This window comes from Streptomyces sp. NPDC053560, assembly GCF_044544605.1.
In the GTDB taxonomy this organism is placed as follows: domain Bacteria; phylum Actinomycetota; class Actinomycetes; order Streptomycetales; family Streptomycetaceae; genus Streptomyces.
Genome location: NZ_JBITXI010000008.1, coordinates 377,187 through 462,827 on the forward strand (window position 1 = coordinate 377,187; position 85,641 = coordinate 462,827).

An 85,641-nucleotide genomic window follows, 5' to 3' on the forward strand; every position below is an offset into this window, starting at 1 on the left:
GATCACCGGCATCAGCTGCGGCAGCAGCACATGGCGGAACCGCTGGGTGGGCGCGGCGCCGTCCACCTTCGCGGCCTCCTCCAGCCCGTCGGGCACCGCCTGGAGGCGGGCGAGCAGGAAGAGGAAGGCGAAGGGGAAATAGCGCCAGGTCTCGAAGGCGATGACGGTGAGCAGCGCCAGCGGCACGTCGAAGTGCAGCCCGAGCAGGCTCACCTCGTACGAGCGGGTGGACAGGAAGGCGATCGGGTCGTCCCAGCCCAGCAGCCTGGTGCCCCAGTCGTTGACGATGCCGAGCTGGGGGCTGAGCGCCACCTCCCAGACGAAGGCGACGGCGACGACCGGCGCCACGTACGGCAGCAGCATCGAGGCGCGCAGCAGCCCGCGGCCGCGGAAGGGCTTGCGGAGGGCGAGTGCGGCGATGAGGCCGAGGACCACGGAGCCCGCGGTGGAGCCGACGGTGTACAGCACCGTGGTCCACAGGCTGGACCAGAAGCCGGGGGAGCCGAGGACCTTGCCGAAGTTGTCCAGGGACCAGTTGCCCAGCAGGCTCATGCCCTGGATGTCGACGAGCCTGGCGTGCTGGAAGGCCAGCAGCACGGTCCACAGGATGGGCAGTACGACGACGACCAGGACCACGACGAAGGTGGGGGAGACGAAGGCGAGTCCGGCGCGGTTCTCCCGGGCTGCGGCGGTCTGCGCACGGCGTGGCCGGCGGCCGGTGCGTGGTTCGCTGGGGGCTGTGGGGGCGGCGTTCACTGGAGCGACTCCTTGAGGGCGGTGACTTCCTCGTCGGCCTCGCGGGCCGCTTCGTCCGGCGGGGTCTGCCCACTGGTCATCTCGCCGAGGGCCTTGGGGACGGGGAGTTCGCCGTTGGTGGCACCGACGAGGGCGCCCTCGCCCTGCGTGATGCCCCAGCGGCGCATGCCGCTGACGCCGTCGGCGATGCGGTCGAGCAGCCGGTCCGAGTAGAGGGCGTCGAGGGGCTTGCGTACCTTCGCCTCGACGCCGAGCCGGCTGTGGTGCCAGGCCCGGATGTACTTGTCCGGGTCGTCGGCCGTGCCTTCGCGGACCGGGATCTTGCCCTCGGGCGCCATCCCGAACCAGTCCCCGTACCCGGCGCCCATCATGTACGTGATGAAGTCGCGGGAGGCGTCATGCTCCGCGCTCTTGGTCACCGCCCACGACGTGACCTCGCCGAACTGTGCCGGCTGCTTTCCGTCGGGGCCCTTCAGCCCGGTGACGATGCCGCTGTTGTCGGAGAGGAAGGACGGGTCCTTCTTGCACTCCGGGCAGCTGGGCGTGGCGTCGGCGCGCAGCCCCGTCAGCTCGTCGAGGAGGAACGAGGACCAGACGAGCATCGGCGAACGGCCTGCGAAGTAGGTGGCGCGCGTGGTGTCGAGCGTCTGGGTGCCGGGGGTGCCGTGGTCACGGGCGAGCGACCGGTAGGTGGCGAAGCTGCGGCGGCACGCCGGCGAGTCGAGCGTCACCTTGCCTTTGCCGTCCACGAGTTGGCAGTCGTTGGCGAGGGCGAGGCTCTCGAAGCTCTGCTGGGTGAAGGCGTCCCCGGGGTCGCTGGCGACGGATATGCCGTCCATGCGCCCGCGGTCCAGCTTCCGCGCCGCCTTGAGGAGCGAGCCGTAGCTGTCGGGTGCGGACAGGCCGGCCTTCTTGAACAGGTCCTTGCGGTAGACCAGCAGCTGGAGCCAGGCGTCCGAGGGCACGGCGAGCGGCGTGCCGCCGTCGGAGGCCAGCCGCAGGGCGTTGGCGTTGAAGGTGCCGGTGCCGAGGTCCTTGACGATGTCGCCGGCGAGCCGGGTGTCGAGCAGCCCGTTGCTGTACATCTGCCAGGTCTGGCCGAGGGGGAGCGCGGCGATGACGTCGGGGAGGTTGCCCGCTGCCGCCGCCGACATGATCAGTTGAGGGAGCTGCCCCTCGTCCACACCGACGAGATTCACCTCGACGCCGGTCTTCTTCTCGAACCGCCCGACCACCTTCCTGGTGGCCGCCATCCGCGCGGGCAGATTCTCCTGGGTCCACACCGTGATCTTTTTGTCCGGCGCCGTCCGCCCGTCCGCCTGCCCTGCCGAGCAACTCGTCAGCAGGGCGGCGGCCAGTGCCACGGCGAGCCCTGCCGCGGTCGGCCTCGACCGTCGGGACCACATACGCATGCCACGTCCTCACAGCGCTTCCGTTTATTTGGTCTGCATCTCAGCACCAGTTTTGTCTATTAACAAGACGTAACCCTGATGTATCTTCGACGAAACCGCTGAACTTACGTCCCTTCGGAGTCCCTTGTGGAGCGAGTTGTCCAGTTCGTCGGCCCCCGCGACGTCGAAATCGCCGAGCATGAAAGCGCACCCCTGCCCGCCGGCCATCTCCGGGTGCGCACCCGCTACTCCGGCATATCGGCAGGTACGGAACTGACCGCCTACCGGGGGACGAATCCCTACCTCACCCGCACCTGGGACGCCGAGGCCCGGATCTTCCGCGACGGCACGGCCGGCATCACGTACCCCGTTGTGGGCTGGGGCTACTCCGAGGTCGGCGAAGTCACCGAGGTATCACCGGAGTTGACCGGTCGGCCGGACATGCCCGCCGTCGGCGACCTGGTGTGGGGCATCTGGGGCCATCGCAGCGAGGGCATCGTGCCCGCCGAGCGGATGGCGGGCCACACCCTGCCGACCGGACTTGAGCCGCTGGCCGGTGCGTTCGCCCGAGTCGGCGCCATCGCGTACAACGCCGTACTGGGCGCGGGCATCAACCTCGGCGAGGACGTCGCCGTCTTCGGACAGGGCGTCATCGGCCTGCTCACCACCCGCCTCGCCCGGCTCAGCGGCGCCCGCGTCACCGCCGTCGACGCACTCGACGTCCGGCTGGAGACCGCCCGGCGGTACGGCGCCGAGCGCACCTTCAACGCCCGTACCGATGCCGTCGCCGAGCGCATCAGGGAGGCGACCGGCGGCCGCGGAGCCGACGCCGCCATCGAGATCAGCGGCGTCTACCCCGCACTGCACGAGGCGCTCCGGTCCGTCGCCGTCGACGGCCGCGTGGTCGCCTCCGGCTTCTACCAGGGCGACGGCGAAGGGCTGCGCCTCGGCGACGAGTTCCACCACAACCGCGTCCAGCTCATCTGCTCCCAGATCGGCGGCGTGCCCCCGCACCTGGCAGGGCGCTGGACCGTCGAACGCCTCCAGCAGACCTTCCTGCGGCTGGTCGCCGAAGCCAAGGTGGACGTGAAGTCGCTGGTCAGCCATGTCATACCGGTATCGGACGTGGCCGATGCCTACCGCCTGCTGGACGAGCGCCCGCACGACGCCCTCCAGATGGTGCTGGAGTTCTGAGACGCGCACGGCACTCCACCGCACGGCTCCGCATCGCACACTCCGTACCGCACGAAAGGCCCGAAGCATGCTCAAGACCGCCTGCCAGGAACAACTCCTGCCGGGAGACACCCTCCAGCAGAAGTGGGAGTTCGCCCGGGAAGCCGGTTACGACGCCATCGAACTTCGTGGCAAGGGGGACTTCCACTTCCGCGAGCGGCTCCCGGAGCTGCGCAAGGCCGCGGCCGACGGCGTCGTCATGCCCACCGTCTGCGTCGAGATGCTGCACTTCCTCGGCGACTTCGACGCCGACCGGCGGCGCGACGCCGTGGCACAGCTGAAGTCCCAGCTGTCGGTCATCGCCGAACTGGGCGGCACCGGTGCGCAGACCCCCGCCTCGTACGGCATGTTCTCGCGGCGGCTGCCGCCCTTCGAACCGCCCCGTGACGAGCACGCCGACCGTGAGGTCCTGCTCGCCGGGCTCACCGAACTCGGCGAGCACGCCCGGGCCGAAGGCGTCACCCTCTTCCTCGAACCGCTCAACCGCTACGAGGACCACATGGTCAACCGGCTGGAGCAGGCCGCGGACCTCATCCGCGAAGTGGGCCTGGACTCGGTCCGCATCGGCATCGACAGCTACCACATGAACATCGAGGAGGCCGACCCCGCCGCCGCCATCCTGGCCGCCGCCCCGTACATCGGCCACGCCCAGGTCAGCGACTCCAACCGCTTCCAGCCCGGCGCCGGACACCTGGACTGGGCCGCCTGGCTGGGCGCCCTGGACGCCGCCGGGTACGAAGGCCACCTGGCCGTCGAGTGCCAGCTTACCGGCGACCCGGTACAGGCCGTACGGTCGATCCCGCCCTTCCTGGCGAGGGCCGCCGGATGACACCACCGCCACCCACCGCAGCACCGGCGGTGCTCCGCACACCGCCGAGCGCCCCGGTACCCCCGGCGGACCGGCGCACACTGCGCCGCGAGGCCCGCCGCGTCCTCCTGCGCAACTGGACGGGCGCCGCCACCGTCCCCTCGCACGGCCTCTACCCGCACCAATGGAGCTGGGACTCCGCCTTCATCGCCATCGGCCTGCGCCATCTCTCGCCGCTGCGCGCGCAGCGGGAGCTGGAGACGCTGCTCGGCGCGCAGTGGGGCGACGGCCGTATCCCGCACATCGTCTTCAACCCCGCGGTGCCACTGGACGCCTACTTCCCCAGCCCGGACTTCTGGCGTTCCAGCACGGCCGGGGCGGACGCGGGCGCGCCCCGCGGGCTGGAGACCTCGGGCATCGTCCAGCCGCCCGTCCACGCGCTGGCCGCCCTGCTGGTCCACCGGACCGATCCCGCGCTCTCCCACGGCCGGGGCTTCCTCGCCCGGGTGTACCCGCGCCTGGTGGCCTGGCACCGCTACCTCACCGCACAGCGGGACCTGGGCGGCGGCGGCCTCGCCGCGATCGTCCATCCGTGGGAGCCGGGCATGGACAACAGCCCGTGCTGGGACCGGCCGCTGTCGCGCGTCGAACCCGCACCGCCCACCGCGTTCCGCCGCGCGGACCTCGACCACGGCGCCGCCGCCGACCGCCCCACCGACCTCGACTACGGACGCTACGTACGGCTCGCCACGGACTACCGCGACCGGGGCTACCGGGACCGGGGTTACGGGGATGGCGGCACGACTCCCGGGAAAACAACGCCCGCAACGCCCCACCCCGCCTTCGCCGTCGAGGACCCGGGTGTCAACGCCCTCCTCATCGCCTCCGAACACGCCCTGGCCGAGATCGCCACCGCGCTCGGCGCCGACCCGGCGCCGCACCGGCACCGCGCACGCGCGCTCACCGCGGCGCTGCTGGAGCGGCTGTGGGACCCGGCCGCCGGCCAGTTCCTCTGCCGTGACCTGGTCGCCGGGAAACTGCTGCCCGACCGCAGCGCGGCCGGCCTCCTCCCGCTCCTCGTCCCCGGCCTGCCCCGCACGGTGGTACGCGCGCTGCTCGGCACCGCCCGTGGCACACACTTCGGCCTCGGCACCACGGTCCCGCTGCTGCCCAGCTACGACCTGCGCGGCCCCGCGTTCGACCGGTACCGCTACTGGCGCGGGCCCGCCTGGTTCAACGTCAACTGGCTGATGGAGCGCGCCCTGCGCCGGTGCGGAGAGACCACGGCCGCCGACGCGCTGCGCACCGCGGCACTCGACGCCGCGGCCGCGTCGAACTTCGCGGAGTACGTCGACCCGTACACGGCCGAGGGGCGCGGCACCCGCGACTTCAGCTGGACCGCTGCCCTGGCCCTGGACCTGCTGGCAGGCCCCGGCCGTGACCGTGACAACCACCATGACACCGTCCTCGACGGAGAAGGACAGCGATGACCACGACGGACCAGCGCGTCCTCGTCCACGACGGCACCTTCGCCCTGCTCGGCCCGGCCGGTGACATCACCGGAGTACGGGGCGCCGCGCCCGACGGCCTCTTCCTGCGCGACGCACGCCACCTGAGCCGCTGGCAGCTCACGGTCGACGGCGCGGCCCCCGTCGTCCTGGTCCCGGCGACGACGGGCGATGCGACGACGCCGCTCACCTCCGTACTGACCCCGCACGGCACCCGCGACGAACCGCCCGCTTACACCGTCTTCCGCGAACAGGCCGTACTCTCGGGTGCGTTGACCGAGCGGATCCGCCTCACCAGCAATCGCGGCGAGACCACCACGGCCACCCTGGAGATCACGGCGGACGCCGACTTCGCCGACCAGTTCGAGCTGCGCGCGGACCACCGCGCGTACGCCAAGCCGCACACCGTCCGTACCCGGGACGTGCGCGAGGACGGTGTCGAGTTCGGCTACCGGCGCGGCCCGTGGCGCTCGCGGACGACGGTCACCGCCGACCCGCCGCCGGCCACGGTCCAGAAGGCCGAGCCGGCGGTCAGGACGGCCGACGGGACGAAGCAGCACCATGCCCATGCGCGAAAGCTGTGCTGGCAACTGGAGCTGCCCCCGCACGGCACCGCCGAGCTGCGGCTGCGGGTGACCGCACACCCGCACGGCGTTCACCGGCCCGAGGCCGACCGCACCGCCGACGCGGATCCGGCGGCGGTGGCACACCGACTGGCTGCCGAAGCCGCCGACTTCGCCGGCGCAGTGCCTCTCACCGCCGGCCCTCACGATGCGCACTGGCCCGAGCTGGACCGCGCCTGCGAGCAGGGCCTCGCCGACCTGGCCGGGCTGCGCGTGACCGTACCGGGGCCCGCCGGGCAGCCCCTGCGCGTGCCCGGCGCCGGTGTGCCCTGGTTCCTCACCCTCTTCGGCCGCGACTCCCTCCTCACCTCCCTGTTCGCCCTCCCGTACCGGCCCGAGCTCGCCGAGGCCACGCTGCTCGCGCTGACGGCGGCCCAGGCCACAACGGGCGATCCCGCGCGGCTCGCGCAGCCCGGAAAGATCGTGCACGAGATCCGCCACGGCGAGCTGGCCTTCTTCGACCAGGTCCCCTACAAGCAGTACTACGGGTCCGTCGACTCGACCCCGCTCTACCTCGTACTGCTCAGCGCGTACGCCGAGGCGGCCGGCGGTCCCGGCACGGAGCTGGCCCGCCGGCTGGAGGCGCCCGCCCGCGCGGCCGTGGACTGGATGTTCCGGCACGGCGGCCTCGACACCCACGGCTATCTCGCCTACCGGGCACACGAGGGCGGCCTGGCCAACCAGAACTGGAAGGACTCGCCCGGCGCCATCTGCGCCGCGGACGGCACCCGCCCCGAAGGCGCGGTGCTGGTCGCCGAGGTGCAGGGGTACGCGTACGACGCCCTGCTCCGCACCGCCCGGCTCGCCCGCGACGTCTGGGACGACGCGCCGTACGCCGCACGTCTGTCGTCCGCGGCCGAGGCGTTGCGGCAGCGGTTCACCGCCGACTTCTGGATGGCCGACCGGGCGTTCCCCGCGCTCGCGCTGGACGGTTCGGGCCGCCGCGCGGACGTCCTGGCCTCCGACGCCGGCCATTTGCTGTGGTCCGGCATCCTGGACCAGGAAGCGGGGGAGACCGTGGGCAGGCGGCTGCTGGAGCCGGACTTCTTCTCCGGCTGGGGCGTCCGCACACTGGCCGCTGACCAGCAGCCGTACCACCCGCTCTCGTACCACCGCGGCAGCATCTGGCCGCACGACAACGCCCTCGTCGTCCTCGGCCTGGCCCGCTACGGCCTGCACAAGGAGGCCCACACGGTCGCGCACGGTCTCGTCGAGGCCGCGGCCCTGCACGGCTACCGGCTCCCCGAAGTCCTCGCCGGCTACGACCGCGGCCTCCACCCGGCCCCGGTCCCGTACCCGCACTCCTGCTCCCCACAGGCCTGGGCAGCGGCCACCCCACTGGCCCTGCGCACCGCGGTGCACCACACCGGCGGGCCGGCGGGGAGCCGACCTTCGGGCGACCCCCTCAGCCGTCCAGTCCCGCCTCCCCTCTGATCCGCCTCGGCGTCCGGTCGCTGAAGAAGTGCCGGCCGCGGTCGAGCAGCCGGCCGACCTCCGGGTCCCCTCGCTCCGCGTCCGCGGCCGGGCGCCAGCGCACGACCGCCTGCTCGGCCCTGGCGCGCAGCTTCGTGTCCGGGTCGTCCCGCAGCCCCACCGCCGCGCGCAGCGCCACGGCCCCGCCGTGCGCGTCGAGCAGGCGGAAGGCGGCACCCCGGACGTGGCGCGGCTGTGCGGAACCGGTGCGTTCCAGGAGCCGGCCGGCGGGCAGCTCAGCGGCCGACGGCAGCAGCGCGGCGGTCACCTCGCGGACGACAGCGGGCACCGGGTCGTCGAGCAGTGGCCACACCGTCGTGGTGTCCGCGCGGTCCAGCGCGCGCAGTCCGGCCACGGCCTGGGCCCGCACCGCGCCGACCGGGTGGACGAGCAGCGACCGCAGCAGAACGGTATCGGCGCGGTCGCCGCATTCGGCGAGCCCGATTACCGCACCAGGCACCAGAGCCGCGTCGTCCGATCCCGCGCACCGCATCCGGTACCAGGCCGTCGGATCGCCGCCGTACTGCCGTACGACGTACCGGGCGCAGGCGCGGACCACGGCGGACCGGTCGTTGAGGAAGGGCTCCGCTTCCTGCGGACGCCCCGCGCGCCGCAGAGCGGTGACCCCGGTCGAGCGGACCCGCGGGTTGCGCGCGGCCAGCAGCGGCGCGAGCACGTCGTCGTACGTGTCCGGGGCCACGTCGCCGGCGGTGGCGAGTGCGGTGAGTGTGGCGTCGGCGCACAGATCCTGCACGACGTTGTCCTCGTCCCGGGCGGCGGTGCGGGCGAGTTCGGCGGGGCCGAGGCGGCCGTCCTCGATGGCCAGGCGGTAGGCGAACCGCCGCACGCCGCGGTCGGGAGCGGCGAAGAGGACGGTGAGCCGGTCCCGAGGAGCACGGCGCAGAACCTCTTCGAGCAGCTGGACACCGAAGACGCCCCGGTCCCGGCGGCCCACACGCAGGATCAGGGGCGCGAGTCCGACGGCGGTGTCCACCTCCATTGTGTCGCGCAGCAGTTGCCGGGCGTACTGACGTATCGGTGCGACCCAGTCGGCGCACCGGATCACCAGCAGCGGGAGCAGCCCGGGGTACCGCTCGGCCCGGCGCACCGCCGCCTCGCGGATCCGCCCGTCGCGGTGGCAGAGCGCGACCGCGAGCCCGGACTCGCCGGCCTGTACGAGGTCGTCCGGCAGAGTGGCGGCGTACTCCCACTCCGGCACCGGCGCACCCGACCGGTACCAACGCACCTCCCGGACCCCCGCGTCCAGCGCGAGCCACGCACCGGGATCGGCGACGTTCAGCACGTCCCGCACCGACTCCCCCTCGGCGAGCCGCACCGCCGCCCCCGCGTCACGCCGCACGTCGTCCTCGGACATCCTGCCCCCGTTCCCCCAGCCGTATCGGGTGATCGTATGGCGGAGGGTATGCGCGGGGCACGCGAGTATTTGAGGTCCGACCCGAGGGCGTCGCCCCGGGGCACAGCAGACAGCGCAGGTGACGCACCGCGGCCCCGCTCCCGGCGGGCGGGGGCGGGGCATTACGGGCCGTCGAGATCGAGCACCTCGACACCGGCCGCCACGCAACCGTCGCCCCTGCGACACCGTCGTCTTCACCGGCGACTGGCTCCCCGACCACGAACTCGCCCGCACCGCAGGGCTCGACCTCGACGAAGGCACCCGCGGCCCGCTCACCGACAGCGCACTGCGTACGAGCCGCCCCGGCGTCTTCGCCGCAGGCAACCTCCCGCACCCCGTCGACACCGCCGATGTCGCCGCCCTGGACGGCAAGCACGTGGCCGGACAAGTCATCGGCCACCTGCATGGCAGGGCCCCGCCGCACCCGGCTGGGTCTTCCGCGTACCCGCCGGCGTCCTCGACGGCGTCTCACCCACCGGCGGGCCGGTCCGCATCGGGTTGGGACAGCCCCGCCCCGTCGGTACCGAGGGGCGGGGGTGTCAGTGCCCGTTGCCCGCCTCGATCGATGCCGTCAGCATCGGCAGGGCGCGGTGCAGTTCGCGTTCCCAGTACGGCCAGGTGTGGGTGCCCGGGCCGTAGAGGTCGGCCGTGACGCGCAGACCGTGGGCGCGGGCCCGGTCGACGTACCGTTCCGACATGCCGCCCAGCCAGTTCTCCAGTGCGTCGGGCTGGGCATCGGGCGGATCCAGCGGTCCGGGCGTGCCGTTGCCCGTGGAGACGAACACGGGGAAGCCGCGCGGGAGCCGGCGCACCAGGTCGTACGGGTTGTGCGCCCGCCAGATGCCGGCCTGGGCCTGCGGGTCGCCCCAGAGGGCCGTCGGGTCGTCGGTGTATCCGGCGACGACATTCAGGAGCTGCTGCGGATCGGCAGTGGTGTCCACGACGCCGCTGAACGAGGCGGCCGACTGGAACATGCCCGGATGCCGTCCGGCGTACGACAGGGCGCCGAAGCCGCCCATCGACAGGCCCGCGACGGCCCGCCGGCCGTTCGCCCGAAGGTTGCGCTCCACGAGCTGCCGCACCTCGGTGAGGTGGAAGGTCTCCCAGGCGGGCGCGCCGCCCGTGCCGTGGTTCCACCAGTTGCTGTAGAAGCCCATCGGGCCGCCCTCGGGGAGGACGATCAGGGCCCGCGTCCGGGCGGTCGCCCGTACGACGTCCGTGTTGTCCGTCCAGGCGCGCCAGCCGGGGGTGCTGTCGCAGCAGCCGTGCAGCAGGTACAGCACCGGCAGGCGGCGGTGGTCCCGGCCGTAGCCGGTGGGCAGCAGTACGCGGGCGTGTCCCTCCCGGCCGAGGGCGGGGGAGTGGATGGTCAGGTCGAGGATGCGGTCGTCGACCCGCTCGACTGCGGTGAGGTACGCGCCGTCGTCGGCCCGTACGCCCGGCAGCGCGTCGGCGGGGGCCGCCGCGTGGGCCGACGGCGTCGCGACGAGCCCGGTGCACAGGAGCAGCAGGACGGCGAGGACGGGCCGGACGATGCGGAGGCGCGCGGGTCTGCGGCGTCCTGTGCCGGGGCGACGACGTGGCATGGGGGCTGCTCCTGTCCGCTGCGAACGGCTTCCGAGTAGAGGGCATGGCCAGTGCTGAACGAGGCTGTCCTGTCAGGGACTTGGTGAAGCTAGAGCCGAGTGGGACGGGAGTCAAGGGTCCCGGCCCCCAGCTGTCGGTCCGGGAAGTTTTCCGGAATTTCCGCTGCCGTTTTCGCTTCTGGCGTGGGATTTGACGGAACGGTGCGCCATTTGACATGCGCGAGCCGCCGCGTCGGCAAATCGAACCGGAGCGGACGTACAACCATCTCCGCGAGTCGCTGGTCTTCTTGGGCAGTCGGAGATTTCCGCAGGGCGGCGTTGTTCCGAATGACCGTCAGGGTAGCCGCGCGGACTCTTCGGAAAAGTCACGCACTTATGTGCGAACCCCAGGAGGTATTCCGTCGTGAGATATGCCAAGCGTGCCCTCACCGGGCTGACCTGCGCGTTTGCCCTTATTCCGGCCGGTTCCGCAATGGCCGGCAGTGGACCGGCGCCCGCCCCGTCGGAACGGAGCATGGCCAAGTCCACCGCCCCCTCGGCCGCCGGAAATCCGCTCAGCGCAAAGGCGCAAGCGGCCGGTGTGTGCAGCGACGCTTATGCGATCGGGGAAACCGGATACATCACCCGTCAGGGCGTGAAGATCGCATCGGTGAAGCAGTTCTACTCCCCGAAATGCCAGCAGAACTACGGCTACCTGTGGGTCTGGGATTCCTTCCGGGACAAGGCCGGTGACTACGACGTCAGCACGGCCGTCTACAGCTACTCCCAGGACGAGATTCTCGGCAAGCGGGCCTGGACGAACAGCACCGCCCAGGAATTCTGGTCCAACGGCACGGACACCGTGAACGACTGCACCGCGGGCGTCGGCTCGCTGCGCCCGGCCGGGGACCCGTTGGCCTCCCAGGGGGCCAGCACGAAGCGCTGCTGACCCACGAGCCATGTGCCCGGTGGAGGGGCCCTCCGCCGGGCACGACCGCTGCGAGAACGCCGGAGTTCCCGGGCCTTGAGCGCCGGTTCAGGTACCGGACGAGGCGCCCGGCAGGATCACCGTCACCCCGGCGCCCCGTGCCTCGTCCATCGCCGCCAGGGCCGCCGGCGCGGCATCCAGCGGGAGGGTCGCCGTTGTGAGCAGGTCCGGGCGCAGGGTGCCGGCGCGGACCAGATCCAGCATCGGCGGGTAGGCGTGCGCCGCCATGCCGTGGCTGCCCAGGATTTCCAGCTCCAGCGCGACCAGCCGGTCCATCGGCACCGGTATGGGCTGAGGGAGGAGCCCGACCTGTACGTGACGGCCGCGCCGCCGCAGGCTTCCGACCGACGCCGCGCAGGTCGCGGCAGAGCCGAGGGCGTCCAGCGAGACATGGGCACCGCCGCCCGTCAGCTCGCGCACCGCCGCCGCCGGATCCGCGGTACGGGAGGCGTCCACGCATTCCGCTGCGCCGAATTTCCGCGCCAGGTCCAGCGCGCCCGGCGAGCGGTCGACCGCGACGACCCGTGCCCCGGCCGCCGCCGCGATCATCACGGCGGACAGCCCGACGCCTCCGCACCCGTACACCGCGGTCCATTCGCCCGGCGCCACCCGCCCCTGCGCGGTCACCGCCCGGAACGCGGTCGCGAACCGGCAGCCGAGCGACGCCGCCGTGACGGAGGACACCGCCTCCGGCACCGCGATGAGGTTCACGTCCGCATGATCGAGCGCCACGAACTCGGCGAAGGAGCCCCAGTGGGTGAAGCCGGGCTGCGTCTGCCGCTCGCACACCTGCTGGTCGCCCGCCGCGCAGGAAGCACAGCTTCCGCAGGCGCAGACGAAGGGCACGGTCACCCGGTCGCCCGGACGCCAGTTCTCGACCCGCGCACCCACCTCCGCCACCACCCCGGCGAGTTCGTGGCCCGGTACGTGCGGCAGCGTGATGCCGGAGTCATGGCCCATCCAGCCGTGCCAGTCGCTGCGGCACAGTCCGGTGGCCTCGACCCGTACGACCACGCCGTGCGGCGCCGGTACGGGGTCGGGGACGTTCCGTACCTCCGCCGGTTGCGCGTATCGCTCGAACACCACAGCTCGCATGGGCCCCGCCTCTCCTCGGAAGACCGCCGCCCCGTCCCGGGACGCGCAGCAGCGGCCTTCCCGCCCCGGCCGGCCGCTATCCGCGGCCCGGCTGGGCGAATACCCCCGCGCGACCGGTGCGGAGAGTTCAATACACTGACAGAACGATGAAGACGACGGGGGCAGGGGTTGCAGTCGCCGCGCAGGTGAGGCTCGGGGGAGACGGAAAGCGAGGAGCGGTGGGGGCGCTCCGGTAGTTCGAGCCGATCACCGCGAGGGACAGCGCGTACCGCGGCGGAGGGCGTCCTGGCCGCCGCCCCGGCGCCCCGACGACCGGACTTCCGACGACGGACCGACAGAGGTCCGGCGCATGCCGCCGTGCCCGCGCCGATGCCGACCGATACCAGTGAGGTGTGCCTGACCATGATCGAACCCGCGAACGCCGAGGGCGCCGACTCGCCCCGCGGCAGTTCCCCCGCGCGCGCTCCCGTGCTGATAGCCGTGCTCGTCGTCTCGGCCTTCGTGATGATCCTCAACGAGACGATCCTGAGCGTCGCGCTCCGCGACCTCACGGTCGACCTGGGGATCTCCACCACGACGGTGCAGTGGCTGACGAGCGGCTTCCTGCTGACCATGGCCGTGATCATCCCGATCACCGGCTTCCTGCTCGAACGTTTCACCGCGCGTCAGGTCTTCCTGGCCTCGCTGACGATGTTCAGCGTCGGCACGCTCGTCAGCGGCCTGGCCCCCGGGTTCGGCGTGCTGATGGCCGGGCGCGTGATCCAGGCGTGCGGTACGGCCGTCATGCTGCCGCTGCTCATGACCTCCGTGATGCGCCTCGTGCCGCCGGCCAAGCGCGGCGCGACGATGGGCACGATCAGTATCGTCATCGCGGTCGCCCCCGCCGTGGGCCCGACCGTGGGCGGCGCGGTGCTCGCCTCGCTGGGCTGGCGGTGGATGTTCTGGATCGTGCTGCCGCTCGCCGTGGCCGCGCTGGCCACCGGCGCGGTCCTGATGCGGCTGAACAGCGAGACGCGGCAGGTGCCGCTGGATGTCCTCTCGGTAGTGCTCTCCGCCATCGGCTTCGGCGGCGTCCTGTACGGCCTGGCGTCCGTCGGCGAGTCCGGCGGCGGGGCGCACACGCTCCCGCCGTGGATACCGATCGTGGTCGGCCTCCTGTCCCTGGGCCTGTTCGTCGCCCGTCAGCTGCGCCTCCAGCGGGACGACCGCGCCCTGCTCGACCTGCGCCCGTTCAAGACCCGCCCCTTCAGCGTCGCCCTGGTCCTGTCGGCGCTGCTGTTCATGTGCCTGCTGGGCGTCGGATCGATCATGCTGCCGCTGTACCTTCAGACCGTGCTGCGCACCAGTACGTTCGTCAGCGGTCTGGCCGTCCTTCCGGGCGGTCTCCTGCTCGGTCTGCTGGGCCGCCCCGTGGGACGGCTGTTCGACCGCTTCGGTGCCCGCCCCCTGGTGATCCCCGGCGCGCTCGCCCTGGCCGTGTCGCTGTGGCTCTTCACGCTCCTCGGCGCCCACTCGCCGCTGGCCGCGGTCATCGCCATCCACATCCTGCTGATGGCCGGGCTCGGGCTGATGATGACGCCGCTGATGACCGAGTCGCTGGGCGCGCTGCCCGACCACCTCTACTCCCACGGCAGCGCGATCCTCTCCACCCTTCAGCAGGTGGCGGGCGCGTTCGGTACGGCCGTGTTCGTCACCGTCGCGTCGCTGTCCACCTCCGACCCGTCGGGTGCTCCGGACGCCGGGGGACTGCGTACGGCGTTCATGGTCGCGGGCGTCATCGGCCTGCTCGCGTTCGCCACGTCGCTGCTGGTCAGCCGCACGGCACGGCCCGCGCACCAGGACCACGCGCCGGCGGCCGAGGGCACGGTCGAGACCGACGGCACGATGGAGACCGATGGCACGATCGAGGCGGAGAAGGAAGCCGCCGCAGCCGGGACCGCCCCCGTCCGGAAGCCCGCTCCCACTCGCCTCGACAAGTAGCGGCGCGGCCGGTGCCCTCGCGGGCGAGCGGGCACGGTACGCCGGAACGACGGCGAACCGGGGGCGGCGGTCGGCACACCTCCGCCCCCGGGCACCGGGAAGCACCGGCCGGACCGGCGACGCGCCCCGGCCCCGCCCCGCGTCAGTGCGGCTGCGCCGCCGGCTCCAGGACGAAGACCGGGATCTCGCGGTCGGTCTTCTTCTGGTAGTCCGCGTAGTCCGGGAACGCCTCGACCGCGATGGCCCACCACGCGGCCTTCTCCTCCCCGGTCACCTCGCGCGCCACCATGTCCTGGCGCACCGGTCCGTCCTGAAGCTCCACCCGCGGGTCGGCCACCACGTTGTAGTACCAGACCGGGTGCTTGGGAGCTCCGCCCAGCGAGGCGATCACGGCGTAGCGGCCGTCGTGCTCGACACGCATCAGCGGCGTCTTGCGGAGCTTGCCGCTCTTCGCGCCGCGCGTGGTCAGGATGATGACCGGCAGATCCCGCCGTTTCTCGTCGTCCGGTCCGACCATGGGGCGCAGCGTCGTGCCTTCCGTACCACCGGAGCTCTCATACAGCTCCACCTGGTCACGTACCAACTTCGTGGTGCTCGGTTCGTACTCGCCCTTGAGCGGCATGTCACCATCTCCCAGCTCTCGAACAGTCCTCGTCTGCGGTTCGTGGTCCCGTACAACACACGGGGTGGACCCGATCATCCTTCGCACCGGGCGCACTTGCTCCGCGCCGGCGAACCGACCGGCTCCGGCGACACAACCTATCGGGCGTACCTGCGCCCGGCTCGTAATCGAGCCGGGCGTGGCCCGTCGTCAGGCGTCCGCGAAGGTGCGTGTGTCGAGCCCCAGCCAGTCGTTCAGCCCCTCTTCGCCGGCGGGCAGGATGCGTACGGCCCGGCTGTTCGGCTTGCGTTCCACCCAGCCGCGTTCGATGCAGCAGCCCAGCAGGGCGGCGCCCACCGCCCCCGACAGATGGTGGCGCTGCTCGGTCCAGTCCACGCAGTACCCCACCGTCTTCCTGCGGGTCTCGGGGACCGTCACGCCGATCGCCGCCAGCATCTCCCAGCCGTGCGGGGTGAGCCGGTAGTCCAGGTCGCGGCCGCGGGAGGACAGCCGGTCCCGGGTGGCGCGGTCCGGGTCGTGCCTGCCGTCCCCGCCGGCACGGCTGCCGCAGACCGCCATGGCGGCCGCCGCCTCCGCCCTCGCCGGCCGGATGACGGCCCGCACCGGGCCACGGAGGCCGATGCTGCTGGGCCTCGGGCTGGGCGCACTGGGCTTCCTGGGACTGCTCCTGGCAGGTCGCGGCACGCCCTACCCGGCCCTCGTACCGCCACTCGCCGCCATCGGCTTCGGCACCGCCCTCACGATGCCGGCCGCGGTCGCCGCCGTCGTCGAATCGGCCCCCGCACACCGCACCGGACTGGCCTCCGGGGCGTTCCACGCGGCCCGCCGGGGTCGGCAGTGCGGTGGGCGTGGCACTGCTCGGTGCGCCGATCACACCGCACCGGCATCCGCCTTCCTGCACGCATGCGCACCTGCTCACTGATCAGTGCGGCCTGCTTCACCGCGGGAGTCCTGCTGACCCTGCGCGGCGTGGAGCGGACGCGGCGGGGAGCGGGGGCAGCCTCACGGCGCGCTCACTCGAAGGCGTTCAGCAGTTGTTCGTAGGCCTTGTAGACGCGTCGTGCCTTCTGGAGGTCCCGCACCGTGGCATCGGGAATGGCGCGGAAGTACGAGCAGGCGGTGACCTGGTGGGCGGCGATACGGTCCTTGATGCCGGGATCATGTATGCCGGGGTAGTCCTCGGTGTGCTCCATGATGGCGTCGAAGACGTCGGGAATCCGGTGGGCGAAATCGTCGATGTAGGCGTCCCAGTCACCGTCGTAGGACGTGGCGAACAACAGGCGTGTGTCCTCGTCGAAGAGGACCCATCGCGCGTCGTGCAGCGTGCCGATCCGCTGGGTCACCTCCCTGCTGAGCTGCCCGAACGTGTTCTGTTGGAAGATGTCGCGGATCAGTTTGCCGTGCCCGGGCTTCACCTTGAAGAAGAGGGTGAACTCGGAGGTACGGCCGTCCGTCCGGCCCGGCCGGGCCGGCTTCTCGGGGTGCGTGGTCATCTCGGATCCCTTCTCGGCGACGTGCGGGGTGCGCTGTCTCCGTGCGACGGGCCGCGGACTTCCGGCCGGCGTGACTCAGGCGTCGAGGCCCGCGATCCAGCGCAGGGCGCGGATGCCCGGCATGAAGAGGTACTCGCCCCCCTTGGTGACGACGAAGCGGGGCAGTTGCCCGTACTGGCGGCGGCGGGGACGCGGGTGCAGCGGGACGGTGAAGGAAGCGGTCCCGTCGCGGTTTCCGGTCAGGGGGTCCTGCTCCGTCTCCAGTCCGGCGAAATTGCCGTCGTGGGTCCACTGGCTCTTGACGAACTCGAACTGCCGGACGAGGTCGGTGCCCATGAAGAGGAAGACGACGCCCCGTTCGGCTCCGTCGTCGTCCAACTGCCCTTCGGGCAGCTCGGGGCCGTAAGGGGTACCGCGTCGCAGGAAGCAGTGACGGCGTACGTCCATGGGGTCGTCCGGGGAGCTGCGGGGGTTCATGCGCCGGATGTGGGCGCCGACCGGGCAGCGCCGGCCGCCGGGATCCTGTTCACGGTAGGTGAAGTCGTTGTTGCGCGTGGCATCCGCGGCGAGCGTGGGGTCGTCCTGGACGGGGGCGAGCACCAGGGGCGCTCCGCTGCGCCAGCGGCCGACCATCTTGGCCGCGAGCAGTTCCCCTCCCTCGGGCGAGGAGGAGTTCGCCTTGAGGTAGCGGCGGAATTCGGCGGTTTTCACGTGCAGTTTGCGGAGGGCGACGTAGGTGCCGTTGCGGCGCAACGCGTCGGGCAAGGGCTGCGAGGCGAGCTGCCCGAGCTGGTCCGGACAGCCGAGAACGAACTCGCCGGCCTTGACCGGGGGGCCGACGCCGGGCGGATCGCCGTAGTGCGTGGGGTCATCGGCACCCGCCCGGTCGCTCCAGGGCGCCCCCGCGCCCTCGACGTTGGGTTTGCTGATGTTGTCCACGAAGCCCAGGTGCGTGCGCCCGGTCGGCAGCTGCGCGACATCCAGCCGGTGGAGCAGCTGTACGGCGGGCAGGCCGCGCAGGGCTTCCCGTACCGCCTCCAGCAGGGATTCGAGTGCCTCCCTGCCCGCGGCGAAGGAAGCCACGACGAGGTGCACTTCGGGGCTGCCCAGAGGGGCGTCCCAGTGCTCGGGGCCGCTCTCTCCGGTGTCCCCGAGCCGGTCGGCCCGGGCGGCCATGCCCTCGCAGAACGCCTTTGGGAAGCTGTCCAGCGACTCCTGCGGTACTCCCAGCGCCCGCAGCCCCGAATGGCTCAGCGCGACACTCAGCCACGCGCCGCCGGGCGGGGCCCACCACCGGTCCGCCGAGGCGACGTGCGGCAGCAGGCGCGTGAGCAGCTGACGGCCCTCCGGCGGGCTGTCTACGCGCAGTAGCAGGTAGCTGCCGACGCAGGGAACGGGGCGCTTCCGCAGCAGGGCACCCTGGATGTCGTCCAGCTCCAGCACCTGCGGTGCGGAGGGGCTCGTACGGTCTGCCATGGTGATCCGCCTCCCTTCTCTGCGGTGGCTCACGCGTCAGGGACCGGTGGCGGGGCCGGACGCCTTCGGTGTTGTGGCCTTCGGGGCCGGCGCCTTCAGCGGCAGCACCTCGTCCGCGGTGCGCGGCTCTCGCCGTTCCTGGTGGTTGAGCCGGTGGCGCAGGACGGAGGAGCGGCGGTAGGCCTCCTTGCGGGCACGCATGATGCTGCCCAGCGGCCGGTGGGCAGCGGTCACCCGCCAGGGCGTGAACGACAGGGCGTCCATCCGTTCCAGGTTGTCCGCGCCGGAGATGTCCTGCGCGGGGAGGCGGAGCCTCGCCACCGTGACGTACGGAGACCGCCACTCCGGCCATTCGACCGTGAGGTCGTCGACCGGCATGTGGTCCAGACCGGTACAGAGCTGGACCTGAAGGCGAAAGGCGTAGGGCCGCTCGCGCAGTTCGGCCACCAGCGCGGGCCGGAAGAAATCGCCCGTGGCGCCAGGGTCCATGGACCGCTCGGCCACGGCGACCGCACACAGGGGATCGGGGGTGAGGCGCACCTTGGCGACATGGTCGCCGTGCCGGACCGCGCCCATCGTCGTGTAGGTCGACAGCAGTACGTTCACCAGGGGCCGTTGGGCGAGGGCGAGGAAGGCCAGCAGCTCTTCCCACGCCCACTCCTCCGGCGCCAGCGTCCCCATGCCGGTCACGTAGTCGCGGAAGAAGCGGCGCTGGCCCGGCCTCCCCTCCGCGAAGTAGGCACCCGCCCGGAGGAAGAGCTCCTGGACGAAGAGGTAGTGCCGGACGGTGCTGCAGAAGAACACCGGCGCGTTGATGGTGGTGCAGTCGAAGGTCCGGCTGTCGGGTTCGTCCTCCAGCAGCGTCGGACCGTCGATGCCGAACATCTTCAGCGCCAGCCCTACGGAGCCTCCCAACGTGCTGTCGGGCCCGGGGCGTGCGGAGCCGTTGGAGAACCGCACCAGCGCGTCGTGCCTGCCCGGAGTGGCGTAGATGCCCTGTGCGTACTCCGCAGGGAGCCCGCCGAGGATCTCCACTTCGCCCCGGACCAGGCCGTAGCCCTTGCTGTGCGCCTCGCGCAGCGCCCGGCCGTTGCCGTCGGCCGTCATGGAGCCGGTGATGTGCTGCTCCATCGTCGCGATCAGTTTCCGTACGTTCTCGTCGAAGTCCGGTTCGACGCTTTCCACGTCCGGTGTGTAGGCGATGAAGTGCGGTGACATGACCCGACCGCCTTTCGTCTCCGCGGCCGACCGGAACGGAACAACACGCACGTCCGGGAGGCGTTCTGCCGGACCCACCGTACTCACGCGCGAAGCGTTGGCGACAGGTCGAAAAGCGGCCCGGAGACGGCGTGCGGACTGAGGTCACAGAGCCCGCCGGAGGGGTACGGGGGAGGCGGGCCCTCGCTGATGGCTGTCCGTTGCGTGCCGGTGGGTGCCGTTGGGTGTCCATATGGCGCCGTCCGGGGTAGCTTGTGAGGGATTGCCACGCGGGGAGGGCGAGAATGGGCGATCACGGAACAACGGGGGAGTTGCGTTTCGAGGCACTGGGCCCGCTGCGGGTGTGGCGGGACGGGGTGGAGCTGAATCCGGGGCCGGTGCAGCAGCGTGTGGTGCTCGCCGTGCTGCTGCTGCACGCGAACCGGCCGCTGCCGCGGGAGAAGCTGATCGACGCGGTGTGGGGCACGGCGGCTCCGGGACGCGCGGTGAATCTGGTGCAGCGGCATGCCGCCGGGCTGCGCAGAGTGCTGGAGCCGGACCGGCCGGCCCGTTCTCCGTCCCGGTTGCTGACCTGGACCGAGAGCGGATACGTCCTGTACGTACCGCCCGGCGCACTGGACCTGGACACCGTCGACGAGCAGATCGAGCGGGGAAGGGCGGCGCGAACCGTCGGTGACTGGCGGACGGCGGCGGAGGCGCTGCACGCGGCGTTGCGACAGTGGCGGGGGCGGCTGTGCGAGGGCCTGACCGGTCCGCTGCTGGACGCCGAGCGGGACCGGCTGGAGGAGCACCGGCTCAGCGTGCTGGAGGAACGCATCGAGGCCGACCTGGCACTGGGCCGGCACGCCTCGGTGGTGACCGAACTGGCCGGGCTGGTACGCGAGCACCCCCTGCGGGAGCGGCTGTGCGAGCGGCTGATGGTGGCCCTGTACCGGTCGGGCCGCCAGGCGGAGGCGCTCGCGGCGTACCGCACCACGCGAACGTTGCTGGCCGAGGAGCTGGGCATCGAGCCCGGCCCCGAACTCCAGCGGCTGGAACGGGCGGTGCTCAACGCCGACCCCGCCCTCACACCGCCCGCGCCGCAGCAATCCCCACCGCGTCCTGTGCCGTGCCTGCTGCCCGGCGACGTCGCGGGCTTCGCCGGCCGCACGAGCCAACTCGCGGAGCTGGACGCGCTGATGAGCCCGGACCCGCACTCGACGGCCGCCGTGATCTGCCTGGTCACCGGCACCCCGGGCGTCGGCAAGACAGCGCTAACGGTGCACTGGGCGCACCGGGTACGACAGGCCTTTCCCGACGGGCAGTTGTATGTGAACCTGCGCGGCTACGACCCCGAACAGCCCATGACCGCCGGGGAGGCGCTCGCCCGCATGCTGGCCGCCCTGGGGCTGCGTGGCCAGGACATCCCCCTGGACGTCGCCGACCGTTCTGCCCGGTACCGCAGTGAACTGGCGGGGCGCCGCATGCTCGTCATCCTGGACAACGCCGCGACGCCGGAGCAGATCAGGCCGCTGCTGCCCGGCACCGCCGGCTGCCCGACCCTGGTGACCAGCCGCGACGCCCTGCCGGGTCTGGTGGCCCTGCACGGAGCCCACCGAATCGACCTCGACCTGCTGCCCGCCGAGGACGCCCACGCCCTGCTGCACCAGCTCATCGGCCCGCGGGTGGCGGCCGAGCCCCGGGCCGCCGGCGTACTGGCGGACCGGTGCCGCCGGCTGCCCCTCGCGTTGCGTCTCACCGCCGAACTCGCCGCAGCCCGGCCCCATCAGAGTCTGGCCGAGCTGGCCGCCGAGCTGGCCGACCGGGAGCGGCAGCTGGACCTCCTCCACGACGACGAGGATCCCAGCGCCGATGTGCGCGCGGTGTTCTCCTGGTCCTACCAGCGCCTGCCCGGCGAGGCCGCCCGGGCCTTCCGGCTGCTGGCCCTGCACCCCGGCCCCGACTGGAACACCGATGCCACCGCCGCTCTCACCGGCACCACGTCCGAGCAGGCCGGCCTGCTGCTCGACCGGCTGGCCCGCGCCCACCTCATCCAGCCCACCGGCCCCCACCGGTACACCATGCACGACCTGCTGCGCGCCTACGCCGCCGAGCTGGCCGCCGGCACGGACCCGCCCGCCGACCGGCACGCCGCGCTGACCCGCCTCTTCGACCACTACCTGGCCGGCGCCACCACCGCGACGACCACACTCCACCAGCACCGGGAGGACCAGCGCCCGCTGCCCACCCATGCCCCGCCGGCCACCCCCGTACCGCCGATCGACGGCCCGGAGGCGGCGCGCGCCTGGCTGGACGCCGAACGCGCCAACCTGGCCGCCGTCTGCGCCCACGCCGCCGGTCACGGCTGGGACAGCCATGCCGTGGAACTGGCCACCACGCTCTTCCGCTACCTGGATACCGGCGGGCACTACGCCGACGGCCTGGTCATCCACACGCACGCCCAGCGCGCCGCCCGGCACAACGGTGACCACAACGGCGAAGCCTACGTACTGACCCACCTGGGTTACGTCTACTGGCGGCAGGGCCACTTCCCGCGGGCCGTCGAACACCACCGCAGAGCACTGGACCTCTTCCGGCAGACCGGCAACCTCGACGGTCAGGCGTCCGCCCTGACCTACCTCGGCCTGGTCCACTGGCGGCAGGGCCACTACCCGCGCGCCGTCGACCACCACGACCGGGCACTCGGCCTCTTCCGCCGGACCGGCAACCGGTACGGCCAGGCCTACGCCCTCCTCTTTCTCGGCCTGGTCCACTGGAGGCTGGGCCAGTACGAGAAGGCCGTCGACGAGCACCGCCGGTCGCTGGCCCTCTTCGAGCAGCTCGGCGACGGCAACGGCCAGGCCTACGCGCTCACCCACCTGGGCCTTGACCACTGCGAGCAGCGGCGCCACCAACAGGCCATCGACCAGCTCTGCCGGGCGCTGGACCTCTTCCGGCGGACCGGCAACCGCGACGGCCAGTCCTACACACTGACCCACCTGGGCCTGGTCCACTGCCGACAGGGCCGCTACCGGCAAGCCGTCGACCAGCACTGCCGGGCCCTGGACCTGGCCCGGCAGACCGGATACCGCGCCTGCGAAGTCGAGGCGCTCAACGGCCTCGGCGAAGCCACGCGGGCGAGCGGCGAACCGGCCGTGGCGCGTGCCTGGCACGCCGACGCGCTGGCCAAGGCCGTGGAGATCGGCGAACGGTTCGAGCAGGCCCGGGCGCACGAGGGCATCGCCGCGCTCCACCACGCCGCCGGCGAACTCCAGCAGGCCCGCCGGCACTGGGAACACGCCCTGCACCTGTACGCCGGCCTCGGCGTCCCCGCGGCCGACACCGTGCACGCCCGGCTGGCCGCCCTCGACCGCGAGGACCTGATCGACAAGGAAGCCGACCCGGCCCCGCACCTCTGAGGGCGATCAGGAGATGCTCAGTCGAGACAGAACTCGTTGCCCTCGATGTCCTGCATCACGAGGCACGACTCGTTCTCCTCGTCGGCAAGCAGCAGCCGAAAGCGTGTCGCGCCGAGCGGGACCAGCCGTGCGCATTCGGCCTCGAGTGCGGCGAGGCGCTCGTCCCCCACCAGCCCCGTGCCGACCCGCACACACAGATGCATCCGATTCTTGACGACCTTGCCCTCGGGGACGCGCTGGAAGTACAGCCGAGGGCCCACACCCGAGGGATCACTGCAGACGAACCCTGAATCCCGCTTCTCGGGCGGCAGGGAGCGGTTGTAGTCGTCCCACGTGCCAAACCCTTCCGGGGGCGGCGGTACGACATACCCCAGCACCTCGCACCAGAAGCGAGCGAGGCGCTCGGGTTCCGCGCAGTCGAAGGTGACTTGGAACTGCCTGATCGTAGACATCGGCGCACCATAGCAGGGGTGCTGTCGCACAAAGGGCCGAACGCACCGAAAGCGCTACGCCCTTGTGCGTATGGAAGGGCGGTGCACCCGGCCATACGATGGAGAATTCTCGGAGTTGTAGAAAACATTGAACTGTGGTCCTGCGCCGATCGCTACCGGGCGCGCAGGCCCCGGTCGATACCGCCGGGATTCTCTCCGGCATTCAACTGCACGAGGCTTCCGCGCTGGGGGGAAGCATGCGAGTCATCATTCAGATGCGGCCCGAACGCGATGTCATGGCAGCCGTCATCGATCCTCATGTCGCCACTCCGCCGACCGCGGACGTTGCCGGGCCGATTCCCGGCCTCGCCCTGGACGCCGGCTTCGCGCCGGTTGCTGTTCCGCAGCCGAAGCCGGCCACGCCCGGCGGTGATCCGCTGTCGCTGGAGCAGCCGCTCGTGTTCTCCATGGCCCCCGAGGACGCCAGTGTCCTGGTCCGCGGTGAGATCCAGGACTACGACGTCGCCGGCCGGCTGGCCATGCTTGCCACCGCACGGCCCGACATCGTCGGGATCTCCGCCGACCCCGTCGTCGAGACCACTCCGACCTGCGGCGGCGCCCCCGTCGGGGACTGGCACGACGTCGAGCACGCCGTCACCGACGACCTCAAGGGCGAAGGGCTCGACGGCCGGGGCGTCACACTCGCCGTCGTCGACACCGGCATCAACATCGAACACCTGGGGAAGGTGCTGGGGAACGCCGTGGAGATCGACGCCGAGCGGAGCTGGAAGCCCGCCGGGGTCGGCGAGGCCTTCGGCAGGTTCCCCGTGCGCCACGGCACGATGTGCGCCTTCGACGCGCTGATCGTCGCCCGACGGATCGCCCTCCTCGACCTCCCCGTACTCGGTTCCACCCGGCGGGGCAGCACGGTCATGGAAGGGCTGCTCTCCGACGCCATCGCCGCCTACGCACACCTGAGGTCACTGCTGGAGGCGGTCCCGCCCGAACAACGCACCGGGCTGGTCGTCAGCAACAGCTGGGGCTCGTACAGCCCGCGGTGGGACTTCCCGCCGGGGCACCCGGGCAACTACTCCGACAACCGCGCCCACCCCTTCAACCTCGCGGTGGCCGCCCTGGAGAACGCCGGCGCCGACATCCTGTTCGCCGCCGGCAACTGCGGCCGCGACTGTCCCGACGCCCGGTGCGGATTCCCCGACCGGCCCATCAACGGCGCCAACTCGCATCCCCAGGTGCTGTCCGTGGCCGGCATCGACACCCGGGGAGCGCGGGTCGGCTACTCCTCCCAGGGCCCGGGCCGGCTCAGTCAGCGCAAGCCCGACATCGCCACCTGCACCCACTTCGCGGGTTCACAGGCGTTCGGGCCCGACAACCCCGACTCCGGAACCTCGGCCGCCTGCCCGGTCGCCGCTGGCGTCGTCGCGGCCGTCCGCACGAGGCTGTCGCCCCAGGAACTCCCGCCGGCCAGGATGCGCACCCTGCTGCGCCGCACCGCCAACGACGCGGGTGTCGCCGGCTTCGACTTCGACCACGGCTACGGCATCATCAACACCGCGGCGATCGTGGAGGCACTGCGCCAACGCAGCAAGCACAACGCCCGCGCATAGGAGGCCCATGGCGCCCGGAAGCCGTACCGTCCTCGTCACCGTGACGCTGCCGCCGGGCACCACACTCCAGGGCGCCCAGCGGCGGCTCGGGCTGCGTGACGACGAGGTCGACTCCGCGTACGGCCTGGTGTCCGTCGACCCCGCCCGCAACCTCTTCGTCCTCATGGTGACCGAGGAGGCCGGCTCGCGGATCGAGGGCACGCCCGGTACGCAGGGCCCCTACGCGAACCCCAGGATCGAGCCCTTCGGTCCGGACCGCCCGGACGACGCCGACACCGACGACGCCGACGACGGCGGCACGGCAGGCTGACGAGCCCCTCTTCCGGCGCACCCCCTTCACGCCATGCGTGACACCCCTGTCTGGTTCTCATCTGTTCTCACAGGCCTCAACCACCCCTGCCCGCACCACCGTTCGCGCTGCAGTGAGGACTGCAACGAGCCCTGCAACGTCCGGGAGCACGATGAAGTCGCCGCCGCGGAAGCTCCCGGAGGGCAGTGGGGGGACTGCTCTCCGGGTCCGCGCCGAAAGGTGCCGGAGCGGCGTGGTCATCCCCAGCGGACGGCAGACGTCGGACAGGAACCCAGAGGCCGGTGAGATGCGAATCAATGTGACCGCCCCGGAAGGGCGCGCGCGTGCCGCTGCGCTCGTTCCCACCGAGGCGACCCTGGTCGCCCTGACGACCGCCTTCCGCACGCTGAGGAAAGCAGCGCCCAGGCAGCCCTTCGCCAACCGGCGCGCCGAATTCCCCCGCCCGGCCGGCCTGCCGCGCCCGGCGCGGGACAGTGACAGCCCGGTCGTCCTGGTCTCGGGGTATCTCTCCCCGCTGGGCTGCTGGGACGCCCTGTTGCCCCGGCTGCACGAGAACGGCTTCCGGAACACCATCTGCTTTCCCTACGACTCCTTGCGTGCGGGGATTCCGGAGATCGCCGAGGCGCTGGCCGTGCAGGTGTCCGCTGCCGTCCGGGCCGCCGGGACACCGGGTGTCCATCTCATCGGATACAGCATGGGCGGACTGGTCGTGCGGTATGCCCTGCAGCGACTGGGCCTGACCGGCGATCCGATCAGTGTCACCACCATCGCGACACCGCACCGCGGTTCCCCGCTCGCATCCGCGGGGGTCGGCCCGGCCGCCCAGCAGATGCGGGTGAATTCGGAATTCCTCCGCGAGCTGCCCGCGATGCATTCGAGCGGCCGGGTCCGCTGGTCCCTCATCGGCTCGCCCACCGATCGTGTGGTTCCGCTGGCCAGCGCGACGGACGGCCGGCACGCCGATTCCCTCAGCCTCGCCGGGGGCGGCCACCTCGGCATCCTCGACTCTCCGCAGATGGCGGGCGCGGTGCTGAGCCACTTGGAGCTCTGCGAATTCGAGCAGGCCGCCCTCGCGGCCAGCTGCGCCTGACAGCAAAAGCGCCCTACGTACGGAAGGTTCCGCAGTGCACAGAACTCATGTGAAGCGCCTGCCCGAAGAATTCGCCGACCGCCCGGCAGCCGTTCCCCCCGCGCAGGCGGACAGGGAATCGACGGACATACTGCTGCGGCAACTCGTGCTCGCCACCGGCGCCACCGCTGTGGTCGCGTGCGGGCCGGCGGCGGTGCGCAGGACACCGTCCATGGCCACCGCGCTCCGTGACAACGGAAGCGGCCGGGTCGTGGGCTGTGTGCCCGACGCCGAGCAGGCGCAGGTCGTGTCCGGCACGCTCGGCGCGGCGGGCGTCGCGAGGTACGCCGACGTCCTGCACGGCGATATCCGGCACGTATTACGGCGGTTACCCGGGCCGGTCGACCTGCTGGTGCTCGGCTGCCCCGGCGAGGAACGCCTGCCGGTATTCCAGGCGGTGGAACCCAGGCTGCTGCCCGGGGCGCTGATCGTGGCCCTGGGGAGCCAGGAACACGGCGATCCGCCGTCCGGGGAATCGCTGGCCCGCTTCCTCCGCCACGACGACGGCTATGTCTCGCTCTCCCTGCCCATCGACGGAGGGGTGGAGGTGGCCGTCCGTGCGCTCTGATCTCGGCCCGGCTCGCTCGACGAATCTCCGGGTCGTCGAACTGGACATGATTTACGGCCCGCTGCTCGATTGCCTCGAACCGGTCCCGGCTCCGGCCGGCACGAACGAGGACACGACCCATGAACCGGGAGACCGCCATGTACCGAACGCTGACCGTAGCGAAGATGGACCCCGCGAGCGCCGAGAGCGTGCGGGCAATATTCGCCGATTCCGATAACACCGAGCTGCCGCACCTGGTGGGCGTCACCAGGAGGACGCTGTTCACCTTCCATGGCCTGTACTTCCACCTGGCGGAGTCGGACCAGGACTTCGAGCCGAACCTGGACAAGGCGCGCAGCCACCCCCTCTTCCAGGAGGTCAATTCCCGCCTGAGCCACTTTCTTTCGCCGTTCGACCCCGACTCGCGAGAGCGGAAGGACGCCCTGGCGGTGCCCTTCTACTCCTGGACGCCGCCCGAGGGCCCCCGGGCATCCGGGCAGCCTCGGCAGGCGCACAAGGTCTCCTCGGCCGATGTGCCGGCCAACACCAAACGCGGCGGCGACATCCGGGTGACGCTGAGCCCGAAGACGGCGGGCTGCACCTCCGGCTTCGGGGGAGTGCTGCACCTGGCGGCGGGGGAGCACGTCACCGAGCACTACCACCCGTACTCCGAGGAGTTCCTCCACCTCGTCCAGGGCGAGGTGCAGATCACCCTGGACGGACGCCCGACACCCCTCCTGCCCGGCGATTCGCTTCTCGTGCCGATGGGCGTACGCCACCGGCTGGTCAACACCGGGAACGTACCGGCGAAGGCCGTCTTCCACCTGTCCCCGCTCGCGCCGCGCCCCGAACTCGGTCATGTGGACACCGAAAGTCCCCTGCACGCCGAGGCGGGGAACCCGGACGTCGGCGGTGTGCGATGACGCGCCGCGCGGTGCTCACCGGCGTCGGCGTGGTGGCGCCCGGTGCCAACGGCCGGGACGCCTATTGGGACCTGCTCGCCGCGGGACGTACCGCCACCCGCCCCGTCAGCCTCTTCGACGCCACCGGCTTCCGCTCCCGCATCGCGGCCGAATGCGACTTCGATCCCGCCGCGGCCGGCCTCTCCCCGAAGGAGACGCGGCGGATGGACCGGGCCGCGCAGTTCGCGGTCGTCGCGGCGCGCGAGGCGGTCGCGGACAGCGGCATCGAGCTGCCCGCCGCCGACCCCGGCCGGGTCGGCGTCAGCATCGGCAGTGCGGTCGGCTGCACGATGGGCCTTGAAGAGGAGTACGCCGTACTGTCCGACGGCGGCCGGAACTGGCTGGTCGACCACTCCTACGGAGTGCCGCACCTGTACGGCTACATGGTGCCCAGCACCCTCGCCGTCGAGGTGGCGTGGCAGGCACAGGCCGAAGGCCCGGTGGCGCTGGTCTCCACCGGCTGCACCTCCGGTATCGACGCGGTCGGGCACGGCGTCCAGCTCATCGAGGAGGGCAGCGCCGACATCGTGCTGGCCGGTGCCACCGATGCACCGCTGTCGCCCATCACCTCCGCCTGCTTCGACGCCATCAAAGCCACCACCCCCAACAATGACGACCCCGCGCACGCCTCCCGGCCCTTCGACGGGCGCCGTGACGGCTTCGTCCTGGGCGAGGGCGCCGCGGTACTGGTCATCGAGGAGGCGGCAGCCGCCAGGCGCCGGGGCGCCGCGGTCTACGCCGAGGTGCTCGGCTTCGCGGGCCGCAGCAACGCCTTCCACATGACCGGCCTGAAGCCGGACGGCCGCGAGATGGCGGAGGCCATCCGTGTCGCACTGGACAGGGCCCGGCTCGACCCGGACGACATCGACTACATCAACGCCCACGGCTCCGGCACCAAACAGAACGACCGGCACGAGACCGCAGCCTTCAAACGGAGCCTCGGCCCGCGCGCGTACGAAGTGCCGGTCAGCTCCATCAAGTCGATGATCGGGCATTCGCTCGGCGCGATCGGCTCGCTGGAGATCGCCGCCTGCGCGCTCGCGCTGCGCCACCAGACCGTCCCCCCGACCGCCAACCTCGCCGCGGCCGACCCGGAGTGCGACCTGGACTACGTACCGGTCACGGCACGCGCACACCGGATGGACCGGGTGCTCACCGTCGGCAGTGGGTTCGGCGGCTTCCAGAGCGCCATGGTGCTCGGCCGCTACGACCTGGAGAGCAAGGGAGAGGCTGCATGAGCGCATCCGGAATCCGTACCGGCCACCGCGACACGGCCGTGGTGACCGGGCTGGGCGTCGTCGCCCCCACGGGCATCGGCGCGCGCCGGCACTGGGAGTCGGTGCTCGCCGGGAAGAGCGGCCTGGGCCGCATCACCCGGTTCGACCCCGCGGGCTACCCCGTACGAGTGGCGGGCGAAGTGCCGGGCTTCGAGGCCGGCGGACGAGTGCCCGGCCGGCTCGTCCCGCAGACCGACCGGTTCACACACTTCGCACTGGCCGCGGCCGAGGAAGCTCTCGACGACGCGGCCGTGGACCCGCGGGCGCTGCCCGAGTACGCGATGGCGGTGGTCACCGCCAGCTCCTCGGGCGGCACCGAGTTCGGCCAGCGCGAGATGGAGCGGCTGTACCAGCAGGGACCGCAATGGGTCGGCGCCTACCAGTCCATCGCCTGGTTCTACGCGGCCACCACCGGCCAGGTTTCCATCCGGCACGGCATGCGCGGCCCGTGCGGGGTGCTCTGCTGCGAGCAGGCGGGCGGCCTGGACGCGCTCGGGCAGTCCCGGCGGCTCCTGGACACCGGCTCCGAGCTGGTGCTCAGCGGTGGTACCGATGCCTCGCTCAGCCCGTACGGCCTGGCCGCGCAGACAATGACCGGCGAGCTGTCCACCGAGGACGACCCGGCGTGCGCGTACCTGCCCTTCGACGCCGCCGCGTCAGGGTTCGTACCGGGCGAGGGCGGTGCGTTGCTGGTGGTCGAGACCGCCGCGTCCGCACGCGCCCGGGGCGCGGAACACTACGGCGAACTCCTCGGCTACGCCGCCGGGTTCGACCCGCCGGCCGACTCCGGGCGGCCGCCGGTACTTGCGTCGGTCATCCGGCGCGCCCTCGCCGACGCGCGCCTCGGGCCGGAGCACATCGGCGCGGTCTTCGCCGATGCCTCGGGCGTACCGGAGCGCGACCGGGCCGAGGCCCGGGCACTCAACGAGGTGTTCGGCACCGATGGCGTACCGGTGGCCGCGCCGAAGGCACTCACCGGCCGGCTCTACGGCGGCGCGGCCTTGGACGTCGCGACCGCGCTGCTCGCCCTGAGCGCGGGAGTGGTGCCGCACACTCCCGGCCTCGACCGGGCCGCCCCGGAGTACGCGATCGACCTCGTCGTGGACCGGCCGCGGCGCATCGGACCGCGCACCGCACTGGTGCTGGCCCGCGGCCACGGTGGCTTCACCTCCGCACTGGTGGTGGGCGCCGGCAACCGCACCTGCCCCGAGTCCTGACCGAACCGACCCAACCGACCGATCCGATCGAACCGATCCGATCGAACCGACCGATCCGACCGAAAGGCAACCGGCCATGGCTGAGTTCACCGTCAACGATCTGAAGCGCATCCTCTACCAGGCCGCTGGAGTCAACGACGACGTCCACATGAAGGGTGAGGACTTCGCCGACCAGCGGTTCACCGACCTGGACTACGACTCGCTCGCGGTGCTGGAACTGTCCAGCCGCATCGAGCGGGAGTACGGGATCACCATCCCCGACGGCGATCTGGCGCACACCATGACGCTGCGCGAGGCCGTCACGTACGTCGTCTCGCGACTCGCGGAGGTGGAGGTCTGATGGCGGGGCACACGGACAACGCGATCGTCATCGACGCGCCGATGGACCTGGTGTGGTCCATGACCAACGACGTGGCCGCCTGGCCCCGGTTGTTCAGCGAGTACGCCGCGGCCGAGATCCTGGACCGGGACGGGGACACCGTCACCTTCCGGCTCACGCTCCACCCGGACGAGACGGGCACCATCTGGAGCTGGGTCTCCCGACGCACCACCGATGCGACGAACCGCACGGTATCGGCCCACCGCGTGGAGACCGGCGCCTTCATGTACATGAACATCCGCTGGACGTACGCGCAGCACCCCGGCGGCGTACGGATGCGCTGGGTCCAGGACTTCGCGATGAAGCCGGGTGCGCCGCTGGACGACGCCCAGATGACCGACCGGCTCAACCGCAACACCGCGACCCAGATGCAGCTGATCAAAGAGAAGATCGAGGCGCGCAGCGGAAGGACCGTGCCATGACGCACCTCGCCCGCCGGAGCAACGCCGTCGTCGAGCTCATGCAGGTGGCTGACGAGAAGTGCGGGGAGCAGTGGTTGAAGGACGCCCTGCAGACAGCGCTCATGCTGGAGCTCGCCACCATCCCCCCGTACGCCTGTGCCGCCTGGTCGATCAAGGGCGCGCGGTCCACGACGGACGTGCACCACACCGTCCAGGAAGTGATGTTCGACGAGATGTCGCACTTCGGCCTGGCCGGCAACCTGCTGAGCGCCATCGGCGGCACGCCCGTCCTGACCGACCCGGAACAGCTGCCCACGTATCCGGGTCCGTTACCCGGCGGTGTGAACCGCGGCCTGACCGTCCACCTGAGCAAGCTCGACAGGGAAGCCGCCGGCCTGTTCGCGGCGATCGAGAAGACCGACCACCCGGTCGTCTCCGCCCAAGAAGAGGGCTACTCCTCGATCGGTGCCTTCTACGACAAGGTGCAACGCGTCCTGAGCGCGAACCGGCACCTGGTCGGCGACAAGGGGTACCAGCTGAAATGGCCCCTCCAGACCGTGCACGGGAAGGGGAACGAGATCAAACCCCTCCGCACGTGGGAGGAGGCGGACGAGGCGCTCACCATCATCAGGGAACAGGGGGAGGGCACTTCGGCCTCGCCGCTCAATCCATACCCCCTGCACGCCGGGGAGCCCGCTCACTACTACGCCTTCCTGGAGATCTGCCGGGGCCGGAAGCTGGAGAACCGCACCGGCAAGTGGCAATTCTCGGGGGCTCCCGTCGTCATTCCCCCGGTCTACCCCATGGGCAGGGTGCCGCCCGGTGGCTGGGCGAACGCCCCGGGAGCCGTCTCCCGGCTCCCCGAGGCGGTCGCCGTGCTGCTCGACGAGTTCAATGCCTGCTTCAGCGAGATGCTCCGTGCCTTCGAGGCGGCCTGGCGCACACCGGACGAGGGCAGGCGGCTGGCCACGCTGCGGGGTGCGGTCAGCGCCATGACCAGCATGCGCGCGTTGGCACGCACCCTGATGCGCATCCCGCAGGCCGCCGATCCCGAAGCCACCTACGGCCCGGAATTCCGCTACACGACCCGGCAGCCCTGACCCGTGAGCCCGTCAGCCCGGTGTGAGGGTGCCGTCGATGCGGCGGGGGATGGTGTACGGGTTGTCGTCCTGGAGGGGCGGGGGAAGGAGGGAGCCGGGGAGGTTCTGGTAGGCGACCGGCCGCAGGAAACGGTCGATGGCCAGGGAGCCCACGGAGGTGGTGCGGGCGTCGGAGGTGGCGGGGTGGGGGCCGCCGTGAACCATGGCGTGGCCGACTTCGACGCCGGTGGGCCAGCCGTTGAACAGGACGCGGCCGGCCCGGCGTTCGAGGAGCGGCAGCAGCGTACGGGCGTCGTCGAGGTCCGTGTCGGCCGTGTGCACAGTGGCGGTGAGCTGGCCCTCCAGCGCGCGGACGACGTCGCCGACGTGCTCCAGGTCGCGGCAGCGGACCAGCAGCGAGGCGGCACCGAACATCTCGTGCTGGAGATCGGGGTCGGCGCAGAAGTCGTCGCCGTCGACCGACATGAGCACGGCCTGCCCGGCACCGGCGGTGGCGGGCAGGCCACCGCGGGCCAGGACCCGCACGCGGGGATGGTTGCCGACCGCCTCGGTGCCCTTCCGGTAGGACTCCGCGATGCTCGTGGTGAGCATGGTGGCACCGTCGTTGGCTTCGACGTTGCCCGCTGCCTGCGCCGCGAAGGCGTCAAACCCTTCACCCTCGACGGCGATCACCAATCCCGGGTTGGTGCAGAACTGGCCCGCGCCCAGCACGAGGGACTCGGTGAAGGCGTCGGCGAGTTCGTGCGGGCGTGCCGCGAGCGCGCCGGGCATGAGGACGACCGGATTGATGCTGCTCATCTCGGCGTACACCGGAATGGGGTGGCGGCGCCCGGCGGCGGCCCGTACCAGGGCGCTGCCCGCCGCGCGCGAGCCGGTGAAGCCGACGGCCTGGATGCGGTGGTCGGTCACCAGCCGGGTGCCGGTGCCGTGTCCCGCACCGACGAGAAGGGAGAAGACGCCTTCGGGCATACCGGTGTCGGTGATGGCGGCGCGGATCGCGCGGGCGGCCAGCTCGGAGGTACCGAGGTGGGCCTCGTGGGCCTTGACGACGACGGGGCAGCCGGCGGCCAGCGCCGAGGCGGTGTCGCCGCCGAGGACGGAGAAGGCGAGCGGAAAGTTACTGGCGCCGAACACGGCGACGGGCCCGAGCGGGATGCGGCGCTGCCGGATGTCCGGGCGTGGCTGGGGGCGGCGGTCCGGCTGGGCCGGGTCGATGCGGGCACCGTGCCAGCTGCCCTCGCCGAGGACGGTCGCGAACATGCGCAGCTGGCCGGTGGTGCGGACCACCTCGCCGGCGAGCCGGGCGGCCGAGAGCCCGGTTTCGAGCCGGGCGCGTTCGACGAGGGCGTCGCCCGCCAGGGTCAGGTGGTGTGCGATGCGCTCCAGGAACCGGGCGCGTTGCGCGGGGTCCGTGGTGCGGTAGGCGTCGAAGGCCTCGTCGGCGAGCCGGCAGGCCCGGGCGATGTCGTCGGGGGCGGCGGTGGGGTAGGCGGGGTCGAGCTCGTCGCCGGTGCGGGGGTCGCGCGAGCGGATGCCGGTACCGGTGGCGGTGACGGTCTCGGCGCCGATGAACATCGTTCCCTGCGGCAGGTCTTCGGGCGCGTGGGCGGGTGTTGCGGTCACCTGGAGTTCGTCCTTCTGTACGGGGCGGGTGAGGGTGCGTCAGGCGGCGGTGTCCGGCAGCTTCCCGATCAGCTCGGTGAGTTCGGCGAGTTCGCTCGGCGTGAGGTCGGTCAGCGGGGGCCGTACGGGGCCGGCGCTGTGGCCGGTGGCGGTCATGCCGGCCTTGACGATGCTGACCGCGTACCCGGCCTGCCGGTTGCGGATCTCTGTGTAGGGGAGGACGAAGTCCTTGAGCAGGGTGCGGACGGTGTCGTGCCGGCGCGCGCGGACGGCGTCGTAGAACTCCAGGGCGAAGCCGGGGAGGAAGTTGAAGATGGCCGAGGAGTAGGTGGTGACGCCGAGTTCGAGATAGGGCAGGGCGTAGGTCTCGGCGGTGGGCAGGCCGCCGACGTAGGTGAGGCGGTCGCCGAGCCGGGTGTAGATGCGGGTCATGGCGTCGATGTCGCCCGTGCCGTCCTTGTAACCGATGAGGTTGGGGCAGGTGTCGGCGAGGCGGGCCAGGGTGTCGGCGGTGTAGGTGGCGTTGGCGCGGCCGTAGACGATGACACCGAGGGAGGTCGCGCGGCATACGGCTGCCACATGCCGGGCGAGCCCCTCCTGCCCGGCCTCGGTCAGGTAGGGCGGGAACAGCAGGATGCCGTCGGCTCCGGCCCGCTCGGCGGCCTCGGCGTACTCCACGGCCGTACGGGTGCCGTAGCCGGCCGGGGCGAGGATGGGCGTGCCCTCGGGGGCCGCCTGGACCGCCGCCGTCACCACCTGTTCCGTCTCGGCGGCGGTCAGGGAGAAGAACTCACCGGTCCCGCCCGCCGCGAAGAGACCCCCGACCTCGTACTTCGCCAGCCGCTCGATGTTGGCGCGGTAGGCGCCCTCGTCGAAGGAGAGGTCGTCGGCCTTGAAGTGGGTGACGGGGAAGGAGAGCAGGCCCGAGCCGATGCGCCGGCCGAGCTCTGACGGGCTGAAGGACGGGCTGAAGGACGTCATCCGTGAACTCCGCTGTGAGGTGGTGAGAGGCGCGGCCGTGCCGCGAGCGAGGTGCTGGTACCGACGCTACGAGCACCGAGTCATGCCGGTCCAACACCGTTTTGGCATCCATCGATACCCTGTGCGCATCATCTGCGACTCGCGAGCATCATCGGCGGCCGTGGGCGGTCGGGAACCCCGCGCACAACGACGGCGCGGGCCCCGCGCTGTCCAGGTCAGCGGGGCCCGCGCCGGGCGGGTGTGCACCGGCGACGAGGTGCCGGCGGTCGGTCGGTGCGGTGGTTCAGGGGCGCTTGCCGATCTCGTGGGTGGCCTGCGTCCAGGCGCGTGCCTGCTCGCTGAGGGTGATGCCGAGTCCGGGGCGCGCGGGTACGTGCATCCGTCCGTCGCTGATCGTCAGGCGCTCGTTGAACAGCGGCTCCAGCCAGTCGAAGTGCTCCACCCACGGCTCGATGGGGTACGCGGCGGCGAGGTGGAGGTGGATTTCCATGGCGAAGTGCGGGGCCAGCTGGAGGTGGTGGTGCTCCGCGAGCGCGGCGAGCTTGAGGAACTGGGTGATACCACCGATGCGCGGCGCGTCGGGCTGGATGACGTCGGCGGCGTTCAGACGGATCAGTTCGTAGTGCTCGGCGACGCTGGCCAGCATCTCGCCGGTGGCGACCGGGGTGTCCAGCGAGGCCGCGAGGGCGGCGTGCCCCTGCGCGTCGTAGGCGTCCAGCGGTTCCTCGATCCAGACCAGGCCGAACTCCTCCATGGCCCGCCCCATGCGCTGGGCGGTGGGGCGGTCCCACTGCTGATTGGCGTCGACCATCAGCGGCACGTCGTCCCCGATGTGCTCGCGTACGGCGGTCAGGCGGCGCAGGTCCTGCTTGCCGTCCGGATGCCCCACCTTGATCTTGATGCCGCCGATACCGCTGGCCAGTGAGGCGGTGGCGTTGTCGAGGACCTGCTCGGTGGGGGTGTGCAGGAACCCGCCGGAGGTGTTGTAACAACGCACCGAGTCACGGTGCGCGCCCAGCAGCTTGGCCAGCGGCAGCCCGGCCCGCTTCGCCTTCAGGTCCCACAGGGCGACGTCCATGGCGGCGATGGCCTGCGTGGCGACTCCACTGCGCCCCACCGAGGCGCCGGCCCATACGAGCTTGGTCCACAGCTTGCCGATGTCGCTCGGGTCCTCACCGATCAGCTCGTCGGCGATCTCCTTGGCGTGGGCGTACTGGGCCGGGCCGCCGGCGCGCTTGGAGTAGCTGAAGCCGATGCCCCGGTGCCCCCGCTCGGTCTCGATCTCCACGAACAGGAAGGCCACTTCGGTCATCGGCTTCTGCCGCCCGGTCAGCACCTTGGCGTCGCTGATCGGAGTGGCCAGCGGCAGGGTGACCGAGGAGAGTCTGATCCAGGCGATGGTGTCGAGCGTCGCCTCGCCGTGACGGCCGGCTGCGGAGGTGGCTGTGTGCGTCATGGTCACCACTTCATGTCCCTGGGGTCGTGGGTGGATGCGGATGCGCCCGGCCGCGGTGGCCGCCGGGCCCCAGAGGCACGGGCAGCGGCCCTCTCCTGGCCGGGCGGCGGCGGGGGAGGGGCGGCTCGCCGTGGGTTTTTCCTGACGCTAGGGTCAGCGATTGATCCACGTCCAACACAGTTTTTGGATGATCCAATACCTGGAGGGTATCGGTGTTCACACTCGTGCAGTTGGTGAGCTTTGTCGCGGTGGCCGAGGAACTGCACTTCACCAGAGCCGCCGAACGCCTCCGCATGACCCAGCCTCCGCTCAGCCGCCAGATACAGCTGCTGGAGCACGAATTGGGCGTACAGCTGCTGGACCGCACCAACCGCACCGTACGCCTCACACCCGCCGGCCGCGCCTTCCTCAACGAAGCACGCAACATCCTGCGCCAGGCGGAGGCGGCCAGCCTCTCCGCCAAGCAGGTCTCCGCCGGACAGGCCGGGGCCATCGCCATCGGCTTCACCGCGGCCGGCGCCTACTCCGCGCTCGGCACACTGCTCGACGTCGCCCGTTCCACCATGCCGCTCACCGAGATAGTGCTGCGGGAGAAGGTGACCCGCGACCAGCTCGAGGCGATCACCGAGGGCTCGCTCGACCTCGGCATGATCCGCCCCTCCAGCACGAGCCCCGACCTGGCGACCCGTCCCGCCATCCGCGAAGGCCTGCTGGCCGCCGTACCCCGCGACCATCCGCTCGGCGCGGCGGACGGCCCGCTGCGCATCAGCGAGTCCGACGGGCAGGACGTGCTCATGTACTCCCCGGTCGAAGCCCGCTACTTCCACGAACTGCTGGTCAGTATCTTCCGGGCCGCCCGCGTCACCCCGCGCTTCACCCAGTACCTCAGCCAGGTCCACAGCCTCCTGGCGATGGTCAACGCGGGCTGGGGCATCGCCTTCGTCCCCGAGGCCGCCGCGCAGATGCGCTTCTCGGGCATCACCTTCCGGCCCCTGGAACTGCCCGACCCCACCCCCGTCGAACTGCACCTGGTGTGGCGGAAGGCCAACGACAACCCGGCCCTGCACGCGCTCCTCCGGCACCTGTGAGCGACGCCCCGGGTACCTCGGCGCCGGGCCTGTGAGACACCGTCTCACCAGGCGCTCCGAACGATGCGCCACGGGTATCGCAGCATGCCGAAATGGTGTTGGACCCGCATCGCAACAGGCTCTTAACGTTCCGGCCAGCAATCGAAGCGGCTTCCGTCCGGGGCACGGGCCATCGCCCCCGCCCGCCCGGAAGTTCCGGAAGTCGTGGGCAGGCCACGCCCAGAACCGGGAAGCCGCGTGAGCCGCACGTCTCCGCGCAACCCAGGAGCCTCCTGCCATGACCGACCACACCCCTGCCGAACTGGGCCGCCGCCTCGGTTCCGGCCTGCTGTCCTTCCCGGTGACACATTTCAGGGCCGAGGACCGCTCGTTCGACGAGGACGCGTACCGCACGAACATCACCCGGCTCGGGAAGTACGACGTGGCCGGGCTCTTCGCGGCCGGCGGCACCGGTGAGTTCTTCTCACTCACCCCGGCAGAGGTGGCACGGGTCGTCACCGCCGCCGTCGACAGCGCGCCGGCGGGTACCCCGATCATCGCCCCCGCCGGATACGGCACCGCCACCGCGGTCGAGTTCGCCAAGGCCGCCGAGCGCGCCGGGGCCCACGGCCTGCTCCTCTTCCCGCCGTACCTCACCGAAGCCTCGCAGGACGGCCTCGCCGCACATGTCGAGGCGGTCTGCCGGGCCACCGGCCTCGGTGTGATCGTGTACAGCCGGTCCAACGCCGTCTATGCTCCGGACACCGTCGCGCGCCTCACCGAGCGCTGTCCCCACCTGATCGGTTTCAAGGACGGCGTCGGCGACATCGACCCGCTCACCCGCCTCTACGCCCTCGTGGGCGAGCGCCTGACCTACATCGGCGGCCTCCCGACGGCCGAAACGTACGCCCTGCCGCTCCTCGAAGTCGGCATGACGACCTACTCCTCGGCCCTCTTCAACTTCCTCCCGGAGTTCGCGCTCGACTTCTATGCCGCCGTCCGGGACCGCCGCCGTACCGACGTGCTGCGCATGCTCCACGACTTCGTCCTCCCCTACACGCGGATCCGCGACCGCAAGCCGGGCTACGCGGTGAGCATCGTCAAGGCGGGCATGCAGATCACCGGCCACCCGGCAGGGCCCGTCCGGCCGCCGCTGACCGACCTGGAGCCGGCGGAGCTGGCGCAGCTCACCGCCCTCATCCGGGGTATCGGCGGCTGAGCCGCCGCCGCGCACACCCGCCGTACCCCGCCCCGAAAGGCACCGCATCATGAACACCAGCACACCTCCCACCGGTACGCCCGTCGTCGCGGCGATGCGCGTCATCCCGGTCGCCGGACAGGACAGCATGCTGCTGAACCTCAGCGGCGCACACGCCCCGTACTTCACCCGCAACCTGGTGCTCCTCACCGACTCCGAGGGCCGTACCGGCGTCGGCGAGGTGCCCGGCGGAGAGGGCATCCGCACCACCCTGGAGGAGGCCCGCGACCTGGTCGTCGGCCGGTCCGTGGGGGACCCGCACGCCGTACTGCGCGCGATACGGGAGCGCTTCGCCGACCGCGACGCGGGCGGCCGCGGCGCCCAGACCTTCGACCTGCGCGTCACCGTGCACGCGGTGACCGCAGTGGAGTCGGCGCTGCTCGACCTGCTCGGGCGGCACCTCGGTGTGCCCATCGCCGCACTGCTCGGCGAAGGCGTACAACGCACCAGTGTGCCGGTCCTCGGCTACCTCTTCTACGTCGGCGACCGTGGACGCACCGATCTGCCCTACCGCCACGACAAGGACGCCGACGACGCCTGGCTGCGGCTGCGCGACGAAGAGGCACTCACCCCCGAGGCCGTCGTCCGGCTCGCCGAGGCAGCCCAGGAGCGCTACGGATTCCAGGACTTCAAGCTCAAGGGCGGCGTGCTGGCCGGCCCCGAGGAGGCCGCGGCCGTCACCGCCCTCGCCGAGCGCTTCCCCGAAGCACGCGTCACCCTCGACCCCAATGGTGCCTGGCCGCTGAAGGACGCCATCGAGATCGGGCGCGGGCTGCGCGACGTCCTCGCGTACGCCGAGGATCCGTGCGGCGGCGAGGGCGGCTACTCCGGACGCGAGACCATGGCCGAGTTCCGCCGCGCCACCGGCCTGCCCACCGCGACCAACATGATTGCGACGGACTGGCGGCAGCTCGGCCACGCGATCAAGGCCGATGCCGTCGACATCCCGCTCGCCGACCCGCACTTCTGGACCATGAACGGCTCGGTGCGGGTGGCCCAGCTCTGCGACGAGTGGGGACTGACCTGGGGTTCGCACTCCAACAACCACTTCGATGTGTCCCTGGCGATGTTCACCCACGTCGCCGCCGCCGCGCCCGGCGACATCACCGCGATCGACACGCACTGGATCTGGCAGGACGGCCAGCATCTGACCCGCGAGCCGCTCGTTATCCGCGACGGTGCCATCGCCCTGCCCGACCGTCCCGGCCTCGGCGTCGACCTCGACCTGGACCGCGTGGCCGCGGCCGAGGAGCTGTACCACAGCCTCGGCCTCGGCGGCCGCGACGACGCCGCGGGCATGCAGTACCTCCTGCCCGGCTGGGAGTTCGACCCGAAGAAGCCGGCGCTCGTCCGCTGACCCCCCGCAGGCACAGCCCTTCCCTCCACTCACCACCCGGGATTCCGGGCCGGCGGGGCATCGGCTCCGGCGGTCCGCATCCCGGCATCACTTCAAGGGAGAAGTGATATGCCCCTGCTCGTCGTGGCGCTCAGCGTGGTGGCGCTGCTCTTCCTGATGACCCGGCTCAAGCTCAACGGGTTCATCGCTCTGTTGCTGGTCGCGGTGGCCGTGGCGGTCATCCGGGGAATCGACCTGGAGAAGATCCCCGACGTACTCAGTGAAGGTGTCGGCGGCCAGATAGGCGACACCATGCTCGTCATCGGGCTCGGCGCGATGGTCGGCCGGGTGATGGGCGACTCCGGTGCGGCCCAGCGGATCGCGACGACGATGGCCGACCGCTTCGGCGACCGGTGGGTCCAGGTCGCCATGGTGGTCACGGCCATGCTCATCGGCGTCACCATGTTCTACGAAGTGGCCTTCGTGATCATTGTGCCGGTGGCGTTCACCCTGGTCCGGGTGACCGGCAAGAACCTGCTGTGGATCGGCCTGCCGATGTCGATCGCGCTGTCCACGATGCACAGCTTCCTGCCCCCGCACCCCGGCCCGACCGCCGTCGCGGCCACCTTCGACGCCTCCATCGGCAAGACCCTCTTCTTCGGCCTGTTCATCGCCGTCCCGGCCGGTGCGCTCATCGCGCTGCTGTGGCCCCGGCTCGCCTTCGTCCGCCGGATGAACCCGTCCATCCCGAAGGGCCTCGTCAGCGACCGCGCGTTCACCGACGAGGAAATGCCCGGCATGGGCTGGTCCCTGTCGGTCGCGCTCTTCCCGGTCGTACTGATCGCGGGCGCCTCGGTGGCCGAGATGGCCATCGGCGAACACCACGCCGGCATGCCGCTCGTCGCCTTCCTCGGCTCGGCCCCGGTCGCCCTGCTGCTCACCCTGGTCCTGGCGGCCTGGGCGTTCGGGCCGCGCATCGGCCGCTCGCTGGGGGACGTGGCGGCCTCCTGCAGCGACGCCGCCAAGGCCATGGCGATGATCCTGCTGGTCATCGGCGCCGGCGGTGCCTTCAAGAACGTCCTGGTGGAAGGTGGGATCGCCGACTACATCAAGGAACTGACGCACGGCTGGACCATCTCGCCGATCCTCCTGGCCTGGCTGATCGCCGCGATCCTGCGGATCGCACTCGGCTCGGCGACGGTCGCGGTGACCACCGCGGCGGGCATCGCGGCACCGCTCGTCGCCGGCAGTGGCACCCACCCGGAGCTGATGGTCCTCGCGGTGTCCTGCGGGTCCATCGCCTTCTCCCACGTCAACGACCCGGGGTTCTGGATGTTCAAGGAGTACTTCAACCTGTCCGTCCTGGATGCCATCAAGGCCCGGACCACCTATACGACAGTGCTCGCGGTCCTCGGCCTCGGCGGTGTCTTCGCCATGGACGCGGCGCTCAGCGCCATGGGGGTGTAGCGCCGGGGCGGCGTCGGCCCCGTCCTGCGTGCCGACGCCGTCCGCCGCCCTGACATGGTGCCGGCCGATGGGGAGCATCACGGCCGGCCCGTTCCAGCGCGAGAACACACTCTGGTACCCCACGATGGTGAACGGGGTGTCCAGCGCACCCGGCCCGAGCGCCGGCAGCCAACGGGCCTCCGTGGTCGTGCCCATCCCTCTCTATATGTCGGGTGATGGCGGCAGCGCGGAGCGCGCCCCCGCGGCTGCCTTCCGGCGCACTCCGGTGGAACGCCGGGCAGCGCCGAGGTGAATTCTCCAACTCCTGTGACGTGTGAGGCAGTTCGGCGCAACCGATGCCCTTGAGGCGTTGTCTGAGTCGGTGATCGGAAACACCGGACAATCGCCATCAGTTCCGCGAAAGGGTATCTCTGGATGCGTAAGCACGGATTCACCATGCGCAAGGGCGGATTCCTCGCCGCCACTGCCACCGCCGGCCTCGCCTTAGGCGCGTTCGTCCTCGTCACGCCCGCCGCCCAGGCGTCCGCCGCACCCGCAGCCGGCCAGGCCACCCTCGTCCACGACGACGGTGCGGTCCGGTACAAGGCCGCCGCCGGTCAGAAGAACGAGCTGACGGTCACCACCAAAGGCATCGACGTCGACCCCTCCGAGTTCGGCGGCGACTACCTCATCACCTTCCGCGACCGGGCCGGCATGGCCATCGACGCGAGCGCGGCCGAGTGGGACGACTGCGTGTACCCCTCCGCCGCCGACCGCACCGTCGTGCAGTGCACGGTCCCCGAGCCGCTGGGCTCCGACGACTCGACGGACTACGAGGTGGACCTCGGCGACGGCGACGACAGGGCGACGATCGCCTCCGAATCCGGCGCCATCGGCGCGATCCAGGGCGGAGCGGGCAACGACGTCCTCAAGGGCACCGGACAGACCCAGTACAACGGCGGGGACGGCAACGACCGCATCGACGGCAGTGACGGTCTCGGTGCCGACGGCGGCGCCGGCGACGACATCGTCACCGGCGCCTGCCAGTACATCTGCCGTGGCGGTGCCGGTAATGACTCCGTGACCGGAACCGGCGACATCAACGCGCTGTACGGCGACGACGGCAGCGACATCCTGCACGCCGGGTCCGAGAACGACGAGGTCTACGGCGGCCGGGGCAACGACAAGCTGTACGGCGAGGACGGCAACGACACGATGTACGGCAACAGCGGCGACGACGTGCTGTACGGCGGCCGGGGCAAGGACACCCTCTCCGGCGGCCCGGGCACCGACAAGGTGTACCAGGACTGAGACCACCCGCGGAAAACAACCCGCCCGGGGCGTGGGATGCGCCCCGGGCGATGGTCCGCGGAGGTCAGCTCCGGGCGGCCGCCCCGGTCCCGGCCAGGGCCCGCTCCTCCGCGTCCGCGTCGAAGCCGACCGGCTCCCAGCGCTTCACGAGGAGTGCGGTCAGGCCGAGAACGGGCGCGGCGAGGATGACCCAGTACACGTCCGTGCCGAGGCCGGTGCTGAGGATGGGGAAGAAGAACAGCGTCAGGGTCGAACCGAGTCGCAATACGGCCTGGTTGAAGCCGATGCTGACGCCGCGCATCGAGGTCGGGAAGCCCAGCGACGCGTAGCTCATGATGTGCGCGCCGGGGCCGAAGCCCTGGGCGAACATGAACGCGCCGAGCATCAGGATTCCCGCCGTCACCACGGCCGTCCCGGACGGCGCCCCGATGAGGCCGAGCACCACGATGGCGACGAGCTGGATCGCGAAGCCCAGCGACATCATCGGCCAGGCGCCCTTCGTCGACGCCCAGCGGATGCCGAGCAGCCCGCCGGTGAGGGCGAAGACGAGGTTCAGGGCGAAGGACGACGCGATCGTGGTCAGCGGGCCCTGGGTCATCAGTGTCGCGATGATGATCGGCAGACCGAAGGCGACCGCGTTGTAACCGAAGGTCTCGGCGATCCCGACCGTCACCGACTGGATCGTGCGCGCACGGTACGGAGGCGTGAAGAGCCGCGCGTACGAGGCCAGTCCGGGCCGCGGCGGGCGGGGCGTGTTGGCGGGCACATCGTCGGCGACGCGCGCGTCCACGCCGTACGACTGCCGCAGGATCTTCGCCGCGCTCTCCAGGTCGCCCTGGTCGGCAGCCCAAGTGGGGGACTCGTTCATGTAGCGCCGGCGCAGCAGCAGTACGACCAGCGCGGGCACCGCGCCGAAGCCGACGGTGAACCGCCAGAGCCAGCCCAGCTGCGCGTCCGGCAGGACGAAGTACAGCAGCATGATCACCAGGTAGCAGCCGCTGGTCGCGGCGTACCAGGCGGGCGACCAGGCGGCCGTGCGCGAACCCTTGCTGCCCTTGCCCCGCAGCCGCGAGAACTCGGCGAGGAACGCGATGGCGACCGGGATGTCCATGCCGACGCCGATGCCCATCACGAAGCGCGCGGAGATCAGTGTCCACGCGTCCTGTGCGACCGCGCACACCAGCGCGGTGACGACGAAGAAGAGCATGTTGGCCATGAAGACCCGGTAGCGGCCGATGCGGTCCACCAGCCAGCCGCCGAGCAGGGCACCCAGCAGCGAACCGACGCTGATCGACGCGGTGACCAGCCCGGCCATCGCGGAGCTGAGACCGAACTGCTTCGTGATGTCGGGCAGCCCGTACGCGAGGGAGCTCAGGTCGTACGCGTCGAGGAAGATGCCGCCGAGCGCGATGATCACGATCATCCTGGCGTGCCGGCCGCGTGCCGTGCCCGAATTGACCAGGTCGGAGACGTCGGCCGCCGAACGGATCAGCACCGTGCCGGACGCCGTCTCCGGCGACGTACTGGCGGGCAGGGGAGAGGTGGGGCTCACGGGCGCCTTCCGGTGCAGATCAGGGACGTACAGCGAGTCAAGGACGGACGGCGGAATCGTAGACTCCGGTCAGATTCGGCCACACGGGTGTCCGCATATCGGTCACCTGAGTGGTCACAGTGCGGGCGGGGCGAGGTGACGGCTGCGGACGGAGCGAGGGCTGCGCGTGCGGCTCCGCGGCCACCGGCTCAGGCCGTGGACGTCCTCGACGCCGTGGTCCGGCACGCGCCGCCCGCCGCCCGCCGACGCCCTAGGCTGCACCCGGCAACGGCCCCGACCCAGGAGCGCACCTCATGACCGTCCCCGCCCGGAACCTCCCCTACCCCGACGCCCTCGACCCGGACGGCACTCCTTCGCCGCACGCGCTGCTCGCCCCGGTGGCCGGACTGCTGGGCACCTGGACCGGCCGGGGGAGCGGCGAGTATCCGACGCTCGCCGAGGACTTCACGTACGCGCAGGAGGTCACCTTCAGCCACGACGGCCGGCCCTTCCTCTCCTACGAGGCCCGGGCCTGGCTGCTGGACGCCGAGGGCGCTCCGCTGCGCCCGGCGGCCCGGGAGACCGGCTGGTGGCGGCTCCAGCCCGAGGGGCGGGTGGAAGCGCTGATCACTCAGCCCACCGGAATCACGGAGATCCTGGTGGGCCGGGCGGACGGCGGAACCGTCGACCTCACGACCCATCAGGTGGCGCTCACCCCCACCGCCAAGGACGTCACCGCCACCCGCCGCCGCTACACCCTGACCGACGCGGACACCCTCGACTTCGTCCACGACCTGGCAGCGGTCGGGCGGCCGCTGCAACACCACCTCTCGGCGCAGCTGCGACGCCGGGGCGAGGGCTAGCCACCGGGGAAAGGGACTGGACGCCGGGCAAGGTCTGGACGCCGGGGCGGCAACGGCCGGTGGCGGACCGGTGTGGTGAAACCGGGGCGGGTGGGTACCCGCGGGGCTGTACGCCACGAACGGTACTCATGACATCAACGGTACTCATGACATCGAAGTCCACGATGAGAGGCATGCGATGCTCCTGCCCCTGCTCGGTCTCCTGCTGACGGAAGGCGTGATGGGCGCTTCGGCGCACGCGCCGCCGTCCGCCACGCTGCCGGCCGCCGTCGTCATCGGCGTCCTCCTGTGCGTGCTCGCCGTACGGGAGCGTGTCCGCCACCGGCACCAGTGATCCGACGCCAGTGATCCGGCACCAATGAGAAGGAGCCGAATGATGGAGGTCACCGCTTCATGATGGAAGTCACTGCTTCCGCCCGCAGGCGCACCGGACTGCGCGACGCCGATGGTATGGCCGTCGCCTCGTTGGCCATGGGAATCCTGGGATTGCTGGTCATGAATCTCGTCCTGGGACCCGTCGCCATCGTCATGGCGAGCCTCGCACTGGCACGCGCCACGAGCCGACGCTTCCCCGCGCTGGCGGGCCTGGTACTCGGAGTCTGCGACCTGGCCGTGTACGGCGTCCTCGTCGCCGCCGACGACTCGGCGGCGTGGACGTTCACCGGGTGATCAGCGGGTGAGGGGCCGTAACCGTGGGGGCGGCGGCCCGATGACGACCACACCGGCAGCAGCCCGTGCAGCACTTCCGACACCGAGAACAAGTGGTACCTCGTCATCGACTCTCGCCCCGCCCCCGCCACGGCACCGTACTCCCGGTCACCCGCGCCGAGATGAACCGCCTCCGTGGCAATCAGCGGTGAACGGTCGACCTCAGCGATAGACGGTCAACGGGGGCGGCGGCGGGGCCGGCGGCGTCGGTATCGGCTGGGGCGGCCAGAACGGGTCGTCGTAGGTCGGCGAGGCCGGTTTCGTGCCCTTGGGCGAATCCAGGGCACCGACGGCAGCCAAAAGGAAGAGGGCGATGAAGGCCCCGGCGAGCAGAGCGGCCACCGCGGCGACGAGCCTGTCAAAAATAGTGTTCCCCTTGAACGCGCGCATGCGCATCCCCCCCGTGTCACCCCCCTTATACCCACTTTCCCCCTTCTGCCGCACCGGAATTCACGCACCCGCCCGGTGGTTCCGGGCCGTGTCATACCGGCGACGAACGCTTCCTCGGCCGCGGTGGACAAGTGCGCGCGCAGGGGCGGGGAAGGTGGTGCGCGGCCGCTGCCGCGCCGAGGACGGTGTCGTCCGTCAGGTCGCTGACCCGGGCGGGCAGCCCGGTCCCGTTCAGGTCCCACATGGCAGGTCGGTGCGGCCCTCGGCGTCGCCGTGCAGGGCTCGTTGCTGGCCACCACGCACACCGGGCGCCTCCGAGAGGTGATTCCTTTACGGAATTCCTTTTGTCGGTCCGAGTGGGAAAACGTTTCGACGGAATTCCGGAGTCATTCGGTCGTCAGGATGACGAGTTGCTGGGTCGCGCGGGTCATGGCGACGTAGCGGTCGACGGATCCTTCGATGCCGTTGCCGAACGACTCGGGGTCGATGAGGACGACCAGGTCGAACTCCAGGCCCTTGGACAGTTCCGGGGTGAGGGACCGGACGCGGGGTGTGGGCCGGAACGTGTCCTCTCCGATGTCTCCGGTGGCGATGACGCACGCGATGCCTTCCGCGTGCTCGGCGAGCCAGGTGTCGAGGGTCTTACCCAGGTCCGCAACGGATCCGTGGACGACGGGGATGCCGCTGCTGCGGATGGAGGTCGGTACGTTGGCGTCCGGGAGTGCGGTGCGGATGACGCGTTCCGCCTCGGCCATCACCTCTTCCGGCGTACGGTAGTTGATGCTCAGGGACGCCACGGTGGCGCGATCGAGCCCGATGCGTGCAAGCCGTTCCTCCCATGTCTCCGTGAAGCCGTGCCGGGCCTGGGCGCGGTCGCCGACGATCGTGAAGCTGCGGGACGGGCAGCGCTGCAACAGCATCTGCCACTCGGCATCGGTCAGTTCCTGCGCCTCGTCCACGATGATGTGCGCGAACGGGCCGGCGAGCGGCTCCGGGTCCGTGCCGGGCAGTGCGTCCTCGTCGATCAGGGTGTCCTGCAGGTCCTGACCGCGCAGCATCCCCACCGCGCCCTGGCTCTCGTCGATCTCGGTGTCCTGCAGGATGTTGGCGATGACGTCGGCCCTGCGTGCCCGTTCGGCGGCGACAGCGGCCTCGTGCCGGCGTTTGCGTACCGATGCCTCCGGATCGCCGAGCCGCTGCCGTGCCGCGTCCAGGAGCGGCAGGTCGGACACCGTCCAGGCCTGGGCGTCCGCGCGCTGGAGCCTCCGTACGTCCTCGCGGCTGAGCCAGGGGGCACACTTGCGCAGGTAAGCGGGTACCGACCACAGGTCTCCGACCAGGTCGCTCGCTTCGAGCATCGGCCACGCACGGTTGAGGGTCCGGATCAGCTCCCGGTCCTGCAACAGTGAGCGGCGCAGCAACTCGGGCGGCGCATCACTGTCGTCCTTGTCCATCAGGATCGTGAGCAGTTCCTCGCGGATCTGGTCGCGTGCTTCGTTGTGCGGCGTACCGGGTTCCACCGCCTCGAACGCCACCGCCCAGTCCTCCGGGCTCAGCCAGATGTCGGACCAGTGGCTGGAGACCGTCATGCCCTCGATGGGCGGTTCCTCGTAGATGCCGACGGCCGGCTCGATCGCCTTCACCATGTCCGCGGACGACTTCAGCAGGGCCGCGCGCGGGTCGGCCTCGGTCGCCGCTGCCGCTCCCTCCGCGACGAGGTCGCGCACGGTGCAGGTCTGTACGCCCTCCTCGCCGAGGCTGGGCAGCACGTCGGCGACGTAGGCCAGGTACGGCTGGTGCGGGCCGACGAACAGGACACCGCCCCGGCGGTGACCGAGGCGCGGGTCGGAGTAGAGGAGGTGCGCGGCGCGGTGCAGCGCGACGACGGTCTTGCCCGTACCGGGGCCGCCGTCGACGACGAGTGCGCCCTGCGATCCCGCGCGGATGATGGCGTCCTGGTCGGCCTGGATGGTGGCGAGCACGTCGCGCATGCGGTCGGACCGGTTGCTGCCCAGACTGGCGATGAACGCGGACTGGTCGTCGAGCGCGGCATGCCCTTCGAGCCCGTCGGCGGTGAAGACCTCGTCCCAGTAGTCGCTGATCAGGCCGCGGGTCCACCGGTACCGGCGGCGGCTCACCAGACCCATCGGATTGGCGTGGGTCGCCGCGAAGAACGGCTCGGCCGCGGGCGAGCGCCAGTCGAGCAGCAGCCGGCGCCCCGTGCTGTCGGTGAGGCCGAGGCGTCCGATGTACACGGGCTCGGGGCTGTCCGCACTGACGATGTGGCCCAGGCACAGGTCCAGCCCGAAGCGGCGCAGGGCACGCAGGCGGCCGGACAGCCGGTGGATCTCCGCGTCCCGGTCCATCGCCGCCCGGCCGACGCCGCCGGGCGCCCTGCGCTCGGCGGCCAGGCGGTCGGTCAGTTCGGCGATCGACTGCTCAAGGCTCTCCGCGATGGCTGCGAAGTGCTGCTCATCGGCGTCGATCAGCGCCGGGTCGGCCTTGCGGGAGAGGCGGTCGGGCAGGCGGAACGCGCTGGTGCCGCCGCGCGGCTCCCCGTAAGACCTCAAAAGCGCACTCACTTCGTGAGTCCCCCCATTTCTGTTCACTTCTCGCATCGGCCCGCGATTGTGCACCACGAGGAGGGCCTTGCCGCAAGCCCCCCAGTGCGCTATAAGTTGAGAGTGGCAAGGAGTGAGTACACCTCCTTGCCTTTCGTTTTCGCCTCATTGCCGGGCCGGTGACCTCACCCCCGGGCTGGGTGCCTCTGGCCGCTACGCCACTACCAGCGGATCGGTACCGGCAGGGCGGTGAGGAGCGCCGTGACCGCCACCGTCAGCCCGAGCGTGAGGATCTCGAAGCGGGCGGGAGTGCAGGCCGTGAGCGGGTCGGCGGCGTGCCGGAGCCGGCGGCGTGCGCACAGCGCCAGCACGCTCGCCACCGCGACCAGCAGCAGTTTGACCAGCAGAGTGCGGCCGTAGGCGGTGCTCGTGAGCTGGTCCAGGACCGTGCCGGGCGGCATCCGCCGCAGCGTGCTGCACACGCCGGTGACGGTGAGCGCGATGAGCAGCCCGGCGGCGCCGCGCGCGTACCGGGCGAGCAGTTCCGCACCGGCCGCCGGCTCCATGGCACGCCACAGCCGCACCATGCGCAGGACGTGGAGGAGGCCACCCACCCACAGGGCGGCACAGGTGAAGTGGAGGAGGGTCAGGGCCGAGCCGAGGAGCGGGCCGTCCTCCGTGGCCGGGTGCGCGCGCAGCGCCTCGGCCACGGCGATCGCGGCCAGCGGCAGCGCCTGCGCCGCGGGGCGGCGCGAGCGTGCGAGCAGCGCCGCCACGAGGAAGGCATCCACACTCAGCAGGGCCAGCAGCCCGTCGCGCGTGCGGTAGAGATCGGCGAGGTCCATGTCGGCGAGCCGGTACGGGACGAGGTTGCCGGCGGCGACGATCAGGGCGAGTCCCATCGCGGCCAGGGCGCCGACCAGCGCTGCCGACGCGGACCAGCCGCGTGGCAGCGGTGCGGGCGCCCGGGGGATGCGTCGCGCCAGCCACGGTGCGATCACTTCGCCGGCCTGCACACTCACCGCGGCGAACAGCAGTCCGCGGAGCAGTGTGACCCAATGGGCTCCGGGAGCCGCGGCCTCTCCCGTGCCGTGCAGTGCGGCTTGCGGGCCCACCAGCGAAATGACCGTGGCGACCGTGAACAGTACGAGCAGGGCCACGGAGCGTCCGGCGCCGGTACGGACCGGCGCCGGGGTGGCCGCCGGTACGGCTCTGTCACCTGTCGTTGTGGTGGACGGACGCATGGCGGGCACCCCGGATACCTGTCGTCACGTACAAACCATTGCAGAGGACAATAATGCTGGCCGACGGCGGGTTCCGCGTGCTGTTGCGCTGTCCGGGGGAGGTTTTCGGACAGCCGGTGAGGCGTGGCCACTCCGATGGCCGCTACCAGGGCACGGTCTCGCCCCGGTGGTTCAGGCACTTCAGACCGCGCTCGCCGCTGCGGCGGTCGATCGTGGGCGCGGGTGAGGCCGGAGTGCATGTCGTCCAGGCTCGGGGGCCGTGTGGCCGACGGGGCCACCCAGAAGACGGCGTCCGCGCCGGCGAAGGCCCGGTCGACGACGACCTCGGCGTCGCCGTGCGAACCGGTGACGACGTCGACGCGTTCGCGTACCGCGTCGGGGAGCCGGGCGGGGCCGCGCACGATGACGCGCAGACCATCCTCGCGACCGTCGGCGCCGCGGTGCGGTGCGTGCACGACATCGGCAGGTATATCCAACGGCTCGTAGCCGCCTTCTCCCCGGGGCTGCACGTCTCCGATGCGATATGCGCCTTCGCCTCACGCCACCCGGACGTCGAAACCGACGTGGTCCCGGTGCGCTGGTGGGAGCAGGTTGCGCCGGTCCGGGACGGGCGGGCCCAAGTCGCTTACATCAGGCGGCCGTTCACGGGCGCGCCGGAGGTCGAAACCCGCCTGGCCGCCCCCGCCGACCGGCGCGAGAAACTCCTGCGCGACTTCCTGGAGATCGCTACGGCGACGCTGCGGCGGGGGTGAGCGGCCGGTGGCGGGGGAGGGGCGGCAGGCCAGGACGGAACGGCTCGCAGGTCAGCTGCAGGACAAGTGCACGGAGGACGAGCGCCGGGCCGTGATCGCCACCATGGCCGTACTGGAGCGGCTGACCCGTGACCGAGCCGGGGACGGACGCCAGGAGAGCAACGGACGAGCCAGGCTTCGACCGGCGGCTGCTGCCGCCGATGATGCTGGGCTCGGTCCTGAACCCGATCAACTCGACGATCCTCTCCGTCGCACTCGTCCCCATCGGTGAAGCGCTGGGCGCGCCCGCCTCGCAGACCGCGTGGCTGGTCTCCGCCCTCTACCTGGCCACCTCGCTCGGGCAGCCCGTCGTGGGACGGCTCATCGACATCTTCGGGCCGGGCAGGCTGTTCCTCCTCAGTACCGGCTCGTGGGCGTCGCCGGCATCGTCGGCACCCTGGCGCCCGACCTGGGGGTGCTGATCGCCGCCCGCGTCCTGCTCGGGTTCGGTACCTGCGCCGGCTACCCCGCCGCCATGGCACTGCTGCGCAGCGAGGCCGAACGCACCGGACGGGACAGCCGCGCTGGGGTGCTGACGGCCCTGGCAGTGGCCAACCAGACCATCGCCGTCATCGGTCCGCTGCTGGGCGGCCTGCTGATCGCGGTGGGCGGCTGGCGCACCACCTTCGCGCTGAACATGCCGCTGGCCGTTGCGGCCGTGCTGCTGGGACTGTGGCGGCTGCCCAGGTCGGCCGGTACGGGCGAGCCCCCGCAGCGCGGCCGGCTGGCTGCCCGGCTCGACCTGCCCGGCATGGGCCTGTTCGCGCGATGCTCGTCCCGCTGCTGCTGTTCCTGATGAACCTGCATCTGCGCGACTGGTACCTGCTGGTGATCGCCGCCGCGGGAGCGGCCTTCGCGGTACGGGAGCTGCGGGCCGCCACCCCCTTCATCGACCTGCGGGTACTCGGCGGCGGCACACCACTCCTGGCCACCTACGGACGCGCGCTCGTCGCCCACGTCGTCGCCTACGCCTTCCTCTACGGCTTCAGCCAGTGGACCGAGGAGGGGTACGGACTGACGCCCTTCCACGCCGGACTGGTGCAGATCCCCATGCACAAGAACCGCGTCAGCGCCTTCGCCGGGAACAACCTCCAGCAGATACTGGCCGCCCAGGAGATCGGCCACCTCGTCCTGGCGGGCATCTCCACCGGTGGCATCGTCCTCTCCACCGCCCTGCAGGCCGCCGACCTCGACCACCGGGTCACGGTCCTCTCCGACGCCTGCGCCGACCCCAGCCCCGTCCTGCACGACACGCTCATCCACGAAGTCCTGGCGCGCCGCGGCGAGGTCGCCACCATCGACGAGTGGGCCGGCACCCTGACCGCCGCCGTCTGACCACACTCCTACGGCCGGGCCCGGCAGAGGAGCGTCCGGCGGACTGCGTCGCGGAGCCAGCGGTGTGCCCCGTCGGCGGTGTGACGGGGGTGCCAGGCCATGCCGATGGTCAGGGGCGGCAGTGGCAGGGGAATGTCGAGGAGCTGCAGGCCCAGGAGCGTGGCTTCCCCGGTGAAGGGCGAGGGACCGGCACCGTCGGGTGGGGCGGGGACCAGCGCGACGATGTCGCTGCGGGCGGCGAGGGCCAGCGCGGCCAGGTGGCCGGGCAGGACGACGGCGACCCGGCGGTTCAGGTCGTGCTCGGCGAGGGCGGTGTCGACGGGGCCGGTGAAACGGCCGCGGCGGCTGACCACGGCGTGTTCGGCGGCGGCGAACCGGGCCGGGGTCAGGGGCTGTTCGGTCAGTGGGTGGCCGGGCCGGACGGCCGCCATCATCCGTAGGGTGACCAGCTCCTCGACCTGGGTTTCGGGGTCGACGTGCTCGATGGATCCGACTTCCAGGTCGATACGGCCCTCACGCAGCGCCGGACCGGCCTCCAGCTCCTCGGCGCGGAACCGCAACGAGACTCCCGGTGCCTCGTCCCGGGCCAGTTGCAGCAGGCCGGTGGCGAGGGCCGCACCGACCAGGTCGGCGGCCTGGAGAGTGAAGGTGCTGCGCAGTGTGGCGGCGTCCACATCGCCGGCCGGGGTCAGGAGCGCGCCGAGACGGCGTACGACGGTGGCGGCCTCGTCGCGCAGGGCCTGGGCCCGGGGAGTGGGCACCATGGTCTGTCCGGCCCGGACCAGGAGGGGGTCCTGGAGTATGCGGCGGAGCCGGGCCAGGGTGCGGCTCATGGCGGCGGGGGAGGTGTGCAGTCGGGCGGCGGCGCGGGTGACGCTCTGCTCGGCCAGAAGCGCGTCCAGCGCGACAGCGAGATTGGCGTCGATGACCGGCTCTGTGCTGTTCACCAGTGTTATTCCACTTCAGGCAATGATGTGTTGCTGAAGTTCCCATTGTGGCAACACCGCGGGCCTTCGCAAGATGTGGGCGTACTCATCCGCGATCCATCCGTCATCCGGAGGAATCCACCATGTCCGCTGCGGAAACCGCACCGCCCGTCACCGCGTTCATGCTCATCAAGACCACACCCGAGTGGCTCGCCATGACCCCCGAGGAGCGGGTGAACGCCTTCGCCACCGAGGTCGTGCCCGCCATCAAGGCCAGGACCACCGGCATCCGGTCCCGCTTCTACGACACGGAGTTCTACTCCACCCGCGTCACCGACGTCTGGGTCTGGGAGGCCGACGACCACTACGCCTACCAGCTCCTCATCGACGTGCTGCGGGAAACCCCCTTCTGGGACCGCTACTTCGAGATCGTCGACCTCCTCGTCGGCACCGAGAACGGCTACGCCCGCACGTACGGTCTCGACCCGGTCGCCACCATCAGCACCTGAGGCACCGCTGCGGAAGCCGACAGGAGCTGCGGAAGCAGAACGGGGCTCCAGCAGTCGACCGAGGCTCTAGAAGTCGACCGGGTCGCGGACGATCGGGCAGGTCATGCAGTGACCGCCGCCCCGGCCGCGGCCCAGTTCGGCGCCGACGATGGTGATGACCTCGACGCCGGCCTTGCGGAGCAGGGTGTTGGTCTGGGTGTTGCGGTCGTAGGTGAAGACGACGCCGGGTTCGAGGGCGACGGCGTTGTTCCCGCTGTCCCACTGCTGGCGTTCGGAGGCGTACACGTCACCGCCCGTCTCGATCACCCGCAGGCGAGGCAGGCCGAGAGCCCTGGCGACCACGTCGACGAACGGGGTCGAGCCCTCGTCGGTGAGGTGCAGACCGGCTGCCTTGTCGCCGGGGCGCAGGGAGAAGGTGTGCACCGAGTCCATGATCTGGGGGTACAGGGTGACGATGTCCCGGTCCGCGAAGGTGAAGACGGTGTCCAGGTGCATCGCGGACCGCAGCTTGGGCATGCCGGCGACGATGACGTGCTCGGCGGCGCCCTGCTCGAACAGTGCGGCGGCGACCTGCGTGATGGCCTGGCGCGAGGTGCGTTCGCTCATGCCCATGAGGACGACACCGCGACCCACGGGCATGATGTCGCCGCCCTCGAACGTGGCCTGGCCCCAGTCGAGTTCGGGGTCGCCCCACCAGACGGCCGAGTCCGTGAAGTCGGGGTGGAACCGGTAGACCGCCTTCATCAGGAGCGTCTCGTCGTGGCGCGCCGGCCAGTACAGCGGGTTGAGGGTGAGGCCACCGTAGAGCCAGCAGGTGGTGTCGCGGGTGTAGAGCGTGTTGGGCAGCGGTGGCATCAGGTACTCGCGGACGCCGGTCGACTCACGGGCGAGCGCGATGTAGGGCGAGCGGAATTCGTCCGGCAGGTCGGCGGTGGCCAGGCCGCCGATCAGGTACTCGGCCAGCTGCCGCGGCTCCAGCGAATCCAGGAAGGCCAGGGTGCCGTCGATGAGGCCGAGCCCCACCTGGTTGGCGGTGATCTTGCGGTCCAGCAGCCAGGACTTCGCCTCAGGGATCGCCATGGTCTCGGCGAGCAGCTCGTGCAGCTCGACCACGTCGACGCCGCGCTCGCGCAATTTGTTGACGAAGTCGGCGTGGTCGCGCTGGGCGTTCTCCACCCACATGACGTCGTCGAAGAGCAGGTCGTCGGAGTTGGTCGGGGTGAGCCTGCGGTGCGCGAGCCCGGGCGCGCAGACGAGGACCTTGCGCAGCCGGCCCACCTCGGAGTGGACGCCGTAGGAGGAACTGGTCGGGGTACTCGGCAGAGTCACGGTGGCCTTCCTGGGGGCGGGGAGAAGGGGAATGGCAGGGCGCTCCGGACCCCGGAACGTCAGAGGCTGATCCATCCGGTGACCAGCGCGATGACGCCGAGCACCGCACCGACGACGGAGACGGCCAGAATGACGAGTTCGCGAGGGGAGAAGAGGCGTCTGCCCTGCTCGCGGCGGGCCATCACGAACAGGATGGTGGCCGGTGCGTAGAAGATGAAGGAGAGCAGAAGGAACCTCAAGCCTGCCGCGTACACCAGGAACGCTGTGTAGAGCGTCGCGATGACGGCGATGGTCAGCTCGCCGCGCGAGGTGCGGCCGCCGACGGTGTCGCGCTGGGCGCTCGCGCCGATCTTGACGGCGAAGCCGGCCGCCAGCAGATAGGGAATCAGCGAGAGGGCGCTGGTGAGGTCGAGCGCAAAGTCGAACGCGTCGTTCGAGAATGCGGTGAGGACCAGTACGACCTGCGTGAGCACGGTCGTCATCAGCAGCGCGGGGAGCGGCACCTCCGCATGGTTGGACCGGCGCAGGAAGCGGGGCATGTCGTCGTCCTTCGCCGCGACGAACAGCACCTCGGCCGCCATCAGCGTCCAGGCCAGGTACGCGCCGAGCACCGACACGATCAGTCCGACGCTGATGAACACCTTGCCCCAGGTGCCCACCGCCGCCTCCAGGGCGCCCGCCATGGACGGCTGACGCAGCTCGGCGAGCTCGCTCATCGGCAGGATCCCGTACGACACGATGGTCACCGAGGCGAAGATGGCGAAGACGCTCAGGAATCCCAGGACGGTCGCCTTGCCGACGTCGGACCGGCGCCTGGCGTGCCGCGAGTAGACGCTGGCCCCCTCCACGCCGAGGAAGACGAAGACGGTGGCGAGCATCGTGCCCCGGACCTGGCTGAAGAGGGATCCGGCGTAGTCGGCTCCGCCGAAGTTGCCGGCGAACACATCGGCCCTGAAGTAGACCAGTGCGAGGACGATGAAGACCAGGATGGGCACGATCTTCGCCACCGTGACGATCCTGTTGATGGCGGCGGCCTCCTTCACCCCGCGCCGGATCATCAGGAAGAACGCCCACAGGCCGGCCGAGGAGAGCACCACGGCCGGTGCGGTGTCACCGTCGCCGAGGGCGGACCAGATGGTGCCGATCGTCGACATGATCAGCACCCAGTACGTCACATTGCCCACGCACGCGCTGGCCCAGTAGCCGAACGCGGAGAAGAACCCCAGGTACTCGCCGAATCCGGCCTTCGCGTACGCGTAGACCCCGGCGTCCAGGTCGGGCCTGCGCACCGCGAGGGACTGGAACACGAAGGCGAGCATGAGCATGCCCGTACCCGCGACGGCCCAGGCGATGAGCGCCCCCGCGACCCCGGTCTCCTCCGCGAAGCGCCGCGGCAGGGAGAAAACCCCCGCGCCCACCATGGAGCCGACCACCATGGTGGCGAGCGTGAAGAGCGGCAGTGTGACCGGCGGCGGGGATTCCGCCGCCGGGTCAGTGGTGGCGGCCTGCGACACGTCGTCCCTCTCGGTCGGGCGGTGACTGCTGGCTCACCCGGACGCTGAGCGAGCTGACCCATTTTGTAGCAGTTTGTCGGTAAGTCGCCGTTCATTCCTCAGGGCGCGGGCGTGGCGGTTCTCACGCAGCGGCGTACCGCCGTGCGGCGGGGCAATGGGGGTGTGTCGAAGACGTGGTGACCTGCAGTGGCATGCTGGACGACCGGCTTTCCCGTACGACACGAGAGGTTCCGCATGAGGGTGGATCGCGACGACGTCGCGCTCGATGACCCGGTGGGCGCGTCGCTCCGCGGTCACCACGCCCACCTGGCCCGCCGCCTCGGCCGGGCCGCCACCTACCTGCCGGGCGTCGCGACCTTCTCCGCGGTCTCCGCCGATGCGGACGACACGGCATGGGCCGACCTCGCCCAGTTGCTGGGCCCGGGGCAGTTCGCCGACATGTTCAGCTGCCCGGCCACCCCGCCGCCAGACTGGGAGCCGGTCTTCTCGCTCGAAGGCCGCCAGCTGATCTGGTCCGGCGGCACCGGCCCGAGCAGCCATGCGGCCGAAGCCGAGAACGGTGTGGTGGAACTGGACGAAGGCAGCATGCCCGAGATGCTCGACCTCGTCGAGCGGACCCAGCCGGGACCCTTTCGGCCGCGCACCAACGAACTCGGCACCTACCTCGGCATCCGCGACAAGGGCGGCACGTTGGTGGCGATGGCAGGTGAGCGACTGCACCCGCCGGGACACACCGAGATCAGTGCGGTGTGCACCGCCCCGGAGGCCCGCGGGCGGGGACACGCCGCCCGGTTGATCAGCGCGCTCGTCGCGCGCATCGTGGCGCGCGACGAACGCCCCTTCCTGCATGCGGTCGAGACGAACACCGGCGCCATCGCCCTCTACGAACGGCTCGGCTTCGAGACCCGCACCCACGTCACCTTCCGCGGGTACCGCACTCCGTAACTCCGCTATTTCCTCGGGCGCTCCCTCGGCATCGTCACCGGGCGGTCGTGTCTGAGCTCGTCGAAGAGCCTGCGGGACTGTTTCTCGTCCCACTTGATGACGCTGCCCTTGGACGTGGGGATGCCGATCCCGGAGACGGGGACGTTGATCTGCTTTCCCTTGCCGCCGGAGACGCTCTGTACCGCGCGGAACAGCGTCGTGAGGTCCCGCAGGCCCGTGTCCTTGTCGACGATGAGGGTGTCCAGGCCCGCGTTCACGGTCGGATAGATCTCGGACGGGTCGAAGACGGTGCCGGGCTCGGCGGCCTGGTGGGCGAGGGAGGAGAGGAACTTCTGCTGGTTCTTCGTGCGTCCCAGGTCGCCCTCGGCTTCCTGGTGCCGCTGGCGGACGAACGCGAGTGCCTGCTTGCCACTGAGGGTCTGGCAGCCCTTCTTGAGGTCGGCGCCGGACTTCTTGTCCTTGATGCCGCGCTCCAGGCACATCCGTACGCCACCGACGGCATCGACGATGTTCACGAAGCCGGCGAAGCCGATCTCCGCGTAGTGGTCGATCCGCAGCCCGGTGTTGTACTCGATGGTCCGGGTGAGGAGCCGGGGCCCGCCGTAGGAGAACGCGGCGTTCAGCTTGTTCCCGGTGGGCCCCGAGGTCTTGCCCGTGGCCGGGTTGGTGTGACCGGGCACGGTGACCCAGGAGTCGCGGGGGAGGCTGACCATGCTGGTGCCGTGGGCGCCGGTGTGCAGCACGATCATCGAGTCCGTACGGCGGCCGCCGCCTCCGCCCGCGTGCAGGTCTTTGATGTCGCCCTGCGAGAGCCCGTCGCGGCTGTCGGAGCCGACGATGAGGTAGTTGGTGCCCTTGCCGCGCGGCGGGCGGTCCCCGTACGAGTCGAGGTCGACGTCGCGGTTGAGCTTGGTGTCGGCCCAGCCGTACGTGCCGACGGCACCCGCGAGGACGGCGGCGACGAGGCCGAGCACGGCACGCACCAGCCGGCGCCGCTTCTTGGGTTTGCGGGCGTGGGCGCGCCGCGGCCCGTAGTGGGAGGAGGGGCGGGCGGCGTAATCCTCCATCGATGCGGCGGTCACTTCGTCTGTCACGTCATCGGTCATTTGGTCAACAGGCTTCCGTTCGGGGGCTCCGCCCGCAGGAAGGGGTCGGCGGTGCCGGCGCGGTGCATGCTGTGCCACTTCAGCCGGGTGCCGAGCAGCGCGGTGATCACCGACTGGATGACCACGAGGTACAGCAGCTGCCGGTAGACGAAGAGCTGAAGCGGCAGCGTCCACATCGCGCTCAGCTTCTCCCGGTCCAGCCGCAGTGCGTACCCGGCGGTGATCATCTGTATGACGAGGCAGCCGAGCCAGACGAGGACCGCCTGCGTCGGGTCCCGGAAGAGCACGCCGTACAGCGCGAACACGTCCACCACGGGTGCGAACAGTGGCAGCAGGATCTGGAACAGGCAGAGGTAGGAGAGCGCCCGGCGGCCGAACCGCCCGGCCGGCCCCATCTCGAAGACCGAGTGCCGGTGCTTCCACATGGACTGGAGCGTGCCGTAGCACCACCGGTAGCGCTGCCGCCACAGCTGTCCGAGCGAGCCGGGCACCTCCGTCCAGGCGACGGCCGACTGCTCGTAGACGACGCGCCAGCCGGCCCGCCACAGCGACATCGTGAGGTCGGTGTCCTCGGCCAGGGTGTCATCGCTGACACCGCCGATGCCCATCAGTGCGTCCCTGCGGAAGGCACCGATGGCGCCCGGCACGGTCGGCATGCACTCCAGGACCTCGAACATCCGTCGGTCGAGGTTGAAGCCGATGACGTACTCCAGGTGTTGCCATCTGCCGAGCAGCCGACGGCGGTTGCCGACCTTGGTGTTGCCGCTGACCGCGCCGACCGCCGGGTGCGCGAGCGGCTGGACGAGCCGGGCCAGTGCCTCCGGCTCGAAGACGGTGTCGGCGTCGACCATCACGACGATGTCGTGCCGGGTGTACGCGAGTCCGGTGTTGAGGGCGCGGGGCTTGCCGCCGTTGGGCTGCCGGACCACCATCACGCGGGGGTCGTCGATGCTCTCGGCGATCGCCGCCGTGTTGTCCGTCGAACCGTCGTCAATGACGATGATCTGCAGCTGGGGGTGGCTGGAGGCCAGCAGCGAGTGGACGGTGGCGGCTATGCCCGCCTCCTCGTTGTACGCGGGCACCAGCACCGTCACCGGTTCGGTCACGGCCCTCAGCAGCGGTGTGCCGGGCCGGAAGTGGTCCAGTCGCCGTACGTGGGCGCGGGCGAAGAGGACGAGCATGAGCAGCCGCAGCACGCTGAGGGCGCCCGCGACACCGAGAGCCCAGGCCATCACGGTGGTGAACGTGTGCCCGAGGTCCTGCGCCCGGATCAGCCCCTGGCCCGCCAGCCGCTGTGTGAGAGAGGCCTGCGCGTGCTGGAACGGACGGCCGAGCCCGCCGGTGACGGTGGTGAACCGCTGCACGCTCCGGTCCCGCAGCAGTGCCTCCGCCTCACGGTAGCCCAGCTCCGTCTGGCTGTACTGCCGCACCACTCCCCGCCACGGTTTCCGTGACTTGTAGTCGGCGGCCACCAGCAAGTAGCCCTGCTCGGCCGCCCGTTGGGCAGCCGACCACTCGGCGCCGCAGAGGGTGTCGGCCCTGGTGGTGTGCGGCAGCCGCAGCAGCCGGGTGTTGACGCCCGCCGTGCCCGCCAGCGCGGTCTGCGTGAGGGACAGCTCCATACGGGCGCGCAACGGTGAGGCGGCACCGAGATCGCCGCCGGTGTAGGTGTACGAGCCGATCTCGTGCCCCTCGTCGACGATCCGCTTCACCAGCCCCGGGTAGCGGGCCACGCGCGAGCCGTAGACGAAGAACGTGGCCTTCACGCGGTACTTGCGCAGCAGGCCGAGCACGCGCGGCGTCCACTCCGGGTCGGGACCCCCGTCGAAGGTGAGCGCCGCGGTGCCGGCCGGCATGCGCGCCGTCTCGATCCGGTCGTCGCCGAGCCGGAGCACCGGGCTCCCGTTGTCCGCCTCGCGCGGGATGGGCGTGCTGCACGGGCGCTTCGAGCGCGCCGCGTCGACTTCGTGCGTGGTCCACCCCTCGAAGGCGACGGCCGTGATGACCACGGTGAGGACGAGCAGCAGCAGCGCCCAGTGCCCGCGCGGGGGCCGGCGCATCGCGTGCCGGCTCACCTCTCAGCGCCCCCGTGCGAGGCTCCGCCCCCGGCTCTGGCGGGTGGTGGGGTACGGCCGTGCCGGGGGCCGGAGCGCTCGGCGGAGTCCGGCACGCGGGGGGTGTCGATGTGTTGCGCTCTGCCGGGGTCCGTACCGGGTTTCCCGGCGGCCGGACGGGCGGGGCCGGCCGGCCGCGGACCGGTGGTACTGGACGGCAGCGGGCCCTTCGTACTGGGCGGTTGTGACCCGACGGGCTGCCACAGCCCGCCGATGAGCATGCCGACGAGCGCCAGGTATCCGACGCATGCGCAGCCGACGGCGACCGCCAGGAGGCGCGAGAGCCTTCGGCGCCAGCCTGAATTGTCGATGAACACCGGGTGATGCGACTGTCCCTCGCGGCGTGAGAGGTGTGTCATGAGAGGGGCACGCCGCGCAGGTATGCCCACCCCGTCCTCCTCCGCGTGCGAGGGATGGGGGAAGCCCTCGATTTCCGGCGTATGTGTGATGTGGGGAGCGCCTCGCACTCGGTTCTCCTGATCTGCGGCCGCGCGCACGGGGCCCTGTGTCGTGGGGGTGCCGGGCCGAGGCCCGGTGTGCACTGGGACGCGGTACGCCGAGATGCGGGGAAAGAGCCGAACTTTACGGAACCATCCCCGGAAGTGCGCATGTGGCAGTGGCCTTCCCCGCAGGCCGGGAAGGCCACGTGTGTACGCGTTTCGGCGCGCTCGGCGGCAACGTCCAGTGGCTATTCGCTGATGGCGCCTTCCACGACGCGTCTGGCGCGGTGACATCCGGCGAAGGGCGCGCGGACCGCGCTCCGGGCTTCGGCGGTTGCCGCAGGTTTGGAGATGTGGGGGGTGGTGCCTCGCACTGGGTGCTCCTCGTTCCCGGCCGCGGGTGCGGCCGTACGCGTGGGGGTCCCGGGCCGTATCGCACCCGGGTCGTACTGGAACGGGCATGCGCCTTATGCAACCAGGCGCACACCTGCGCCCGACGGTGCCAGTAAAAGGCCTGCTGGGGGAGGGGGAGCAGCAGAGTGTTACCGCAGCTTTACCTCTGCCGCACCCACCCCGCGTGCCACCCGTCCCCTTTCCGCCCCCGTCTCACCGTTTCGGCCGAGATTACGGGTAGGCGGCCCTCACTCGGGTGCGTACGGTTTGCCGTTGCTGGCGGAGACACTGATGGACCGCGTGGTGCCGTCGCTGTCGATCTCGATGATGGGGATGGCCTTGCGCTGGGGGCTGCCATTGTTCTGCAGCGAGATCCAGCCGCTCGCTCCGGGGACCGCGTTGGCGCCGTTGATGGTCCTCAGCATCTGCACGACGGCATCGCGCTCGATCGCCTGGTCGGAGTTCTCCAGGTGGACGGACTTCCTGATGGTCGCGACGGCCGTGAGCACCGCGTCGTAGCCCATGATGGCCTGGCCGTCGTCGAGCGTGTCGTCCTTGAACGTCTCGGTGAACTTCCCGCCTTCCTGGAAGGGGACGATGGCGTTCTTGTCGAAGATCTGCGGAGCCTTGTCCCAGGCTCCGGGGTGGGCGAGGCCGGTGAAGAGAAGCCTGATGTTGCCGTTCCGCAACGCCTGCTTGACGTCGTCAAAGCCCTCCGACTGCGCTGCCTGTGACACATCGTCACCCGACAGGACCGTGATTTTCCGGTCGGACTTGCAGCGGCGGTTGGCGAGCGGTGCGAGGAAGTCCGGCAGGTCCCGGCCGCGGCCGGCGAAGTAGACGACGCCGGGCGGATCCAGGCACAGGTTGGGCATCTGGTTGTTGAAGTAGGTGGCGAGCTGGGACTTGGCGGAGTTGTACTGCATCGGTTCCGGAAAGGCGAGCCGGTCCTTGGGGAGTTCGGCGCCGAACCGTGAGGCGAGCGTCTTGGTGTAGAGGTCGTTCTTGTTGGCGTCCTGGACGATGAGCACCTTGTCCTTGCGGTGCTCCTTGGTGAGGAATTCAACGGCAGCCGCCGCCTCATCGGCGTTCGGCGCGGCCACCCGTACCAGTCCGTCGTTCTTCTCCAGCTCGTCGGCGGTGATGACGGAGCCGAACGCCGCGATGTCGAGGTCGTTGAGCTTGGAGATCATCGCGTTGGTGCCGGTGAGGCTGGTGCCGAGGCCGGCGGCTGCGACGATCCGGTCGGGGCCCCGGCGTGCCTTGATCCGGTCGAGGGTGTAGTCGCGCTGCGCCTTCTCGGTCCCGGTGTCGCCGAGGAGCAGTCTGATCTGGGGTGTCTGGCCGTGACCGCGCCCGTGATTCACCTCGTACTGTGCGGTGTACGCGCCTTCCACCTCATGGCGGATGGACTCGGTGGTGTTGCTGTCCCCTCTGACCGCTTTCATGCTCAGGAGGTACACGATGCTGACGTACGGCCTGCCGTTTCGCTTGGCGGCCTCGTCGGTGACCCGCCGGTTCTCCTTCTCGATGAGGTCGTAGACATGGCGCAGGTCCTTGGTGAACGGATAGCTGCCGTCGGTGAGGCCCACACAGCGTGTGCCGCCGGCCGCCTCGATGCGTTTCACGTTCTCGGCGCAGTCGGTGGATTCCGGCTGTACGAGCCAGGTGATGCCACCGCCGACGAGAAGCAGGGCGGCGATGACGGCGGCGACGTAACGCCACCGGGGAATGGGGACATCGTCGTCGGGCCGGTCCAGTGCGTGCGGCGTCGCCATCGTGCTGTCGCCTCCTGTCGGCGGGGAACGCGGTCAGGGCCGCGGTTCGTACCTCTCGGCTTCTCTGAGGAGGCCGGCGGCACTGCTGTGGGGCAGCGCGGTGAGCCTGTGGAACATCGCCGCGATGGTGGAGTTGAGTTCGGGCGTGGAGTTGGCGACCCGGTTGCGGGGGTCGGCGGCCAGCCACAGGGCTGTCACGAGCATGGTGAGCGACCAGTGCTCGTCCAGCGCCGCGGGTGCCAGCCGTCTGGCCAGGTCGCGTACCCGGTCGGAGGGTGTGGGCTCCCGTTCGCCGCGTGGCCGGGGAGGTTCCGGGAGGCGCATGGGCGCCGCGGTGATGGCGTACAGCTCGTACAGCCACTGGTCGGTTCCGGTCAGCGCCCTGAACTGTCCGGCGAGGTGGGCAACGACCTTGTTGAGGTCGTTCAGGGCGAGGGAGTGGTAGAGGGCGTCGAGCCGGTGCTGCTGCGTTTGCGGCTCGCGCCGGTGCCAGTCGCGCAGGGCCGTGTGCGTGGTGGTCCAGCCGGACGGCCCGTCGGGTTCGTGCCGGCCCAGGGCCTGGAGGAGCACCAGCCGCAGCCAGGGATGGAGCACGGCCTCCGGCCTGTTCTCCGGCCGCTCCCGGCAGTGCTCCAGGTAGCCGCTGCCCTGGCCGCCGCGCGTGTTGGCGTCCTCGGGGACCGGGGGAATCAGCCAGAGCCGCCCGTCGATGTCCCTGCGCAGCGTGTCCTTGGTGAGCTGGTCGTACTCCTCCAGAATGCCGGCGTCGACAGCCGATTCAAACGCGCGCGCGGCGGAGCAGACCACAAGCGCGGACCGCTGTCCCTCGGACAGATCGCGCAGGAGGTACCGGCGCGCGGCTTCGTCCAGGGCCACCGACTCGTCCGGACCCAGGCGATCCGCGGTGTCCGTGGAGTCCTCCGGCGCATCCGGAGCCGGCGGGGAGTGTTCCAGGATGTGGCGCAGCTCGGCGGCCCCGCCACCGCGCTCGACCACGATCGCGTACGTGGCGTCGAGCAGGGCCCGCGCGCTCCACGGATGCCCGTAGGACAGGCGGTGGATCAGCGGGGTCGCGTGGACCACCGCGGACGCCGCCTGCTCGGCCAGCGTGGTGACCTCCGGCTCGGTGAGGTCGCGCAACTGCACCGGATACCAATGCCACTTGGTGGTGTAGGCGGGTTGCGGAACGCTCTGCTTCCAGTCGGCGTACGAGGCCTCCTCCGGGGTACGGATGCGCAGCTCGGCCGGGAAGTCGGGGGCGTAGGGTCCGGGCACACTGCGGGCGTTGGCCGCGGTCGCGACGACGAGCAGCGGATCGTGGCCCCGGCTCGTTGACGCGTTGGCCTCACGGATGCGTACCAGGAGGTCGAGGAACTTCCGGCCCTGTGTCGCGTCGATGTTGTCCAGCAGTACGACGCACTCCCTGTCGCGCGGATGCCGGGCATAGTGATCACGGAGATCCTCCAGGAAGGCTCCGCACAGCAGCCGGTCGACCTCCTCGACATCGGCCGCTGCCTCGCTCCTGGCCAGCTCGTTCAGCTTCATCAGCGCGTCGACCGGCCGGTTCGGGCTGTCGGCGTACCAGGTCAGCCCGGTACGCCACATCATGGTGACGGGGAGCCTCGGGAGGCCGAACTGGACGAGTTTCAGCACCAGGTTGAGGCCGGGCAGCTGGAGGACGTTGAGGTCCTGGAGGAGAGTGACGCCCTCGATGACCCCGTTGGCCCTCTCGTACGCCTCCGTGCTCTCCTTCGCCTGGCGCAGTGCCCGCTTGAGTTCGGCCCGCACGCGCCGCGAGTCCGCACTGTCGAGGGTGATTTCGGCACGCGCGACGAGAAGCCCGAGTGCCAGCCGCGGGAAGTGGACCGCCGGCTGCCGGGGGAGTCGGTAGGACAGACCGAGGGCGAGCCGTGCCGCCACTTCGTGCGGCCTCTTGGGCACGGCCGAGGCGAAGTCGTAGAACGCGTTGGGTCGGTTGGACGCCAGGTATCCGAGCCATTTGAGGCTGGTGGTCTTGCCGCTGCCGCGTCTGCCGAGCAGCGTGATGACCGGTAACTCCCGGGCACTCTCCTGGCGTGTCCGGCACTCCTGGAACAGCCGGACGACATCCTTGATCCCCTGCGGATGTTCTCTCGGTACGGCCAACCCGTCGACCTCCCCCGCTGCGCCTTCTGCAGGCCCTGAGACCCTTTACCCCTCCACGCTGCTCTCCTACCCCTCGGGCCCCTCCTCGCCGTTCCTCACCGGTTCAGCCCCTGTGCCCGTCGCGTACCGCATCTACGTGCGCATGCCATCGTCGCGCCAAGTCGGGCGCGGCGAGGGGAGGGTGATGTTTTTGTAATCAACCTCGCGGGCGGGGCGGCGCCACGTATTCGCGGGCGGGGTGGTGCCGCGTACGGGGCGGACCCGTGTCCTACGGAGCGTCGGCGCTGAGGGCGGCACGGAGGCGTTCGTCGGCCATGCGCATGATGCTCGGCCATGGCCTGTTCCGCCGCTTCGGGGTCGCGCTTGCGTACCCGCCCCGATGAAGGCCTGCGCGCTGTGGCCCGCTTCCCGCATGTGCTGGAGGTTCTCCTCCACAGCCGGGCCACGTCCTCGTCGGAGGCGCGCCCAGCGGCCAGCCGCGCCGAGACGCTCTCCATGTACGCCCGCACCCTCGACCCGGCCGCCGCCTAGGCCGGCCTGCCATACGCCCGCGACGACGTGCGATGTTGACGATCAAGGAAATCAAGCGCTGACACGGGGCTGACGGGGGCTGGAGCAGGCGCGGCGGCTCGCGCTGTGAGCCGCCGCATCGGGCCCGTGGCGGGGCCGGGGCGGTGTGGATGCCACCGGACCCGCCCCGCCACGGGCCGTTCTCGTGTCAGGCGCGGCTGGCCTTGAGCATGTCCTCGCGCTCCACGACCTTGATCCGCTCGCGGCCGGTCGGCTCGCCGAGCGACCGCTCGTGGGCGTCCAAGTGGTGCCAGCCCTCCCAGGTGGTGTAACGCACGGAGCGTTCCTTCAGGAGCCGAACGATCGCCTCGGGGTCCGGCGCCTCGGGCTCGGGCAGCCGGCCCGCGGCGTGGTCGGACAGGAACGACGCCACGGTCTCGTTGGCGTCGCCCTTGGTGTGGCCGATCAGGCCGACCGGGCCGCGCTTGATCCAGCCGGTGACGTAGATCGAGGTGAGCGGGGCGCCGGCGCCGTCGATGACCCGTCCGGCCTCGTGCGGCACGGTGCCGGAGACGGCGTCGAAGGGCAGCTTGGGCAGCTCGTCGGAGAGGTAGCCCACCGCCCGGTAGATGCCCTGCAGGTCCCAGTCACGGAACTTCCCGGTGCCGCGGACGTTGCCGGTGCCATCCAGCTCCGTACGCTCGGTCCGCAGCCCCACCACACGGCCGTCCTCGCCGAGGATCTCCACGGGCGACTCGAAGAAGTGCAGGTGGAGGCGGTGCGGCCGGTCTCCGGGGTCGCGGATGGCCCACTTCTCCAGGGTGGAGGCGACCATGTCGGCCTGCTTGTTGTTGCGCCGGGTGGCTATGGACCCGTCGTCGTACTCGATGTCCTCGGGGGCGACGATGACCTCGATGTTCGGCGAGTGATCGAGCTCACGCAGCTCCATCGGGCTGAACTTGGCCTGGGCCGGACCGCGCCGGCCGAAGACGTGGACCTCGCGCGCCTGGTTGGCGGCCAGGCCGTCGTAGACGTTCTGCGGGATCTCCGTGGGCAGCAGCTCGTCGGCAGTCTTGGCCAGGACGCGGGCGACGTCGAGCGCGACGTTGCCGACGCCCAGCACGGCGACCTTCTCCGCGTGCAGCGGCCAGGTACGCGGCACGTCGGGGTGGCCGTCGTACCAGGAGACGAAGTCGGCCGCGCCGTACGAACCGTCCAGCTCGATGCCGGGAATCTTCAGGTCGCGGTCGGCGCTGGCACCGGTGGAGAAGATCACCGCGTCGTAGAAGCGGCGCAGGTCCTCGAGCGTCAGCTCGTCCGGGTAGGAGACATTGCCGAAGAGACGGATCTGCGGCTTGTCGAGGACCTTGTGCAGCGCGGTGACGATGCCCTTGATCCGGGGGTGGTCGGGCGCGACACCGTAGCGGATCAGGCCGAAGGGCGCGGGCATCCGCTCAAACAGGTCGATGGACACGCCCGGGTCGAGGGCGGCGTCGGACTTCAGCAGAGCGTCGGCGGCGTAGATGCCGGCAGGGCCGGCGCCTACGACGGCCACCCGGATGGGGCGTGGCATGGAACGGGACTCCTTCATACAGCGGAGGCGGCGAGGCACACAGGTAGTACTTAGGTAACCCTAACTTACAATGATCCCAAATCCATACACGGGTCCCAGTCCTTGAGAAGCAACCCGTCCGGGGGTGCGGTGGTCTTACGGGGCGTCTTACTCGCACCGCCGCGCACGCCAGGCAATCCACGTACGCCACACTCACGGGAAGGGCGCAGTCATGGAGATCGACCCCGGCCTCTGTCTGGACGTTCCGGAGGGCTTCGACGACTCGGATGAAGAGAGCCAGGTGCACCCGATGGCCAGAAAACTCTTCCCCGTCGCCACTGCCGCGGAGGCATTCCGGCAGGCCCATGAGTGGGTGAAGGAGAACAACGTCCACCTGGTCGACGTCTCATGGAAGCACGTCGAAGGCGAGCCCTACCGCTACGAGCTGTGCGTCTACTTCACGTTCGAGCTGGAGCCCCCGGAGCCCGTCTGACGCATCCGGGGGTCGGAGTCGGCGACGTGCGCCATCGAACCCTTCCAAGCCGGCGAAATCGATGGCGGCGAAGTAGTCGTGGACGTCGAGCATCCCGCCACCGACCGCCGCCGACAGCCACCCGGCACGGACACACGGAAACGGACACCGACTCCGACACCGGCACCGGTCTGGGCCCAAGTGCGCGGTTCGTGCGGCTCTATGCGTTGGTCGACGGTGCGGGTTCCCGGCGATGCTCCAGCCAGGTGCGGCTCAGGTCATTCCAGATCGCCTGATACTGCTCGAAGATCCCACTGAGCTGCTCGAAGGTGAGCTCGTCGGCGGCCGTCGACGCCATGAGGTATTCGAGCTCATCGGCAAGCCGCTGGAACCGGTACTGCGCTTCCTCCATCAGAACCCACCGGGAGCGCCAATTGAAGAACGGTTCGACGGCTCCCAGCAGCGTCACCAGCGCCACGCACGCCAGGGCCAGGCCGGCCCACGTGTTGAGATCCTGCAGACCCAGGATGACGGTGGACGCGGCGGACAGTACGAGCGTCGCCACCTTGGTGACGGAGGCACTTCGACTGAACCGCTTCTTCTTGCCGCGGGCGTAGCCGTTGCCCTGGCGAATCTTGTCCAGCAGGAAGGCTGCTGCCTCCCGCGGGCTGGGACCGCCTCCTGGTCCACTGTCCGGCTGCACTCCGCCCCCCCCAAGCTCCGTCGCCGCCTCGACCCACGATAGCCCCCCGGCAACAGAAGGTGATCAACGTAATCAAGGCGGCCAGCAAGGCGGCCAACGGGGTTGGGTCACATGCATTTGTGCTCGCGTGGGGCAGTATGAGCCAGATGCACTCTTCCGTGGAGCCGGAGCGGACGCCCGATGGCCGGTACATCGTGGTGGGCGGCCGGCGATGGCGGGCGACCGACCCGGCGATTCCCGAGGATGTCGCCGCCGACTTGCGCCGTCACCTCATGGCGGCCCGGCGTGCGGTAGCCGCATCGCGCCGGGACGAGGACCCGGAGGCCGAGGCGCTGGCCCGAAGCCGGGTGCACACGGCAAAGGTAGCGCTCGGCGAACGCGGCACCCCTTGGTGGGAGCAGTCCCTCGCCGAGCGGCGCCGACGCTGGGAAGCCGGTGCCGCCGAACTCGATGCCGATCGGTCGGACGGCCGGTCGGACGACTAGGTGCCACCCTTTCGCCAATTATGGCACTGCTTGGCGCCATGGTGGCGCCGCGCGGCGCCATCGCGTGCCCTCCGCAGTGCTCGGTGGTGCGTGGCGTCACTATGGCCCGCGCCAAGTACCAAGCGTTCTCGCAGGTCAGGATGGGTTTTATTGGAGCCCTTCCGTGCGCGATGCCGCCCGGCCTTGCGTATGGCGCCATAGTGGTGCCATCATGACGTCATGGACCTCACGCCGTATGTCGACACCCTTCGCCGCGAACTCGCGGTGGCCGCCGAGGCCGGCGGGGAAGAAGCCCGCGAGCTGGCCGAGCGGCTCACCGCTCCGCTGGAGTCGGCGTCCCGTCTGACGATGCTCAATGTGCTCTCCGCCGCGATGGACGAGATCACCCGCGAACTCGCCCCCGGCTCCGTCGACGTACGGCTCCGCGGGCTCGACCCCGACTTCGTGGTGACGCCGCCGCCTGTCGAGGGCAGCCCCGCGGAAGCGGCCGCCGAGCCCGTCGAATCGCTCAAGGCGCCGGTGCCCGCAGACGGCGACGAGGGCGGCACCGCCCGCGTCAATCTGCGTCTGCCGGCCCACCTCAAGACGCGCGCCGAGGAGGCCGCGAGCCGCGAGGGCCTGTCGGTCAATGCCTGGCTGGTGCGTGCCGTGTCGGCCGCGGTCGACGGCGGCGCGACGCGACCGCGTACGACGCAAAAGACCCACACCATCGGACAGAGCATCACGGGCTGGGTGCGCTAGCCGCACGCCCGAGCCTGCAGCACCACTTCACCACTTCACCCACCACGTCCCACCAGCGGGGACGATCCAAGGACTCATGAGGACGGTACAGCCATGCCTTCTTTCGACACTCCCGAACCGATTTCGGCCACCGCCCACGTCGAAGCCGGTTCCATCCGGTTTACCGCCGGCGACCGTCCCGACACCGTCGTCGAGGTGCGGCCGCGCGATGCCAAGCGGGACCAGGACGTACGGGCGGCGGACCAGACCGAGGTCACGTACGCGAGCGGCGTACTGACCGTCAAAACACCCAAGCAGCGCTATCTCTTCGGCCGTACCGGCGCCGTCGACGTGACTGTCGAGCTGCCCACGGGCTCGCGTGTCGAGATGACCGGCGCTTGGGCGCAGGTGCTCGGTGAGGGCCGGCTCGGTGAGGTCCACGTGAAGACCTCGTCCGGTGATGTCCGCCTCGACACGACCGGACCGCTCCGGCTGACCGCCTCGCACGGCTCGATCACCGTCGACCGGATCGAGGGCGCGGCCGAGATCACCACCAGCTCCGGCAGTCTGCGCGTCGGCAGCGTCGACGGTTCCGCCGTCCTGAAGAACTCGCACGGCACCACGACCGTAGGCGCCGCGACCGGCCATCTGCGGGTGAGTGGCGCGCACGGTGACATCGATATCGCGCGCGCCGAGTCGTCGGTCGTCGCCACCACCGCCCACGGCACCGTGCGCGTCGGCGACGTCGCCCGCGGCACCGTGCAACTGGAGACCTCCTACGGTGCCATCGAGGTCGGCATCCGCGAGGGCACCGCCGCCTGGCTCGACGTCAGCTCCGGCTCCGGGCAGGTACGCAACACCCTCGCCGCCGCGGAGACCCCCGAGAAGACCGAGGACACCGTCGAGGTCCGCGCCCGTACCCGCCACGGCAACATCGACGTGCTGCGCGCCCGGGGCTGAGCACCCGTACCGGCCCGCGCTCACCCCTTCGCACAGCCCCATTCCCGGCCCCAGTCACGCAGTCCCAGTCACAGTCGCTTCGGCCTTCGAACGGGAGGGCTCCATGCCTTCTTCTGTCATGCCCACATCAAGTGAGAACGGTGCTCCGCGGTCCCCGTCGACCGCCGCCGTTTCCGCCACCGGCCTGCGCAAGTCGTACGGCGACAAGACGGTGCTCGACGGCATCGACCTGCACATCCCGGCAGGCTCCGTCTTCGCGCTGCTCGGCCCGAACGGCGCCGGCAAGACCACCACCGTGCAGATCCTGTCCACACTCATCGCCGCCGACAGCGGCCAGGCCCAGGTCGCCGGGCACGACGTCGCTGCCTCGCCCACCGGGGTGCGCGCCGCGATCGGCGTCACCGGGCAGTTCGCCGCGCTCGACGACATGCTCACCGCCGAGGAGAACCTGCTCCTCATGGCCGACCTGCTGCGGCTCGGCAAGCGCGAGGGAAGGAAGCGCGCGAAGGAACTGCTGGAGCGGTTCGGCATCGCGGACGTCGCGGGCAACCGGGCCGCTACCTTCTCCGGCGGTATGCGGCGCCGGCTCGACATCGCCATGACGCTGGTCGGCGACCCGCAGGTGATCTTCTTGGACGAGCCGACGACCGGGCTCGACCCGCGCAGCCGCCGTACCATGTGGGAGACCGTACGCTCGCTGGTCGCGGGCGGTGTCACCGTCTTCCTCACCACCCAATACCTCGAAGAGGCCGACCAGTTGGCGGACCGGATCGCCGTGCTCGACGGCGGCCGGATCGTCGCCGAGGGCACCGCCGACGAGCTCAAGGCGCAGATCCCCGGCAGCCACGTACGCCTGCGGTTCAACGAGACGGACGAATACGAGCGGGCGGCCGCCGCCTTCCCCGGCGCGGCCCGTGACGACGAGGAACTCGCCCTGCGCATCGCCGGCGACGGCGACCTCGCCGCCCTGCGTACCCTCTTCGACCGGCTCGACAGCGCTGGCGTGCGCGCCGCGGACTTCTCCGTGCACACCCCCGACCTCGACGACGTGTTCCTCGCCCTGACCGGCGACGGCAGCACCGGTGCCGCCCTTCATGCCAAGGAGACCCTGCGATGAGCACCCTCACCTACGCCGTGCACGACTCGATGACGATGCTGCGGCGCAACATCAAGCACGCGCTCCGCTACCCGGCCGTGTCGCTGGGCCCGGCCATGATGCCCATCCTGATGCTGCTGCTCTTCGTGTACGCCTTCGGGGACTCGATCGGCGCCGGGCTCCCCGGCAATGGCGGCCGGTCGGCGTACCTGGAGTACCTGACGCCCGGCGTCATCATCATGGGCGTGGCCGCCGGGGCCATGTCGACCTCGATAGCGGTCTGTCAGGACATGACCGAGGGCATCATCAACCGGTTCCGCACCATGAACATCACGCGCTCGTCGTTCATGACGGGCCATGTCGTCGGCAGCGTCCTCACCACCCTGGTGGGCCTGGTCCTGGTCGTTGCCGTGGCCGTCGCGCTCGGCTTCCGACCGGACGCGTCCCCGGCCGAGTGGCTGGCGGCGGCCGGCCTGATCGCGGCCATCGCGTTCGCCGTGGCCTGGCTGTCGGCGGCGCTCGGCCTCATCTCCAAGACGGTCGAATCCGCGAGCAACAAGCCGCTCCTCATCCAGTTCCTGCCGTTCCTCGGCTCCGCCTTCGTACCGGCCGGGTCGATGGCCCCGGGCCTGCGCTGGTTCGCCGAGAACCAGCCCTTCACGCCGATGACCGAGACCCTGCGTGGCCTGCTGACCGGGTCGGCGGTGGGCAACGACGGCTGGATCTCGCTCGCCTGGTGCGCCGGCATCGCCGTGGTCGGCTACGTCTGGTCGCGCTCCCTCTTCAACAGCACCGCCAAGCGTTAGCACCACCGAGCGTCAGCACCACCAAGCGTGGAAGCCGCACCTTCCATCGGCTCCCCGGAGTGGCTCCGGGCCCTGCCCGGCACTCGATATCGGTCCGCTCGCGTCATCGGTCCGCTCGCGTCATCGGCCCCGCCTCCCGCAGAACGGGAGCGGGGCCGATCGCTGTCCGCGTAGTGGGTCAGCGCAGGTCGCGGGAGACCAGCACGCCGCACATCACGGGGTCGCTCTGGCAGCCGGCCGTACCCACGGCGAACACGCCCTTCGTGCCGGGGACGCCGCGGATGCCGAGCCCCGTGGACATCTCACTGTGCTCGGTCACGTCGGCGGGCAGGGTCTCGGTCGTCCACTCCGTAGCGGTCCAACGGGAGAGCACCGAATGCGGGTTGCCGCCGGACCAGCCCGCGATCCACAGCCGCCCGGCGCCGTCCACGTCGGCGGCGTTCACCTCGTCGACGGGCAGCGCGTCCAGCGACTGCCAGCCGCTGCCGGTCCAGCGGGTGGCCATGGCGTCCCAGTGCTGCAGCACGAGCGGGGCGGAGGCGTCACCGTACGAGGAGCCGACCACCCATGCGTCGTCGGGCGCCGAGGCGGACACCTTCTCCCACTGCGCGGGCTTGCTCTCGGTGGCGGCGGCGACGTCCGTCCACTTCTTGCCGTTCCAGTGCTTGATCGCGGGGGCCGGACCCTCGGCGCCGTCGGTCGTACGGCCCACCGCCCACACGTCCTTGGCACCGGTGGAGGCGACGTCCCAGAACTCCCGTGAGACGGTCTCGCCCAGCGGCAGTTGCAGCTTCCATGGGGTGGTGGCGCGGGCTGCCGGGCCGGAGGCGGTGTCGTACGCGGAGCCGTACGCCGTACCGGTACTGGTTGTGGCCCCGGCCGCAGTGCCGGTTGCGGCGCTCGCGTGGGCACTGGCTGGGCCGAGCGCGACTGCGCACACCGCGATCGCGGAGACCGCCACTGCTGTGCTCAGCCGTCTCCGGCCGGGGCGGGACTCGGACCGTCCTGCGGTGCTTGGTGGCGGTGCCGGCCATGGTGCTGCTCCCTCTGTCGGTATCGGGTTCTCAGAAGGAAGTGGCCGCTGCCCGCTGATTCTTACCGCCGGGAATCACCCGACCGCTGTCAAGGTCGTGGGAGCCGTCAGCGGAGTCGTCGTCCGTGCTGGTGAAAGCCCTCGGAAGAGGGCGCAGGGCGAAGGCGCCGAGTGCGGCATGGAGTACGGCTGCGATGACGGCGGCGGCATGCAGGCCGGTGACGAAGGCCGACTTCGCATCGCCGATCACCGCGGGCGTGAGGCCAGGGGCCTGCAACGTTTCGTTGAGGGTGCCCGCGACGTCGGGTCCCTGGAGCCGGAAGATCAGGGCCGCCAGCGAGCCCAGGAGTGCGATGCCAAGGGCGTTGCCGATCTCGTTGCTGGTCTCGGCGATCGCTGCAGCGGACCCGGCTCGCTCCGCGGGGACCGCGGCGACGGCGGTGTCGGCGACGACGCTGAACGAGATGCCATAGCCGACGCCGGCGATGACGGTGGACGCCACGTACCAGCCGATGCCGCCGGCGACGCCGGCGGCCGGCAGCAGGAGCAGACCTGCGGCAATGAAGAAGTGGCAGGTGATGAGCGCAGCCCGGGTGCCGATACGCACCACCAGCCCCGGTGTGACGATGCAGGTGATGGTCAGCACGGCGGCGCCGGGCAGTGCGACGAGAGCCGCGTCCAGGACGGTCAGCCCGAGGACGGACTGGAGGTAGATGCCGCCGAGGTACGCCACTGCCGACCATGCGGCCAGCGGCAGCAGTCCGGTGATGGCAGCGATCGTGAACACCCGGTCGCGGAAGAGCCGGAAGTCGATCAGCGGGTGTTCTAGGCGGAGTTGTCGCCGGACGAACCACCACAGCATGACGATGCCGACGGTGCCCGTGGCCATCGGAAGCGCCGTCAGTCCTTCCGCGGCGGTGTGCTTGATCGCGTAGACGGTCAGCAGGATGCCCGTAGCGGAGAGCGCAACGCTCAGGACGTCGATGCGGCCGGCCCGGGTGGCACGTACCTCGCGGAGCAGGGCCGGGGCCAGCAGCAGGAACAGTGCCACGACGGGGAGATTGATGAGGAAGACCGACCCCCACCAGAAGCTGTTCAGCAGCTGTCCACCGATGACCGGGCCGATCGCGAACCCGGCGGCAAAGGTGGCTGCGAAGATGCCGACCGCCTTCGAGCGCTGGCGCGGGTCGGTGAACAGTTCGCTGAGTACCGCCAGCGCCGACGGCAGCAGCGTGGCACCGGCCACGCCCATCAGCGCCCGGAAGGCGATCAGCGCTTCCGGCCCTGGTGCGAACGCCGCTCCCGCCGAGGCCGCGCCGAACACCGCCGCCCCGGTCATCAGCAGCTTCAGCCGGCCGTACCGGTCGCCGATGTTCCCGAACGCGACGAGCAGCGAGCCGACGGCGAAGCCGTAGGCGTCCAGGATCCACAACGCCTGGTCGGCAGTCGGCGACAGCGCTTCGGAGACCTTGGGCATCGCGAGGAACAGCACCGAACCGTCCATCGCCACCAGCAGGACCGGGCCGAGTACCACCAGCAGCCCGAGCCACGCCCGCAGACCCGGTGAGTGCGATGCCGGTGGGTGTGAAAACGGGGAGTGCAAAACCGGTGAGTGAGGTGAGTGGGAAGCACGCTTTGCCTTCATGCCCCCGACGGTGCGGCACCGTCCGACCGCCGGCCATCCCCGTGGCGTGGGTACACCTCTCAGGGGCACCCGGAATCCGGCCGGGGCGCCTACGCTCGCGGTCATGGAGCTGGAGAGCCTCGGGGCCTACCTCAAGAACCGTCGCGACCGGGTCACCCCTGCCGACGTCGGACTGCGCACGTACGGAACGACTCGCCGCGTACCGGGCCTGCGTCGCGAGGAGCTCGCGCAGCTCGCCGGCGTGAGCGCCGGCTACTACACGCGGCTGGAGCAGGGCCAGTCCTGTACCGCTTCCCAACAGGTCCTCGACGCGCTCGCCGGCGTGCTCCAGCTCGATGCGGTGGAGACAACCCATCTGCACAACCTCGCCCGCCGGGCCACCACCTCACGCCTGGTCCGCCCCCGCCCCGAAAAGCCGCACCGACGAGTGCTGGCGCTGCTGGCGTCCCTGGGGGAGGCCACGCCGGCCGTCGTGCTCGGCCGCCGTGGGGACGTGCTCGCCTGGAATCGCACCGGGCATGCACTCGTCGCGGAACACACCGACTTCGATGCGCCCCAGGATCCCGCGCGACGCCCGTCCGTCCCTCGGATGTTCTTCCTCGACGCCCTCACCCGCGACCTGTACAGCAACTGGGCTGAACTGGCCCGCATACATGTCGCGTACCTGCGGCTCACCGCGGGCAGGCACCCCACCGACGCCCGGTTGGCGGAGCTGATCGGTGAACTCGCCATGCGCAGCCCCGACTTCGCCAAGCTGTGGGCAAAAGGCGATGTCGCGGACTGCACCGTGGGCACCATGCGTCTGCAGCACCCGACCGTCGGTGGGGTCGACATCGACTATCAAGTGTGGCTCCAGCCCGAAAGCCCCGACCACCGGCTGGAGGTCTACACACCGAACGACACCACCTCGGCCGACGCGCTACGACTGCTGGCAGGCCAAGTCGCCGATCGGCACCGGCCTGAGGCCGAGGCCGCCGCCTCCGACGTCGCCCCCGACCGGTTCTGAAGTGCTCAGTTGGGTGTCTTGAGCTGCCGGTCCGTCCACTCCGCCTTGACGGTCGCGTTGTAGTTCACCGGAGTGCCCGCCGCGAGTCCCGCCTCGGTGGCCTTCGCGGACGGCTTGGTCAGCATATCCTGGTCCGACAGCAGGGCGCCCGTATCCGGATTCACGATCAACTCCGACCGTACGGAACCGTAACCGGGCCGGTCGGTCGCGGGCAGGGCGAAGCCGGCGCCCTGGCGGCCCAGCGGGTCGGTCACCTCGCCGAGGGACCGGATGCCCGGCAGGTCCGCGATGACGCGGTACGCGGCGGCCCGGACGCCGGGCTCGACCGGCAGGCTGATCAGGTTGGCCGCCTGCCGCCACATCCACTCCGTACGGCCGGAAGTCCCGCTTCCGGAGTCCTCCTCGTACATCCGCGCCAGCAGGTCCTTCAGCTTCGCCGTGTCAGCGGGGAGCTTCCGCAGGTCCTCATAGGTCACATTGCGGGAGCCGAGTGCGGCGATCCGGCAGCCGTGGTCGATCCGGTCCACTGTCGGCTGCTTCTCGGCCCCCGTCTCCATACGCAGACCGAGCTTGCCGCCCGGCCCGGAGTCCGCCAGTGTCGGTTCCTTGGGCTACCAGGTCGTCACGGACGACGGCTCGCTAAAGGCAGCGAAGCCCGGCAAGCCACTGCTGGGACTGTTCGCGCCGGGCAACGTACCGACCGAGTGGACAGGTAAGGCCGCGTCCGTCGGCGGCACTGACCCGCTCCTCGGCGTCACCAACCGGATCGACCTCTTCGCCGCCGTCCGCGAGGCGCTGCGTCTCCGCTGACTCGCGAGGGCGCCCGGCCGTTGCGGAACGGCCGGGCGCCCTTACACATGCTCCTGGCGGAGGAGGATCGCATCTGCCCCCGGAAGCGCCGCCCTGGCAAAGGTGCAGGTCAGAGGCTCTTTAACGAGGATGACAACGGTCACCGGTACAGCCTTTGCGAATCTGTCCCACGTGCGCTTCACTGCCGGTGAATCGGGCCACCGGATCGAGGGGGAACGCATGACGAACAGACCGCATGGTCACGACCACGGGGCGGGTGGACACGCCTCGCATGCGCACGGAGTGGCCGCGGACGCGGACCGTCGATGGCTGGCGATCGCTCTCACACTGATCACTTCGTTCATGGCGATCGAGGTCGTCGTCGGCATCGTCGCCGGCTCGCTCGCGCTCATCTCGGACGCCGCCCATATGCTCACCGACGCGATATCCATCGTGCTGGCACTCGTGGCGATGCGGCTGTCCGCCCGGCCGGCCCGCGGCGGTTTCACATACGGACTCAAGCGCGCCGAGATTCTCTCCGCGCAGGTCAACGGTCTCACGCTGCTGTTGCTCGGTGCGTGGCTCGCGTACGAGGCCGTGGAGCGGCTCCTCACCCCGCCCGAGGTGGCAGGCGGATTGATGTTCTACACCGCACTCGCGGGCATCGTGGTGAACATCCTGGCCGCCTGGTGCATCTCCAAGGCCAACCGCACCTCCCTCAATGTCGAGGGCGCCTACCAGCACATTCTCAACGACCTGTTCGCCTTCATCGGTACCGCGGCCGCCGGTCTCGTCGTGCTGCTCACCGGCTTCGTCCAGGCCGACGCCATCGCCACCCTCGTCGTGGTGGCTCTCATGGTGAAGGCCGGGTACGGGCTCGTCCGGGAGTCCGGGCGGATCTTCCTCGAAGCTGCTCCCGTCGACCTCGACCCGGATGCCATCGGGGACCGTCTCGTATCCCTTCGTGAGGTCACCGAGGTGCATGACCTGCACGTGTGGACGATCACCTCCGGCGAGCCCGCCCTGTCCGCACACGTGCTGGTCGCACACGACGCGGACTGCCACACGGTGCGAGAGGACCTGGAGAAGATTCTCCAGGGGGAGTACGGGGTCAGCCACAGCACGCTGCAGGTCGACCACGCGCCTCCCAGCACCCTCGACGTCAGCCGGCACGGTGTTCCGGAGCCCGAGCCGGCGCACTGCGTGGCCGCCCATGGGCCGGTCCACCGCGATGAGGCACATGCCCACTGATAGCTGAGCGCCGGCTTCGCCAAGGGCTCAGCGGAACAGCCGCACATTCCCGAACGTCCCGCCCGTCCGGTGGAGTTACCCGGTGTGCACCTTCTCGTAGAGGTCGCTGGAGTAGTAGTCGGACGGGGCGGGGTTCTCGTCGAGTTGCTTGTTGCGGACGAAGAAGTCGCCGAGCTTCTTCAGCCAGCGGTCGATCTCGCCGCTCTTCGTTTTCGCCACCAGCTCGTCGGTGGAGAGCGTCTCGACGTGTGAGGCGTCGGCCTTCGCCTGCTCCTTGCTGACGTGCAGCATCTTGGCTGTGAGGGTCAGCGTCTCGGCCGGGTGCTGCTTGCGCCAGTCGTTGGCCTGCTGCAGCACCTTGATCACCTTGGTGTTCTTCGACTCCGGCACCTTGTTCCCTGCGACGAAGGCGGTCGGGAAGATGTCCCCGGTGTCCTTGGTGCTGGCCACCTCCTCCGTCTTCGGGACCTTCTTCTTGATGGTGTCGATGGCAGGGTAGAAGATCCCGGCGCCGTCGATCTTCCCGGAGGTGAAGGAGGACACGACGGTGGACGGATCCATGGCGATCTTCTGGATGTCCTTCGTGGTCATCCCGGCCTTCGCCAGCGCGATGTTCAGGATCATGTCGCCGGAGGTGCCCTCGGGCACCCCGACCCGCTTGCCCTTCAGGTCCTTCATCGTCTTGATCCCCGGCTGGGCGATGACACGGTCGGCGTAGGTGAAGGTGTCGATCGCGATGACCTTTGCCTTGCCCGAGGCGGGCAGCCACATCGCGCCCGGACCGATGTAGCCGTAGTCGAGGTCGCCGGAGCCGAGCGCCTGGATCTGCACCGGTCCGTTGTTGAAGACCTTCGTGCGCGCGGTCAGGCCCTGCTTCTTCCACAGCCCCTGCTGCTCGGCGATGGCCAGCAGACTCGCGCCGTTGTAGTCGCCTATGTAACCGAAGTTGACGGTGCGGTCATCGTCGGAAGCGCTGCTGGAGCACGCGTTCATGGCGACGGTGAGGACCGTGACGGAGAAGAGCGCCGACAGGGTGCGGCGCAGAGTGCTTCCGGGCATGACGAAGGTCCTATCGGAGGGGGAGGGGAGGGGAAGAGGGGGGCTGACCGCGGGCGGTGGCGGTTCGCTACGCCGCCGGCGTCGCCGGCTGCTGGTGGTACACGGACGTCCACACCTCGTTCCGGATCTGCCGGAACTCCGCGGAGAGGCGGATCTCCTCGGTACGGGGATACGGCAGGTCCACATCGATGATGCGGTGGACGCGGCCGGGCCTGGCGGCCATGACCACCACCCGGCTGGCCAGGTACACGGCCTCGTCGACGTCGTGCGTGATGAACAGTACGGTGCGCTTCTCGCGGCTCCAGGTCGCCAGCAGTTGGTCCTGCAACTGGACCCGGGTGAGGGCGTCGAGCGCCCCGAACGGTTCGTCCATGAGGAGGACTCGCGGATCCACCGCGTACGCTCGGGCGATGGCGCAGCGCTGCTTCATGCCGCCCGAGAGCGTCTTGGGCAGTGCGTCCGCGAAGTCCTCGAGCCCGACGAGAGCGATGGCCCGGTCGGCCCGGCGGTGTCGCTCCTCGGTGGGTACGGAGGCGAGCTTGAGGCCAAACTCCACGTTCTGACGTACCGTCAGCCATGGAAACAGGGCGTACTGCTGGAAGATCACACCCCGGTCGGGCCCGGGTCCGGTCACCGGCCTGCCGTCCACCAGTACCTGGCCCGAGCTGGGCTCCTGAAGTCCCGCCGCCATGCTCATCAGGGTGCTCTTGCCGCAGCCGGAGGGCCCGACGACGGTCACGAACTCCTGGTCGGCGATGTCGAGGGACACTCCGTCGAGGGCGGTGAAGTCGGTTCCCTTCAGCGGGAAGGTCTTCACCACGCCCTGAAAGCTGATCTTGTTCCTCATCCCGGCCCTGTCCTTCGCCCCGGCTGTGTTCCTCATCCCGGCCCTGTCGGTCATCGTCGTTCCTGCCAGCCGGTGAGCCGGCGTTCGGCGAGCAGCAGCAGCCGGTCCATGAGCAGCCCGAGCACACCGATGGTGATCACGGACACGAAGATGGTGTCCATCTCGAACCAGGTGGACGCCTTCTGCATCCGGTAGCCCAGTCCCTCCTGCGCGCCGATCATTTCGGCCGCGACCACCGTGGCCCAGGAGGCACCGAGTCCGATGCGCATGCCGACGAGGATGAACGGTGTGGCGGCCGGCACGACCACCTTGGCGAAGATGACCCGGTCCGAGGCGCCCAGGACCCTGGCGGCGTTGATGAGAGTGCGGTCCACGTCGATGACGCCCTGGAAGGAGGCGACGACGCAGGCCATGAAGGCGGCGAGGCAGATCACCGCGATTTTCGGGACCTCGCCGATGCCGAGCAGTACCACCGTCAGCGGGATGAGCGCGAGCGGCGGGATGGTGCGGAAGAACTGGATGTAGGGCTCGACCAGGGCGCGGACCGTCACGTACCAGCCCATCAGGAAGCCGACGGGCACGGCCAGGACCACACCGAGCGCGTAACCGAGGAAGACCCGGCGCAGGCTGGCGAGCGTGTCGGACGCCAGGGTGCCGTCGACGATCATGTCGCCCGCCTTGCGTGCCACGGCGACCGGCGTCGGCAGGTTCTCGACCAGGCCGAGCGCCGCCACCACCGCCCAGAGGAGGACGCCGGCCACCAGGGCGAGGACGTTGAGGGCGAGCGGCCGTCGGCGGGAGCGGCGCGCGGTACGCCGTGGGGGCTGTGCCACGGCGGTCTTCTCGGGAGGGACGATCACGGCCATGGGTGCCTCACTGGATTCACGCATGCTCCTCGGTGACGGGCTGCGGATAGCGGGAGAGCAGGGGGGATTCGTGGAGGACGAGGGCGATGCCGCCCAGCGCGCTGCCGGCTTCACCGAGGGTGGCGCGCCGTACTCGTACGCGGTCGCGGGCCAGCGGCATCACATGGGTGTGCAGGGCGCGCTCGACGGGCTCGATCAACGCGGCGCCCGCCTCGGCGAGTTCGCCGCCGATGACGATGACACCAGGGCCGACCGCATTGCACACGGCGGCCAGTACCGTGCCGACGGCGGTGCCCGCCCGCTCCAGTACGTCGTGTGCGTTCTTGTCGCCGGACGCGGCGGCGGCCAGGAACGCGGTGATGTCCTCGGCCCGGCCGCCGCCCGCCCGGTAGTGCTTCAGTACGGCGTCGACCGAGGCGACAGTCTCCAGGCAGCCCGTGCCGCCGCACTGGCACGGTGCGCCGTCGGGGTCGACGGTGACGTGCCCGAACTCGCCCGACATGCCGTACATCCCGCGGTGCAGTGAACCGCCGACGACCAGACCGCCGCCCACACCGTGGGACAGCCGTACGTACAGCACGTCCCCGCCGTCGGCGGCCGCGCCCCACACTGCCTCGGCGAGGGCGGCGAGCCGGGTGTTGTTGTCGAGCAGCACGGGCACGCCGAACCGCTTGTGGAGCAGCTTCGGCAGCCCGTCGAGGCTGCGCTCGCCGACATCCGCACCGCCTGCATTGGTACTGCCGGCATCGATGAGCGGCCCGACCACGCCGACCCCGATCGCGCTGAGCGAGCCGAGCTGGAGAGTGCCGCGCCGGAGTGTGCCGCGCCGCGGAGCACGGCCGGCGGGCGTATTGCGCGGGGTCGAGCCGTGGGAGGCGGCGTGGGAGGCGGTGTGATGAGCGGCGCCACCCGGGACGGGACCACCGAGTGAGCCGAGGAGGCGTTCGGCGATGTCGGCGCGCTGGTTCCAGGTGAGGCCGGGTGCGTGCGCCTCACTGGCGGAGCCGATCATCTCGTGGGCCACGTTGATCGCGGAGACATGGACGGCGCGGCGGGCGAAGTCGATGCCGATAGCCTCTCCGGCGTGGGGATTGAGGCTGAGCTTCTCGACCGGGCGGCCGCGCCTGCGCACCTCCGCCTGTGGGGTGGCGGCGACCACCGCACCGCCTTCCACGAGGCCGGCGACGATGTCGTACAGGGTGGTGCGGGACAGGCCGCTGTGCGCGCCGAGCTCGGCCCGGCTGAGCGGACCGTGCTTGCGGAGGAGGTCCAGCACGGACTGCTCGTGGCTCTTGCGCAGCCGTGTCAGGGGACCGTCGTGTGCCTGCATGCCGCACAGCATGGAGAGCCGCACGGTTTTTCGTCAATGAGCCGGAACAAAAAGGTTTTCGGGCCGTTACGGCGAGAACGGTACGTGTTCACCGCGTCGTTGCTGGGCTTTCCCGCTTCGGCGCGCTGCGGATACGGTGGGTGGTTGCAGATTTATGTTCACATCATTGACATAAACCTGGCGCGAGGCCGACCATTCCTCGCACGGCGCCGGTCGAGAACCCCCACACTCCGCCGTTCCGGCGCCCCGCCGCCCGGCCGCTCCCCCCGACCAGGACGACCGAACCGAAAGGCCCCCCCGTGCGCCCCAACATGCTGTTCCTCATGACCGACCAGCACCGCGTGGACACCCTCGGTGCCTACGGCAATCCGCACGTCCGCACCCCGCACCTGGACCGGCTCGCGGCCGAAGGCACCCGGTTCGACAGCTGCTACACCCCCACCGCGATCTGCACTCCGGCTCGCGCCAGCCTGCTCACGGGCGCCGCGCCCTTCCGCCACAAGCTGCTGGCCAACTACGAACGCAACGTCGGCTACCTGGAAGACCTCGCGGACGACCAGTTCACCTTCGCCGGACAACTGCGCGCTGAGGGCTACCGGCTGGGACTGCTGGGAAAGTGGCACGGCGGAGTACGACGCACCGCCGCCGATTACGGCTTCGAGGGCCCTGACCTGGCCGGCTGGCACAACCCCGTCGACCACCCCGACTACCTCGCCTACCTGGAGGAGCACGGGCTCCCGCCCTACCGCATCACCGACCCCGTACGCGGCACCACACCCAATGGAAGCCCCGGGAACCTCCTCGCCGCCCGGCTCCACCAGCCCGTCGAGGCCACCTTCGAGTACTACCTCGCCACCCGCACCATCGAAATGCTGCACCGCTGGACGGAAGAGGAGCGGGGCAGCGACGGCAGGCCCTTCTTTCTGGCGACCCACTTCTTCGGCCCGCACCTGCCGTACATCCTCCCCGACGAGTACTACGACATGTACGACCCCGAACTCGTCGAACTCCCCGCCTCCATCAGCGAGACGTTCGCCGCCAAGCCGCCGGTACAGAGCAACTACAGCCGACTGTGGGCCTTCGACACCATGCCTCTGGAGGAGAGCCGCAAGCTGATCGCGGTCTACTGGGGGTACGTCACCCTCATCGACCAGCAGATCGGTCGTATCCTCGACGCGATGCGGGAGCTCGGTCTGGACGACCGTACCGCGGTGTTCTTCACCGCCGACCACGGCGAATTCACCGGCGCCCACCGGCTGCACGACAAGGGCCCTGCGATGTACGAGGACATCTACCGGATACCCGGCATCCTGAAGGTCCCCGGCGGCCCCGCCGGCCAGGTACGCGACGAGTTCGTTTCGCTCACCGACTGCACCGCCACCATCCTCGATCTCGCCGGCAGCGACACCAAGCCGGCCGTGGACAGCCGCAGCCTGCTGCCGCTGGCCGCCGGTGAACGTCCCGACTGGCCGGAGCACCACCTCGCCGAGTTCCACGGCCACCACTTCCCGTACCCCCAGCGCATGCTGCGCACCCGCCGCTACAAGCTGGTGGTCAACCCGGAGTCGCACAACGAGCTGTACGACCTGCACACCGACCCCGACGAACTGCACAACCGTTATGAACATCCTGAACTGCGCGATGTGCGGGCCGAGTTGACCCGTACGCTCTACGACCTGCTACGCGAGCGGGGCGACAACTTCTTCCACTGGATGACACCGATGTACGACGTGGAGACCGACTACGACACCACGCTCTCGGCATTCGAGAACGAGCCCGACACCGCTGCCTCCGTGCCGGGGCCGGCGGGGGAGGAGCGCGCGTGAACCCTGCGGACTCCGAGACCGCGGCCCGCTCGTGCTGCGCACCGGCCCGTGGGCCGGCTGATGCGAGTGTGACGGCCGGCGCGGACGCGATGGCTGATGCCGTGGCGTCGCCCGGCACACGGGACGACGCGGCGCCGGCGTACCGCACCAGCATCGACCTGCCCGGCGGCACGTTCCGGATGGGCAACGAGGACGGCGATGCCAACGCCGGGGACGCCGAAGGGCCGGTACGCGAGGTCACCGTCGCCCCGTTCGCCGTGGACGCGTACGCCGTGACCAACGCACGCTTCGCCGCCTTCATCGCGGTCACCGGCCACCGTACCGACGCCGAACGCTTCGGCTGGAGCTATGTCTTCGCGAAGTTCCTGCCCGGGGCGTTGCGCAAGGTCTCACCGCGCCCGGACGCCACTCCGTGGTGGTGCGGCGTGGAGGGAGCCCGCTGGGACGCACCGGAGGGGCCCGGCAGCGGGCTGGAAGGACGCTGGGACCATCCGGTCGTCCACGTCAGCTGGGCGGACGCCGCCGCCTTCTGCGCGTGGGACGGCGGGCGCCTGCCGACCGAGGCGGAGTGGGAGTACGCGGCGCGCGGGGGGCTCGACCAGGCGCGTTACCCGTGGGGCGACGAACTCACCCCCGGCGGGTCCCACCGCTGCAACATCTGGCAGGGGACCTTCCCGGTGAAGAACACCGCGGACGACGGCTACGCCGGCACGGCTCCGGTACACGCCTACCCGCCCAACGGCTACGGACTGTTCAACGTCGCGGGCAACGTCTGGGAATGGACGGCCGACACCTGGCAATCGGACCGGTCGGGCCACTCGGGCCACTCGGGCCACTCGGGCCACTCGGACCGGTCGGATCAGTCAGGTCTGCGGGCGATGCGCGGCGGCTCGTACCTGTGCCACGCCTCGTACTGCAACCGCTACCGCGTCGCCGCGCGCACCGCCAACACCCCGGACAGCACCACAGGAAACCTCGGCTTCCGCGTGGTGCGCGCGCCCACGGACGACACCGCCCGGGGGGGGGGGGGGGGGGGGGGGGGGGGGGGCGGCCGGGGGGGGGGGGGGGGGGGCGGGCGGGGGGGGGGGGGGGTGGGGGCCCGGGGGGGGGGCGGGGGCCCCCCGGCGCCCACGGGCCGGGCCCGCCGTACGGCGGAGTGCCGTACG

73 protein-coding genes and 5 pseudogenes (1 of these 78 cut by a window edge) are annotated in these 85,641 nt (G+C 70.7%); 43 read left to right on the plus strand and 35 right to left on the minus strand.

Annotated features, from left to right (window positions below):
* Both ACIGQF_RS21520 and ACIGQF_RS21525 read right to left on the minus strand, forming a co-directional pair.
* On the minus strand, positions 1–756 hold the 5' portion of the coding sequence (locus ACIGQF_RS21520; protein WP_399712423.1) for a carbohydrate ABC transporter permease. 237 nt of this gene lie to the left of the window's left edge; 756 of the gene's 993 nt are visible here — the first part of the coding sequence; the start codon lies at positions 754–756; its stop codon lies off the left edge, out of view.
* The gene (locus tag ACIGQF_RS21525) at positions 753–2,168 is read right to left on the minus strand and encodes an ABC transporter substrate-binding protein (RefSeq protein ID WP_399712426.1); all 1,416 of its coding nucleotides are present in this window, start codon (positions 2,166–2,168) and stop codon (positions 753–755) included. Before ACIGQF_RS21525 ends, ACIGQF_RS21520 begins: the two co-directional genes overlap by 4 nt.
* Before the next feature lie 126 nt (positions 2,169–2,294).
* Between ACIGQF_RS21525 and ACIGQF_RS21530 the strand changes: the two genes are divergently transcribed.
* The 4 genes from ACIGQF_RS21530 to ACIGQF_RS21545 all read left to right on the plus strand — a co-directional run bounded on the left by ACIGQF_RS21530 (position 2,295) and on the right by ACIGQF_RS21545 (position 7,753).
* Positions 2,295–3,341 carry a zinc-binding alcohol dehydrogenase gene (locus ACIGQF_RS21530; protein WP_399712428.1) on the plus strand — a complete coding sequence of 349 codons (1,047 nt, stop codon included), beginning with the start codon at positions 2,295–2,297 and terminating at the stop codon, positions 3,339–3,341.
* A gap of 67 nt (positions 3,342–3,408) precedes the next feature.
* Positions 3,409–4,209: a sugar phosphate isomerase/epimerase family protein gene (locus ACIGQF_RS21535; protein ID WP_399712430.1), complete on the plus strand. Its 801-nt coding sequence runs from the start codon at positions 3,409–3,411 to the stop codon at positions 4,207–4,209.
* Positions 4,206–5,678 (plus strand): MGH1-like glycoside hydrolase domain-containing protein, encoded by a 1,473-nt coding sequence (locus ACIGQF_RS21540; protein WP_399712432.1) that lies wholly within the window; start codon positions 4,206–4,208, stop codon positions 5,676–5,678. Before ACIGQF_RS21535 ends, ACIGQF_RS21540 begins: the two co-directional genes overlap by 4 nt.
* A complete protein-coding gene (locus tag ACIGQF_RS21545) occupies positions 5,675–7,753 on the plus strand; it encodes a glycogen debranching N-terminal domain-containing protein (RefSeq protein WP_399712436.1) in 2,079 nt (692 codons plus the stop codon). The genes ACIGQF_RS21540 and ACIGQF_RS21545 overlap by 4 nt, the downstream gene beginning before the upstream one ends.
* Here ACIGQF_RS21545 and ACIGQF_RS21550 read toward each other — a convergent pair.
* Together ACIGQF_RS21550 and ACIGQF_RS21555 are read right to left on the minus strand one after the other, a co-directional pair.
* Positions 7,725–9,167, minus strand: a complete 1,443-nt coding sequence (locus ACIGQF_RS21550) for a hypothetical protein (RefSeq protein WP_399712440.1) — start codon at positions 9,165–9,167, stop codon at positions 7,725–7,727. The genes ACIGQF_RS21545 and ACIGQF_RS21550 overlap by 29 nt on opposite strands.
* Positions 9,168–9,844: 677 nt before the next feature.
* A pseudogene (locus ACIGQF_RS21555) lies at positions 9,845–10,792 on the minus strand (alpha/beta hydrolase); the annotation flags it as partial.
* A 514-nt stretch (positions 10,793–11,306) separates the two neighbouring features.
* On the opposite strand from ACIGQF_RS21555, the gene ACIGQF_RS21560 reads away from it, so the two are divergent.
* Positions 11,307–11,720, plus strand: a complete 414-nt coding sequence (locus ACIGQF_RS21560; RefSeq protein WP_399712443.1) for a hypothetical protein — start codon at positions 11,307–11,309, stop codon at positions 11,718–11,720.
* An 87-nt stretch (positions 11,721–11,807) separates the two neighbouring features.
* Here the strand turns inward: ACIGQF_RS21560 and ACIGQF_RS21565 are convergent, their stop codons facing one another.
* Positions 11,808–12,854, minus strand: a complete 1,047-nt coding sequence (locus ACIGQF_RS21565) for a zinc-dependent alcohol dehydrogenase family protein (protein WP_399712446.1) — start codon at positions 12,852–12,854, stop codon at positions 11,808–11,810.
* Between the two features lie 402 nt (positions 12,855–13,256).
* Between ACIGQF_RS21565 and ACIGQF_RS21570 the strand changes: the two genes are divergently transcribed.
* Complete coding sequence (locus ACIGQF_RS21570) at positions 13,257–14,834, plus strand: DHA2 family efflux MFS transporter permease subunit (protein ID WP_399712449.1); 1,578 nt, start codon at positions 13,257–13,259, stop codon at positions 14,832–14,834.
* A gap of 142 nt (positions 14,835–14,976) precedes the next feature.
* On the opposite strand, the gene ACIGQF_RS21575 is transcribed toward ACIGQF_RS21570, so the two are convergent.
* Both ACIGQF_RS21575 and ACIGQF_RS21580 read right to left on the minus strand, forming a co-directional pair.
* On the minus strand, positions 14,977–15,456 hold the full coding sequence (locus tag ACIGQF_RS21575; RefSeq protein WP_399712452.1) for a nitroreductase family deazaflavin-dependent oxidoreductase: 480 nt from the start codon (positions 15,454–15,456) through the stop codon (positions 14,977–14,979).
* Positions 15,457–15,645: 189 nt separating this feature from the next.
* Entirely contained in the window at positions 15,646–16,059 is a 414-nt protein-coding gene (locus ACIGQF_RS21580; RefSeq protein ID WP_399712673.1) for a hypothetical protein, read from the minus strand.
* Between ACIGQF_RS21580 and ACIGQF_RS21585 the strand changes: the two genes are divergently transcribed.
* Positions 16,046–16,378: an MFS transporter gene (locus tag ACIGQF_RS21585; RefSeq protein WP_399712647.1), complete on the plus strand. Its 333-nt coding sequence runs from the start codon at positions 16,046–16,048 to the stop codon at positions 16,376–16,378. The genes ACIGQF_RS21580 and ACIGQF_RS21585 overlap by 14 nt on opposite strands.
* Before the next feature lie 91 nt (positions 16,379–16,469).
* On the opposite strand, the gene ACIGQF_RS21590 is transcribed toward ACIGQF_RS21585, so the two are convergent.
* The 3 genes from ACIGQF_RS21590 to ACIGQF_RS21600 all read right to left on the minus strand — a co-directional run bounded on the left by ACIGQF_RS21590 (position 16,470) and on the right by ACIGQF_RS21600 (position 19,643).
* Positions 16,470–16,949, minus strand: coding sequence for a hypothetical protein (locus ACIGQF_RS21590; protein WP_399712454.1), 480 nt, complete (start codon positions 16,947–16,949; stop codon positions 16,470–16,472).
* Positions 16,950–17,024: 75 nt separating this feature from the next.
* On the minus strand, positions 17,025–18,425 hold the full coding sequence (locus ACIGQF_RS21595; RefSeq protein WP_399712457.1) for a Dyp-type peroxidase: 1,401 nt from the start codon (positions 18,423–18,425) through the stop codon (positions 17,025–17,027).
* Between the two features lie 36 nt (positions 18,426–18,461).
* Positions 18,462–19,643, minus strand: a complete 1,182-nt coding sequence (locus ACIGQF_RS21600; RefSeq protein ID WP_399712460.1) for a catalase family protein — start codon at positions 19,641–19,643, stop codon at positions 18,462–18,464.
* A 284-nt stretch (positions 19,644–19,927) separates the two neighbouring features.
* On the opposite strand from ACIGQF_RS21600, the gene ACIGQF_RS21605 reads away from it, so the two are divergent.
* Positions 19,928–23,041, plus strand: coding sequence for a BTAD domain-containing putative transcriptional regulator (locus tag ACIGQF_RS21605; protein ID WP_399712463.1), 3,114 nt, complete (start codon positions 19,928–19,930; stop codon positions 23,039–23,041).
* 17 nt (positions 23,042–23,058) lie between these two features.
* Here ACIGQF_RS21605 and ACIGQF_RS21610 read toward each other — a convergent pair whose 3' ends face one another.
* Positions 23,059–23,493: a VOC family protein gene (locus ACIGQF_RS21610; protein ID WP_399712465.1), complete on the minus strand. Its 435-nt coding sequence runs from the start codon at positions 23,491–23,493 to the stop codon at positions 23,059–23,061.
* 236 nt (positions 23,494–23,729) lie between these two features.
* Between ACIGQF_RS21610 and ACIGQF_RS21615 the strand changes: the two genes are divergently transcribed.
* The 11 genes and pseudogenes from ACIGQF_RS21615 (at position 23,730) to ACIGQF_RS21665 (ending at position 32,419) form a co-directional block, all read left to right on the plus strand.
* Entirely contained in the window at positions 23,730–25,097 is a 1,368-nt protein-coding gene (locus tag ACIGQF_RS21615) for a S8 family serine peptidase (RefSeq protein ID WP_399712468.1), read from the plus strand.
* A 7-nt stretch (positions 25,098–25,104) separates the two neighbouring features.
* On the plus strand, positions 25,105–25,407 hold the full coding sequence (locus ACIGQF_RS21620; protein WP_399712471.1) for a hypothetical protein: 303 nt from the start codon (positions 25,105–25,107) through the stop codon (positions 25,405–25,407).
* Positions 25,408–25,693: 286 nt separating this feature from the next.
* A complete protein-coding gene (locus ACIGQF_RS21625) occupies positions 25,694–26,497 on the plus strand; it encodes an esterase/lipase family protein (protein WP_399712473.1) in 804 nt (267 codons plus the stop codon).
* 34 nt (positions 26,498–26,531) lie between these two features.
* Positions 26,532–27,104, plus strand: coding sequence for an O-methyltransferase (locus ACIGQF_RS21630; protein WP_399712476.1), 573 nt, complete (start codon positions 26,532–26,534; stop codon positions 27,102–27,104).
* Positions 27,105–27,241: 137 nt separating this feature from the next.
* A pseudogene (locus tag ACIGQF_RS21635) lies at positions 27,242–27,541 on the plus strand (TcmI family type II polyketide cyclase); the annotation flags it as partial.
* Positions 27,542–27,616: 75 nt separating this feature from the next.
* Positions 27,617–28,006: a cupin domain-containing protein gene (locus ACIGQF_RS21640; RefSeq protein ID WP_399712650.1), complete on the plus strand. Its 390-nt coding sequence runs from the start codon at positions 27,617–27,619 to the stop codon at positions 28,004–28,006.
* Positions 28,003–29,283 carry a beta-ketoacyl-[acyl-carrier-protein] synthase family protein gene (locus ACIGQF_RS21645; RefSeq protein WP_399712479.1) on the plus strand — a complete coding sequence of 427 codons (1,281 nt, stop codon included), beginning with the start codon at positions 28,003–28,005 and terminating at the stop codon, positions 29,281–29,283. Before ACIGQF_RS21640 ends, ACIGQF_RS21645 begins: the two co-directional genes overlap by 4 nt.
* On the plus strand, positions 29,280–30,539 hold the full coding sequence (locus ACIGQF_RS21650; RefSeq protein WP_399712482.1) for a ketosynthase chain-length factor: 1,260 nt from the start codon (positions 29,280–29,282) through the stop codon (positions 30,537–30,539). The genes ACIGQF_RS21645 and ACIGQF_RS21650 overlap by 4 nt, the downstream gene beginning before the upstream one ends.
* A 76-nt stretch (positions 30,540–30,615) precedes the next feature.
* Positions 30,616–30,879, plus strand: coding sequence for an acyl carrier protein (locus tag ACIGQF_RS21655; protein WP_399712485.1), 264 nt, complete (start codon positions 30,616–30,618; stop codon positions 30,877–30,879).
* Positions 30,879–31,340 carry an SRPBCC family protein gene (locus ACIGQF_RS21660; RefSeq protein ID WP_399712487.1) on the plus strand — a complete coding sequence of 154 codons (462 nt, stop codon included), beginning with the start codon at positions 30,879–30,881 and terminating at the stop codon, positions 31,338–31,340. Before ACIGQF_RS21655 ends, ACIGQF_RS21660 begins: the two co-directional genes overlap by 1 nt.
* Positions 31,337–32,419: a ferritin-like protein gene (locus ACIGQF_RS21665; RefSeq protein WP_399712489.1), complete on the plus strand. Its 1,083-nt coding sequence runs from the start codon at positions 31,337–31,339 to the stop codon at positions 32,417–32,419. The genes ACIGQF_RS21660 and ACIGQF_RS21665 overlap by 4 nt, the downstream gene beginning before the upstream one ends.
* 12 nt (positions 32,420–32,431) lie before the next feature.
* On the opposite strand, the gene ACIGQF_RS21670 is transcribed toward ACIGQF_RS21665, so the two are convergent.
* The 3 genes from ACIGQF_RS21670 to ACIGQF_RS21680 all read right to left on the minus strand — a co-directional run bounded on the left by ACIGQF_RS21670 (position 32,432) and on the right by ACIGQF_RS21680 (position 36,479).
* A complete protein-coding gene (locus tag ACIGQF_RS21670; protein WP_399712491.1) occupies positions 32,432–34,042 on the minus strand; it encodes an aldehyde dehydrogenase (NADP(+)) in 1,611 nt (536 codons plus the stop codon).
* A 39-nt stretch (positions 34,043–34,081) separates the two neighbouring features.
* Positions 34,082–35,023 (minus strand): 5-dehydro-4-deoxyglucarate dehydratase, encoded by a 942-nt coding sequence (kdgD, locus tag ACIGQF_RS21675; protein WP_399712493.1) that lies wholly within the window; start codon positions 35,021–35,023, stop codon positions 34,082–34,084.
* A gap of 283 nt (positions 35,024–35,306) precedes the next feature.
* The gene (locus ACIGQF_RS21680) at positions 35,307–36,479 is read right to left on the minus strand and encodes a mandelate racemase/muconate lactonizing enzyme family protein (protein ID WP_399712496.1); all 1,173 of its coding nucleotides are present in this window, start codon (positions 36,477–36,479) and stop codon (positions 35,307–35,309) included.
* A gap of 212 nt (positions 36,480–36,691) precedes the next feature.
* Here ACIGQF_RS21680 and ACIGQF_RS21685 point away from each other — a divergent pair, with 212 nt between their 5' ends.
* The 5 genes from ACIGQF_RS21685 to ACIGQF_RS21705 all read left to right on the plus strand — a co-directional run bounded on the left by ACIGQF_RS21685 (position 36,692) and on the right by ACIGQF_RS21705 (position 42,897).
* The gene (locus ACIGQF_RS21685) at positions 36,692–37,567 is read left to right on the plus strand and encodes a LysR substrate-binding domain-containing protein (RefSeq protein ID WP_399712498.1); all 876 of its coding nucleotides are present in this window, start codon (positions 36,692–36,694) and stop codon (positions 37,565–37,567) included.
* 277 nt (positions 37,568–37,844) lie between these two features.
* Positions 37,845–38,765, plus strand: coding sequence for a 5-dehydro-4-deoxyglucarate dehydratase (gene kdgD / locus ACIGQF_RS21690; protein ID WP_399712501.1), 921 nt, complete (start codon positions 37,845–37,847; stop codon positions 38,763–38,765).
* 49 nt (positions 38,766–38,814) lie between these two features.
* The gene (gudD, locus tag ACIGQF_RS21695; protein WP_399712505.1) at positions 38,815–40,161 is read left to right on the plus strand and encodes a glucarate dehydratase; all 1,347 of its coding nucleotides are present in this window, start codon (positions 38,815–38,817) and stop codon (positions 40,159–40,161) included.
* Positions 40,162–40,269: 108 nt separating this feature from the next.
* Positions 40,270–41,607, plus strand: a complete 1,338-nt coding sequence (locus ACIGQF_RS21700; RefSeq protein ID WP_399712508.1) for a gluconate:H+ symporter — start codon at positions 40,270–40,272, stop codon at positions 41,605–41,607.
* Between the two features lie 414 nt (positions 41,608–42,021).
* The gene (locus ACIGQF_RS21705) at positions 42,022–42,897 is read left to right on the plus strand and encodes a calcium-binding protein (protein ID WP_399712511.1); all 876 of its coding nucleotides are present in this window, start codon (positions 42,022–42,024) and stop codon (positions 42,895–42,897) included.
* A 64-nt stretch (positions 42,898–42,961) separates the two neighbouring features.
* On the opposite strand, the gene ACIGQF_RS21710 is transcribed toward ACIGQF_RS21705, so the two are convergent.
* Entirely contained in the window at positions 42,962–44,449 is a 1,488-nt protein-coding gene (locus ACIGQF_RS21710; RefSeq protein WP_399712513.1) for an MFS transporter, read from the minus strand.
* Positions 44,450–44,742: 293 nt separating this feature from the next.
* Between ACIGQF_RS21710 and ACIGQF_RS21715 the strand changes: the two genes are divergently transcribed.
* The 3 genes from ACIGQF_RS21715 (at position 44,743) to ACIGQF_RS21725 (ending at position 45,960) form a co-directional block, all read left to right on the plus strand.
* Positions 44,743–45,291, plus strand: coding sequence for an FABP family protein (locus tag ACIGQF_RS21715; RefSeq protein WP_399712515.1), 549 nt, complete (start codon positions 44,743–44,745; stop codon positions 45,289–45,291).
* Between the two features lie 178 nt (positions 45,292–45,469).
* Positions 45,470–45,625: a hypothetical protein gene (locus ACIGQF_RS21720; protein WP_399712518.1), complete on the plus strand. Its 156-nt coding sequence runs from the start codon at positions 45,470–45,472 to the stop codon at positions 45,623–45,625.
* A gap of 62 nt (positions 45,626–45,687) precedes the next feature.
* The gene (locus ACIGQF_RS21725) at positions 45,688–45,960 is read left to right on the plus strand and encodes a DUF4190 domain-containing protein (protein ID WP_399712653.1); all 273 of its coding nucleotides are present in this window, start codon (positions 45,688–45,690) and stop codon (positions 45,958–45,960) included.
* A gap of 201 nt (positions 45,961–46,161) precedes the next feature.
* Here the strand turns inward: ACIGQF_RS21725 and ACIGQF_RS21730 are convergent, their stop codons facing one another.
* The 4 genes and pseudogenes from ACIGQF_RS21730 to ACIGQF_RS21745 form a co-directional block, all read right to left on the minus strand.
* Positions 46,162–46,389 (minus strand): hypothetical protein, encoded by a 228-nt coding sequence (locus ACIGQF_RS21730; protein ID WP_399712521.1) that lies wholly within the window; start codon positions 46,387–46,389, stop codon positions 46,162–46,164.
* 386 nt (positions 46,390–46,775) lie between these two features.
* Complete coding sequence (gene helR, locus ACIGQF_RS21735; protein ID WP_399712523.1) at positions 46,776–48,971, minus strand: RNA polymerase recycling motor ATPase HelR; 2,196 nt, start codon at positions 48,969–48,971, stop codon at positions 46,776–46,778.
* Positions 48,972–49,171: 200 nt separating this feature from the next.
* Positions 49,172–50,194 (minus strand): CopD family protein, encoded by a 1,023-nt coding sequence (locus tag ACIGQF_RS21740; protein WP_399712526.1) that lies wholly within the window; start codon positions 50,192–50,194, stop codon positions 49,172–49,174.
* Between the two features lie 218 nt (positions 50,195–50,412).
* Positions 50,413–50,664 (minus strand): annotated as a pseudogene (locus ACIGQF_RS21745) (NmrA family transcriptional regulator); the annotation flags it as partial.
* Here ACIGQF_RS21745 and ACIGQF_RS21750 point away from each other — a divergent pair.
* Complete coding sequence (locus ACIGQF_RS21750; RefSeq protein WP_399712529.1) at positions 50,644–50,946, plus strand: hypothetical protein; 303 nt, start codon at positions 50,644–50,646, stop codon at positions 50,944–50,946. The pseudogene ACIGQF_RS21745 and the gene ACIGQF_RS21750 overlap by 21 nt on opposite strands.
* Before the next feature lie 200 nt (positions 50,947–51,146).
* A pseudogene (locus tag ACIGQF_RS21755) lies at positions 51,147–52,320 on the plus strand (MFS transporter).
* An 8-nt stretch (positions 52,321–52,328) separates the two neighbouring features.
* Here ACIGQF_RS21755 and ACIGQF_RS21760 read toward each other — a convergent pair.
* Complete coding sequence (locus ACIGQF_RS21760; RefSeq protein WP_399712532.1) at positions 52,329–53,267, minus strand: LysR family transcriptional regulator; 939 nt, start codon at positions 53,265–53,267, stop codon at positions 52,329–52,331.
* Positions 53,268–53,389: 122 nt separating this feature from the next.
* Between ACIGQF_RS21760 and ACIGQF_RS21765 the strand changes: the two genes are divergently transcribed.
* Positions 53,390–53,755: a darcynin family protein gene (locus ACIGQF_RS21765; RefSeq protein WP_399712534.1), complete on the plus strand. Its 366-nt coding sequence runs from the start codon at positions 53,390–53,392 to the stop codon at positions 53,753–53,755.
* A 66-nt stretch (positions 53,756–53,821) separates the two neighbouring features.
* Here the strand turns inward: ACIGQF_RS21765 and ACIGQF_RS21770 are convergent, their stop codons facing one another.
* Together ACIGQF_RS21770 and ACIGQF_RS21775 are read right to left on the minus strand one after the other, a co-directional pair.
* The gene (locus tag ACIGQF_RS21770) at positions 53,822–55,078 is read right to left on the minus strand and encodes an arginine deiminase (RefSeq protein ID WP_399712656.1); all 1,257 of its coding nucleotides are present in this window, start codon (positions 55,076–55,078) and stop codon (positions 53,822–53,824) included.
* A gap of 65 nt (positions 55,079–55,143) precedes the next feature.
* On the minus strand, positions 55,144–56,598 hold the full coding sequence (locus ACIGQF_RS21775) for a basic amino acid/polyamine antiporter (RefSeq protein WP_399712536.1): 1,455 nt from the start codon (positions 56,596–56,598) through the stop codon (positions 55,144–55,146).
* 234 nt (positions 56,599–56,832) lie between these two features.
* Here ACIGQF_RS21775 and ACIGQF_RS21780 point away from each other — a divergent pair, with 234 nt between their 5' ends.
* The gene (locus ACIGQF_RS21780; RefSeq protein WP_399712539.1) at positions 56,833–57,543 is read left to right on the plus strand and encodes a GNAT family N-acetyltransferase; all 711 of its coding nucleotides are present in this window, start codon (positions 56,833–56,835) and stop codon (positions 57,541–57,543) included.
* A 5-nt stretch (positions 57,544–57,548) separates the two neighbouring features.
* Here ACIGQF_RS21780 and ACIGQF_RS21785 read toward each other — a convergent pair whose 3' ends face one another.
* The 4 genes from ACIGQF_RS21785 to ACIGQF_RS21800 form a co-directional block, all read right to left on the minus strand.
* Positions 57,549–58,610 carry an LCP family protein gene (locus ACIGQF_RS21785; RefSeq protein WP_399712658.1) on the minus strand — a complete coding sequence of 354 codons (1,062 nt, stop codon included), beginning with the start codon at positions 58,608–58,610 and terminating at the stop codon, positions 57,549–57,551.
* A gap of 35 nt (positions 58,611–58,645) precedes the next feature.
* Positions 58,646–60,709, minus strand: coding sequence for a bifunctional polysaccharide deacetylase/glycosyltransferase family 2 protein (locus ACIGQF_RS21790; protein WP_399712542.1), 2,064 nt, complete (start codon positions 60,707–60,709; stop codon positions 58,646–58,648).
* Between the two features lie 1,135 nt (positions 60,710–61,844).
* Complete coding sequence (locus ACIGQF_RS21795; RefSeq protein WP_399712544.1) at positions 61,845–63,374, minus strand: ABC transporter substrate-binding protein; 1,530 nt, start codon at positions 63,372–63,374, stop codon at positions 61,845–61,847.
* A 33-nt stretch (positions 63,375–63,407) separates the two neighbouring features.
* A complete protein-coding gene (locus ACIGQF_RS21800; protein ID WP_399712547.1) occupies positions 63,408–65,519 on the minus strand; it encodes a hypothetical protein in 2,112 nt (703 codons plus the stop codon).
* 333 nt (positions 65,520–65,852) lie between these two features.
* Here ACIGQF_RS21800 and ACIGQF_RS21805 point away from each other — a divergent pair, with 333 nt between their 5' ends.
* Positions 65,853–66,050: a hypothetical protein gene (locus ACIGQF_RS21805; protein ID WP_399712548.1), complete on the plus strand. Its 198-nt coding sequence runs from the start codon at positions 65,853–65,855 to the stop codon at positions 66,048–66,050.
* A 187-nt stretch (positions 66,051–66,237) separates the two neighbouring features.
* Here the strand turns inward: ACIGQF_RS21805 and ACIGQF_RS21810 are convergent, their stop codons facing one another.
* Positions 66,238–67,602 (minus strand): FAD-dependent oxidoreductase, encoded by a 1,365-nt coding sequence (locus tag ACIGQF_RS21810; protein WP_399712550.1) that lies wholly within the window; start codon positions 67,600–67,602, stop codon positions 66,238–66,240.
* A gap of 211 nt (positions 67,603–67,813) precedes the next feature.
* Between ACIGQF_RS21810 and ACIGQF_RS21815 the strand changes: the two genes are divergently transcribed.
* Positions 67,814–68,074: a hypothetical protein gene (locus ACIGQF_RS21815; protein ID WP_399712552.1), complete on the plus strand. Its 261-nt coding sequence runs from the start codon at positions 67,814–67,816 to the stop codon at positions 68,072–68,074.
* A 199-nt stretch (positions 68,075–68,273) separates the two neighbouring features.
* Here the strand turns inward: ACIGQF_RS21815 and ACIGQF_RS21820 are convergent, their stop codons facing one another.
* The gene (locus ACIGQF_RS21820) at positions 68,274–68,756 is read right to left on the minus strand and encodes a DUF4231 domain-containing protein (protein ID WP_399712553.1); all 483 of its coding nucleotides are present in this window, start codon (positions 68,754–68,756) and stop codon (positions 68,274–68,276) included.
* Between the two features lie 146 nt (positions 68,757–68,902).
* Here ACIGQF_RS21820 and ACIGQF_RS21825 point away from each other — a divergent pair, with 146 nt between their 5' ends.
* From ACIGQF_RS21825 to ACIGQF_RS21845, 5 genes are all read left to right on the plus strand, one after another.
* On the plus strand, positions 68,903–69,241 hold the full coding sequence (locus tag ACIGQF_RS21825; protein ID WP_399712556.1) for a hypothetical protein: 339 nt from the start codon (positions 68,903–68,905) through the stop codon (positions 69,239–69,241).
* A 219-nt stretch (positions 69,242–69,460) separates the two neighbouring features.
* The gene (locus ACIGQF_RS21830) at positions 69,461–69,982 is read left to right on the plus strand and encodes a hypothetical protein (protein ID WP_399712559.1); all 522 of its coding nucleotides are present in this window, start codon (positions 69,461–69,463) and stop codon (positions 69,980–69,982) included.
* A gap of 93 nt (positions 69,983–70,075) precedes the next feature.
* A complete protein-coding gene (locus ACIGQF_RS21835) occupies positions 70,076–70,921 on the plus strand; it encodes a DUF4097 family beta strand repeat-containing protein (RefSeq protein ID WP_399712562.1) in 846 nt (281 codons plus the stop codon).
* Positions 70,922–71,039: 118 nt separating this feature from the next.
* Positions 71,040–72,038 carry an ATP-binding cassette domain-containing protein gene (locus ACIGQF_RS21840; RefSeq protein ID WP_399712565.1) on the plus strand — a complete coding sequence of 333 codons (999 nt, stop codon included), beginning with the start codon at positions 71,040–71,042 and terminating at the stop codon, positions 72,036–72,038.
* Positions 72,035–72,823, plus strand: a complete 789-nt coding sequence (locus ACIGQF_RS21845; RefSeq protein ID WP_399712568.1) for an ABC transporter permease — start codon at positions 72,035–72,037, stop codon at positions 72,821–72,823. Before ACIGQF_RS21840 ends, ACIGQF_RS21845 begins: the two co-directional genes overlap by 4 nt.
* Before the next feature lie 178 nt (positions 72,824–73,001).
* Here ACIGQF_RS21845 and ACIGQF_RS21850 read toward each other — a convergent pair whose 3' ends face one another.
* Together ACIGQF_RS21850 and ACIGQF_RS21855 are read right to left on the minus strand one after the other, a co-directional pair.
* Positions 73,002–73,784, minus strand: a complete 783-nt coding sequence (locus tag ACIGQF_RS21850) for a hypothetical protein (RefSeq protein WP_399712571.1) — start codon at positions 73,782–73,784, stop codon at positions 73,002–73,004.
* Positions 73,785–73,887: 103 nt separating this feature from the next.
* The gene (locus ACIGQF_RS21855) at positions 73,888–75,390 is read right to left on the minus strand and encodes an MFS transporter (RefSeq protein WP_399712573.1); all 1,503 of its coding nucleotides are present in this window, start codon (positions 75,388–75,390) and stop codon (positions 73,888–73,890) included.
* Positions 75,391–75,604: 214 nt separating this feature from the next.
* On the opposite strand from ACIGQF_RS21855, the gene ACIGQF_RS21860 reads away from it, so the two are divergent.
* Positions 75,605–76,507, plus strand: coding sequence for a helix-turn-helix domain-containing protein (locus ACIGQF_RS21860; RefSeq protein WP_399712576.1), 903 nt, complete (start codon positions 75,605–75,607; stop codon positions 76,505–76,507).
* Positions 76,508–76,512: 5 nt separating this feature from the next.
* Here ACIGQF_RS21860 and ACIGQF_RS21865 read toward each other — a convergent pair whose 3' ends face one another.
* Entirely contained in the window at positions 76,513–77,064 is a 552-nt protein-coding gene (locus ACIGQF_RS21865) for a CU044_5270 family protein (RefSeq protein WP_399712579.1), read from the minus strand.
* Positions 77,065–77,113: 49 nt separating this feature from the next.
* Between ACIGQF_RS21865 and ACIGQF_RS21870 the strand changes: the two are divergent.
* Together ACIGQF_RS21870 and ACIGQF_RS21875 are read left to right on the plus strand one after the other, a co-directional pair.
* Positions 77,114–77,269, plus strand: a pseudogene (locus tag ACIGQF_RS21870) (alkaline phosphatase); the annotation flags it as partial.
* Positions 77,270–77,536: 267 nt separating this feature from the next.
* On the plus strand, positions 77,537–78,547 hold the full coding sequence (locus ACIGQF_RS21875) for a cation diffusion facilitator family transporter (RefSeq protein ID WP_399712582.1): 1,011 nt from the start codon (positions 77,537–77,539) through the stop codon (positions 78,545–78,547).
* 75 nt (positions 78,548–78,622) lie between these two features.
* Here ACIGQF_RS21875 and ACIGQF_RS21880 read toward each other — a convergent pair whose 3' ends face one another.
* The 4 genes from ACIGQF_RS21880 to ACIGQF_RS21895 all read right to left on the minus strand — a co-directional run bounded on the left by ACIGQF_RS21880 (position 78,623) and on the right by ACIGQF_RS21895 (position 82,661).
* Positions 78,623–79,606: an aliphatic sulfonate ABC transporter substrate-binding protein gene (locus tag ACIGQF_RS21880; protein WP_399712585.1), complete on the minus strand. Its 984-nt coding sequence runs from the start codon at positions 79,604–79,606 to the stop codon at positions 78,623–78,625.
* 67 nt (positions 79,607–79,673) lie between these two features.
* Positions 79,674–80,453 carry an ABC transporter ATP-binding protein gene (locus ACIGQF_RS21885; protein ID WP_399712588.1) on the minus strand — a complete coding sequence of 260 codons (780 nt, stop codon included), beginning with the start codon at positions 80,451–80,453 and terminating at the stop codon, positions 79,674–79,676.
* Positions 80,454–80,503: 50 nt separating this feature from the next.
* A complete protein-coding gene (locus tag ACIGQF_RS21890; RefSeq protein ID WP_399712662.1) occupies positions 80,504–81,319 on the minus strand; it encodes an ABC transporter permease in 816 nt (271 codons plus the stop codon).
* A gap of 16 nt (positions 81,320–81,335) precedes the next feature.
* Positions 81,336–82,661 carry an ROK family protein gene (locus ACIGQF_RS21895; protein ID WP_399712665.1) on the minus strand — a complete coding sequence of 442 codons (1,326 nt, stop codon included), beginning with the start codon at positions 82,659–82,661 and terminating at the stop codon, positions 81,336–81,338.
* Positions 82,662–82,960: 299 nt separating this feature from the next.
* On the opposite strand from ACIGQF_RS21895, the gene ACIGQF_RS21900 reads away from it, so the two are divergent.
* Together ACIGQF_RS21900 and ACIGQF_RS21905 are read left to right on the plus strand one after the other, a co-directional pair.
* Complete coding sequence (locus ACIGQF_RS21900) at positions 82,961–84,475, plus strand: sulfatase-like hydrolase/transferase (protein WP_399712667.1); 1,515 nt, start codon at positions 82,961–82,963, stop codon at positions 84,473–84,475.
* On the plus strand, positions 84,472–85,641 hold a 1,170-nt coding region (locus tag ACIGQF_RS21905; protein ID WP_399712590.1), incomplete at its 3' end, for a formylglycine-generating enzyme family protein. The genes ACIGQF_RS21900 and ACIGQF_RS21905, both read left to right, overlap by 4 nt.

Excerpts from the sequence above, each read along its gene's own strand:
- ACIGQF_RS21615 (WP_399712468.1), top strand. The coding sequence starts at position 23,730 with ATGCGAGTCATCATTCAGATGCGGCCCGAACGCGATGTCATGGCAGCC.
- ACIGQF_RS21605 (WP_399712463.1), top strand. The coding sequence starts at position 19,928 with ATGGGCGATCACGGAACAACGGGGGAGTTGCGTTTCGAGGCACTGGGC.
- ACIGQF_RS21525 (WP_399712426.1), bottom strand. The coding sequence starts at position 2,168 with ATGCGTATGTGGTCCCGACGGTCGAGGCCGACCGCGGCAGGGCTCGCC.
- ACIGQF_RS21665 (WP_399712489.1), top strand. The coding sequence starts at position 31,337 with ATGACGCACCTCGCCCGCCGGAGCAACGCCGTCGTCGAGCTCATGCAG.
- ACIGQF_RS21790 (WP_399712542.1), bottom strand. The coding sequence starts at position 60,709 with ATGCGCCGGCCCCCGCGCGGGCACTGGGCGCTGCTGCTGCTCGTCCTC.
- ACIGQF_RS21550 (WP_399712440.1), bottom strand. The coding sequence starts at position 9,167 with ATGTCCGAGGACGACGTGCGGCGTGACGCGGGGGCGGCGGTGCGGCTC.
- ACIGQF_RS21730 (WP_399712521.1), bottom strand. The coding sequence starts at position 46,389 with ATGCGCGCGTTCAAGGGGAACACTATTTTTGACAGGCTCGTCGCCGCG.
- ACIGQF_RS21845 (WP_399712568.1), top strand. The coding sequence starts at position 72,035 with ATGAGCACCCTCACCTACGCCGTGCACGACTCGATGACGATGCTGCGG.
- ACIGQF_RS21645 (WP_399712479.1), top strand. The coding sequence starts at position 28,003 with ATGACGCGCCGCGCGGTGCTCACCGGCGTCGGCGTGGTGGCGCCCGGT.
- ACIGQF_RS21780 (WP_399712539.1), top strand. The coding sequence starts at position 56,833 with ATGAGGGTGGATCGCGACGACGTCGCGCTCGATGACCCGGTGGGCGCG.
- kdgD (WP_399712493.1), bottom strand. The coding sequence starts at position 35,023 with ATGACGTCCTTCAGCCCGTCCTTCAGCCCGTCAGAGCTCGGCCGGCGC.
- ACIGQF_RS21815 (WP_399712552.1), top strand. The coding sequence starts at position 67,814 with ATGGAGATCGACCCCGGCCTCTGTCTGGACGTTCCGGAGGGCTTCGAC.
- ACIGQF_RS21880 (WP_399712585.1), bottom strand. The coding sequence starts at position 79,606 with ATGCCCGGAAGCACTCTGCGCCGCACCCTGTCGGCGCTCTTCTCCGTC.
- ACIGQF_RS21540 (WP_399712432.1), top strand. The coding sequence starts at position 4,206 with ATGACACCACCGCCACCCACCGCAGCACCGGCGGTGCTCCGCACACCG.
- ACIGQF_RS21725 (WP_399712653.1), top strand. The coding sequence starts at position 45,688 with ATGGAAGTCACTGCTTCCGCCCGCAGGCGCACCGGACTGCGCGACGCC.
- ACIGQF_RS21825 (WP_399712556.1), top strand. The coding sequence starts at position 68,903 with ATGCACTCTTCCGTGGAGCCGGAGCGGACGCCCGATGGCCGGTACATC.
- ACIGQF_RS21860 (WP_399712576.1), top strand. The coding sequence starts at position 75,605 with ATGGAGCTGGAGAGCCTCGGGGCCTACCTCAAGAACCGTCGCGACCGG.
- ACIGQF_RS21650 (WP_399712482.1), top strand. The coding sequence starts at position 29,280 with ATGAGCGCATCCGGAATCCGTACCGGCCACCGCGACACGGCCGTGGTG.
- ACIGQF_RS21625 (WP_399712473.1), top strand. The coding sequence starts at position 25,694 with ATGCGAATCAATGTGACCGCCCCGGAAGGGCGCGCGCGTGCCGCTGCG.
- ACIGQF_RS21585 (WP_399712647.1), top strand. The coding sequence starts at position 16,046 with ATGACGGCCCGCACCGGGCCACGGAGGCCGATGCTGCTGGGCCTCGGG.
- ACIGQF_RS21765 (WP_399712534.1), top strand. The coding sequence starts at position 53,390 with ATGTCCGCTGCGGAAACCGCACCGCCCGTCACCGCGTTCATGCTCATC.
- ACIGQF_RS21900 (WP_399712667.1), top strand. The coding sequence starts at position 82,961 with ATGCTGTTCCTCATGACCGACCAGCACCGCGTGGACACCCTCGGTGCC.
- ACIGQF_RS21810 (WP_399712550.1), bottom strand. The coding sequence starts at position 67,602 with ATGCCACGCCCCATCCGGGTGGCCGTCGTAGGCGCCGGCCCTGCCGGC.
- ACIGQF_RS21680 (WP_399712496.1), bottom strand. The coding sequence starts at position 36,479 with ATGACGCACACAGCCACCTCCGCAGCCGGCCGTCACGGCGAGGCGACG.
- ACIGQF_RS21720 (WP_399712518.1), top strand. The coding sequence starts at position 45,470 with ATGCTCCTGCCCCTGCTCGGTCTCCTGCTGACGGAAGGCGTGATGGGC.
- ACIGQF_RS21655 (WP_399712485.1), top strand. The coding sequence starts at position 30,616 with ATGGCTGAGTTCACCGTCAACGATCTGAAGCGCATCCTCTACCAGGCC.
- gudD (WP_399712505.1), top strand. The coding sequence starts at position 38,815 with ATGAACACCAGCACACCTCCCACCGGTACGCCCGTCGTCGCGGCGATG.
- ACIGQF_RS21700 (WP_399712508.1), top strand. The coding sequence starts at position 40,270 with ATGCCCCTGCTCGTCGTGGCGCTCAGCGTGGTGGCGCTGCTCTTCCTG.
- ACIGQF_RS21660 (WP_399712487.1), top strand. The coding sequence starts at position 30,879 with ATGGCGGGGCACACGGACAACGCGATCGTCATCGACGCGCCGATGGAC.
- ACIGQF_RS21610 (WP_399712465.1), bottom strand. The coding sequence starts at position 23,493 with ATGTCTACGATCAGGCAGTTCCAAGTCACCTTCGACTGCGCGGAACCC.
- ACIGQF_RS21570 (WP_399712449.1), top strand. The coding sequence starts at position 13,257 with ATGATCGAACCCGCGAACGCCGAGGGCGCCGACTCGCCCCGCGGCAGT.
- ACIGQF_RS21575 (WP_399712452.1), bottom strand. The coding sequence starts at position 15,456 with ATGCCGCTCAAGGGCGAGTACGAACCGAGCACCACGAAGTTGGTACGT.
- ACIGQF_RS21620 (WP_399712471.1), top strand. The coding sequence starts at position 25,105 with ATGGCGCCCGGAAGCCGTACCGTCCTCGTCACCGTGACGCTGCCGCCG.
- ACIGQF_RS21785 (WP_399712658.1), bottom strand. The coding sequence starts at position 58,610 with ATGGAGGATTACGCCGCCCGCCCCTCCTCCCACTACGGGCCGCGGCGC.
- ACIGQF_RS21890 (WP_399712662.1), bottom strand. The coding sequence starts at position 81,319 with ATGGCCGTGATCGTCCCTCCCGAGAAGACCGCCGTGGCACAGCCCCCA.
- kdgD (WP_399712501.1), top strand. The coding sequence starts at position 37,845 with ATGACCGACCACACCCCTGCCGAACTGGGCCGCCGCCTCGGTTCCGGC.
- ACIGQF_RS21740 (WP_399712526.1), bottom strand. The coding sequence starts at position 50,194 with ATGCGTCCGTCCACCACAACGACAGGTGACAGAGCCGTACCGGCGGCC.
- ACIGQF_RS21795 (WP_399712544.1), bottom strand. The coding sequence starts at position 63,374 with ATGGCGACGCCGCACGCACTGGACCGGCCCGACGACGATGTCCCCATT.
- ACIGQF_RS21705 (WP_399712511.1), top strand. The coding sequence starts at position 42,022 with ATGCGTAAGCACGGATTCACCATGCGCAAGGGCGGATTCCTCGCCGCC.
- ACIGQF_RS21875 (WP_399712582.1), top strand. The coding sequence starts at position 77,537 with ATGACGAACAGACCGCATGGTCACGACCACGGGGCGGGTGGACACGCC.
- ACIGQF_RS21895 (WP_399712665.1), bottom strand. The coding sequence starts at position 82,661 with ATGCTGTGCGGCATGCAGGCACACGACGGTCCCCTGACACGGCTGCGC.
- ACIGQF_RS21885 (WP_399712588.1), bottom strand. The coding sequence starts at position 80,453 with ATGAGGAACAAGATCAGCTTTCAGGGCGTGGTGAAGACCTTCCCGCTG.
- ACIGQF_RS21830 (WP_399712559.1), top strand. The coding sequence starts at position 69,461 with ATGGACCTCACGCCGTATGTCGACACCCTTCGCCGCGAACTCGCGGTG.
- ACIGQF_RS21595 (WP_399712457.1), bottom strand. The coding sequence starts at position 18,425 with ATGGCAGACCGTACGAGCCCCTCCGCACCGCAGGTGCTGGAGCTGGAC.
- ACIGQF_RS21805 (WP_399712548.1), top strand. The coding sequence starts at position 65,853 with ATGGCCTGTTCCGCCGCTTCGGGGTCGCGCTTGCGTACCCGCCCCGAT.
- ACIGQF_RS21545 (WP_399712436.1), top strand. The coding sequence starts at position 5,675 with ATGACCACGACGGACCAGCGCGTCCTCGTCCACGACGGCACCTTCGCC.
- ACIGQF_RS21600 (WP_399712460.1), bottom strand. The coding sequence starts at position 19,643 with ATGTCACCGCACTTCATCGCCTACACACCGGACGTGGAAAGCGTCGAA.
- ACIGQF_RS21590 (WP_399712454.1), bottom strand. The coding sequence starts at position 16,949 with ATGACCACGCACCCCGAGAAGCCGGCCCGGCCGGGCCGGACGGACGGC.
- ACIGQF_RS21560 (WP_399712443.1), top strand. The coding sequence starts at position 11,307 with ATGGCCAAGTCCACCGCCCCCTCGGCCGCCGGAAATCCGCTCAGCGCA.
- ACIGQF_RS21865 (WP_399712579.1), bottom strand. The coding sequence starts at position 77,064 with ATGGAGACGGGGGCCGAGAAGCAGCCGACAGTGGACCGGATCGACCAC.
- ACIGQF_RS21535 (WP_399712430.1), top strand. The coding sequence starts at position 3,409 with ATGCTCAAGACCGCCTGCCAGGAACAACTCCTGCCGGGAGACACCCTC.
- ACIGQF_RS21715 (WP_399712515.1), top strand. The coding sequence starts at position 44,743 with ATGACCGTCCCCGCCCGGAACCTCCCCTACCCCGACGCCCTCGACCCG.
- ACIGQF_RS21565 (WP_399712446.1), bottom strand. The coding sequence starts at position 12,854 with ATGCGAGCTGTGGTGTTCGAGCGATACGCGCAACCGGCGGAGGTACGG.
- ACIGQF_RS21835 (WP_399712562.1), top strand. The coding sequence starts at position 70,076 with ATGCCTTCTTTCGACACTCCCGAACCGATTTCGGCCACCGCCCACGTC.
- ACIGQF_RS21840 (WP_399712565.1), top strand. The coding sequence starts at position 71,040 with ATGCCCACATCAAGTGAGAACGGTGCTCCGCGGTCCCCGTCGACCGCC.